Genomic DNA, 115,343 nt, shown 5'->3' on the forward strand with positions numbered 1-115,343 from the left:
GAAGGCATTCAGCGGTTTTGGGCCATCCAGTACCTGACGCAGAACTTGTTAGAAACTCAGCGTCAGGACTGGATGAAGAACGACAAGCACCTGACGCTTGGAGATGTGGTCTATCGCATTCGGCAAGAATATTTCGGACAGATCATCGTCTACGTGTACCAGCAGGCCCTGGAGAAAAAGCCGTTATTCGACATCCTTAAACATCTCAAGATCCCTGCCTAACCAAATGAATCCTACGTCCTACTACAAGTCTGCCCTTATTCGGTTCTTAAGGACGAATTCGCAAGAGTCAAGTAATTAATTATCATCCATGATAGAAGCGCAGTGCCTCTTGTGTATTTATTTAGTTCAGCTTGTTTGCCCCACTATCCTCCCTGTTAATTTAACGACAAGTTATAGGTCAGTTAACTGCTTGTCGGAAATCGGATCAAGTTCTTGTCATCGCAAAATGACAAGAACTTGATCCGATAACTAAAAAGCCCACGGTTTCCGTGGACTTCATTCGGACAATGTTCTTGTCATCCGACACGCACTTTGTCGGCTGACGGAGGACAAGAATAACTATCGATAAAAGACAAGAAGTTGTGCGGTTTTCTCTCTGCATCTACAAAATAAAACAGCTTTCATCAACTCGATGTCCATCTCTAGCCGATCGTAAGGCATATACTCATCATAGTATGCAACGCCGTACAGCAATTTGTCCATTCTTATCATATCCTTTCCTTTTCTGCTCCAATGACGATTGTATGAAAAGAAATCGGCTACAACACAGCCGGCTTCTATTCCCTTCGGGCCGAGGGAGTGGGAGGCACCGTCACTACTGACGTCCCCAAGTACAATAGCGTACAAGGGAAACGGCTGACATAGCCATAAGTTTGATCTAGACTTCCTTCAGTAACCGCTCCAGATTGCCGTAGCTGATGGCTACGCCTTCAACCTCATCTTTGGCCGTTACATCCTGCTCGACAAAAATATACTCTGCGGAACCGATGCTTCGCGCTGCTTCAATAATCGCACGTATATTCAACGTGCCAGTGCCGACCTCGCAGAAATGGGCGGGATCCTGCGTTTTATAAAGCTCGTCGATCGTAATGTTGCTCGTTGCTCCAAACACATCAAACCAGTTTACAGGCTGTGCAGTGACCGGCAAATCCTTTTGATGCAGCTTTTTGCAGCGGTCCCCCAATTTATGAAGCCATACGATCGGGTCAGCTCCTCCCCTCACCGCCCAGTACGAATCGAATTCGAAATGAATCAAATCTTTCTCCATGTTGTTCAGCATGATGTCCATCACAGTCTCCCCATGAAACTGCTGAAATTCCTGAAAATGATTATGGTAATAAAGGCCAAGCCCGTTCGTTTTGCAAAGCTCGCCGTAACGGTTGAATGATTCGCAAAATCGGAGCACATCGTCCTTATTCGAGAAAAAGGCAATGGAGCAGCCGATGGCCGGACTGCCGATCAAATGGTTACTCTCGATGATCCCTTCCCATTCCGTCTCTTCATTGATATGGGTATGACAGCCGACCACTTTCATCCCGAGCCGATCAAGCTGTGTCCGTACTTCCTTCGCCGACAGCTCGCCGACTAGGCTTAGGCCTTCGTCAGTTTTTCGGATAACCATCTCCAGGCTCTTATAGCCGATGTCCCCCAATTTTTCCAATGTCCCTATAAAATCTTGCTTGAGTGCGTTCTTGACTGAAAACAGCTGCAAACCCATGGATAAACTCATATTTCATACCTCCGTTAATGTAATACATAAAATCGCTAAATATTCACTGCTACTTGATCGTACATGTTCGTGGATGTGGTTTTGTAATTAATTTTCTATTGACCTTCCGATGTGTAAATGTTTTTTAATTCGAATTAACGAAATAATGACGCCCGTGATAACAAGAAAAGCTCCAGCTATTTGACTGATTAGCACATCCTCTCCCATTAAAACACTCATAATCATGGACGTAATAGGAACGAAGTTAAAGAATAGCCCCGTGCGAGTAACTCCAAGCTGGGATATACCTTTGTTCCACCATAAATATGCCAGCACTGAACCGAATAATGCGATGAAACCAATAATCATCCAAACGTCCGCCAGGTTAACCAAATGATCAGGCTCAATTGGGAAGTTCATAAATGGAATAAAACAAATTGCTCCAAAAAACATAGTAAGTGCCGTTGTTTTTTGTGGAGTGCTATCTTTTAAATACTTTCTTCCTAATACTCCGTAGAGAGCCCAACAAGAATTTCCACACAACACTAACAAATCTCCAACAGATACTGAACTTAACTTTGTAATGGAACCTGCTGTAATTACAAACCAGACTCCTATCAAGGAAAGGATCATACCAAGTAATTGTTGCTTGCGCATCCGTTCCCTTAATATCAAAAATGAACAAATTAAGGTTACAGTTGGATTCGCTGCAGTGATTAGTGCAGTGTTTACAGCCGAAGTATATGACAATCCGCTAAAAACTAATGCGTTAGTCATGAAAATTCCAATTACTCCTATGAAGAAATATCTTATTAAATTTGACTTCAACTGCTGATAGGTCGGCCTCTCCTTTAGGTAATAAAAAATAAGCAAACAGCATGATGCTATTAAAAATCTCCAGCCTACAACATTCATCGGACCTATAGCACTAACGGCTAACTTCCCTAAATTAAAGCTAACACCCCATAAAATAGCCGATCCAATTAGCAACAAATATATCATTCCGTTTTTCACATGTGTCGATCCTTTACATTTTTATTGACCAATTTAATAAAAGAGGGTAGTAAATTAACAATCATCTAGGATCTAGGGACCACCTGCTGCTCCTGTCTTCCTCTGAATGTATCCAGAGTTCTCTTGATAAGAAGCCATTTTCGAGGAACTTCACGGTTAATTTGGTCCCCAGTGAAGCGTCGACCACTCCATCTCCGGTTGGATTTTCAAAAGCAGTCGCATTGTCAGCCCATGGTCACTTCAATCCGATCCCTACGGCATGATTTGCAACAAAATGGGAATAATTCAAATATAAATTACGGATTTATCATCGCTTGATGCAGTCTTTTGTCCATCCCTAAAGTCTACCCCTGACAAACGCTCAACCTTTAACCGCTCCTTCCGCTATTCCCGATACAATAAATTTCTGGAAAATCGCATAAATGATAATTACCGGAATTGCAGTCAGCACCAATGCCGCCAAAATTAGCGACCAGTCTTTCGTATATTCACCGAATAATTTATTGGTAGAGAGCATGAGTGTATAATCCTTAGCGTCCTGAATCATCAGCAAAGGCAGCAGGAAATCGTTCCAAATCGACAAAAAATTCAGTATGCCTGCAGTAACGGTAATAGGCAGAAGCAAAGGTAGAATGATGGTCGTAAACGTTCTGAATTGCCCGCAGCCGTCCATATAAGCCGATTCCTCCAGTTCCCGCGGAATCGACTTCACAAACCCATGGTATAAGAAGATCGCCATATTCACGCCTAATCCAATATAAATAACGGCAAGTCCGTAGATGCTGCCTTGAAGCAGCAAGCTTTTGGCCGTCTTCACAAGGGGAATCATGATCGAATGGAAAGGCACCAGCATGGAAGAGATGAATAGGAAGAAAATCAAATTGCTCAACTTGCCGGGCGTTCGGGACAGCTTATAACCTGCCAAAGAAGCGAACAATAAGATGCCGGCAATTCCCAACACCGAGACAATTACCGTATTTCCCAGACTGGACAGCAATTGCGTCTTCTGAAGGGCATCCGTATAGTTCTCGATATGCATAGCAGTCGGCAACGACAAGATGGAGCCGAATATTTCTTTTTCTGTTTTGAAAGAGTTCAAGACGGTCACATACAAAGGAAAGAAGGACACAACCGCAAACAGCGACAGTACGATGGTAATGATAAGGGAGCCCAACCTCGCCATTCTCATGCTTCCACCTCCCGCTTCTTCATTACAAAAACCTGAACAAAGGTAAACAGCAAAATCATGACGAAGAGAAGCACCGATTTCGCGCTGGCATAGCCGTAACGGAAGTTGCTAGAAAACGCTTCTTCAAAAATATTCATAGTGATCACCTGTGTCGCTCTACCCGGTCCTCCGCCTGTCAATCCATAAACGACGTCGTAAACCTTGAACGCGCTGTTCAAAGTAAGAAAGAAGCAAATCGTAATCGCGTGCGTGATCATCGGCAGCGTGATATGGACGAGTGTCTGAACGGGACTGGCTCCGTCGATAATCGCTGCCTCGCGAAGAGATTGCGGCACTCCTTGCAGAGCGGCCAAATAAATAATCATCATATAACCGACACCGTGCCATAATGAAACGATAATGATCGAGAAAAAGGCAGCCTTTGGATTCCCGATCCATTGTTGATTCAGAAACAACATGTCGGTCTTGGCGGCAAGCTGAGGCAGCACTTGGGAAAACATGAAGGTCCATATGAATGCGCTAATTATCAAACTGACCATATTCGGCATAAAAAAGATCGTTCTGAACAAACCTTTCGTCTTCCGCCGCGATTCGATGAGAATCGCAAGCAGGAGTGCGATCACATTTTGCGCGATGACCATGAAGATGACGTATTTGAGCGTAAACCAAATCGCATGAAGAAAGTCGGGATCGTCCGTGATCGCTTCAACGAAGTTGTCTATACCTACGAAATGATAGCTTTTGGCGAGTCCGTTCCAATCCGTAAAGCTGTAAAAAAAGCCACCTAGAGTCGGAATCATCAGCAACACAAAATAGGTGATGAATGCCGGGGCGACGAATGCGAGCAAGGACAGATTTCTGTTTTTCATGATTACGTACACCTCCAAGAATGGATAAAGACAGCATTTCTGCTGTCTTTATCGTTATTCGTTCGCAGAACTATTTGTTGATTTTATTGGAGTTCTTCCAAGCCTTGTCCAATCCGCTGATGACATCATCCTGCGAAATTGATTTGGAATAGTACGCTTGCAGCAGCTTCCCGACCTCGTCCTTGACGGCAGGAGGCATGTACGGATCTTTGTATGCTTTGCCCGCTTTAACATAAGTCAGTGCTTCGTTAATCCACGGAAGACTTTCGAACGTATGATTTTTGGCATTCGGATTGTACTTCAAGCTCTTGAACAATTCGTTCGTTTCCTTATCGTCCAGCACAAAGTTTACGAAATCGTACGCCACTTCTTTGTTTTTGCTGCCTGTAGCGACGGCGAGCGAAGTGGAGACGCTCATATTGATCATCGTGGCGTTCGGATTATCGTTGATCGGTAATGGCGCAATGCCGATCTGCAGGTCCGTGTTCGATTTCAATAGCGTATCGGCATACCAGGGGCCATTCACCCACATCGCCGCTTTCCCTTGAGCGAACGCCGCCGCTCCTTCGGCTGCGGACACTTCCAGCGCCCGATCGGTTCCGTTGGCATTCACCAGGTCAAAATTGCCGAACAGTTGATTTTTGATCTCCGAGAACGAACCTTTGTCGCTGTTCATCCGGTCGACAAAGTCCTTGTTTTCCGTATTGACCAACGCACCGACGGTTAGCGGTAAGAAGAGCTGCGGCGCTCCCGCTTCTTTATAGGCCAGCTCGAAAGGCGTGATTTTATTATTCTTCAACGTCTCGATCACCGACTTCATTTCGGTAACGGTTGTCGGCGGCTTCAGCCCGAGATCAGCAAATATTTTCTTATTGTATAGATAACCCCAGTTCAGCGTTTCAAGCGGTACTGCCAGCACCTTGTTGTCTATCGTGACAGCCGGTTTGACGCTGTCCAGTATTTTACCCGCGAATGGCTGCTTGGAGAGATCCTCTACATAACCGGCTTTATAATAGGTGGGCAGATCGTTGATCGCATGCAAGGAGAACACATCCGGAACATCGTTGGCCGCCAGCCTTGTTTTCAAAATTTGCGGCGCTTGATCGATAGGCGGCATTTCCATCTGCACTTTGACATTGATATTTTTCTCCGCCTTCTCTTTCGCCGTGAAGTCGGCGACAAACTTGTCGAATTGCTCTTTTTGTCGAGGCTGGGAAATAAAGACCTTCAATGTGACTTCTTTCGGCGCTGCCACGCTGCTTCCCGAAGCTTGATTCCCGGCTTTCCCGCCGCCCTCTTGTGCCGCACATCCCGTGAGCAGCGCTACCGCCGCTACCGCACTCAGTACGGTGTTCCAACTTTTTTTCATATCATTGTGACCTCCCTGTAATAGAATACGTTTTGATTATAAATAAATAATGGGAACAGTTAATTAGATGAATTTAACCGCTTTCATTGCATTTTTTAACCTTCGTCTTGATTTTTGCGCATTTCTCCGGGAGCAATGCCGAAATATTTCTTAAACACTCTGTAGAAATAAGCGACATCTTCATACCCGCACATTTCAGCCACTGCTTTAATCGGAATCCGATCGATGACGATCCATTCTTTCGCCTTCTCCATCCTCAGCTGTTGCATATAATCCGTAATATTGACGGCAAACTCGCTTTTGAATGCCCGGCTGAGATAGACATAGCTGACAAAATAAACTTGGGCGATCTTCTCCACCGTAATGGGCCTTGCGAAGTTGTTTTCGATATAGCTTTTAATATCCTGCAAATTCAATTTTTTCTTATATTTCCGTTGATGGGTCAAGGCTTCGATTATAGAAACATAAAGCTTGGACAATTCCTCCACGACCGCTTCCAATGAAGAAAATCCGAATGTTTCTAAGGGTAGGAGGTCGCCATCAACCAAGTTTTTCACCATAAGCTCGTTCAGTAAAAATATATACTCTTGATATATGCGCTCCATCTCTAACGCTTCCAATCGCTTATAGGCATCGATTTGGGACGCCAGCTGCCGGAAAGCGGATTGAACGTTGTCCGCATCCAAATCGGCAAAGTAAGAAGCGACGACGGGCATCGCATTTTTGATCATCTTCATCAGCTCGATATCGAACGCAGCGTTCTGCCCGGCTGCAATGGTAGACTCTGTCTCCTCTTTGCACTTTCGCAATACGGCATTTAGTTCTTTGGGATCGATCGGTTTCAACAAGTAATCTTTTGCTTTCGAGAGAATCGCTTGCTTCATATATACAAAATCGTCATGCCCGCTAACCACGATCAGCTTGATTGTCGAAAACCGACTATGGATCTGATGCAGCAATTCAGTCCCATCCATGCCCGGCATTCGCATATCCGTAATCACAATATCGGGTGACCGTTTCTCAATGATCCGAATCGCCTCCAGCCCATCGGCGGCTTCCGCTATAATGCGCATCCCGTAGGCTTCCCAGTTACCGAACCTTTTGATGATGTCCCGATTCCATTCTTCATCATCGACAATAAGCACTTTAATCACTTGTGACGCTCCTTTCCATAGGCAACAGTAACCGAATGGCGGTCCCTTTGCCGGGTTGACTTTTTATGGACAGCCCAAAGGGGGACCCGAAATGCATGCGAATTCTCGCAGCCACATTGTTCAAGCCGATTCGTTCGCTGTCTGGCCAGAACGGTTCGTTTTGTATCTCAAGCCGGTGCTGAAGCTGTCTCAGGCGTTCGGAAGGAATGCCCAATCCGTTATCTTCGATCAAGATGAAGATGCCTTTCGCAGTATGCTTGGCAGTAATATGAATTTCCCAAGCTCCGGTTTTCTTATCCAAGCCGTGAATGAATGCATTCTCCACAATTGGCTGCAAAGTGAGCTTCGGGATTGCACATGATTCTACGCCGGGTTCCAGGAAGATGTGCGTCGATATGCGGGAAGTAAATCTTTGCTTCTGAATGTGCAAATAATTTTGAACGTGATCGAGTTCCTGCTGTAGCGTCGTCAGCTCTTCCGGATCCCGGATGATATAGCGAAACATGTCGCTTAACGAGCGGATGACATCATAAATTTCGTCTGGTCTTTTGGAGAACGCCATACTGCCGATCATCTGCAGCGTATTTTGCAGAAAATGCGGGTTGACCTGGGCCTGCAGCGCCTTCAATTGGGCGGTCCTTTTCTCCAAATTGATGCTGTACTCCGTCTTGATATATTCTTTGAGCCTTTTGGACATATTGTAATAGCGCATCTCCAGCAGTCCGATTTCATCTTTCCTCATAATGGGCGGAGTTTCATCCTCTTTCGGAGGGACCATCCCTTGCATGGATCTGGCCAATTTCACAATGGGCTTCGATGTTTTCCAGGCAATAATAATAGCAATGAGGACGGAAAGGAGGATCGAAACCGCGCCGATAATGATCGCGTACTGCCAAGTTCTTCTCGCACTGTCATTAATAAAACTGTTGGGTATCACTTTGATGACGTTCAAATTCCATGACGGGATGGTGCCGTAAAATACATAATCTTCTTTTGTTCGAAAATAACCCGATTCGGAGTGCATTTGGTTTTGAAGCTTTATCAATTGATCGGAAGGAACGGGCTGACCTCCGAGGGAGTACAGCATCTCGCCTTGTTGATTAGAGATAATGACCGTTTGTTGGCTCCCCGGAGTTAGCAAATTCAGCGTATTGTCCAGATTGGACCAATTGATTTCAAGCGCAATGCCCCCAAGCCGTTTCCGGTCTTCGAATCGATTGATGGTCCGCATTAGATAAAAGGCGCCGGTATTTTCTTTATTTTCGATGATGAAATCACCGTGCTTCCTGAGAAAATGGCTGAAAGGTTCCGGAATCCGTGCTGGCGTGAAAACCTCGAAATTGCTGCCACTGATGAGAAATTGTTTATTCGAATCGTTCAGATAGATCTGAATGCCGGATAAATAATTGACATTGGAATAAAAAATCGAGGTAACGGCGTTCACGAAACCTTTTTGAGCGTTAAAAGCAATAGAAGGATTGGCATCCCCCATCTTGCCGATATAATCGTTGTAGCTTTCGTTAATAAGCTGGGTGTAGATAATATTGTTCATTTGATCAAACCGTTCCCCCAGATAACCCGCAGTCCATTTGATTTTTGACGCGTTGGACTCAATGACTTCTGCTTCAACCGATCTTCTTGTATTTTCGGCAGCAAACAATGAGATAAAGATCAAGGGGACGCAAGAAAGACCAATCATGGTGACAATCAATTTATTTCGAATGCTGCGTTGAAAAGGTTCCAGTATGAATCGGAGCATCCTGGTCATTATTCTCAATGGGCTCACAGCCTTTTTCTACGAAAGTTATTTGCATCAATCATTATAACATTAGACCAGATCCCAATAGCTTTGAGGAACCCGGTCTAAGGACGTAATAATGAAATGAAATATGTATTCAACATGTTTACAAGCTGCCTCGGCTGCTCCATTGTAAGCTCAATATTTTCCTTAATATCTCCTTAAAATGTAATAAATAACCATGAATGGTGGCTTTCGTTGCCTAGCTTCATCTAGCATAGAATAATCTAAATCTAATGTAAGATTGCCATTACTCAATGAAAAAAATTATAACAGGTTACTCGATACTACCAGCATCAGTACTGCTATTATAATATGGAAAGAGATCCGAATTAATAGAAGGAATTACCCAAGTTTATTGTACTTTTTTACCTTCAAACAAAACATCCATTTTTAACCGCAATTCCAGCATGAAAAGTATCTCCTGTTGGGTTTAGCGGTTTTTGTGTTTTTTTATACTGGTAAGGAGCTTAATTGGAATAAACACGCAGTTTTTTATGGTGGCTCGACCCTGCAAACAAAACAGTGAGGATTCGAAGCGTGCACAACACCTTGTTGGCTCTCTTCTGCGGAAGGGATAACCACGTACAGAAAAATGGTTTCTTTCCTTCGAATTCACCCATTGCGTACCTTCACTACAATAAGGAGCACCTATATGGAAACCTTAATCATTGCGCTGGCATGGATGTATGTTCTAGCACTTATCTATCCGCCACGCTGATCCTTACTGGCCACTTTCATGGCTCAACTGCTTACCGATTGGCTACCTTTTCTTGTTTTTACGTTTTGTTTTGTAAGCTGCAACATTCAGGGTGAATGGATCCGGGACACTTGGAACGCGAGCTGCAGCCTGATCAATGCCAGGACTATAATGGCATCGATCAGGCTGCAGCTCGTAAACATATGGTACAGCTGATGGCCCCCAGCCGATTCATCCCATAGCTGAAGCAAGGGATTTCTTGCATATTTCCTGTAAAACTCGCTTTGTCCTATCAGAACCAAATGCCTCAGTTTAACTACGCGCACCGACCTTAGACCTGTAGTTCATATAAATAAAGACTAGCAACACCATCACCACGGGAACCGTGTATTGTATATCCAAACTCTTAGACTAAGGCCATTTTTTCGCCAATATCCAACCAACGCAGATCACCTTTTTGTATTATGACTCTGGCAATAAATTTCAACCCACACTCTTTCCGCACGCGGACCATCCTAGGATGGATAATTTAGAACAAAGTGCAATTTGATTGAGTCACCTATCTTTTGCTGTTGACGTTCTTTTTGACTTGGGATAAAAAAGTATTAGTAGATACGTTTTTTCTACATCCTCTAAGCTCCATTCCAAGCACGTCTCCCCTTTTTATTGCAAACATATGATTAGAAGTACATCACAACTTTTCGATGTTGGCATAGAACTATCCTGCCATTTCGCTTAATTAAATTCCTCTTCTGAAGCTGAGGGGACGGGTATTGCGGCCTAGCTTGAATCAAAGGCGTCACTAAGTTAGGCATATGCCCGTGGACGTATGCCCATCATTTTCATATACATACATAAAACATGTGTGAGCAGAAGAGGGAGAACTATGAGCAAGAATCTGTTCGATATCCAGACCGCCATTTTATTATCCGCACTTTGCAGCCAAAGCTATCAACAGTTTGAAAGCGCCGACGGAACTTTTGTTCTGCCACGTCGTTACCAGTTGGTTACTGAATTTGAAGCCGCGTCATTTATAGGAAGAAAAGAACCGTTCGGTTTTATCGCCGAGGCAGCGGACCGGATCGTCCTTGTGTTTCGCGGAACGAATACCAAATCGGACTGGATATCCGATGCAATCGCCAGACAGAGCGCGTTTCCCTATGCGAAGAACAGCGGCTCCGTGCACCAGGGGTTTCTCGGGATTTACGAATCGGCTCGGCAACCCGTCTTGTCAGCCTTGCAGTCTCTTTCCCACCATAAGCCGCTTTATATTACAGGGCATAGTCTTGGCGGCGCGCTTGCCCATCTATGCGCCGTTGATACCGCAGTGAACAGTGGCTTCAGTGATCCTATCGTTTATACGTATGCTTCGCCTCGTGTGGGGAACGCTGAATTTTCGAGCACCTTCAACCAAATATTCGATCGGCATCGAATTCACAACACGTTCGATCTCGTCCCGCAGCTGCCACCCATTCTCTATAAATCTCCGAAAACAGGCGAAACCTACACCTACTTACACGCCCAAAAAAGCCGTGAGCTACATTTCCAAAAGGGATCTGTCGCCGCCAATCACGAAATTGCCAACTACTTCACCGAGCTTGCGCTGCAGGACCCCACATATGCGCAGCTGCTGTGCACAGGCAATCCCGGGTTGTGTCCATAACTATTTTCCGTGGTCGCTCGTGTTGAAGTCAACAATCGGGATTCGAAACAAGCCCGCGATTTAGGGACTTTTAATAGTACGCAAGCATCGAGGTGTTTGTTATTCTTCCTTAATCCACGACAGGGAACCATCCTGGTATGTTGGTTATCATTCCCCACAAATTATCGGGAAGTACCAGTTCTTTTTGAGCTGTTCGGGGAAGTGTTGTTCTAATTTCTCTTTCCTGTCCGCTTTGTACCTTCTCAACCCATTTAGGCTCCATGATCAAGGCATGACCCATTGTTACTAGCGGGATTCCAGTCTCCAGTGCTTTAACGACATCATCCGGTGTGGAAAGACCGCCAACACCGATTACAGGCACTCGATTACCTACACGCTCCTGAACCATTACTACACGCGACTTATTACTGCTCGATCCTTCCCTCCTCGGTTCACCCCAGAAATGATCCACGGAAAGATGGATGTAGTCTAGGTTCTGTAAGGCCAGAACATCCACGAATTGAAGAGTATCTTCCATTGTGATGCCAGGATTTTCTCTTTCCTCTGGAGAAATTCTGTAACCAACAACAAACGGTGATTTTGCATGTTTTGCAGCCACTTCTTTTACGCGTTTGATGATTTCAAGGGGAAATTTCATTCTCTTTTCTAATGTCCCTCCCCATTTGTCTTCTCTTCTGTTGGAATGCGGAGAGAAAAATTGCTGAATCAAGAAGCCGTTGGCACCATGAATCTCAACCCCATCAAATCCGGCTTCAATTACCCTTCGGGTTGCATTGGCAAATTCATCAATAGCATTTTCAATTTCCTCTTCTGTCATTGCCCTTGGGGTAGCAGATCCTTCACGCTCCGCCGCCACTGCACTTGCACTTAAAGATTGTCCTCCAGATAGAAAAGCCGGATTACTGATACGCCCCCCATGATAAATCTGGACAAAAGCTTTGGAACCATGTTCATGTATGGTGTTTGCCAATGTTTTTAGGCCTGGGAGCAGATCGTCATTGTCAATGCCAAAGCCGTTCTCGAGCAATTTTCCGTTTTGCGAAACAAGGGCACTGCTGGTAATCACGGCGCCAACACCCTGAGCCCGTTGAATATAGTAAGCCAATTCTTCTTCAGTAACTGCTCCGTTAGACTTTGATGCCGAAAGGGCCATCGGCGCCATAATCACCCTGTTTTTCAACTGTACTCCCGATGGGAGCTCGAACGGCTCGAAAATAGATTTGTAATTGTTGTTCATGCTTGTTCCTCTTTTCTTTGAATTATTTATATTAAGGACCTTTCGGTCCATAATATACAAAAAAAAGTACACTTTCATCTATCTCAAATTCCCTAAAATTATAGAAATGAAATCTATAATCCTGTCTTGATTTGTTTGTGCTCGCACCATCACATTTATCCCTTGTAAGGAGACAGTTAAAAATCGAGCAAGCTTTTGCGAATCGATTTTAGACTGAATAGAACCATTGATTTTACCAATCTCAATTGCATTTAAAAATGCATGTTCAACATCTTCGAAATCTTTTTCAATCATTTTTTGAAATTCTTTATCATGTGGCGCCAATTCGATAGCTTCATTTGACGTCATGCAACCTTTGCTAACAACATTAAGCAGGGCCATAAGAAATAATTCGATACCCTGGTATACATTCTCATTACTCAAATAATTATTTAATACCGATAGGCGCTCCTCGCGATATAAATCAAATGCTCTCACAAATAAATCATGTTTGTTACCAAAAGTCTCATATAAACTACTTTTACTAAGTCCAGTAACATGTAGCAAATCATTTAGGGATGCCGCTTCATAACCTTTAGTCCAGAATAAAGTCATCGCTTTCCGTAATACATCTATTTCATCAAAGTTACGTGGACGAACCATTCGAATCTCACCTCCTTAAAAATAATATACACCATTCCGAACCGATAAGTCCATAACAAAATAAATTATAGTCGCTGCGCTCCCTAGCGCACAAAGGATTGATCCGAGGAAGGGATGATCGGTTCCGTAAGTCTAAGAGAAACAAAGGAAGGCGATTGCGAGGCAGCAGGAAGAGAGTGGGACTTCAACGCTCGAAGCCAATACCGCAAGTGATCTTTCGTCACGCCTTGCGCGTCGCACCAAGCTTTCATCGTCAGACCACTATCCTGGTAATCAGCAACACGCGCACTCCATTCTTGGTGTCGTTGTTCTTTTCGAGTCATGAGGCATCCTCCTGATTCATCGTGGTGACCTCATCTTCTCATAGATTCTGATGTAGTTGAAGGTGTGCTTGATTTGACGCTTACATTCAAAATGAAACTATATTTAAACCAGTAACTGCCGTAGACGTAATATGAGCAAGACTTTGATTTTCTTAATACGGTTAATTCGACATCTGGTTGTATAATAAAATGAGCGAGCACTTGAACCTCCCTAGAAACTCATGTACACATACAACAGCGCTACCGGACGCGTCGTATTACCTGTCTCGTACGCAGAAACTTGTCGGCAAATGTTATCGGGGTACTGGAAATATCAGTTCATAGACTCTGTCACAATCGTCTTGCATCCGTTGAATAATGCAAAATTTTGAAAACAATTGTTCAAGGCTGTTCGCAATTGCTTTGTAGGCTTTATGTCGTTCTCGTACCAGATGTTTTTAACAACGAGCGTCCCGGTTTTTCGCTCCGCGATTACCTCGGCTCGTCCGATGAGGCTTTCTCCGTATATTAGAGGCAACACATAATAGCCGAATTTCCGTTTGATTGCAGGCGTGTAAATCTCCCAGGTGTAATCGAATCCAAACAATACGTTGATCAGTTTTCTGTCCCATATGAAATTATCTAGTGGGGCAATCAGCTCGCAGCGCCACTTCAGCGCCGGATTTTGCAGAACGGCTTCAATAAGCGGCAAGTCCTCCGTGCGGCAGTACAGTATATCCTTCAATTGTTCCACGGTAACAGCAACAATGCGAGCTTCATACAACAGTTGGCGGAAAACCTCGTTGCGCTGCTCCGCTTTCAATCCCCATATGTTCAACCAGGCATCGGATGCACGATTCCATAAAAGGCCAACAGCGCCGATTCGACGCAGTACCCGCCACTTGTGATGCTCAAGCTCGCCCTCCAGCGGCTCCGGCGCATTCAGCAGATTTGGCTGTATATACTTCCCGGCGATATCATAGTATTTACGCGTTCCTTTTTTGTGGTGTATAATCAACTCGCCTGTCGAGTACATCTGCTCCAGCACCGACCGGGATGAATTGTTTCCGCTGCTCCAGTGGATGGCCGATTGCCAAGTGAAATTTCCATCCAATTTTAGATCATCAGAACTTAGCGCATCGTGGTTTTGGATGTGAGCCCGTACTTGCTCTGTCAACGCTTCCATTTCGGGATAACGCTTGGCATGTTGTCGGGCAGCCTGCCTATACCGCTCAAAATACGGCCAGTCCTCGATAGGGATAATGGCCAAATTCTTGTCGGGATAATCGACAAGGCTTCTATCTTGATACAGCAACTCGGCGAGCATGTTCTTGGTAACTCCTTTGATTCGCGACTGCAACACCAGTTCGGCGTTTTTTCCGCAAACATCGATGGGATCGTATTGAATACAGCCGACCTGCCGCACAAAATCCAATACTCCCTGCTTTCCGGTAAATTGATAATCGCCCAATAGTCCGTGCTTCAATAGCAGAAATTGCCGTGCCTGGCGGTTCGTCAATTGGATCATGTACACATCGCCCCCTTAATGAAACAAACGGGAGTCACTTGCACATGATGATGGATGGCGAGGTTGCTTATCTCCATAAAGTTACTATTTGCTTCTTTCCATAATGATGGTATCCATTGGGGAGCTTCATTAACAAACCCCTTTCCTAATTTTCCAATAACCGAAAATTGCTCTTCTTCAATGATTTCAGCCACTCTTATTCCCCTATTCATTGGAAAATGCAAAAAACAAACGTATGTTCCCATTATATGTTACCATTGTCTCAAGCATAAAACAAGAGCTATTGAAAAATAACTGCCCCGTTAACGCAACGAAGCTGCCGTTTATTACATTGGCAGCTTTATCGATGATAGGATAGTTGGAGACTTCCGAAATCAAATAGTTGAATTTAATACTTAGTTCGCCCTTGCAACTCTTAACCAATTATTAAGAGAATTTTAAAGCATTTCTAGAACAACTATCTCTTTCTAAACCTTACAAAGTGCATCACTCCTATGCATTATTACGACTATTTAGCGTGATCGTATTTCTGCATTTTGGAAAATTTCCACATCCCATGCGCACTTGAGCGACGAGCCATGTTGGAACCGCATCTGGAACATGTAATATCTTCAACAATCGGATCTATCTTGTTTTGGACTTGTTCATTTTGGGGAGCTTTAGGAGCTTCCTTCACCAACTGAAGTTTTGATGCCATTTGTTTGGTTTGCAGCATCATTACAATTAATTCACTTTTATGTATCAATCTTATCCGATTGGATTTGGCTAACTCATGAGCTGCCGCAGTGTAATCGCTATTGGACACGAACCAAGCCTCCGAAGCACCATAATGGGCAATGGATGCTTGGACTTCTTGTACAGCTTTAATGTCTACGTTTTTACTGTATCTCTTCGCCTGCACGACAATCTTTTTTCCGCCTTTAACGATGACAAGATCCGCCCCATAATCACCAGCAGACTTGGTTCCAGATTCCAGAGCCCTTCAAGAACATAACGCAGGATAAAATCGTGACGAAGACAGGAGCAACAGAGAGCCGTGTCGACTTACTTCATTTAAAGGTCATTATCATGGACAAGGAATATGCCAAGCAAGGGGTCACCGATACCATATCCGGTTTCATGAGATCCCGGGATGTTTCTCCCAAAGCATTAAATTCACTTTCATACAGTCATTCAAAATGAAGGCAATCTTAAGTCAATGTCGGAAATAAAAGACAGGTTGATGGAGCGGTGCAAAATAATACTGGACAACGATGTTTCTTTTTAATAGGGTAGAAGTAAATGCCCTAACAAAGGAAGGAACGACGATCATGCCCCCCATGCGATCGGTGAATTGGAAGGGCTTGAGATCGACGCTGCAACCCTTGGGAAGAAAGGTCATTCAGGTATTCTGAAATCCAAGGCTACACGTGCAGCCTTTCTATCCGATCAGACCCACCGGATTCAGATCGTCTATACCCCCAAAGCAAAACTTGCACTAGATATCATCAACTATTCGTTCTCGGAGGAATGTATGAGCAAGCATTGGTTTTACAGGCAAATGTTTTCTTATCTACCTGTATTTTTCGTCATTTCTATCGTTCTGATTGTATCGATGTTTTTATCTATTACGAACCTTTCCGAAAAGGCTACGGTCGATGCAAACGAAGTTTTCGCCAAACATGTTTTCCAATCCATTGATTATCAGCTTCAAGGGGTCGAGCAGCTAATCGTCAATGAAATTTTGAACAATGACAGATTTATGTTCTTTTTTAATGGATCAGCGGACAATAAAGATTACTTTTCCATGTATGAAATGTCGACCAAAGTCAAAAATTTGAAAGTTGCTAATCCGCTCATTGATTCCATTTATTTATTCCGGACTGATGATCTGAAAATTTTAACGGAAAGCTCTTTTTTACCTTTGAACCGGTTTGTGGATCAGGCTTTTATTCTGCAAATGACAAGTACCGAGAATACAGCTTTAATACCTAATTGGACGGGCGTAAGATTATACAAGGAGTTTCTTGATTCGGAGCATATGACAACCGTAGTATCTCTAGTCAAAAAAGTGCCTCCACCGCTTGGAAATCAAGGAATTATTGTGGTGAATGTGAAGACGAGTACGTTACGCCAAATTGTTCAAGAGATGTCAAGCGCAAATGTAAGCTATGCCACATTCGTTGACAGAGACGGCCAATTTTTATTCGATCCGCCTACAGACAACAATCAAAGGGAGCTCGTACAGATTAAGTCCGACTACACGCAATGGGAACTGCATTCGGGATTGAAAAACGGGAAGCTCATCGAGATAGGCTCGACCATCTCCTATGTCTATATCTTCGTCGTTGTGTTGTCGATCCTCATCGGCGTCCTGTGGATCGTGTACATCACGCGGCATAACTACAAACCGATTGAATCAATTGTAGGGCGAATTCACAGCTATTCAAAGAAAAAAAATCAATCTTTATTTAACGAAAACGGCAAAGATGAGCTGAAATTTATCGAGAATGCAATAGATACACTCATAGAGCAAACGAATCAGTATCAAAAAGAGTATGAAGAAAATCTCATATTGAAGCGCCGGCATGTACTAGCGGAATTGGTCGAAGGCAGCCGCTCTCTGAGCAAGGGCGAGTGGAACCGGGAAATGGAAGGCATCGGACTGTCTAATGAATTCGATCAGCTCTGTATCGTAATAATCGAAATCGATAAGTATTCTGATTTTTCAAACCAGTATTCACACCGGGATCAATATTTGCTGAAGTTTGTGCTCAGCAGCGTGGTCAATGAAATGACCGAACCGCTGCCCTGCGCAGCCTGGTCCGAGTGGCTTACCAACCATCAAATGTGTGTTTTATTGCAACTCATGGCAAAGGAGAGTAATCCCGAAACCATGGTGAGTGACATTTGCCAACAACTGCTCCATTGGGTACAAGCCAATCTGGGATTTACTGTGACGATTGGCATCGGACAATGCGTGAGTGACACGAAAGATGTCGTGGAGACTTATGACTCCTCCTTGGAAGCATTAAAATACAAATCCGTACTGGGGATGAATCGGGTCATCCATTGCAAGGACATCGAATCGCATAATCAAGGCGATGTTTATAAAAGCTTGCATCATCTACGTTCATTGGCTCAAATGTTCCGTTTGAACGACGAGCGTTGGAACGGAGAAATGGTCTCCTTCTTTGCTGAAATCCAAGATCGATTGTATTCGCGGGCTGAAATTCTCAGTATGATGAATTATATGGTCTATCACCTGCACCGGGAAATGTTGGATTTACAACCGGAGATTCAAGAGATTTGGAAATCGGAAGGAATGCCCAAACTGAATGAATTAGCGGAAAGCTTTGATACGATTGATGAATTGGAAAAGAAAGTAACCAGTGTATTAATCGCGGTCGAACAAAAAGTGATTTTACTGCGGGAAAAACGAACGAACCACCACCTCATTCAAGAGGTCAGAACCTATATTAAAACACATTACGCTAATCCGGATTTGTCGCTTGCCCACTTGGAAGAAGCTTTCGGAGTCAACGGAAAATATTTGAGTCAATTGTTCAAGGAAGAATTCGGAGAGAAGTTTGTTGATTATGTAGCACAGGTACGTATCGACCGCGCCAAAGCGCTTTTAATGGAAACAAGTTTGCCGATTCAAGACATTGCAAATCAAATTGGGTATACGACCTCCATGACGTTCATCCGAGTTTTCAAAAAACGGGTCAGTATGACCCCCGGCGATTATCGTAAAGTTCATTGATCCCGTTGGCTCGGCATATACAGCACTTGCGTTTGATTAGGATATATAATCAGGCAGCAGGTGCTGTTTTTGCATGCTAATAACTGCAAAAAACAGAAATTCGGCTACTTCGGAAAAATGTAAATCCCACATATCGAACGGAAATCTGAAAATCGTCAATTGCCCGAAACATTACTATTGTCGTGATCCGTATAGAAGGGATATATTGAGTAGCGACCACATAAGCAGAAAGGAGTTTCCTCATGAATGCAGTTCGCACATCATAAGCAGAAAGGAGTTTCCTCATGAATGCAGTTCGCACAGTTGTAAGCGTGAAACAAAGACGGAAGCCGAATCGTTTTTTATGGACGTTGTTTTTGCCGGTCATCGCATTTTATATCGTTTTCAAATATGTACCGATGCTTGGTACGGTAATAGCCTTTAAGGAATACACGTTCTTTGAAGGTATTCTGGATAGTCCGTGGATTGGTCTCAAAAATTTCGAAACCTTGTTCAACAACCCGCAGACGGTCGACATTATCCGCAACACCCTTGTCCTGAGTTTGCTTAGCATCATTGTCGGCTTTCCGTTTCCAATTCTGATGGCGATATTACTCAACGAGGCCCGTAAACTATGGTTTAAAAAATCAATCCAAACGTTAATTTATTTGCCGCATTTCTTCTCCTGGGTTATCGTCGGCGGTCTTGTCGTTACGTTATTCGCCGAACAATCCGGCGTGGTTAATCATTTGTTGAAGCGGATCGGCGGTGAAACGTTCCCTTTCCTATATGACGAAACAGCATGGGTCGCCATATTTTTAGGATCAGGCATTTGGAAAGAAGCCGGATTCAGCACCATTATATTTCTGGCTGCCCTTACGAATATCGATCCGTCACTTTATGAAGCAGCCGGTATGGACGGTGCGAACAAATTCCGCCAAATATGGCATATCACACTGCCGGGCTTAAGTTCCACTATCGTACTCATCTTGATCCTATCGATGGGACGAGTGATGGAAGTAGGGTTCGACCAAATTTATATGCTCAAAAACCCGAGCGTTTTCAACATTTCGGAAGTCATTAGCACCTATATTTACCGGGTCGGCGTGCAGGGAGCGCAATTCAGCCTCACATCCGCAATGGGACTGTTTGAATCCGTCGTTGGCTTAATTCTCGTTGTGCTCACCAACGCGGTAGCACGCAAATTTAACCAGGGATTATGGTAGAAGGAGGTGTTCCCATTGAAAGCAACCGCAGGAGAAAAGATTTTTTACGGTATCAATTATGTCATTCTCTCCTTGGCAGGACTCAGCTGCCTGATCCCGTTGATTCATATCATTTCATTGTCCTTAAGCGACTCGCATGCCATCATGTCAGGCTACGTCACCTTATGGCCCGTCGGTTGGTCGTTGGAATCTTACAGCGCATTGTTTAAAGGCACACAAATTGTTAGAGCGTTCCAAAACAGCATTGAAATCACTGTGATAGGCATTGTGCTAAGTATGGCATTTACCATTATGGCTGCTTATCCACTTTCTCGGAAAGATTTTAACGCCAGGAGATTTTTTACATTAGCCATTGTGTTTACGATGCTTTTCAGCGGAGGGCTGATTCCCACCTTCCTTTTAGTCAAGTCGTTAGGGCTGGTTAATACCTATGGTTCGTTATGGCTTCCCGGACTGATTAGTACATTCAACATGCTGATCATGAAAAGCTTCTTCGAAAACATCCCGGAGGATTTAATGGAAGCCGCGAAAATGGATGGCTGCGGTGAAGCGAGACTGCTGATTCAAATCATTCTTCCTCTGTCTTTGCCAGTTCTCGCAACGCTTACTCTATTTTACGGTGTCGGCTACTGGAATTCGTTTTTCAGCCTGCTGATCTACATCCAGGATTCGAATAAGGTAAATGTGGCCGTAATGGTGCAGCAAATGATTCAAAGCCAATCGTTGATGCAGGAAATCAACAATTTGCAGCCAGCTGATATTCAGCAGATGACACCGGAGTCGATAAAAGCTTCGGGGATCATTGTCATGATGGTACCCATGCTCATTGTGTATCCTTTCCTGCAAAAGTACTTTGTCAAAGGTGTCATGCTTGGAGCCATTAAAGGCTGATGGATATTTATCGCTAATAAAAAAAGAAAAGGAGCAAATCAACATGAAAACGAACCGATCTACGAAATCATATGTTGCATTACTCTCTTGCGTATTGGCTCTCGGCACTCTAATAACAGCGTGTGCAAACGAACCTAAGCAAGGGGAGGCAAATCTAAAGAAAGAAAAACGGGGGGCTATCACTTCCTCAATTTATGATCGCGGCAACCTGCCGGCGGAAGAAGGAACGATTGACAACAACCGTTGGACCCGTTGGATCAATGAAAAGGGACCGGTCGATGTGAAATTTATCAGCATCCCCCGTTGGGAATCGAAGCAAAAATACAATACATTGTTTGCTTCCGGCGGCGCTCCTGATATTATGTTTGAATACGACAATGCGTATCTGAACCAGCTGTATACCCAGAAGTCGCTTATGCCGCTTGATGATCTTATTGAGAAACATAGTACAGAGTACAAGAAATTGATCACGCAGTACCCCGTCTTAAAGCAGCTCGGCCAAAAAGCGGACGGTAAAAACTATCTGTTCGGCCGGCTGCAGGGACTGAAGACCAATGATCTCCTGTTTATCCGAATGGATTGGTTGAAAAAGCTGAATCTTCCAGTCCCTGCCACAACGGACGATTTGTTCAAGGTAGCCAAAGCATTCAGAGAACAAGACCCTGACGGTAACGGAATGCAGGACACTTATGGCATCAATTTAAGTTTCACAGCGGATGGCATAATTAATTCCATGTTCCAAAATACAGGATACTTTGTACAAAACGGCAACATGGTTAGAGCATGGGAGCAAGCAAAGGAAGCAACCTCTTTCAAAAAGAAATTGTTTGAAGCGGGCATCGTCGATAAAGATTATTTAACGGACAAGAACGGCGAAAAGGCAAAACAGGATTGGATCACCGGTAAGCTCGGAATCTTTGCTACAAGCAGCGGAGTCGACCAACCGATGCAATTCCAGACGTATCAAGCTCTGAAAAAGAATTTCCCTGATGCGCAAATCGCTCCCATAGAGCTGCCGAAGGGTCCCTATGGCCAATTCAACCCAGGCTACAAGTTCCCAGTACAAATGACAGCGGCGATTAATGTAAGCGCCAAAGATCCAATTTCGGTTATGAAATATGTAGACTTTCTAGTCACTCAACCTACTATGCAAGCATTTAAAAACGGAATTGAAGGCGAACATTTCAAGATGGATTCATCCGGCTGTCCTGAACCGACAGACAAGGAAAAAATCAAGAAGGAAATGCCTCAGACCAATGACTTGGCCATGTTAAGCTCCTTTGCCTTAATGGGTAAATGCGAGATTTACGAAGTGAAAATGAACCTGGACGTTCCTCAGGAAAAGGAATTTTTCAATATCATAAAGCAATCGGAGAAAGCTTATCTCAATCCGGAGCGTGCATTTGCCAGAGAGTTCGACGGTGCCATCCTTCCAGTGCTTCCAAATGAAATGCAAGTTAACTTAAAAAATACGGAAACCATGGAAGAAATGTGGAAAAAGTCAATTGTCAGCGGAGACAAATATACGCCGGATCAAGCACTGAAAGAAGCTCAATCATTGTGGGAGAAAACCGGCGGCAAGCAAATCGACGAATTTTATGCGAAGTGGTATTCCGAAAACAAAGATAAAATTATTAGCTCCAAGGATCTGTACAAGCTAAAATTCGAATAAAATGGTTAAACAAAGAGCCTTCGGTGAAGACAACGAGGGCCCTTTGACTTACATCAACTTAAATGACAAAGGTTTAGTAACAACTTTGTTGAGAATATCATAGGAGCCTTCTACCGTATTGAGATCGTGCTGAAGCTGCCGAAAGCAATCCGGAGTCTGCGTCAAGATTTTCCGACGGAAAAATGTGAACAGATAATGTATCAGTTTAAAGCCGTTTCAAAAAAGAAACAATCGTTAACAATCCCTTGTCGAAGTTCTCCAGATTAAAATGCTCATTAGGTGCATGTAGATTCTCATCAGGCAGGCCAAAACCCATCATAACGACGGGAGCCTCTAATACACGAGAGAACGTCTCAACAATCGGAATTGATCCGCCATCCTTAGTGAACAGAGCACGTGTGCCATACACTTCCTCATAGGCGTCAGCTGCCTTTTTCAGCACTGGGATGGACGGGTCCATGTTGAAGGCACGAGCTTTTTCACCGCGCTTCACAACAAGCTTCGCTCCTACTGGAATATGTGACTCCAAATGAGTAACAATGCGATCCAGCACTTGGGATGGATCCTGGTCACCGACAAGACGGCAGGTGATCTTGGCATGTGCTTCCTTCGGAATGACTGTTTTGGTACCCTCGCCTTGAAAACCGCCATACACGCCATTCAGCTCAAGAGTCGGCCTCGCACCAATTCGCTCCACAAAAGAATAGCCTTCTTCCCCGTACAATGCTTCGAGTCCGAGTTTAGCTCTCAATTCTTCTTCGTTATGATTTTGCTTCTTAAATTCCTCCCGCATTACTGCGGAAAGCTCTGGAACGCCTTCGTAGAAGCCCTCTATTGCAACTCGCCCTTGGTCATCATGCAAAGTAGCCAGCAGAGAAATCAGAGCGTGAAGCGCATTAGGCACACCCCCGCCGAATGAACCGGAATGCAGATCCGTATTGGCTGTATTTATCGCCACTTCCAGTGAGCATAATCCCCGCAGGCCCGTGGAGATAGCAGGCTTTCCTTTGGCAAGGAGAGAAGTATCAGATATAAGAACAACGTCTGTAACCAGCTTGTCCGCATTGGCTTCCATGAAGGCAGGCAGGTTAGGACTGGAGATTTCCTCTTCTCCTTCAATACAAAACTTCATGTTCACTGGGAGTCCGTGTTCTTGACTAAGAAGCGCCTCGGTTGCTTTCAAATGCAGGAAGAGTTGCCCTTTATCATCAGTTGCACCACGTGCATATAACTTGTCGTTGCGGATAGTCGGCTCGAATGGAGGAGTCTCCCAAAGATTTAGCGGGTCGACGGGCTGCACATCATAATGGCCATAGACGAGGACTGTTGGTTGGCCTGGCGCATGAATATAATCAGCATATACGATAGGATGTCCTGCTGTTGGATGTACCTCTACGTTCTCAAGACCCGCCTTCTTCAAAGTAGCAGCAACCCATTGGGCAGCTTCATTGACGTCATTCTTATGAGTGGACAAGGCAGATATGCTCGGTATGGCTAGAAATTGCTTCAGTTCATCTAAATGCTGTTCTCTCTTGCTTTGAAAATAAGATTCATAGCTCATCGAAAATAGACCTCCTAATACGTTAATAGCTTAAGTATACGTCTAATGAGCAATAAGTAAAACATTATGGGCTATCGGGAATATTAATTGCGTGCACCGGGCTCAGAAATTGTGATTGTGACTAATATCGGTCGCCTGATCCGATGTTTTCGTCATAAACGGATCATCGAAACCGATGCTATATTGGACCCATACATTCTGCGATTCGTTTACGTCAATACCGTCGTTCTCACCCATATCAAAGCGGTTGAATATTTTCATGTTTTTAAAAGCTAAAACGTTGGACATCGCCGGGATCACAGCTCAAGAGCTGATTCTCGTAATAACGGCCCGTCGAAGGTGAAGTTGGTAGTGCCTATCGGAACGATAATATTGCTGGCAAAATTCTGGCTCACTGCATATTTTCCGTTTCACTCAATGGTGCCGCGGCCATAAATCTACACATTATTCGCGCCGGTCTGCGTATCCACCAGGTGACATCACGATTCTGGGAACCTTTATCCCAATTAAATGTGTAGTCGGACTTCACACCAGAAAACCCGCGCACAGAGCCAACTTGCAGAATCGCTCTTCAACTGCAAATTGCCAAAGTCAGTTCCTATAGTTCTGATAGCTTTTTTGTACGTGACTTCGGATAATTCACTATTCATTATGTATACTCCGTCGGGAATGTAATAAGGTTCTTGGCATTTATAGGAAATGTAATAATGATGTTGACTTCCAACATAAATTACTTGGCTATCTTCAAATTGCACTGGCAGAATGCCTAAACCAACCTGTTCAGCACTTTTCCTCTGTCACTTTTGGGATGGCTAAGCTTAACCGGTTTATCGGCAAAATTAGTGCACCCTCTAATGAAGTTACCCTAATGGGGTTTCTTTGAGTTGGCCTTGTCATTTGCAGCTTGTTTGATTGTATCCACATAACGACCATACTCGGGAACGGCCATTTGTACGAATTCGGCTGCCAACAATGATAAACCGCTTGCTAATTCTTCACCGTACAAGGGCACTCCATGACCAGTAATGGATGAACTTGGCTTTAAAGCCTCTAGCTTTCTAACGGATTGCCACGCCTCCTGCCAATCGGTTGTAAAGTAAACTGGCGGACCAGTTAACTGTTTCTTTTGTGTCAAAACCTTGTAAAGTGAGTCCTGCTCTACCGTTACGAAAGCATCTCCTGCAATGAGGAACCTATCCTCATCTCGAAATAGCGAGATATGACCGGGTGAATGACCCGGCGTATGAATCCAACGCCATCCAGACATTCCAGGGATACTTCCATCGGAGGGCAAGGCCCGGATATGGTTTCCCAAATTGATTAGTTCATTTGGAAACCAGGGTGATAGCTTTGCCACTATTCCGCCTTCGACGGAACCGTCAGCTTCTGGATAGCTCGCCTGCCCCGTTAAATAAGGCATTTCTAGCTCATGGGCATATACGGGCACGTTCCAAGCTTTAACAAGATCAACAACAGCGCCAACGTGATCGAAGTGTCCGTGTGTTAGAATGATTGCCTTTGGTGTATTATTTTCCCCAAAACGTTTTTCTACCACTTCCATAATACGTTCAGCTGATTGCGGCATACCCGTGTCGACTAGAACCCACTCTTCCCTAGTGCCCACCAAAATAATATTTACGATCTGAATGGTGTAGCAGAATAAATCTGTGCTAACCTCTTCTCCCATGCCACTTCTAACGGAAGTCATCGGTATGTAACTATCTGCCCATGTATCATCCATATTATTGAACCGAAATTCTTCCAATTTTGAGACCCCCACATTTACTTGTCTTTTTAATTCCTCGTTATTATGTCCAATTCGGCTTAATGGCTATAACTAGAATATATGATGATTATTTTCTACATAATAATACGAATTACTAGTACTGCCATCTGTGGTTCTGATTTGCATTTATATAAGGGGAATTTCCCTCTACCCGAAGGTTATATCATCGGGCACGAGCCGATGGGTATCGTAGAAGAAGTAGGACCTGAGGTGATACGTGTCAAAAAAGGAGATCGAGTCGTTATTCCTTTTAACGTTTCTTGCGGTCAATGTCATTACTGTACACACGACCTGGAAAGCCAGTGTGATAACAGCAATCCGCATTACGATTCGGGGGGATATTTCGGCTATTCGGAGAAATATGGAGATTTCCCTGGTGGGCAGGCGGAATATCTAAGAGTACCATTCGGGAATTTTACACCTTTTGTTATTCCCCCATCCTGCGAATTAGAAGATGAATCGCTGCTGTTCTTATCGGATGTCCTACCTACAGCCTATTGGAGTGTGGAAAACTCCGGTGTAAAAGAAGGAGATACGGTTATTGTGCTTGGCTGCGGTCCTGTCGGGCTGATGGCTCAGAAATTTGCTTGGATGAAAGGTGCTAAACGCGTTATAGCCGTCGACTATTTGCAATACAGGCTGCAACATGCAATAAGCATCAATAATGTGGAAACGTTTGACTTTACGAAGCAGGACGATATGGGCGAACATTTGAAAGAAATCACGCACGGTGGTGCAGAGATCGTAATCGACTGTGTAGGAATGGATGGAAAAAAATCGCCCCTTGAGTTCATTGAGCAGAAATTGAAGCTACAGGGCGGGACTCTTGGACCGATCCAGATTTCCACCAAAGCAGTTCGCAAATGTGGAACCGTCCAACTCACAGGTGTTTATGGCGGTAATTATAATATGTTTCCGCTTGGGGCATTTTTCTCAAGAAATATTACACTTAAGATGGGGCAGGCTCCCGTAATTCACTATATGCCGGAGCTTTTCACTAAAATCATGAACGGTGAGTTTGATCCGAAAGAGATTATTACTCACCGTTTGCCTCTGAACGATGCTGGCCATGCTTACCAGATCTTTAATGGACACGAAGACAGTTGCATCAAGGTTATCTTAAAGCCCTAGTCTTTTTCTCATTAGCATCTGGAGAATTAAGTATAATTGCTGATTATTTCGTTGCTTTAATGGCGAATTATTCCATTCAAATTGATAACATTACTTTAGCTTTTTTAATGACAACATTGTTTCTTTGCAAATCAATATGTTCTGATTACGTGCTAAACTCCAAAAAAATATTATCTACGATAACGCAAAATCCATGATGAAAAATGTAAGGGCACACCATGAATTAAACTTGAAATGGCTTCATGAATTACTAGAACAATAAGCGACCCAGTGAATGAAACGACGCGCAGCCCGATGAAACTTGATGAGGTTCTGTAGATGAAACGGGGTCTGGCCCACTCGCCAAAAGCAATGCCCGCAGAAGCTCCAAGTCACCATTTTCTTGACAGATCTTAAGAAGGGCCGTTGGGGCCCTTCTCTTCTTTAGCTCTGAAATAGTACCACCACTCATACGAGGCGTCCCTGTTTTAGTCTAAGGCCAAATATAGCCTCTAGAGGAATATTTACAGTTTCATATTATTTTGGCATCACTTACTTTATTTTTTGCTGCTGTCTAAATTGGATAGGAGTCGTTCCAAATACCTTCTTGAACGTTGTGAAGAAGTGGCTTTTTGTTTGGAAACCAGCCTGTTCTGCAACTTCCGCTACAGTTAAGTCGGTACTTAAAAGAAGCTCTTTTACACGGTCCAAACGCTGATTTGAAATAAAGTCCGATATTGGGCAATCCATCCATTCCCTAAACACGGCCCGAAGATAACTGACTGAGACCGATGTATGATCGGCTATGGAATCCACACTCAGTACGGGGTTATGTAGATTATTTCGAATATAATGAACGGCTTCTGTAACAATTTCTTCTTTTCGGTTATTAGTTGACCGCTGCTTTAAATCGTTAACAATTTGATGCAGGAACGTTTCAATCCAAAGGAATGCTTCATTTAAATGATGGAATCGATTTAGTGTATGCTCAATTCCTTCCATTCCTTTTACAGTATTTAACTTTTTAAAATTTTTCATCAACTCATATATTAAATGTATAAGCTGCATTTTGCATTCCGAATAAGTCATTCCCTTCATATCCCCAGCCAACTGATCCAAATATCCTTTAACAGCTAGCAAATTACCGATACGCACAGAAGCAACGAGTTCTTTTATCACATCCTCATCAAGATAATTAGGTCTATCCTCAAACTGCTTTAAATCACTCTCCGAATATACACGGTCATTGCCATCAATAAAATTAAGCATGGATGCCTCCATAACCAATTCATAGCTCTGGAGCAGTGCTTCATCCGAAGCCATCGGATCGCTAACCGCTGCAACAACTCCGATATGCAGCCATTGGTCAATATTTGATTTGATCTCTTGAAGCATGGCATCGATTTTTTCTTTCTTCTTCGTGTCAGGGAATATCAGAACAGTGTGATCGATTCCAATATCGATTGCTTCTCCGGCTATGCCATATTGTCTCATGACCTCATTAGCTATATTGCCCATCGCGTACTTCATTAGCTTTCTTGAGGGAAAATCATACTTATCACAGAATGCAGCATAAAACCGGATCCTTAAAACCGCTAGTCGGATCGAAACCGCGGCAAGCACCGGTATTTCTTGAAGCCATTCTTTTCTATAACCTTCCGAAAGCGAGCCGCTTAGTATCCATTGACGCAGCCGCTCCTCCTTGATTAATGATTTACTATCTTTGATAGAACGATCCATCTGCTCCACTTTGTTAATAAGCGATTCGATACCGGTAGTAATGCTCACTGTGGTTTCCACTGTGTTGGAAGGGACATAGGGCTGACCGATACGCGCTTGAATAGCTTGCAGCATAGTGCCTATAGGGCGTATATTGGTTCTGGAATACCAATAAAGTAACATCCAGATAATCAGAACAAGCAGACTGAAGCAAAGTAAAATCGTCCATCTGGTGACGGAAATACTTTGGTTTAGCGTTTCAAGCGAGGTTAGATGAAAGATCTTCCAACCTGAAGTACTAAGCGTCTGATAACGTAATGACCACTCCTTGCCATCAACCGAAAAATGAGTTTTCCCTAAGTTACCGTCTAAACTGAATGTTCTTACCTGCTTGAGCATTTTATCCGAAATATTCCCCAGCATCAATTCCCCTTCCTCGTTCAGTATGAACACATCATTCGCGATTTGCTTATTCATTTGCAGGATGTACTGCTGGAGCTTTTCCTTATCCAGCAGCACCGCCAATTTACTGTTGTTCTCCCCTCTATCAATTACATCTCGCACAACCAGTAACAAATAGCTTTTGCCCTGAATCTCGTAATTTCGCAGGTTTAGTTTTTGACTCTTTTCCGATCGAGCTTGTTCAAGAATTTCCTTGTTCTCCTCGTCAGTTAAATGAGTCAGGCCTTTATCCGAAGCGTAAATACGGTTAATGTTGGGATTAATCACGTATACGGACTGAATAAACGGCTCAATACCCAAGTAATCCGTCAAACTCAATTCCATTGGCTTAAAAACCCAATAGTCGACTTCCGAAGCGGTCATCCAACTGTTTACATTCTGATCTCGAAAAATACGGACGGAATATAATTTAAGTTTCCGCAGCGTGTAATCGGTGTTGTCCTTAACTTGCGCAATTCGCTGCAGAGTCAGGCGGTCAATTTCAGTTACTGCATTATTAGTCAATTGCCTAGTTAAAATATAGGAAAATATATAAATGGTCACAGTGAATGCTAAGGCCATATATAAAAACATGCGTAAATGCAATTGCTGCGGTAGCAGATGACGAAGCATTGTCAACCCCCCTTGTCGTCGATGAATCTTATTGAAGCCGCTACTTAGAAACTTATCTTCTTAATCTAAGGGTATTCCTCCGTATGCCTATCGTCAAGTTTGTTTTTGACCGGGAATAACTAAAAACCCTACGGATCGTAAGTGATTTGCAATCCGCAGGGTTCTGAACGCTATGATTTGTCAATCCTCTATCCTATTAGAAAAGATAGTTTTCATATCTTCTTCTACAGCTGCATGATTGGCGGTTTAACATACTTCGATGTATGTATCAATTCCTTAAGCCTGTTTTCATAAGCATCGGCGTCCATGGGCAATACAATCTTACTTTCAGTGAATGAAGATTGCATAATGGCGTTGGCTAAGGTCAACCCGTTGATCCCTTCTGTACCGTGAGCTACTAAGTCGCCACCTCCATTTTGAATAGCGTTAATAAACTCTTCGATAACAACGAGATGCCCTTTAGGCTTAGTGATATCTACAGGAATTTCTGTATACCAGCTCTCAACATTACCGAATTTACTTTTCGATTCCAGAATAAAATCAAATACGGACATCTGATTTTGATACATGACAATCTTTTCATTCTCATAAACCAGCTTGCCGTGTTCTCCTACAATTTCAAAGCGGTTTGTTCCGGGCGTCTCAGCGGTGGTTGCAATAAAATGTCCAATCATTCCATTCTCATGTTCAAAGTAGGCTGTCACTTCGTCTTCGACTTCAATATTGTGATATTTCCCGATGTTAACAAAGCCGCTGATCTTCGCTGGCATTCCGAATAACCACTGATAAAGATCCATATTATGTGGACATTGGTTGGTGAGAATTCCCCCGCCTTCTCCGGCCCAGGTCGCCCGCCAGTCGCCGCTATCGTAATAAAACTGCGGGCGAAACCACTGCGTATTGATCCAAGTAACACGAATCAGCTTGCCGAGCTTTCCACTTTGGACAATTTCCTTTAACTTCTTATGAAACGGATACGTTCTTTCCTGAAACATTATGGCAAAAACAAGCTCAGGGTAAGTTTCTTTAGCGCTTTCATAGGCAGCTATCATGTTCTTCGCATCGTTTAAATGCACAGCGATAGGTTTCTCGCAAAGCACGTGAATACCTCTGTTAAATGCATCGATAGCAATCGAAGGATGATCATAATGGGGTGTCGCCACCGTAATAGCTTCAAGACCCGGTTGATTGAGAAGTTCTGTGTGGCTATAATAAGCCGGTATTTGCAGCTCCTCGGCAAATTTATCAGCTCTGTCCTTAATTACATCACAAACACCGACAATCTCGACCTTTCCGGCCGTCTGCAGCTGCCGTATATATTTGATATGGCCCGATCCCATTGCCCCTACTCCAACCACGGCTATTTTTACTTTTTTATGAATAGTCATTTCTAGCTCCTCCTCGGATTAAACGAATGCTCGAATGTATTGAATAAAGGCGGGCAGCATTATTATTTGGTTGAATTTCTCTTTACGTATGACTCTGACATCTCCTGAACAATTTTAGTAAAATTCGGTTCCGTTTTTAACTGGTTGACAAACGCATCCCATTTTTCCATCGGTTCCTTGCCCATAACCACTTGTAGCTTCATATCGGTAATTTTTTTGTTGTATTCCGGCCAGAACTTAATCCAGGCCTCGGAATCCACACCGACCGACGGATCATTGACCGCACTTTTTGCCCGCTCATCCATTATTTTTACATGTCGGTCATAGTACTCCTTCGGAATTCCCGGAACATACGCTTTTAGATATTTGTTGTAGCTAAGGAAAATTTGACCAAACGCTTGTTGGGATACATTGTCCTTTACAGCCTGTTCCGTAGGGATTTTAAAGCCGTCTTTTTCAACGTAATGAACGTCTTTAAAGCCGAAATTCGCAAGATCCGATCCTTCAGCGGAAGCCCCGTAATCCATGAACTCCATAATTTTCTTCAACTTCGCTTCAGGAACGGTCTTGGGAATCAGAAACATTCCAAAAGAGCCGATTTCTGTCTCGCTCACTCCGTTTAATGAAACAATCGGCTCCATATAAGCGTCAGGCTTTTGCTTTCTAAGCTCGGCTGTTATATTCCAAACCTGATCTATGGCTTGTGTGGCGACACCTGCCTTCCCTGCCTTTAACATATCCAAGATTTGACTCGGTTTAAGCATCAGGAAATCTTCGGGAATCAGCTTTTCTTTATACAATTTATTGGCGTACATAAGCGCGTCTTTTTCTGTTGATAAGTAAATAGTAGGAACCAGCTTTCCATCCTGCACTTTCCAGTCGCCTATAGTTTTATTAAAAACGTTCTCGAAAGTTCTTATATTTAAAATGACTCCATACGTATCATTTTTCCCGTTTCCGTCGGGGTCGTTATTGGTAAATGCCTTCATCGCTTCGTAGAGTTCATCCATGTTGGTCGGCATTTTTAAGCCCAGTTTATCAAGCCAATCTCTGCGGATGCTTATCCCGTTCTGGCCATAGACCGGTCTTACCCGGGGTATACCATAGTTATGTCCATCCGCGTAGGCCAGGTTTTTCCAGGTTTCTTCAGGAAACTTTGCTAAATTCGGATAATTTTTATACAAATTGGTCAGGTCCCAAAAGGCTCCTTGAGCAGCCATCCCCTTAATAACCGATGAATTGAGCGGGTCGGTTGTCAAGATTAAATCCGGCAGCTCACCGGAGGCCAACGTCACATTTAATTTATCCGTATAGTTGTTGGATGATGTCCAGGCAATGTTCAGCTTGGTATTCGTCCGTTTTTCGATTTCTTTTATTATTGGGTTGTCTTCTGAGGGTGGTTCTTGCGAATAAAAGGACGACAATATGCTGATTTGAGTTGGTTTCCCCTGTTTTCCCCCCTCTTGTTCCACTGAATTTGCTTGTTCTCCCCCGCCTCCTCCGCATGCAGCCAACAATAAAGCTAATGAGACTTGCAAGGAACACCCTTTAATTACTGTATTTTTCTTGCTCATACATTTACCTCCATTTGTAATTTTTATATTCATTCCTTTACAGAACCTACCATGACGCCTTTGGCGAAATGCTTCTGCAGGAAAGGATACACCATAACAATAGGTACTGTTGCCACAATAACTGCGGCCATTTTAAGAGTTTCCTGAGGCAAGGTTTGCTCGGAGGAAATTTGTTGCGCTAATTCCCCGCCTACGCTGGTCGATGAATCGATAAGCATATGCTGCAGCAATACTTGTAAAGGCCACTTTTTGAAATCGTTCAAATAAAGAATCGCGGAAAAAAATATGTTCCAATAAGCAACGGCATAAAATAGACCGAAGGCCGCCAGAGAGGGCAAAGAGATCGGCAGGATCACTCTCATCCAAATTCCTAAATCGTTGCATCCATCGATATTGGCCGCTTCTTCCAAGCCGGGTGGAATGTTATCGTAAAAGCTTTTCATAAGAAATGTATAATAAGCTGTTGTCAGTACCGGCAGGATTAGTGCCCACATGCTGTTGATCAACCCTAAGTTCTTCACAAGCAGATACGGCGGGATGATACCCGGGTTAAAAAGCATCGCGATCACAATAAGCATTAACATGACTTTTCTTCCCATCAATCTTTTCCTCGATAAGGCATAAGCAAAGCTTGAGGTTACAGCAAGACTCAATACAGTGCCGACTGTAGCTAAAAAGGCGCTATTTCCCATCGCTCTAATAAACGTATTGGTTGACAGCAGGTATTGATAATTAATTAGCGACCATTTCTCCGGGATCAGGATGAGACCGGCAGTCCGGATGTATTCAGAGGGGTCGGTAAAGGATATAACCAGAATGTAAAGGAATGGCAGGATCGTCGCCACTCCAGCAATAATAAGTATGGATACAACGGCTGTATCAGCTAATCTAATGTTCAATTTATTGTTCAATGTCCCTACCCCCTCAATATAGGCCTTCCTTGCCGTATGTCCTAGCCAATTTGTTAGCTGCGATTACCAATATAAGTCCTACAATAGACTTAAACAATCCCACCGCTGTAGTGAAGCTAAACTGACCATTTTGTATGCCCATCCTATACACGTAGGTTTCGAATACATCGGCAACATCCGTCACTGCACTGTTCATCATTAGATAAACCTGCTCAAAGCCTACATCCAGAACATGGCCCATTCTTAGGATTAATAATGTAATAATTACATTTTGTATGGCAGGCATTGTGATATGCTTCATCTGTTGGAGTCGGTTAGCCCCGTCCATCTTAGCCGCTTCATAAAGCGCAGGATCGACCCCGGCTATGGCTGCCAAAAAAATGACGGTGCCCCAGCCTGCTTCCTTCCATATGGACTGCAGGGTCAGCATCACCCAAAAGTAATTTTCATTCGTTAAGAAGCCTATCTTAGAGTAACCCATCATGTGAATTACACCATTTACAATGCCTCCGGATTGGGAAAACAACAGGAACGTGATCCCCGCAACGATCACCCAGGAAAAGAAATGTGGCAAATATACGATGCTTTGGATTGTTCTTTTGAACTTGCTGTTTCTTGCTTCATTGAGAAGCAAAGAAAGAATGATAGGCGCAGGGAAGAAAAAAACTAAGTTTAAAACACTAATGACCATTGTATTTCTTAATAATTTCAAGAATTCGCTGCTACTGAAAAACCTCTCGAAGTTGTCGAAGCCCACCCACTTACTATGCAGGATTCCTTTAAACGGCGAGTACTCCTGAAAAGCAATTATTACTCCGCCAATGGGAATATACTTAAAAATCAAAAAATACAATATTCCAGGTGCGGCGAGAAGATATAAATATTTGTCTCGTCTAAGACGGGTCAGGACAGTATTTATCTTCCCTTTTTTAACAGAATGAAATTGTGTTAAATGCTTATCTCCTAAAGCAGTTTGTTGCAAACCTCTTCACCTCTCTTTAATAGTTAGAACCAAAAGCAGTTGATGCAGCCCCACAATGAAGAACTATGCACATCGTATGTTAACTTTCATTTGTTGTATAGTTCTTATTCTCATCCAGCAGTTCTATTCATGGTTCTCCACTTAATTATCAAGTCCTTATATTAACTTTCGGCACATTCGTTTACTAATAACTGTACATTCATCACCTTCAAATAAGTGTTATTACATAACGAACAGCCCTCAATTGAGATCAGGTTGGGGGCTGTTCTGACAGTATGCTCGGCATGAACGATAACTAGGCGGTGAAGGTCCGTTACAGCCTTGGCAGTAGGAACTGTTAGTTAAAGGTAAGGCTTGCTGTGAGAAGTCAGCCGACGCCATAGTGCTCTAGCCGCGAAAGCTTTTAGCGGAAGGGCTGAACAATTGTAAGTTTCGAGTACAAACTGGAAGGAGGGTCGATGCGATGAGAGCAGAATACCGAAAGGGCTGCCAGCAAAGGGATAGCGTAGAACGCGAAGAGCATGTAGCATCGAAGCTCGGAAAGGTAGAGAAAGAGACGGTGCAACCGATCTGATGGGAACGCATACTGGGGAGAGACAACCTGATCCAGGCGTACTTGTTCAAATAACCGACCGAAAGTCGAGCTCCAACCCATCAAAGTCGTAGCTCTCTGCCAGCTCGCGAAGCAATCCGAAATATAGTCACGCACCTCGTTGATCATATAATTGAACGGAGTTCCGCTTCCTTACGGCTCGATCCAGTATTGGGGATCCTCCTGCCATCTCCGATCAATTTGAGATTCCCATAGAATCGTACTCCACGCTAACGGACAGCACATCAGGGCATCGACTTGCGTACCCTCCAAATAGCTCCAACGCCGTAACTTCACTTGTGATACGAGATACCTCTTGTCCTGATATCATAGCGCCTGCTCCAGAAGAATATTCTCGTAGCAATATTTCAGATTTATTACTAGTAAACGGAGCCCGCAAATTCGCGGCACTCCGTTTCTTGTTAAATATTTGTTAATGTTTGCTCATGATCAAGCCCATAATGCAGTTCAGTGGTTCTAGCTCGATATTTTAAGCGTCAATCCGTGCTTTTCCAATCACTAAATTAACTTGGATTTTTGTAGAAGCCGTTGAATAATAGTTACAACCTCTGCCCGAGAGATGTTATCATTCGGCGCCAACCGGCCGCCGTTTCTGCCTGCCACAACTCCTGCCTGCAAGCAATCCGCAATCCCGCTTTTCGCCCACTCCGATACCAGCTTCGCATCTGCGAATGACATCAGCAGCTTCTCTGTATCTGCAGACGAAAATTTGTCTTTAAGTCCGGTTAGCGTCATCGCTCTTGCGATGATGGACATGGCCTGTTCCCGGGTAATGCTGTCATTCGGACGGAACGTGCCATCTTCGAATCCGCTGATCAGATTATACGCGTAGGCAGTTTGCACCACACTGCTGTACCAGTCTGATGACTTTACGTCTGTAAATCGCGCGGCGCCATCCCCCTGTTGAATACCTAATCCTCGTACCATAATCGCCGCAAACTCCGCACGCGTAATCGCTTGATCAGGAGCAAACAGGCCTTTGCCCTTACCATTAATAACCATGCGGGAGCCCATATCGTTTACAGCATTTCTCGCCCAGTGGTTCTCAACATCATTAAATGCCAGAGGGTGCCAGATCACGGAATACGTGCTGTTCGTCAAACTATTAATTTTGGCATAGTAGGTACCGTCAATCTTATTAACTGCCGTCGGTACATGACAAACGGTTCCGTCCTTTTCTACGACAACGCCTGTTGTGATTCGATTCGGGTCTACCCCAGCAGGAATGGCAATGGTTCGTTCCACATAAGCGTTGAACTTGGAAATTTCAATCGTCTTATCCCCGTATACACCAGTAACTGTGAAATTGTACGTTGGAGCAATGATCGTAAATTGTCCTTGTGCTGCCGAGTTTTCTACGAGTTGCGCAGTTTCTTCTGTAGATTTGGAAATCTCAATCCTTATTTTAATATCTTGCAGGTTCACGCTCTTGCCTAATTGCTCCGATATGGCATCGATGTTAATCTGTTGTGCAGGCAGCGTATACGATGCTTGCTCTGTTTGGATGACGACCAGCGCCTGCTTATGCTCCATGTTCTTGACCATCTGTCCGGTCAATTCTACGATCAAAACGGCAGAGCTCGTCTTCACCGGAATGGTAATCACCGCATGCTGACCTTCCGCTGCCAGCCTGTCGTCCAGCTTCTTCGCATCAACCGCAACCGTTGTAACGGATCGGTCATTGACTATGGTTGTGGTGGCGATACCTGCATGTTCAACTTTCCCGTTCACATAAACTTCAACCATGTTGGCAGGTGTAGCAGGTGCACTGCTTCCCCCGCCGCCTCCGCGGTCTCCTCCGTCGTCTCCTCCGCTCTCTCTAGGAGAGGCTGATTTCCCGGTTACCAGGCTTGTTGCTGTCTTGCCGCCGTCTTCCGTCGTGACGGTTATCGTTGCCGTTCCCGCTGTCTTTGGCGTCACCACACCCTTCGCATCAACAGTTGCGACGTTTGCATTGCTGCTGCTCCATGTGACTTTCTTATTGGTCGCATTACTCGGATATACCGTTGCCGTGACGGTTGCCGCACTTCCTCCTGCCGCCAAGCCCCACCATTCCGAAAAGCAATGTACGGTGTTCCATCCCGTGCAATCTTAACCGATAGGAAGCCAGCAGACGTACCTGTAAAACCTGCAGATCCCACGTACTCCCAGCTTGTCCCATTGAACTTCATGACTGATTCTTCATAATCTTTTTCTATATCCTGATAGGCTACGTAAGGTGTTCCATCAGGAGCAATCGCCAGCGATATAAATGCATACAGACTTTCGTTGAATCCTGTTTTTGCAAATGCCTGCCAACTTAAACCATCGAACTTCTTAACTGTTACTGCGTTATAACCGTTTCCATCCTGATACGCTACGTATGGCGTTCCATCAGGAGTTATCACAAGCGAAATGGAATCAGCCAGGCCTGTAGAGATGCCTCCTGCACCTCCTACTGGCTCCCATTGCGCCCCATTAAGCTTCATCACCATTGCTTTTCCGATTAGGAGATCTTGATAGGCAACATACGGCGTTCCATCCGGTGCAATCGCAAGCGAAATGTACATAGTCGAGCCAGTCAAAGCTGCATTCCCTGCCAACTCCCAGCTTGATAACGTCTTGTTAAACTTCATAACAGTAACTTTATTTGTAAAATACTCCGGATACGCTACGTATGGCGTTCCATCAGGAGCAATCGCAATCGAAGTACTGGGAATAAATTCTTTTGAAAAGCCGGCATTCCCTACTAATTTCCAAGATGAACTTGCATACGCGATACTCTTGGACGAACTCCAAGCAAAGGTAGAAAAGACGAGGAAAATTAAAAGTAAAAATATAGAGATTGATTTCATTTTAAGCATAAAGCCCTTGTTCCTATTACCATAACAGTCCCAAGCTTTGGGCCGTGTTTGGGGTTGGTTACTTTTCATTTTTTGCAGTCATAGTTACCGTTTGATGCTACTAATGCGTTGGAGATGTCAGGTTTGGAGAACTGGATAATGTTTCCAATTGAATTTGACGAAACTCAATCTCTTTATTGAATTAATCGATCAAATTAGATTTTTGCAACAATCTTTCAACAATAAGTGCAGTTACTGCAAACGCAGTAACCGTTGGCAGTAACACTGCGCCGAATTACTATATCAGAAATTTTGCCGGGCAAGGGACACAAGGCTATAGTGGAGATGGCGGACCGGCGGCATCCGCCCTTCTTAATCAACCGATGGGAGTTGCCGTCGACTCGTCAGGAAACCTATATATTGCGGATTCAATAAATTTTGTCATACGCAAGGTAAATACATCTGACACAATTTCAGCTATGGGATATCTACTGTCATATCGGATAAAGGTTGCGGGGCATCTTCTCGTTCATACAGACTATGACCTTAGATGAAATTGCTCGTTCCATTGGATTTCAGTATGATACTTACTTTATTAAACAATTTACAGCCAAAAGGGAAATGTCACCCACAAACGTATGGATTATAATATCAGCCGGGTTGTTTACTTCAATAAACGGTCACAAACGGAGCGAGACTGCCGATCCGTGTCGGCAGTCTCGTCTTAGTTGGACTTGAACTATGGTTATCCGTCGTATTCATCACTTTTGCATATTATATCTCTCCAAATAACGATTGACATGCTAATACCCTACCCTAAAGTTTTCTTAACTTTGCAATGTCTTCATCTGTCCGGTTGCCATGAATCTCAATGTTTGCAAGTTCTATCTCAATTTGATTGTACTCATCCTCCGTAAGCTCTACTTCGGCTGCCCCCAGATTTTCCTGAATGCTTTCTAGCTTTCGTGAACCGGGAATGGGTACGATAAAATCTTTTTTATGTAGCATCCATGCCAGAGATACCTGTGCCGGTGTAGCATTCTTTGATTCTGCAAACCGGGTAATCAAATCCAGCAACGGCTGATTTGCGATTATGTTATCCCGATCAAAGCGAGTGATGACCCTTCTCACATCGTCCCCCTCATATTTGGTATCTTTGCTGATTTTCCCAGATAAAAATCCACTGGCTAGAGGCGAAAACGGAACAAAGCCGATACCTAGTTCTTCACAGGCAGGGATAACATCTTTTTCGAACATTCGCTCCATGATGGAATACTCACTCTGAATGGCGGTCATCGGCGTCACAGCATGGGCACGTCTAATTTCTTCCTCTGTTGCTTGGGACTGTCCCCAGGCAAGAATTTTCCCTTCCTTGATAAGTTCACCCATACTGAATGCTATTTCTTCCACGGGAATATCCTTATTCACTCGATGCTGATAATACAGGTCAATATGGTCTGTCCCGAGTCTTTTCAAGGAAGCTTCCACGTGAGTCCGTATCTGCTGCATCGTCGTCTCTTTTAAAGTAGTAGCACTATCTTTTACAATTCTAAACTTGGTGGCAAGGATAATTTTGTCCCGGATGGGTTTTATAGCTTCCCCCACTAGTTCTTCATTGGAACCATTACCATATCCTTCAGCTGTGTCAAAGAAGGTGCAACCCATATCATACGCCTGACGGATGAGTCGGATCGACTCGCTTCTGTCCGGTCCACTGCCGTATCCGTGACTGAACCCCATGCAACCCAGACCAATCGATGAAACCTCTAAATCTCTTATAAAACGCTTCTTCATATCATTCACCCTTTCTGTTATTATAGGAAAAATTTACAGCGATCTTGCAAAAAATACACATTGGTATATTAGGTGACATCTGTGTATAATTATAAGTAGAAATTAGGATGTGCTGCAATTCCTAAATGACCGCGATTCGTGTATTAGTACACAAATCAATTAATATTGTGTTATTACTTTTAAGAAAGTTTGGTGATGATCATAATGTCAAAGGTGGATAGAAGAATACTCAAATCTCAAGAAGCGATAATAAAAGCTCTTATTGAACTGATGTCTGAAAAAAATTTTGATAACATTACGATACAAGATATTTCCGACAGGGCAAACCTTAGCCGGAAAACCTTCTATCTTCATTACCTAGATAAATTTGATTTATTGGATAAGCTCATTGAGGAACATATCAACAAACTTCGAGAAATCTGTGAACCAGCATCTGAACTGAATGCTGTAGAGGGCAATATCAGCTGGTTCGAGTACTTTGAACGAAATTATGCCTTCTTTTCAGTCATGCTAGCCAGTAAAGGAGCCCCCTTCTTTCGGAGTCGGTTCCTTAAGTTTGTCGCCCAGGATATCAAGAATAGTTGGGACATGATGGAAGGAAAGAAGAATGGTATAAACGAAGATGTGATTCTTCAATTTTTCGCGCCTGCTTACGTGGGGATCGTAGAATGGTGGTTTACAAATGGCATGCCTTATCCTCCTCATATCATGAATGAGCAGGTGGGGATTCTGTTAGAGAAGAACCTATCCTAGTGATCTTAAATTCGTGAAAATTAAGGAGCAGTTGCCTAAGTCAGACTGCTCCTCCTTGTTTCATATTTATCACTTATCTTCAGTCAACTCGATTCGATAGGAAGAGAGTCCACATTCAGAGACTCTCCTTTATTTTTCAACAAACGTTTCACAAAATAAGTGAAAAGAAGCAAGGAAACTACAACCGACCCGGCGCTGACCGCGAACAATACCTGGTAGCTTGTGTGCTGGGAGACCCAGCCCAGCATGATAGCACCCAGTCCTATACCAAGGTCATTAGCAGTCGAAATCGTGGCGTTGGCGACGCCTTTGCGGTCCGGACGGGCCAGAAGTATCGTCGCCGATTGAAAAGCCGGTTGCGCAGAACCGAAGCCGATACCATATAGAACAGCCGATGCCAGGACGCCGATCAATCCGGTCGAGAGGCTCAGGACAATCAATGCACAAATCGTAATAACAAGTGAAGGCACAATAACAACCATCTCACCGTAGCGATCGGAAAGTTTTCCTGAAAGGGGACGGCTGAGCGCAAGCGTTGCAGCAAAGGCCAGAAAGAATGTGCCGGGATTGACCTGGATCGAACTTGCGAACAGCGGAACAAAGGTGGTAATGCCGCCATAAGCGATGAACATAAAAAAGACCGACACCGCAAGTGGCAAGACCGATTTTTCATACAATTCGATTCTTCTTGCGCCCTTTTGCGGCCGAAAAGGAATTTTTGCAGCAAACGTCAGAAGCAGCGCTGCTGCAGAGAGGACGACAGCGAATAGAAACAAAGCACTGTACGAATGGTTCTGTGTAACCCAGATACCGAACAACGGACCGATCGCCATAGCAAGGGTCGTGGACGTGCTAAACCACCCCACTCCTTCGCCGCGGCGGGCAGCCGGGAGCGTATCCGTAATCGACGTGATCATGGCGGTGGTGGAAAGCGCCCAGCTCAACCCGTGCAAGATTCGGAGAGCTATAAGAACGACAATTCCACCAGCCCAGTTATACATATACATTGCGAAGATAAAAAGAAGCAGCCCCCAGACGATAAATGGCCGCCTGCCGAGCCGCTCCAGCAGCCCGCCGACGAGAGGCCGAAAAATAACGGCGGACAAAGCAAATGCACCCATCGCCAGACCAACTTGTGATTCGCTTCCGCCCATCTGTTTGATGAACGGAGGTAACGTCGGATACAGCATGTAAAAAGCGACAAATAGGAACAGGTTTCCGATCGACATGAAAACAAATTGTTTCGTCCATAAGCGTTCCATTAATCATTCCTCCTCGGGCGCAGGTTGACTTTCCTCCTCGTAACTTCATAGCTCCTTCTCTGCTGCCTGTTGAATGTTCTTACGCCATTACAGGTGACCAACGATCCGGTGAGGTACATACGGTTCTTCCAACGACACAATTTCTTCTGGTGTCAGTTTTATCGAATGAGCGGCTACCGCATCCTCGAGGTGCGAAATTTTCGTCGCGCCGACAATGGGAGCGGTTACCGGGTCTTTCTGCAGCAGCCAGGCAAGTGCGATATGGGCGCGCGAAACGCCGTATTTTTCTGCGATAGCCGCAACCTGATCGATGATCAATCGATCGGTAGCTGCAGTCGAATCGTATTTCTGTTTCACAATTTGATCGGTTTCAGATCGATGTGTTTTTTCCTGCGGATCCTTAGTCAGCCTACCTCCTGCAAGTGGGCTATAGGGAATCACACCAATATTTTCAGCCTTGCATAACGGAAGCATCTCTCTCTCTTCTTCACGGTAGATGAGGTTGTAATGATTCTGCATCGATACGAACCGAGTCCATCCATTGCTCTCGGCTACATGCAGGGCCTTCAAAAACTGCCATGCATACATGGCAGAAGCGCCTATGTATCGAGCCTTCCCGGCCTTAACCACATCATGCATGGCTTCCATTGTCTCTTCGATGGGCGTATTGTAATCCCAGCGGTGAATTTGGTACAGATCCACGTAATCTGTTCCCAAACGTCTTAGGCTTTTGTCAATCTCACTCATGATTGCCTTTCTGGAAAGCCCGGAACCGTTTGGACCTCCATGCATGCACCCATTCACCTTCGTAGCGAGCACAATTTCATCCCGATTTGCATATTCCTTCAATGCTCGCCCAGTAAACTCCTCGCTTGTACCGGCTGAATAAACATTCGCTGTATCAAAAAAATTAATACCAAGTTCCAAGGCTTGTTTAATGATCCGACGGCTGCTCGTTTCATCGAGTACCCATTGATGTCCCCCTGGCACGACCACACCAAAACCCATACAGCCAAGACAAATTCGAGATACATCCATACCGGTATTTCCAAGTTTCACATACTCCATTAGTTTGATTCCCCACTTTCCTATGGTCATTTCATTATTTAATATCTTTAAATAAATCTAAATTGCTCCAGAGGCCGTCTGTTCCCCCGCCGGACCACATGGGGGCTACATCACCGGTGAGACTATCAATATAGTCGGCGGTCTCGGAATCTAAGTCAGACAGGAACAGGTGCCCGTGCATGGGCACCTGCCAAGCTTTCTGATGTGCGCTAGTCGTGATCGCAGTCCGCCGGCCTGGAACAATATTGTGATCTTTGAACTTGCCGATCTGATGCAGCGAAGCTGAACTCCGTAAAGAAGCATTGTGAGAGATTCGGCCAGTGGATTCGATGTAGGCTCCGTATGTGCTTATCTAAAAAGTTGAAACGAGTGTGCACCCGAATTTGCGAGCTTGGGCCTGCTTTGTATTGGCAAATTCTACCGGAGGTGCATGGAAAATGTTACGAAACACAAATAATGCCCTACCGACTTCCATGTACGGTGGTGTGAGATGACTGGGGCTAGCCGTCTCCACTTATTCGATTATTTCAAATTGTTGTAATGCTCCTCTGTTACTGGTTCCAACCATTCCGGTTTACCAGCAGTGATTGCAATGTGTTCAAACCAGCTGTCTTTTGCAGCACCATGCCAGTGTTTTACACCATCGTGAGTGACAATAACATGACCAGCTTTTAAGAATTGAGCGGGTTTTCCTTCTTCTTGGTACCAACCTTCGCCACCAATTACTAATAAAAGTTGAAATCCATCCCAATGAATATGCCAGTTATTTCTGCATCCTGGTTCAAAGGTCACATTCCCAACTCCAACATTAACTTTAGGATCGGCAACCAACGTTTTTAGGTAACTTTGTCCAACAAAGTAATTTGCAAATGCTTCATTCTTCTCTCCCACGGGGAAAATCACGCCATTTTTGACTTCTTCATATTTTGCCATTCTGCATCCTCCAATATAATCATTAATATTAGTTTCTCTGACTGTCATTTCACTTTATTTTTCTCTCCAAAGACTGGGAAGAATCCATGCTCACCATAATTCTGGATGGTCTCAACATTTTTCAGAATCTCCATATCTGCATCGCTAATAATAAAATCAAGCTTTGCATTGATTCTCATATGATCTGGATTTGCCGTCTTAGGAATGACTACAAGACCAAGCTGGATATCATAACGTAAGCAAAGCTGAGCAACAGATACTCCATTCTTATCAGCGATTACCTTAACCTCTGTATGATCAAGGATCGCACCGTGCGCAATTGGTGAATAGGCCTCTACCAGGATGTCATTCTTTTGACAGAATTCAATTAGCTCCAAAGGAGTATTGCTCACATGTGCCAGGATCTGATTGACCATAGGCTTGATCTTACAGCTTGCAAGTATATTCTCTATATCATCCTGAAGGAAGTTAGAAAGACCGATTGCCTTTACTTTGCCTGTCTTATAAGCATCCTCCATAGCTTTCCATACTTCTTTGTTTTCCTCGAAGTACCGGTTTTCTTCACGGAACTCCTTCCAAGGCTGTGGGCTATGGATAATCAGAAGGTCAATGTAATCCAGTCCCATTTTTACTAAAGACTCATCAATAGACTGCGTAACTGAATCATGGTTCTTTGCTTCTGCAGCAACCTTTGTCGTAATGAAAAGTTCTTCTCTTGTGACACCGCAGGATCGGATTCCTTCACCTACACCAGCTTCATTCATATAAGCCTGAGCAGTATCAATATGGCGATACCCAATAGATACCGCATCACGCACTGCCTGTGCTGCCTGTTCATCGTCAAGCAGCCAGGTGCCAAGACCTAATTTTGGAATTTCTACACCATTTGATAATTTGTACGTTTCGTTTAACATGTTTTTGTCTCCTTTGCATTGTTATATTTTTGTAATAGGTTTTCCTTTATACATGGTTTTCCCATTCATTGGTATTACCGCCGCAAGCCATGAGAGTTAAGGTCAGCTAAAAAGCAAGGAACAGAGAAAAGATTATATAAACTAATTTTTTTCAACTACTCTGGAATCATTTCATTGAGACAAGCTAAAGCGTTTAGTGTTCTCGGAAAGCCCATATAGGGAAGGCAGTGAGTGATAGCGGAGATCATGGCTTCCTTGTCATTTCCTACATTTTTGTTACCCTGTACATGTGCCTTCACTTGACCTTCTGCGCCACCGAGTGCACTGACAATGCAGAGAGTCAGCAATTCTCGCGTCTTTAAATCAAGACCGCCGCGGGTATAGAAATCGCCAAAGCAGAAGGCAGAAAGGTAGTCCTGTATATGCTTTTGATTGGATGGGGCAATTTCCCGCATTTTTTCAATGAGATCCCCGAAAATCTCTATCTGCACGCCTAGCCCCTTTTCAAACCGATTTTCTTCTTCCACCTGCTTCTGGCTTTCAAGCGGCAATGCAATATTCCTGGCTTTGAAGACTTCATTGATCTCATTAATGGCGTTTAGCGTTTTGGGGAAACCAAGGTATGGCGCACAATGGTAAATGGCTTCTTTGATTTCCAATGGTGTGAGTCCAACGTTCAGCGCGGCATGAGCATGTGCCTTGAGCTGGGGCAAGGTTTGATTGGTTGCAAGCACTACTAGAGTAATAAGCTCGCGCTGTTTGTTATCCAGGCTGCCTTGATAATAAACTTCCCCAAAAATAAAACGGCTCAGGATGTTCTGAAAATCAGGATCGGTTGCATAAACCGCTGGCACTCCATCGCCAAATAGTTGTTTGTACGTTTCTTGGCTCTTTTCATTCCGATTCATAACTAAGCCTCCTGCTTGTTTTTTGCGGCTGAATGAAACCGTTGCAAGAATTACGGAAATGGCGACTGATATGAAAATAAACATGGCGGATAATGGTCCATGTGACAAAACTACAAATAATACCGCAGCTGTAGATGTAAAGGCTATACAAATCGAGTCCAACGATTTTTGCCTTCATCGTCTCTTTGATGGGCGTGTTGTAATCCCACCGATGACACCCCTTCTCTGGATCGCCGAAACCTATACAACCAGGATAAATCTGAGATACATTCAAGCCGGTATTCGCAAATTTCGTATAGTCCATTTCGTCGTTCCTCCCTTATTTGCTTAAATAAAGATCAAATGGGTGACTTTATTGTTGTACATCAGGCATTGATTCGCGCGGCGCAACCTTGACGGTCGCAGAACGGGATCGCGCGCTGATCATCGAGTTCAGATAGGGGCTTACCTTGTATTTCGCACGGTATGCATCGTCGATGAGATCGACCATTTGCCCAGCGATCGGTTCGAAAGATACCTCCTTTGTCATGCCAGCGACAGTAATGAGTCCCGTCTTCTGCCGCACGGCTGCCTGATACCAACGGGAGTTCTGCCCGTAGTAGGCGCGTACATAAAGTGAGCCACTAACCACAACAGACCAAATCCAAGTCGGGGTGCCGTAGGTTACTCCGTCTTCACGGAACGGCGAGATGTGTAGGTCATCGGCTTCAGCCATTCGGTTCAGTTCTTCTTTCGACCATGCTCCCATCCATGGTATCCTCCTAAAACTTTGATATTAAATATGCGGTTATAAACCATATATAGTGTGTACCAAACTCGAACTAACTACAGCGACACAAAAATGAACATTGATTGTTTAATCAACTCGCGTTTATAATTATAGACAGAAACAACATACTTGCAATGGTCAATTCCTCGCGATATGTGGATTACTCAACAAAATATCAATAATTGCCGATTATCTTACGTAGGGGGCTTTTTAGAAATGACTAAAATGGATCGAAGAGTACTCAAATCACGAGAAGCCATAAAGAAAGCCATTCTTGAACTGATGGCAGAAAAAAACTTCGATGACATTACCATCCGGGATATTTCCGACAGGGCGAATGTGAATCGAGGTACGATATATCTACATTATATGGATAAATACGATTTGCTGGATAAGATTATCGAAGAACACATCAGCAATCTCCGTGAACTTTGCCATTCTGCATCTGACATGAGCTTCCAAGAAGGAAACTACGTCTGGTTCGATTATTTTGCGGACCATCATTTGTTCTTTTCAACCATGCTAACCACGAAAAGTGCAGCTCATTTTCGTAGCCGATTCCTTGATTTAGTCGTCCAAGAGTATAAGGTTGAAGTCGATGTAACCGAAGGAAAAAATCAAGGCTTAGATGGAGATGTGATTCTTCAATTTTTTGGGGGGGCTGTCGTTGGGGCCGTGGAATGGTGGTTCAGGAACGGAATGCCTGTGCCCCATCGTGTCATGGCAGAACAAACGGGGATATTGCTAGATAGAAATTTTTAATCGCATTTCCCCTTTTTGACCAAAATCCTCATCCCTAAATCGAGATGAGAATCTCTTTTTGAGGTCAATAAGATTCACTAGCGTTGCATTAATTTTCTCTGAATGTCCATAATCTTCTGTCTTTATTAATTTCAAGTACAAAAAAATCCTTTACATTGGAATGGCAGGTAGTTCCTGTCCATAATCCACAGTTGGTGTAAAGATTATAGTTAGCTTCCGCATTGCATTGACCGTTGTCATTTGAGAACAACAGATTCGGTTGTTCTGCTATCTCAATAATTTCGTTATACAATTTTACTCCCTTATTTTTTAGAAATTCAATCATTAAAATGCATCTCTACTTTCCAGAATATTTAATTTTTTTCCTATATAATAAAGCAACCTTGCATTCTTTTCTCATGAAACTTCGATTTTATTGGCTTTTAGAAAAATGATGTTATTAGCAAATCAATGTAACTTGATTTGAAATTAATAAATCTTCGATTTTTTGTAATTTTACTCTCTCAGATTCTTTTATTTTATATTGATGTATTAACTCATTAAAATTTCCATTAGAAAAATGGAGAGCAAATGGCGGCTTTGCGCCAAAACCACCACAAAAACAATCATCAAGACTATCCAAACACGAACCATAATATCCACCTGGTCCATTCATTGCTTCTCCTAAGGCATAATAGAAGGATTTAGAATCGACTACATGAGTCATATCTAAGTAATAATTTTTTTTATTAGTTGAATTATTATAATATGTAGCGGAGTGTATTCGAATAACTTCTAACCAACCTAACCTTTGTCTCTGTGATAGACTTGACCATGTATTTATTTTTGTTGGTTTTTTGATCATCCATTGATTCCAAATTTCCTCGGCTTCAATAGAGAGTTCTGACGCGAACTCACCAGACAATTGCAGATTTAATATCCCCTGAAGAGTAATTGGATTCTTAAGAAAATAATATGGTTTATCTAGAATAAAGTTATACGAGCCAATTATCTTCCCATCTTGACTCAGCATATTAATATGAATTCCTGTCATTTCAGATTTGGTTGCCAAGCAGTGATCAATAAAGGTCTCCGATAACTCTAAACCCTGTATAACTATTCCATATAAATCGCATACTTTACTGCTCCGTTTACCTAAAAAACCTACTATATCCATACAGTTCCCAATAAGCAAATCACTTTTATCATCTATTAGTAAATATTTGTTCATAATACCTCCATTATTACCTCTAATGTAGCTATTTTTTAAGCTTTTAGTCACCTCCAATTTCAAATAAAAGACTCGTTTTATTCCTTTTATTCAATTATTTTTACATTGTACAGTAAAGCCCTCTTCAAGAGTAGGCATTTCCAATTTTTTCATGGTGCTCTTTATTCCCACATCTGGAATCTTCTCTTTACCTTGACGCAATTCATTTCTTTTCAGGGATTCGGTAAAATTAGGTTCGAAATAATAATCTATTACTTTAAACTTATAGTATGTGTATTGAAAAATTTTTCTTTGTAAAAGGTTGATTTCCCTGAAGCTTGTATACCTATAAAAATCACACATTCCATATTCATTCATCCTTATCTAAATATACATATTGATTAATATAGTTCCTATCCTGAGAAAATACCGGTGTCTCATGATCAACATCCCATTTACTTCGTTTGGCTTCACCTTTAAAGTGTTGCTGCTTAGCGAACTCAAATAGCCATGGGATCCTTTACCCTTCAATATTATGTAATTAAATCCTTCCATAAAGTCTTGTTCAATATAGTATTAAAGTCTTGTTCAATAGGATTCAATATGTGGTAAAATATAGCTATAAATTTATGGTGGTGAAGGTGTGTATGGCTAAATATAATCAGCGTCAATGCAAACGAATATTATCTGATAGATTAATGGAAAAGAGATACATGATATTTAGATCTTCAAATTATGTACCCAAATATATTATTCAAGCAATTAAAGATAATAAGAAGCTTAACTATTTAGTACGGCATTTTGAATATGATAACGCCTACAAAAATTCACCTCTAACATATCAAATATATAAGATTAAAGCGTTCAATAATGAGGAAGAAAAACAAAAAGGGAAGCACCTCCATTTTATCGTTGATCGGCCCTGCCGAGCCGCGGGGACTCTCCCTCCGCCGCTCGAAGTACGAGAATTTTCCTCGGGATGGCCATGCCGATGAGGGATGCTGCTGAGGGTCAGCAGGAGCACATCGAGACACTGCCGCTGTTCTCCACCACGGACAAGGGCGGACGGATGACTGTGCTCCGGCCGGGACGCCGCGTCGGACGCACAGCTCCGCTGCTGCCGTGGCTGCTCGCAGCCGCTGCACTGTGGGCGCTGACAGGCTCCGTGCCTTTCGGCGCCCTGCTCGGCCTGGCGCCGACACCGGCGATCAGCATGCTCCTCGGCCATCCGGTTACAGTGGGCGTCGCAGTGGTGCTGCTGTTCGTCGCGATCGGTGCGACCATCGGAGTGTACTCGCAAGCGATCGAGCAGTTCGGACAGACCAGGGTTGCCGGCCTGTTCGCGAGGCTCGCGGTCACAGGAGGACTCGCCGTAAGCGCGGGAGTCCTCCTGCTCTGGACGCTGACGAGTGATCCGTCGCGATCCTTCGACTTCGAAGCCATCGCGACATCGCCGACGATCCCGCTAGAGTTCGGTGCCGTAGTCGGAGCCGGCTTAGCCCTCTGGGCCGCCATCGCGCTCCTGCGGTTGCTGGGCTCGATCGCTCACGCCCGGCGGCGTCAGGCGGACATCGAGCGCCTTCGCGTGGAGGGCTCGTCATTCACCGGGACGCTGACCGCCGTGAACTTCACGAACAGTTGGCTCTTCAATTTCCCGGTGTTCACGGTCGAGGTAGGTTACATCGTCGATGGTGCTCCTCGTGTCGTCTCTGCGCACATGCGCACCAGCGCCGACCGCGTCCCCGTCGTCGGCTCGCGCATGCTCGTGCTGATTGATGATGGCGGAACCAGCCATGTAGAGCTGGACCCGTCCAACGGAGCGACATTCGAGCCGGACGTGGGGAAGTATGCCGCACCGGACGGCTGATGCTTCGGTTGGTGCATTGATCGGGAGCGGCGAGTGCATCTAGTGCAACAGTTCACGCCCCGACGGCTCTATGATCGGTCTCCGGAACGATGTCCAGCACACGCTCTGGGAGCAACTGGTGTCGGCACGAATCGGCGCGCTGGGGAGTATGTGTAGCCGTTTGTTGTAGTGAAATTTCCAGTAAATACTCTTTCAATATGATTCTTAATGCAACCGTCTTCTAATATTCTTTTTACTAAAGATTCTGTTGTTCCATGATAAAGTATCAAAATAAACACATCCTGACGAAATATTTTATCCATTCCGTTTTCAAATTAAATTTCACCAGTGTGAATTCGCTTATTGTCAGCCCAATTACAATCGCTTCCATCACGAATCCTTTATCCCCCTCTTTCTTAATTTGCTTTGAGTAAAAATTTAGGGCGCAACTGTGCAAGCATGTCTTCCGTCATTTTGGTCAAATCGTATTCCGCTTTAAAACCCCATTCCTGCTCGGCTGCCGTAGCATCGATGGAGTTGGGCCAGCTGTCTGCTATGCTCTGACGGGCAGCATCGATGGCGTATTCCAGTTGGAATTCAGGGATATGCTTTTTAATTTCGGCTGCAAAATCCTCCGGTTCAACGCTCATGGCCGTAATGTTAAATGCATTTCTATGGATGAGTGTAGAGCTATCCGCTTCCATCAAGGCAATGATCGCATTCAGCGCGTCTGGCATATACATCATGTCCATATAGGTCCCTTTACCAATATTCGAAGTATATTTGACGTTCTTCATCGCTTCATAGTAAATTTCCACTGCATAGTCAGTTGTGCCGCCGCCTGGTGGTGTGACATAGGAAATTAATCCGGGAAAACGCAGCCCTCTGGTATCAACGCCAAATTTGTGGTAGTAATAGTCACATAACAGCTCACCGGCAACTTTATTCACGCCGTACATCGTCGTAGGCCGCTGGACGGTGTCCTGCGGTGTATTGTTTTTAGGTGTTGTTGGACCGAATGCCCCGATGGAGCTCGGTGTAAAGAATTGGCATTGCAATTCTCTGGCAACTTCCAGCGCATTGACCAATCCACCCATGTTCAAATTCCAGGCAAAAAGCGGTTTCGTTTCGGCAATGGCTGACAACAAAGCAGCCAGATGCATGATGGTATCGACCTGATACGTTGCGGCAATGTCAAACATGCTTTTGGCATCCGTGACATCAAGCACTTCATAGGGACCCGATTGGGCAAGCTGTGTTTCTTCCTTTTTCCTGATGTCTGTTGCGATGACATTGTCCGCACCGTAAATGTCTCGCAGTTTCGTTGTAAGCTCGGAACCGATTTGACCTAAAGCACCGGTGATTAATATTTTTTTCATTGTAAGATCCCCATCTCTTTCCCAACTTTTTCATAAATGGCAACTGCACGATCGAGCATCTCCGTTGTATGTGCCGCTATCGGCATATTTCTTACCCGGCCTGTGCTTTTAGGTACGGTCGGCAATACGATTGCTTTGGCATATACGCCTTCTTCAAAAAGCCTTTTACTGAATTCCTGGGTCTTCTGCTCTTCACCAATCATGCACGGAGTGATCGGCGTATCACTATGGCCAATGTCGAAACTCAGCTTCCTCAGGCCTTTCTTGAAATAGTTTGCATTATCCCATAGCTTGTCGTGCAATTCCGTACTGCTCATCAGAATTTCAATGGCTCTGATGGAAGCAGCCACATCTCCAGGAGGCAACGCTGTCGAGAACAGAAAAGGTCTGCTTCTTACCTTTAGCCAATCGATTAGATCCTGTCTTCCTGCCACATAGCCGCCGACTACCCCGATCGCTTTGGAGAGGGTCCCGATTTGAAAATCAATCTTGTCCGACAGTCCAAAATGTTTGACAGTTCCTGCACCTTTTCCTAAAACACCGGAACCATGCGCATCGTCAACATAAGTGATGAGCTCAAATTCCTCTGCCACTTCTGCAATTTCGGGGAGCTTTGCAATATCGCCATCCATCGAGAAGACGCCATCTGTAATCACCATGATTTTCTTATATAACCTAGATTCTTTGGCTTGTTTGGCTTTCGCCCGTAAATCGTCGATGTCGGAATGATTATACGCAATAATTTTGGCTCTTGAGAGTCGACATCCATCAATGATGGAAGCATGGTTCAATTGATCTGAAAGAATGGCATCATCTTTATCCATAACGCCAGAAATCGCAGCCATATTGCAATTAAAGCCGGATTGGTAAGCGATTGCAGCTTCCGTGTGCTTAAACTCAGCAAGCTTTTGTTCCAGCTTGACGTGCAAGTCGAGCGTTCCGTTAATGGTTCTAACCGCGCCTGCGCCTACTCCAAATTTATGCGTGGCTTCCACCACTGCTGCAATCAATCGCGCATCCGTAGCCAACCCCAAATAATTATTGGATGATAAGTTAATGAGCTCCTTACCGTTAATCGTAATGATCGGACCGTTTGCGCTTTGTAGCGGGTGAATGTCGTTGTACAATCCCTTGCTTTTTAACACGGATAAATTTTCTTGCAAGAAATGCCCTAGTAATTTACTTGTCACTGTACTTTCCTCCCTTATGGATGTTCAATTTTCGCATTCTGCTAGTTCCTTGCATCCTATTTGGTCGTTTCTTCAAAAACAAATGTCCACTGTATGGATACAATAAATAACCTGTAAATCGGCTTTAAATAAGAGTTTATAATTATTTACTATAACACCGTTTTATTTATATGTCCACGTGTAAAGGACACTAAATCATTATTTTTTTTGCCCAGCTATACAGCGTTTCTATCTCAAATAATTCCACAAGGATAAACGACTACGCCGTCTTTCTGAAAGAAAACTGTGCGCTTGTCCGGAAATATAATAACGGTATAATTAATGTTCTCATGATAATATCAGTTTTTAACGAAGTTGATGAACAATTAGATGGGTATATACTAAAATTATTGAAAATGGTACTGAAGACAATACAACGGAGTACGAGAGGTTAAAATCACATACCACGAGGCTGCCGCAGGAAAGATTTCTATCAAGGCCCTCGGTCATCCCGTAACGACACCCTTGCTCTTGGCTAACGGTAAGCGTTCACCAGCCCCTGCTTGAGATCCCATCCTAAAGATGACGCCCATACCGGACATAAAATGAAAAACCTTCAAACCGATTCATCTCGGCATGAAGGTTTCAATGGTCACGTCAGCGATCTCAATTAATTCAACAACGAAGGAGATTTCTGGTGGCCGCTCGTTAATTGACTTAAGTTTCCATTTCATCGATTGGCTGTATGGGTGATGGGCAATCCCAAGCCGGTAGCTGTTACTGACGCTACCTATATCCAACTCTGTCCACAGCCGTTTCGCTGAAAAGAATGAGGATGCGAACTTCGTCGAGCTTCGCGGCACCAAAGCGGGCAGTAATTTGCGGAATGGTGTGCTGCAGCTATACTCCGAAGCAGCAGGCTAATTTACGAACGTCACCACTGTCCTGAAAAAAGATGCCCCCCAGGCCACGGAGAGCATCTTAGACATTTTATCGAAGTCGTCCAGCAGCGAGCAGAACCTAACAATCTGCCGGAGCATGGAGTTGCTATGATTAAAATATTATCAGCCATCTGTATATCTGCGGAAACCGGCAGAGAGGCTCTTCTATAGCCAATTAATCTGTATAAATCATTTGCAGGGTCTGTCAGATACAGACAGGTGGCTATGAATTATGAGCCATTATCTGAGCGTTTTCATCCTTGGCTTACTTCTCCAGGCGATAGCCTCCGTGGAAGACAGGTCCTACATATTTATTAAAGGTGTAGCCGTTACGGATGGCTGCCGAGACAAAATCCTTGGCCTTCGCCACGGCTTCTTTCACGGACAGGCCGCAAGCTAGGCCGCCGGTAATTGCTGCGGCAAAGGTGCAGCCCGCTCCGTGGTTGTGAGCCGGCTCAATCTTGGCCGTCTGGAGGATCGTATATTCAGTGCCATCGAAGAAGATATCGACCGCATGTTCGCCGCTCAGCGCCTTGCCGCCCTTCACGACAACATGACGTGCGCCGAGGCCGTGAATCAGGCGGGCGGCTTCCTTCATGCCCTCAATTGAAGAAATCTTGCCAAGTCCTGACAGTACGCCAGCTTCGAACAGATTAGGTGTGACCACTATAGCCAGTGGCAACAGCAGGTCGCGAATCGCTTGTGCGCTCTCGGGATTCAGTACCTCGTCTTCTCCCTTACAGACCATAACCGGATCAATAACCACGTTAGTCTGGAGATTCCCCTTAATGGCTTGCTCTGTTACACGTACAATTTCTACACTGCCCAGCATGCCGGTCTTCATAGCATCCATCGGGCCGCCTGCAAAGACAGTCTTCAATTGCTCTGTAACAATTGCGGCATCGATAGGATATACATTGTGATGCCAGCCGTTGTCGGGGTCCATCGTAACTATTGTTGTCAATGCGCTGAATCCATAGGTGCCATATTCTTCAAAGGTTTTTAGGTCCGCCTGAATGCCTGCGCCTCCACTGGAGTCGCTTCCGGCAATGGTTAAGGTTTTTTTAATGATTCTTGACATTGAGCATGTCCCCTTCTCTTTTATCTAAATTTATAAAAAACGAATTTTATTGATTATAACAAAAATCAGCATCCACGTCTTCGAAAAAGTAATGAGGCTGCTCACCTGAGAGCGATCACATGTCAGTACGACGAATTCATCTCCGGAGAACCGCACGACAAATCGGAAATGCCAGCTGACTCGTATAATGCCGATCCAGATGACGCAATGCCTCCCATGGATCCCATTTCATTACTCTGCCCCGTCGTATTAACGGCGACAGCCGGTTATACATTATCGGTCAACATTTTAAACACCTCTGTGCACCAACCGGAATATGTTGAACCATAGGCATCTATCCCATATGCGCTGCCCCTACCGATTCATGACAAATGTGAATTTTGCTGGTCAAAGGATGGGCGCGCAAAGGAGTGTTCAGGTTGATTGAAAATGCATCCCACTATTTTGCCCGCGGTAATACAGCACACGGAGTTTATTTTTTGTATAAATCGGCTTTCCAAGAGCTTGATAAGATTCTCGTCCTAATAGGTCCCCCTGGTACAGGTAAATCCACAATCTTGCGTAAATTGGCGGACAGTCTGATGGACAGAGGGCAGCACGTGCAATGCTTCCATTCCCCGCTTCGACCGGATGAGCTGGACGGCATTATTGCAACCGAATTAAAAGTTGGTATTGTCGATGGGCAAGCTAGTGAGTGGAGCATAGAGGGCGGCGCAGCTGCAACCATTGAGTTTGATTTCGGAGTGGCGCTTGATAACAGAGGTATGTCCACGGTGACTCTTGGAATGATCGAAGAGCTCAGTGGAAAGCTTATCTATGCTTATTCCAAAGCCTATGAATCCTTTGCAGCCGCTTTACGGATTCATGATGAATGGGAAACATTTTATATCGAAAGCATGGACTTCGGTAAGGCAGACCAAATCACGCAGGAACTGATTCAGGAATTGTACGATGGTCATGAAAACTGGACACCAACCATTGGACGTCACTTATTTTTCGGGGCAGCCACTCCGAAGGGTGCGTTTGATTATATTCAAAGCTTGACAGCTCCGTTGAACAGGCGGATTTTTATCAAAGGAAGACCGGGGTCCGGTAAATCGACGCTTCTGAAAAAGCTTGCTGCTGCGGCCGAGAAGAAAGGCATCGAGGTTCAAGTGTATCATTGCGGTTTTGATCCAAACAGCCTGGATATGCTGATCTTCCCGAAACTTAGCACAGCTATTTTCGACAGCACCGCCCCTCATGAATACTTTCCAGATCGGGACGGGGATGAGATCTTGGATATGTATGAACGCACCATGACCCCAGGGACGGATGAAACCTATGCAGCTGAAATAGCTGCAATTAAAGAACGATATTCGGCAAAGATGAAGGAAGCCACCTCACATTTGGCGGCAGCTGAGGCCATCGATTCACAGATTAAATCCTTTTATACGGCTGCGACGAATTTTTCAATTGTTGAGAAGCTGCAGCTTCAGGTGCAGTCAGAATTAATGAACCCAAGCCTGTAGCAGCTGGTGAAATCGTTTTAGAGGGTGTCCCAAAAGCCATGAAAATGACAAGGGGCACCCTCTTCTAAGTACATCTTATCGAACATCGATACCCATCAATGTACGGTAGCTTTGTTCTCGGGTTTACTCTCCAAATATATCGATTGATTTTTGTAAAGTCTATTTCAGAGGATCCACCACGGGCACTCTCAAAATCAATAATGCCAGTGACCTTGTTATCATTTACTCATATATTACCATATCTACAAGCAATTCCTGCACTCTCGTACCCGTTGAGTCCCTTTATTTTATTTTGCATTGATTTCCGTTAAAGCTCATGCATCAGGAAGTCCCACCGAGTTAAGGCAGCTTGCTGCCGGCCGCGATGCGGTTAGTCGGTGCGGACGTGCCCCGGCAGTCACTTATTTATTACGGAGTTGTTCCGCCAAACCGATTAGAAGTCCTTCATTTCCACGAATGTAGCAGAGCCGATATGAGTCCTCGTACTGAACCACTTCGCCAACAAGCTGAGCACCATGCTTAGTGAGTCTGGATACCATTTCGTCAATGTCTTCAACAGTGAACATGACGCGTAGATAACCGAGGGCATTTACGGGAGCAGTTCGGTGATCTGATATAGTAGGTGGGGTGAGAAATCGCGAAAGTTCAATTCGGCCGTGGCCATCTGGGGTAACCATCATAGCAATCTCTACACACTGTGAACCCAGTCCGGTTACGCGACCAGCCCATTCACCTTCGACAGTAGCTCGCCCTTCGAGCTTCAAGCCTATCTCCTCGAAGAAAGAGATTGCGTCATCAAGGGATTCTACAACGATGCCAACATTGTCCATTCTTAGTAATTTGTTATTTGCCATAGTTTTATCTCCTTGTGTGTACAAATTTATAACCTTATCATCTTCATATTTATTCTATCAAGAATTACTAATTCCTCCCAAACGATTAACATCTTGTCACAGTTCATGATAGCAAAGATAAATCACAGTATAGTAAAATGTGAAATTTGGTTTTCGGATATGTCCTATTAACTTTTATTGTTCGAAATTCAATTCGTAATTACCGTAATAAGATCGTTTTTAAGTAATAAAATTACGTAAATACGCTTTTCTAATCGGAGTTACGATATTATCTCCTGCTTATTATTTTTGATCATTAAACTAACCAGCCCGTTACTTTAATAAACAAAAAAAGAGCTGCCCAAAGCAAGCCCCTCGACTATAGTTCTTCGTTACTTCAACAAACTGTATTAAGAATTGTGATTAATAGTTCCTCTGAGTACATATGGTGCTATTGATTTACCAATTATTAATCCCTTTAACTCACTTGGTATATGTATGTATTCTTCTGCTCTTTGAGGTTTCATCCAAGTAACTTCCTCAATTTCTTCTGGAAATGAGATATTTATTTCTCCACCAATTACATTCCCTCTAAAGGTAAAGAAAATTGTATGATGTTCCCTATCTACAAAAAACGCTTCACTTACACTGAAAATACCATTTAATTCAACCTCTAAGCCCGTTTCTTCTTTTACCTCACGAATAGCAGCTTCTTCAAGTGTTTCTCCCCGTTCTACTGTTCCACCAGGAAGTGTATAGTAAGAAGATTTCATACTCTTGTTTTTGACCATCAATACATTCTCCCCTTGTTCATCAAAGAGAAGCACGTAGGCAACATCTACTCTTTTCATTCAATAAATCCCCTCTTCGAAGCGAATTACCAACTATTCGTTATTTTATTTGAACTATCCAGTTCTAATCATTCCACATTCTTGTTACTTCTTCTAATTCTAAGTCCTCGAATTGCATTTTATAGATATCTGGTTTCTTTAATTGATTCAAAAACTCCAAGCCAAAAGCTGGATCAAAATGATTCATCATCAAAGTCATTACAAGACCGTGAGTCCCGATTGCTATTTTCTTCCCTCTGTGCTCTTTTAATATGGGTTCTAGAACTGAGATTGCTCTTTTCTGACAATCAGCATTAGACTCTCCATCCGACAAGGTATAATTAGGGTCATTAAAACTCTCTCTGATACCAGACATTAACTCTGCATTTTCAATCATATAAGATGCAAAATGACGTTCTCTAAGATCTTCAAATACTTTAATATCTAACTTTAAGTGTTCGGCCAATCTCTCAACACTAAGAATTGCTCGAGTATAAGGACTTGATATAATCATGTCTATTCCTTCACCTATAAGTAACTTCGTTACTTCTTCAATATCGATCTTTCCTTTTGGGGTAAGCCCTCTTGTTCTCTCATTTCCTTCATTGTATGGTGATTCTCCATGCCTAACCATATAGATAATTGTCTTCATTCAGGCCTCCTTTAGATGCTTTCATTAAATATCACACTGTGATTTTACATAACGTTATGTTCACAAAGTTTATAAAATTATCCATTTTCATACATTAATTGCCAAGGAATACACTTGCCATCATTTACAGCTTGAGCCATGAACTGTACTTGTTTGAGCGTTCCCGCAGCTTACCCATCCGAAAGATCGTTTTTGCCGCCAAGCTTGCTGATTAGGTCCTGAATAAATTTAAACGTTAGAGGGGCTTTATTTTTGAGTTCCTTTTTCGATTGATCATTAAAATGATACATGGCGAAAGCTTCAGCAAAGTATTCTTCGGGGTTATTTGTAAAGTAAGGATTCTGTCCAAAAACCTTTGTCACTTCCTTCTTCCAAATTTTCTTGAAATCATCCGATTTGGAAACATTTTTAAACACATAAGTATCGATTGCATGGGATGTTTCATGGAGCTCTAGATTAATTGCATTATGACCGTGATGAATGCCAGGACTACTATATCCAATACGAACGACCACAGGGAATCCACCAGACCCAGGAATATCATCCCATGTTTTGCCGGTACCCTCCCACCCTCTTGGCTGAATCCCCTTCAAATTTTGAAGTTCTGGCTCATTGGTTATAGGGCCGTTTACAAGTTTAATCTTTTCTTGGCTATTGTTTAGAGCCTTCAGAACATCTATTCCAAAACGAGAAATACGTTCCACCATTTGAGCAGCTTCATTTGTATCATAATTATCTTTTGGATATATGATAATGTTTTTTAAGATTTCAGCTATCATTGAAAGATCAGCTGTTTTTACTTTATCTTGTTCAACATTTGTCGCGCTGCCGGTTGTAGGTTTACCCGCTGTATTGTTTTTAACAGGAGTAGTCGCCGTATCAGCAGCTCCTTTTTCTGTAGCTTGGCCTCTTGTATCTTTTACTTTGTCGGCGGCTTCTTTACCAGCTGAATTGTCACCGCTCACTTTTTCAATGGGGGTGTCGGCATTAGGTTGGATGGTATTGTTAGCGTTTGGTTTTGCGTTACTGCTTATCATGACAGTTTGGGTCGTGTTGTCCCAATTCACCTTCGCGTTCAAAGCCTCTCCAACGAATCGAAGAGGAATCATGGTATATCCATTAACTAACTGCGGAGCTACTTCTAAGGTGACCTGATTTCCGTTCACTTTTGCCTTAGTGGATCCTATCGACAGTTGAAGCTCTATATCGTTTTTCCTTGCATTGACCGTTCTTGTGCTATCATCCCATGAAACTGTAGCACCCAGTACTTCGAATATTGCTCGCATTGGAACAAAAGTCAGATTTTCAATAAGGGTTGGTGCTTGTTCATAGTTTTGAGTCTTGCCATCGATAACAACTGTAATTTTATTCTCAGCAGCGTGTGTAGTAGAAGGATTCTGGATGACAAAACTAAAAGCAGCAGCCATCAGTATTATTCGTATAGTTTTTTTCATGTTGTCCTTGTCCTCTATTCTAATCATGATTTTTGGTTTTTGGTGCCTTCGATGTGATTTTAAGCTCGTCTTTATATATCGGAATTTGAGTGCTGGATCTTAATCTCTACTTCAGTCTAACTTTTTTTTATAAAAAAGACCACTCCTTGAGAGACCACTGCAAAAGTTCAATTTTTACAGAACAACAAAACAGTCAGCAAAAAACAAGCCTCTAGAATCGCTTCTAAGGCTCGTTTCGCGTTAATGGAGACATATTAGTCCCCAAAAAATCTTTTTTTGAAATTCTCGACTTTTGCAGCAGTCTCCCTTGAGCGCCTGATTTTATTAGCAAATACAAGCAAGTGAAGCGATACAAAAGTAATCATTGCGTTATACTTATTCTTCTTTGACAAAGAAATACTCCCCTTTAAGTAACCGCGACTCCTTCCACTACCTCATACTTAGCAGCAATGTTTACAACCGAGCTAAACCAATTGTCCTGAGTAAAATCATAGAAAATTTGTTCTGCAGGCTCTTCCTGTAAATTAAGCGCACAAAAAACCATCGGCGTAATCTCTGCCCTTGTTACCTGTTTTTCAGGTTCAAATAACGAATCTGTCTGACCGTTTACTATGTTTAAAGTAAGTAAACTTTCGATGCAATCTAAGCGCAGTGCAATTTCCATCTACAAGGCTTAAACCCTGCCACGTCAAATTCATCGGCACGGCCGATTTGATAAAATCCACCTACATTAACGACGTAAAAGTACTTACAGATACTCCCGAGCAATTTTGATTAAAAGAAGGATCGTCACCGCCTCAGTTAAAACGAGTAATGCTATACAAGCGGAAATACACGGAAAAGAAAATAAGAAATCGAAACCTTCAACAACACCAAATACCATCCAAACTACAGTTAATAAAAACCAAGCTCCAGTCAAAGAAAACAATAATACCGATATTAATTTGCCGATTGCCGACCCAAAAAAGAACCATTCAAGTTTATCAAACACAGCTTTCCCTCCAAGTTCGTATGCAGAAAGACTTAGTCTGGCATGCCGACACCTATGTCGACAGCAGTCCATAAGAACCTCTTCGATCTGGGTTAGCTAGTCGTATGGTTGCCGCTTGGAGAGTTGGAGGCGTGGAGCCGTAACCGATGACTGTTGTGAAAGCGAATATGAGTTAATCTGCAAAACATAATGCCAAAAATTTTTAGCCTGTGGCTTGCAATTTGCAGTTCGTGAGTGCAGAAATGGATAGCATGTTTATCATTTTTGACAGACTGTAACAGTTCTACTAAGAATACCTTCCAAAAAGTATCTGGCCCATTGCTCGATCATCCATATTTCTGTAAGGATGGGTTTAGTAAGAAGGCCTTATAACTAAAGAACGGCTTTCTGTCCTTCCTTGTCCTAAGGTATCAACTCAACGCGAACCATATCCCATACACCTAACTCTGCAAGCTTTACCTTTAAAATGCCGTTGCTGACTTCGTAGGAAACAACTTGACCCGATATGCGGGCTGAAACATCTTTTACCTGCTGATTGGACTCCAACTTCAACGAAAATTTGATGTTATGGCAAGGGATGTTCTCCTTAAGCGGCCGCTGTCCAACTCCATTGACGAAATGCAGCAAATAGAGGTTGTCTTTCTTAAAGGCGCTAATCTGAACACCATGGGGGGCATCAACTTCCAATTGTTTCTTTTCCCCCAGCATGATGTCAATATAGGCTCCGATTAATAAACAGAAGTCGTCGATCCCATATTCTTTAAACAATCGCCCAGGCTCATAGGGTAGGTACATGACCTTCCCATTTTTGAATTTACTTATCAAACATAAGGGAACCTGCGTCTGGGCAGCCGGCAGACTGGCTCGCTCCGGCGGCGCACCAACAGAATCCGCAGGGGCAAAAGGGGGAACCCAGGTTGCATAGATCTCAACATCCGATTTCGGAACACATAACCCTATTCTACCACGAAGCGGAACGAGGTTAGTTTCCCCGAGTTTGGTACGCAGAACGTTGCCCGCGGGCTCAATACGCTGATAAGTTGCCACCATTTGCTCGCTGCAGACTACTTGCCCTTCGACTCCGAGCAGGTGGAGGATGGGACTGAGTTCAGTCCCGGAAGTGCCTTCGACAACCAAATGACCGCCTCCGGCCACATATTCCTCAAACAGTCTGCCTGCCTCTTCAGGAAAAGCGAAACCTTTAGGAATGACTACAACAGGATATCGTTTCATTTTCTCAAGGTCAAACTGATAATGTGTCATCATATCGAATTCAATATGGTTGCTGAGAAGTCCGTCAGCCCAGCCCTGGACGTATGTCCCGTCGTCACAGAGCAGCAGCACTTGTGATACGCACTTTGCCTCATCCATATCATCTTCTACCTTTTTGATCATCCGGTTGAGCCGGGTAACGCCATCGAGGATTCGTTTGTCTTCAATTGTATCGCAAAATCCCGTAAGAGTGGACCAGTGCGCCCCGCCGTTTGCCTTAACCTGCGCGGACCAATAGAGGAATTCTGGCACCGGTAACCCTACATGCCGCCAATCCATCCCCGGGCAGGTATGGATAATACCGATAGGAGAAGGCAGCTCCTCTATAGTCCGTCCCATCTTCATGCGAATAGCTGGCTCACTCCATTCAGGGAGGTTCTTTTGTCCCAGAGAAAGCACGTCCTGCGCTTCGGTACAAAGCATGTTCCCCGTTTTACTTCGCTCATTGATATTATCTGCTGGCAAGGTCATGTTGGATCCTAAATCAAGCTTAAAAGGAAAATAATAGCGTGTAAAAAGCTTGTCTGGAGCTTTTGTGCGCATCAGATCCCAATATTTCTGCGTACACTCAGTGTTGCAGGAGGCTAACCAATCAGACTCAAAATCAGAAGCTTGTTCCGGAATTTGTTTTCCATATTTCTTTAGGTATTTTTCTTGGCACACTCCACACCAACACGGCGTAGAGTAGCCGCCATTCCAAAAAATTCCGTCAACGTCGTTGTAGTTGTCCAATATTTCGTTAATAACAGCGAGGCCTACTTCCTCATTTTGAAAACCGTTATTTATGCAGGTAAGGTATAGCCTCCGCCACAGACCGGGACGGTCATTGCCCCGTGAAATGAGGGATCCGTCCGGTTTGCGTGCAAACCATTGAGGGTTCTGATGATAGATATAATCCTCGGCCATTGCAAAATCAAATCTGGCAATCACCTTGATATTCCGAGCATGGCATGCATCCAAAATTTCACGCAAAATATCCCTTCCGTCCGGCATATATTCATTGACATGATGGAACTTCACTTTGCTTGGATACCATGCCGCAATGCCGCCGGCGTTAATCGTAATTACATTGGCGCCCATCTCTTCCGATTCGCACGCGATTTTTTCCGCGTCCATCAAGGGGGCGTCCTTCAATTGCAGGTTAAACTGTATGATGCGAAGCGGCATTTGCCACCATAACCTTTGTGAGATCATCTCAATCACCTCTCTGAAATTGATTTTAAACAATTCTTAAACGTTATCAATCAATCGATTGTATATTTATTCTAGCATCATCAATTTGAAAACATTTATATAAAACCGTACTTACTTTATGGATTCATATGTTATTTTTCAATAAAAAGGATCAGGAAGCGGATACGTTCTAAGTGTCCTACTCCCAGGACACGTTTGCCCTTATCTAACGGCACCTCTGTTTTCGAAAGAAGCCGAACTTATTTGGATTTTATATTCTCTGGGTGTGCGTCCGGTATACTTCTTGAATAATGTCGAGAAATGACTGACATGCTTAAAAGATAACATGGTCGCTACATCGTTGATTGAATAAGAAGGGCAATAAGAAAACAGGAGCTGAGCTTCTTTAATCTTTTGCTTATGGATAAACGTCGAGAGGTTAATGCCGGTATCAGAATAAAACAGATTCGACAAGTAATCGGGACTTATTTGCTGTTGGACGGCAATATTTTTTACTTTCAGTTCATCAAAAATATGCTGTTGGATGTAGCGGATACATCTCTCCACGTGAAGAGAATAAGCATGGTTCTCCGCCTCTTTGATGATCCGGATAAACAATTGTATTGCATTGTCGAGATAATCGATTAGTTTGATGCGGTCGGTCACTCTGCTAATATCCGCTATTATTACTTCACCTAACGAGAAGGCTTGTTCACTATTTACATTACAATTAATGGAAATTCGTATGGCGGTATCAATTATGCGAATTGCATTGGCGCGGTCATTGAATATAGCCTCCTGCTTAGACATACGGTCCGGTAGAGGAGATATTTTATACTTGTTCATTACAACCCGCATTAAATTGATATCCCTCTTCTCCAGGGATAATTTAATTAACTTCTCCAGCTCATAATACTGGTGGATATATCCGCTTTGCTTGCGTTCCATAGCACGTTTAAACCAATCGTTCTGATTCACAGTAATCACCCTTTGCCTGATCTGCTATTCAATGTCTCTCTTTGATGCCCCGATGGTCCGGAAATCGAACCCAGAGCTGATGGTGATGCTTTTATGCAAACGAATCTGCGCCTCTATTTGACACCGCCGTATTGTATCCCGTAGCACCTCGATTGCATGGTCAACGTAGCTCGCGCCGACTATCTCTCTAAAGTTATTTTGAATGAGACGAATGTTGTCGCTCTCCCACCAGTTCATTAGAACATTTCTGTTGACGTCCTCTTCCTTCCCAATTATAGCAAGCCCCCAGAATGGCAGTATACAGACAAAATTTGCGTTTATATCGATGCGACCGGGAGTGTGATCGTAGCCAGCGCGTCTTCTAGAAGGAAAAAATGATATTCCTGAAACAATTGCATAGTGCTGACCCGTAGAACTCATTCATTTAGAGTAATTCAAGACTCAGCAAGAAGCCTACGTGTGAACTTTTTGAAAACATCGAATTCTACTACAACCGCAATGACGGCGATATACCGGAAGAACGCATTCTGGTTCACGATTGGATTCAACATTTACAGAGATTAATACGATACCTGAGTCTATTAAATTAAAGGAAATCTAAACAACAAAGGAAGTATACACCAAATTTATGTCGAAATTTGTAATTATCTCCTCGATACTACCCGAGAACTAAAAGTCAATTTTCTGAAAGCAAGGTGAATGTTATCAAATTACGTCATGTAATAAAGGATGCTGGATTAGGTACTCACGGAGGCCCAAGAAAACAACAAGGGCACCCTCATTCGATACCATCAACCAATGACATGGTAATGCAACTGCAGCGTACGATAGGCAATAAGGCTCTTACTCAACTCATGCGGTCGGTAAAGCCTCAATCAACTGGAAAAGTGATTCAACGTGCTATTGACCCCGATTTAGTCGAAAAACAAAAGGAGATCTTAGAGATTCCAAAAGACGTTAAGGTAAGAATATTAGAACTTCCCAAAAAATCTAAACCAACGGAAGAGATCAAAACTTTAAACGATATACATAAGTTTAATATAGATGATCTCAATGAGTTTCCAATAGGAAAAGTACTGTTTCCTGATAATTATGAAAAGTTCAGCACGGGCAAGGATAAGGATGAGGAATGGCTGAATTCGCCTATGTCAGATCATATGGACCTTTATGGAGGGGCTGCTTATAATCATAGGTATAATTTGGTTACTATAATTGAAGGAAAGGGACCAAGAGATTTACTTCATGAAATAGGACACTTTAAGCAAAACAGTCAGGGCTTCAATGCGACTAATGTAGATACAACGATTCTAGAATATCATAATGTCATTTTAAATGAGAATTTATTTGAAGGTGATCCCAGATTAAGTTATTCAAAACCATCATTTATTAAATCTACTGATAAATCGTGGAAGGACCTCCGTGAGGATTTTGCTGAACCTGAGAAGAATTCAGCCCTTCTTGATGAAATTGAGATGGCGCTGACTAAAGAGAAATATGAGGCACATGCGGAGCTGATTAAAAAAAACCTGGTTAACGAATATTTCGGTAAAAAAACAAAATAATCATTCGGAGACAAATAAATAATGTTCAGTTACACCCCCTCTTCACTCTTAAATAGGTGAAAGGGGGCGCCTGAGCGCAAATCTTCAGCAACATGACAGTATTTGGAGATATCAGGCCCTGCAGTTGTAGATACTTCTGCAGCTTCTCCGCAAGCGGCAAGGGTGCGACAGGCGCAACGACTCCACGGCTCTTTCCTTCAAAAAGGAAAGAGCCGTGGAGTCCAGCCGCTGGATTATCTGGTGAAGACTGCCCCGTGACGCACTCCTTTGGGAAGTGATACTTCTTCGCTTACGTTCTGCCATGTCTTCAGATCATAGGATCGGTATGCCCCATAGTAGTGGTCCTGGAAACCGTCAACCAGCATCATCCACTCCGTTGCGCCGTCCCGTTCGATCGCATAGAGCGTTGGTCCTTCGGTGAGCGGTGCCGTGAGCAGTCCGGATGTATCATGGAACTCCGGACGATCACTGCCGTCCTTGGCGAACAGGCAGGATCGGATCGCCTTGAAATCAGTGCCAGGCTCATTCACCCCGCGCTCATCCTTGAAGAGCATAAGATAAGACTCGCCAAGATCCGCAACGCAGGCATCGATCACATTGTAGCCGGGATCAAAGAACAGTGACGCCTCGGAGAACTTTTCAAAATCAGTTGTTGTGACCGACCAGATCCGATGATTGCGCGGTCCTTCGCCGACGGTGGAAGACCAGATTACTCGGTATGCCTCAGCCCCTTCATCGTAGAACACCTCCGGTGCCCATGTGTTTTGGGTCTGTGGGAGATGCTCCATCACCGGGATCAGCTTCGCGCCCTTCCAATTCAAAAGATCTGTGGATCGCGCGTAACCGATACTACGGCTCCGCCAGCCGTCGGTCCAGACGAGGTGATAAATACCGTCACCTCCTCGGATAATAAATGGATCACGCATTTGGGTTGTGCCGACGGAAGACCCAAAGATGGCTTTGCCCCCATTCCACTCTTGCCACTGGTAGCCGTCCTCGCTGCAGGCGAGATACAGCTTCTCGTCATCTTCTTTAAAATAACTGAATACAAACATGTGCATCATTCCTTCCCGTTACTAGAGAGATTTTAACACAGGATACAATCAAAAATCAGCCTTAAAAAGATAGACATTTTGTGCTGCTACCCGTGCCCTCATTTATCTCAACCTCAAAAAGGATTGAGAACTCCTTCCGATCTAAAGGTGAACAGTGCAATTTTTTCCACACTTATAGCAAAAAAGAAGCTATTTTATAGTTATGAAAGCTTTTTTGTTCGTGTCTTCGGGTAATTCACTATTCATATGTTTACTCCGTCGGGAATGTAAATGATGTTGACTTCCGACATCAGGTGTTCACGAACCTTCTCACAAACCCGGGGTGCCTGTCTTTTTTGACACATACCTTGCCTTATCCGCGTGCGTAATGAGTAAATCCGCTGAATTGCCATGTTTATTTTAAAATCAAGAGATAAAAGTGCTCTCTCTTTTTACATATTCGTTGATAATGATCTCAATTAACGGTTAATGATACACGTTCTTGTCCCAAATCGGCAAACGATATAGGTTACAGTAGTCTTTGATTTCTTAATTGTCGCATAAGTGAGGTTTTGTGTCTGCATACAATCAATTATTTAAGTGGGCTCTTTTGAGAGTATTTTTATATTTTTGTTTGTGCGTGGTTCACCAAAAGCCCATATTCCTGATTCGCTTTTTTTCATTAAAATTGAAATATTGATTCGTAATATTGAGAAGGTTCAAAGATACGTAAGCATTTCCATCAATTAATTTCTTCTCAATAGAACTATAAGAGAACCCATAATCCATTTTTATTCTAAAAGTATCGTTAACACTTACACCTAAAACTGATTTGGACTTATCATCCCATGTAATTTGAAATCCAAGGTGCTCCATGAGTGGACGCAATTGAAATAAGGGACCAGAATTATTAAGAAAAACAGGTTGTAAAAGTTCAGTAAATTCTACATTATTTACATATATCTTTATATTGGGATTTGGTTTTTCATCTGCTAATAATATAGGTTGTCCGGCAATGCTCGCTACCCTCCACCCATTAGCATTTGCTTCTAACTGTCTGATTTAAACCACGTAAAGCGACGTCGGTTCACTGGGACCTTGCTACTATCTCTCATTTTAGACCTTGCTTCTCTCTGATAACTTCCATTATAAATGCAAATGACCCGGAAGGTGGCACTTTTTTTAAAAGTGTCTATCTTCCGGGTCACAGTTCAAACAACCGTGCTGTGAGCTTTTTTTATCTTTGAGGATGATTCGTTTCCTGCTCACTAATAAACGTGTCAATATTTTTATTAGCAATGCCTTCCTTGTCTAGCAATTCCTTTAAACGCTGCCTATGAAGTTCGCCGAGACCGTATAACAAGTACCCTTCATTTTTTGCTTTTTTAATATGCTGGAACATCGAGAAATCTCTTGCCTTCTCTGCCTTCATCATCGGTGATTCCTTGTCCTCACTGTAATCCTTACTCGCAAGATGCCATTTGTCTTCGAAAGAGGCTTTGTCTTTCTCAGGCGCAGACTCCTGCTCTTGTTGTATCTTGTCTTCAGCATAGGCTGTCAGATCTCGATAAAAGGTTTTGAACAATGCACTGCTGCCTTCTTTCCTCATCTCTGTCGTGACTGCGACATCTGAGCTTTCCTGCGATGAAATTGCAGCAGCGGTTTGATCCCACATCTCCTTATGAAGCATATAAGTTTGAAAGAGATTGGATTCTTCGTCTGCACTTGAAGCAAAATGAATACCCATTACCAAATAATTTAATTCCACAGTAGATCCTTGAATCTGATAGTTTTTTTCATCCACACTAAGTCCACTTAATGCTCTTAATATTTTGGGAAAAAAGCTCTCAGCCCTGTGACTTCTTTCTCCCTCGGCCCCTTTAAACTTTTGATTAATGACTTCGTCCCGTGCTCGCATATCATTCGTTAATTCGGGGTTACTTGCTGCCTCCGCTGGATATTCAGTAAAGCCTTCATGCATATATTTATCGGTACCTACTGCTGCTGTGATATCTGAAAGATTAACTGCCGCATGCTCTTCACCAAGCACAAGCAGCTTATTAGGGAGACGAACCCAAGTGCCCTTCTTTCTAACATAACCCACTTTTTCAGTTGATTTACCCGCATACTGTTTCATCTCATCTTTACTATTAAAATATCGGGATGGAAAATCATTCAACATGTTACTAACATTTCGCTCACCCTCACCTACACTACCGTGACTGGTTTTCGTTTTGTTCCTGAAACCACTGAATACTCTATTTTTGATGTACACTTTTCTTTGTATAGAAGGAGTTGAGGCTGATTGATTTATTGGCTGCTGTATCGGCGTCTCTTTCGGTGTCTCCGATTTTTCAGCAGACCTGCTGGCATTTTGCTTGAAAAGCTCACCAACAGCACGATTGCCAATCGTACGCTGCAGCTGTAACAATTGATTTGAATTCATCGAATTTACGTTCATCGGTCGTTGTACGATTGCATCAGCAGATAATTGAAGACCACGCGACTGCATTTCAACCGTTTCCGGTGAGTTCGTATCAGCAGTTTTAGTGGAATCGTTAGGTATCTTGGCTTGATGATTAATATGCATATGTACCTCTTTCAATTAAATTGATGATATTCATAAGAACCAGACAGCTTACGCTCCGGAAACACCGTTCTTAATAGCTTCATTGTAAAACAGTTCATATATCTTAACAAGAACTTTTCTCTTCCTCCATCATTTAGTCCTATTCATGCTATTGAAGCCTCGAAAGAATCGGCTCAAGAGATTGTGGCTCCGTTAGAGAATACAACAAATACCCTCCAATCTACGAGAAGGTGTTAGTGATTGTCGACCTCCCATGGCTCCGTATATATTCAGCAAGAGAATACTTGACCCTTCATTAAATTCATTACGAGATACAATTCTTCTAAATTGCTCCCGAGCCACTGCCCATTATTCCCGGAAGTGGTTCTGCTTGCCCTTGTTTATGAATCTACAAGACGGTGTCCAAACCATTCTGGGTTGGAAGAAGTCCGCGAGGAAACACCTTCCATGTCGTTCAGATGATTGAGCAGAGCTTCGATGCCGCGAAAAGTTTCGGTCAAGCGCTGTTGCTTTGGGATCGATATTTCTTGTCGGTTCCTGCCTTGGAACGGCTGAATACGTGCCACCTCGCTTCCGAAACCCGCATGCACCTAGTGACCAAAGCCAAATCGAACGTGGTCGCCTACCAACGTCCCCCTGCAAAAAAAGCCGGGACGGGGCCGACCGCCGAAAAAAGGCCAGACGGTCAAATGTAGGTGCTGTTCGCGACTCGCGCTGCCGATTTTCAAACCACAACCCTTCAGCTGTACGGCAAAGAAGAGACCGTTCAGTTTCTGTGCCTGGATCTGCTTTGAGGCCAGGGCTTGTATCAGGAATTACGCTTTGTGCTGGTGGTGCATGAGGGCCGCTGCTCCATTTTGGTCAGTACGGATTTGAGCCTGGCGGCCCCAGACATCATCCGTTTGTACGGCTATCGCTTCAAAATTGAGTGTACGTTTCGGGAAATGAAGCAGGTCACCCATGCCTTCGGCTACCGCTTCTGGAGCAAGTCCATACCAAAGCTGAATCGGTTTTTGAAAAAAGAGGAAGCTCATCCGCTAGAAACCGTAAAAAACGAACAGGACCGGCAGCGCATCCAGAAAACGATCCAAGCGATCGAGGGATTCGTCATGTGCCAGTGCATTTCGATGGGACTGCTGCAGTTGATTGCCTTCCGTTTTTCAGCCCAGACATCGGGGTTGTTTTTCCGCTATCTGTGAACGCCCTCCCATGCTGTGGCCTCAGAGGCCACCGTTGCCGTTTATTTATGTAAGTCTATTTTTCGCCTGTTTGCTCAAAATCCTCACTTGTCCATAACGAAAATAATTAAATCTAAGCGTATGCGGGGAATCAAAGCATCATTATCGCCCTAGACGATCTCCCTGTTAATTCCCCCTTCGCGGAAAGAATAATTGGACACTGAATAATTAGTTCCAGTTTTTCCCGCTTAGGCTGAAAAAAACTAAATTAAAATGGGATTGCGGCTGCACCTCTTCCAGACTGCTGCCGACTATGCCGAGTCCCGGTCTCTCTTCGCCGTCAATCCAAAGCCGGTAGGCACTTCCTATCGATTGGATAAATAAGGACTTGTTCCTACCCAAGTCGGAAGCAGGCACATGCAAGATCAGCCGGTATGTACCGAAGCCATGGCCAGAATGAGCCGGCTCGTCCGCTGCGTCATTTTCCCAGGAAGACGTCTGCAGAGCATAGAAGAAACTTTTGTCTGTCGGAATGTCGAATAATTGTCTAAAAACCGAACTTTAGACCGAATTTATATAGATTTTATATAATTTTAATATAGTTTAATAGGAATAAAGACCTAAATTTTTATCCTATTTCGTTTGCTAACGTGCTATAATAAATCTCGTATGCTGGAGAGGGAGGAAACAAGTACAGAGAACATTTACAAACTCGTAGTACAGAAGTATGAAAGATTGACATCTTGAGATTAATTTTAGGAGGAACATATGACGATTATTCAGATGAGGAAAACTGTACTGCTGCTCTTATTGGCTTTATTGTGTGCCGTTTCTTTCTGGAGCAGACCGACCCATGCAGAGCCTGGTGTTTCTGTAAATATTACTGATGCTTCAGCGGTTTATAATTCGACTACTAACGGCTTTGATATGCAGGTGAGTTGGAATACTATATCTCCAGTGGCTACCATTCAATATCACAATGTGTATATGGTGCCTGCAGGGTCATCATTTAATGGCACGAATCCGCTACCACTTGATTCATTGGCAGGCAGCGGTGCTGGGGGAGGCACGGGAATACACAATTGGACAAGCAATTCTAGCATTTCAACTATCAATGCCGGCATTATAGGCCCTGGCACTCCACTTAACGACGGAAATTATGATATATACGTCGTTGCCAGTGTCCCCAATGGTGCGGTTTTTAATAATTTTCCAAGCCCGGCTTACACGATCCATCTGTCCAGGATGGTGGTCTCCCCGGTTACCATCACAACGGGCGACCAAGTGCCTGCAAATCCTACGTATGCCAAAGTCGGCGACACGGCCACTTTGATGTTTACGCTCAGTAAGGCGCCAAGCGCGATGCCCACGGTACAGTTCACATTTCGAGATGCAGTTGTAACCAGTGTCGGCAATAATGTTTATAAAGCGCAGTATAGGTTCACGGGATCGGAACATGCAGAAGGAATTATCGCTATTGCGATCAGTGCGCAAGACGAAGGACATTCATTGCGGACGATTAGAACGACAACGGACAGCAGTGCTGTATTCTACGACAAAACGAATCCGACAGGCACAATTACGATCAATAATGGAGCGCCTTCAACAAATACAACAGCGGTAACGCTAGACATTGTTGGTTCGGACTTATTTACCCCAATTGTTTCCACAAGATCGCGAAATTCGCTTCCGTTCGCAGGAACAGCGGCAGAGCCGATTCTACTGGCTTCCATCGATCAGTCGGTTTGGAGCATTAAAGCCTTATTGGCTGGTGCAGGACCGCAACCGATAGCTGGTTCGGGTGTCGAGAAAATGCGATTCTCTAACGACAATGTCAACTGGAGCGACTGGGAGCCTTATTCGACGACGAAAGCATGGACGCTGACAGATGGCGACGGCACCAAGACCGTTTATATGAAGCTGCAGGACAAAGCGGGTAACGAAATGACGGAGCCAGTGAACGCGAGTATTCTACTGCAGCAGCCACTTAGCATAACACCGGTCAGCATCACCGGCAGCAACACGGCAAGGGGATACGCCAAAGTCGGCGACACCGCCACTCTGACATTTTCGCTCAGCAAGCCGACAAGCTCGGCGTTAACCGCATCCATTGCAGGCCACGACGTGTCGGTCACGAGTGTCAGCAATAATGTTTACAGCGCATCTTATACATTCACAGATTCGGATTACGACGGACGAGTGCGATTCTCGATCCGCGTGGGCAGCAATCCGCCGGAAGCATCGACAAGCAGCACGACAGACGATAGCAATCTGATCTTTGATAAGACCGCTCCGACAGCGACGGCGCTCACCATTAATAGCGGAGCGGCAACGACGAATACAACAGATGTAACCTTGACGATTGACGGTAATGACACCGGGTATTTGGCAAGTTTAAGCAGACAGCTAGCGTCCGCGGACAATTCGCTTTCTGCCATGTGGGGGCTTCTGGCTTACAGCGAACCGCTAAGCTCGGGTCTTTCACAAATGCGTTTCTCCAACGATGGTGTCACTTGGAGCGATTGGGAACCATATGCCACTACGAAAGCATGGACGCTTTCGTATGACAATGGAACCAAGACCGTTTATATGAATCTGAAAGACCTCGTAGGCAATGAAATGGCGACACCATATACGGCAACGATCGATCTTCAGAAGCCTCACCGTTCGTCCAGCTCCAGTTCGTCTTATTCACCAAGCGAAACGATTACCATAAACGTAGAAAACGGCGTGACTGCGAGCGGTTCTGTGGTGTCGAAGGCTACAATCAACCGTACAACCGATACCAATGGCCGCAAGACAGACGCGGTGACGTTTACGCTTGACCAAGCCAACAAGACGGTGGAAGAGCTTAAATCGGCGGGATCTGACTCCGCTAGAATCGTCATTCCCGATCCGAAAGACGAAGTGTCCGAAGTCAATGTAACGATACCGAAAACTTCCACCGAGAGCCTGGTGAAAGGTAACGTAGGTGTTGAAATTTCTACAGCGAACGGCCGTGTTGACATTCCGAAAAGCTCGCTTGAAGGATTTACGGACGACGTCTACTTCCGTTTCGTGCCGATTAAGACCGAAAACGATCGCAAGGCCGTCGAAGACCGTGTTAAGAAAGAACAGGAAGTTCGTCTTGCCGTAGGCAATGACAACATCAGCATTGTTGGCAGACCGATGACAATTGAAACCAACCTGCAAAACCGACCAGTCACCTTGGTAATTCCATTAGGCGACACCTCTTCCCTCACTGAACAACAGCTGCACAATTTGGGTGTGTTTATCGAGCATAGTGATGGAACGAAGGAATTTGTCAGAGGAGAAATTGTGAACTACGATGCCAGCGGCAAGCTCGGCATTCAATTTACCGTTACGAAGTTCAGTACATTTACCGTTGTCAAAACCGAAGGCGTGAACAAAATAACGCACAAAGCCTACATCAACGGATATCCTGACGGCACGTTCGGGCCAGAGAAAAACATCACTCGCGCGGAAATGGCAGCGCTGCTTGCCCGCGTATCGGATAAAACAGCAACGAAATCGAGCATCGCCTATATCGATGTCGCTTCGTCGCATTGGGCGAAAGAAGCCATCGATCAAGCGACTAAAATGGGCTTGATGGAAGGCTACAACGGCAGCAGCTTCAAACCGGAGCAAATGATCACCCGTGCGGAAATGGCAGCGATCCTCTCCCGCATTTCGAGTAATAGCGCCGGCAGCGGCGACAGCTTCAAGGACGTAAACGGCCATTGGGCGCAATCGGTGGTAGCGCAGGCGAAAGCAGCCGGTTATATCGACGGATACACTGACGGCACCTTCCGTCCGGAGCAAACATTAACCCGTGCCGAAGCGGTGACGATGATGAATAAGCTGCTGGGACGCGGTCCGCTATCCGGAGCAGCATCTAAATGGAGCGACGTGTCAAGCGGCAGCTGGGCATTTGAGCAAATCCAGGAAGCTTCCATTGACCATACATCCGAGAAAAACGCAACTGGCGGCGAACAATGGGTAACGACGCCCTAATCGGGATTAAGGTAATAGAACGCTTCGGTCCTTGAAAATTCAACAGCAACAATGCGCAATTGCGTAGGGCTAAAGCATGGTTTTAAGAAAAACCGTCAGGGAAGTTCGCCCTGACGGTTTTTTTAGGTTTGACGAGCATCGGCAATTTTGTACTCGTACCATGAACGCCTTTGTAATACTTTGGATACATACCACCGGTCGCCCCTAAGCCTAAAATTGTTGAGTAACTGCGACTTCAGGTGCAGTCAGAATTAATGAACCCAGGCCTGTAGCAGCTGGTGAAATCGTTTTAAGGCCATCCTTTTGGGAATGGCCTTTTACGTTACTATGCTATCGTCTTTCGTTAGCGCAACGAACAGACCATAAAACAAGATAGGTTATACGTATTCGCAATCTATCTGCTACCGCCTTTTATTTCTTTATGCCTTTCATCAGTCCATGGGAAGTCCCTCAGTGATATAATCTGTTATCCATTCTCATGTAAAAGTTCTCTAGATTCGGAAGTGAAATTGTATCCTACCGCGACTTTCCTATCTAGAGCGTCTTTTCAAGCTTTTTTTAAGGCTTTTCTCATTTGCGAAGAAAGGATTACCTCTTCATCACCAAAAATAAAGCCACTAACCAACACTTCTTTAAACAGGTGTTTGTAACGAGGTGAAACCAATTTTCGTACTAGCCTATAGGTTTTGTTATGAAATATTTTATACGTTGCAGTGAACTCCTTATTAATACTCATGTTCTACTCGTGATTTATACGGAAGGCAGCCGATCGTGTTTGGCCAAAGGCTACTATGCAGCCTTTATATTTCTTATTTCTTTGACCAGTCTATACTTTGTTTTCGTGGAAGTAAATCACTCTTCTGCACTGAACAACTCTAATTTGGCATACATATCTTCCAAAATAAACCTAACGTCGATATCTCGATATACCCGAATTCGTCTGTCCGTTTGACGTTGGACATAGGCCAAGTCTGGAGATATGCGAGGCGCAGGCTTCAAATCATAATCATAAGGCTGATCGTGCAGCAGCAATCCCACCGCCGGGGAATCACCCAGCGTCCACATTTCTCCTCTAGGCCAATGCAGATTGTTTGCCCAGCTTTCATTCAAATCTACCAATTGGCGATATAAATATCGTCCGATGGCGCCGCATGGCTCTACTCTTCGTTTTAATTCCGCGAGACTGACCCGCATCTTGCCATAAACGTTGCGAGGAATCTGCCATAACGGGATCGGAGAGCTAAACACGACATTAGCTGCGTGAATGTCGTTTCCCAGGTTGTATTCCCATTCACCATCCGGCCAAGCTCCTCCTCCTATCCATACGGCTGTTAAACGATCGGCAATCGCCGGATTCATGAGATAAGCTGCTGCCAGATCTGTGATGGCTCCGAGGAAAATTACGAACAAAGGCCTCTGATCGTCTGACATGGCTTCTCGCACGATAAGCTCTGCACCCTCAGATATGGCTGGTGTCCGCTCGTCCTGCATGGCACGTTCAGCCCCGCGATGAACAGAATGCTCTCCCGTTAGTCCCATGATATCCAGTAAAAGATTGATTTCCTGCACACTGTCCAACATCGAGGTTTTACTTCTCTCTTCGCCAAAGTGGGCACCAATCAGGCCTTTGATAACGAACTGAGACGTTAACAACGCATGTACGATAGCATACTGGTCGTCCGCTTCATTCTTAGCATCGCTATTCACTATTAAACGAATCTTTTTGGCATCCGGTACATTGATTGCAAGTTTCATAGTCACACCTCTCTTGTTAAAATCCCAGACCTTTCATCCGTTGACACTTAACCTGAACCATCTGGCGATTCCATGGCCCCTAGTAACTGTTATTGAATGCGCCTTCACTAATATTGTATAGCTAGGAGTAACATCAATAAATTGGGCATTTTTATGTTTATGCAAGGTCTTTTTTAAGATTATTAATGACTTACATGACAACTTTGATCTCTTGACCCTCATTATTTGGCTTGCCTACTACTTTGCCATGTCCTTCGCTTAACTCTCTTAATGCTTCAACAGTCTTCTCAAAGTTTTTCGACTTGATATGCAAATTTGCAAATGATCTTCCACGAGATAGCCTCCTCTAATCACTTTCTTATTCAGCTTGATTCTTGATTTCATTCAGTAATCGCGCGCCGCATCGAACCAGCGTTGAGCCATCTCCTCTGTTATAGGCTGGCCAATTAGGTGGCTAGACTGGCTGAGTTGCCATACCGCTTCACCAAGGTCTTCTCGTTCGGTGGTTTCGATGCCTTTAAGGTTATTGAAACGCACGGTAAAAGCGGTAATGGCTGCCTCGGCATCGGCAAAGCTGCAGGCCTGGGCCAAGTTTCCCTGTGCAACGTTGTAAGCTTCGTTAGCTAGCTTGGCCAGACGTTTAGGCCAGGACGAAAACGGGCGGCCGAACTCGGTCGTCCACCACTCAGGCTTACGCAATTGGCTCACTGAAGCATGACCGGTCCACGGGTGGGTTTTAGCGCGTGTTTTCATTTGCTGCTTTAGGCGCTTGCCCGCGATCTCTTCCACATTGTAGGCGATAAATCTGCCAAGCAAAGGCCAAGCGTTCAAGGGTGGCAAGTCACCCAGATCAGCCATGAAGCGCAGCTCCAAATTCGTTAACTGGATATGACGAGCCAACAAGTTCAATTCGCAGAAGTTCCCCCACAAACTCAGTGAGCTAAGGTTTGGGAAGCGGTTCAGACACTCCAGCGAGATGGGCTGTCCCAGCGGCGCGTTCTGTAGCGTCAAGCTCGTCACCTGATGCAATTCACCGAGGGCGGGCAGCATGAAAGGAATATCATTCTTGCGCCTGCTGGTACGCGGAGCTAGTGTCAGAGAAGATGGCATATCGCCAGTTGCCGAAAAGCGTGATAGATTGCCGGACACACTCAGTCGGTAATGTCGCTTCGGAAGCTTCAGGCTTAGATGCCCTCCGGACTGATCCAAATCGATATGCAAGCCATGCAAATTGGACTGGCTGGCGTCCACCACCATGTCTGCAGACAAGATTGGAGTCCACGTCATCTCTTCAATGGGACGTTTCTTGGCCCAGTCAAAGAAGCCTGCGTCACTGCCTGTATAATATAGAAATCGCGGCCAGGGCGAGCCCGCCGGTGTGGCAAAGGCATCGAATACGGTCCAATCGATGTGCGTATCAGGCGCGACGTGAAGGTCTGCCTTCTTCCCTAAATGCGATGCTCCAATGGATAGACTACCCACACCAGGCTGAATGGCAAGAGTGTGACTGCGAGGACCTGTCAGGTCGATGGGATAACGACCAGTTTCTCTAACAGAACCCGCAGAAGGGCGGGCTTGGTTATCATTTGGCATTTCTATCATCCTTTCTGCTAAATCAAATCAAGCCATTTCGGCAAGTGCAGACATTAGTTCATGCCATGAATGGCCCCCTTGATGACAGGCTCTGCTTACCATATCGATTGGGCGGCTGATAATGCCGGGAAACATAAGTTCCATTGTCCAGTGTAGAAGCAAACAGGATGTCGACTTCGTTCATTATAACTATTTTCTCGTCCTTGACTGTCGCTTTTTCTATTATTCGGGTCAGTCTATCCTGAAAATATCATGCCAAAACGAACCTCTCAGATAACGTAAATTATGGTGATGTAAATTGAGGTTTACCTAATAAAGGCAAGCTTCATTCGCCGGGCAAGCCTCCGAAGTTATATCTTGATGACTTTGCGGTAAAAGGTATAGCTGCCGCCGATGTCCGCTTTATAGACCTTCTCCATCTCGTCATCCATATAGGAGAGTCGAAAATAAGTCGCCGTTGGTAAATAGCCGATAGCCATACCCGTACCGCCACATATAAAACTGCCGCCATCTCCGCCTTTTAAGAAGTAGGGGGCATCTACAACCTCATATTTATAGGGATCAAAGGCGATACAAATACCAAATTGATTAGGCAATTCCAGGTCGTACGGCATACCTTGCAGCGCCGCTTCTTCGAAATGTTTAAGATGCATGTTGTAAATGAAGTTGTCCCCCCACCGCCACAATGTCCTGGAGCCACCGCCGCACAAATATTCCCACTCATCCTCAGTTAGAAGGGAAAATCCTTGTGAACGAAGATTGTGTAGGAGCTCTTCATACGAAACCGGATCGTACAACTCCACAATGGTGCCTGCGTCGGATCTGCTAAGCCGCAATTTTTTATCGAAAATAAGCATTTTACTGGAGGATTTCTCAAACTTTTCAATTTCCACCTTCCATTTATCAATAAGCTCACTGCTGTCTGAAAACACTCTGCGCCAACCAATTTCCCGAAGCTTGCGTTCTACCAGCATAGGCGGCAGGGAAACCGTCCGAACTGGCGACATCAGGCTTCGAATCCATGCTTCACTATCCAAAATCTCGTATTCTTCCATGGTCTCTTCAACGTCTTGTTTCGTATCCACATCAAAGCCCTCGGCAAACGTATGCCAACCTAAAGTAAGCGTATTACCCGGTACAAATACAAATTCGCTGTCATCCAGTCCGTAGACCGCTGTGTCCGTGTGCATGCCGAAACGTTCGAAGCTGGCAAAGTGTTTAAACTCAAGCCCTGGATGCCGATCAGTCAGCGACGCCAGAAGAACATTTCGCTCTTTTTCCGTAAGCCTTTCATAGCCCTCTTTATAAAATCGGTTCATGCTTGTCTCCTTCCTCCAAATGTTTTCTGGAGATCTTCTTTTCTCATCAGAATGTCTCGAAGTCCTATCCCTATGATATACGAAACATAGAGCAAGCTCAAAGGCGAATGGATATCCACTGGAATACCGGAACCTTTTTTTTTGCAATTTCAAATGAATAATGGATGCCATATTCTTTATTTTAAATCGGTTTCAACTCATATCCTGTTCGGAAACGCCTTGTTCCCTAGCGTCTTTGCAGCGTCTTCCCGCGCGGCGGACAGTAAATGCAGCCGCAAGATCGTCATGCGGGTTGCGGTAAAAAGTCAACCAGAACTATCTGGCTAACCTTATATTACGAACAGATACGTTAGTTTAACAAACAGGGTGCAATGGGTACATTTATCACTCATAAATAGAACTCTCCAGACGCGGAGAGTCCTTACATTTTTATCCATGCGTTTGCGGTTGGTGTCAGATATGCTGGTATTACAACCAAGAACAGCTGCGTGAGATCCGCGCAGCCTTCATCCGGATGAACTATCGGTGCTCTCCTTAGCTCTTGATTTGCTGCAGACGTTAGCCACACACTGCTGAAGACCGATCGCTTTACGAATATATATAATCATGTCGGTTGACAAGAACTTTATCCCATTCCCGACAGAAAAAACCCATCTCTGTGATGGGTGAACAATGCCAATAACAATATGATCACATTCAAAGATGTGGATAATAGTATGCTGCTCTCTTTTTCATTTATCGTGTCAATTGCAATGTGCAGGGAAAACGAGCCTACTATTATCATTGACGCAATGATTATCTTAATGAGATGCTTATATCCTTTGCTCAGACATATGTACTATCCAGCCCGCAACATATTAGAAATAGTACTGAATCGTTATTATGTCGATGCCTAACTCATACCAAGCGTTTCCGGTCCCGCGCTCACGCGCCGGCTCTCCTTGTATTGTCCAGGAGTGACGGATTCGTATTTTTTAAATATCCGTATAAATGTGTTTGCGCTGTTATAGCCGACCTGATCGGCGATCTCCTGAATGGAATGATTCTCGTCCGCAAGGAGCTCCTTTGCTTGTTGAACTCGCAAGCGGTTCAAATAATCAGAGAAATTATATCCGGTTTGCTGTTTAAAGAATGTGCTCAAGTACGGAGGAGACATATCAAAGTCATTTGCTGCTTTAACCAGTGAGAGTTCTTTATTGGAATATTGCCTGAAAACGTATTGGATAATTCCATCTCGTAATTGAATATTGCCCTTACCCTTCTTCTCGTTGATTAGATGGCATAGTCTGCCGAACATGCTACGGATTACGGAGAAAATAGCCTCAACGTCCTTGTTCTGGCTCATTTCCTGGAACACATCCGTTTCATCGTCAAAAATATCCCAGTAATCAAGTTGGATTTCCTCCAGTATTCGTAGAGAGGTGCTTATAATACTGTAAAGTAAACAGTGAATCATCTCAGGAGAAAGCTTCCGCTCTACGAAATTAGTTTCATAAATCTGGTCAAGTAGACTTTCCACAGTGCCTAAGTCTCCTGTCTTAACGCAAACAATCAGCTGGTTTTCCTTTTCCGGTGGGTAATTGAATTGGTTAGAAATTCTTCGAGTCTGTTCGAAATAATTGATCATGCTACTTCCCCGGATCAACCCATAATTCAAAGCGATCATGGCTTCATTATAGGATTGATGGATCATTTCCAAGCAGCGGTAGCGGTTCCCTACCCCGACGCTGATCTCAATTTTGAATTTGTTGTTTAAGAAATCCTGCAGACGTCGCAGCAACTCGTCCATGACATGCTTGCTTTCCTTGTCAGAATCCGCATCGATGTTGATTAGTAAAGCCACCTTATCCTCCTCAATTTCTAAGGCAAAACCGTAGCCAATACTATAGATCAGATCTTCGCCGACGTTGCAGACCACAAAACGGGCTCTGCTTTTGCCCGTAGCAGAATCTACAAAACCGCTGAAATCATCGATATTCACGACGGCCACCGTGTAACAATCATAAGGAAACCCGATGGTATAAAACTCCAGCAGTTCGTTCAATTCACCCATATCAATCGTGTTATTTTTCATCAATCTAAGCAAGAAGTGAACTTTCAGGACGGGAAGCTGCTTGTGCAGCTGATTCTCCAGCATATGATTCTCTGTATGCATCCCCTGAATGTTACTGAGAATCGTTTCATAATCTCCCTTTTGTCTTACCGTTCGGTCTTTGCGGTTCATCAGAATCCATTGTAGGGTACTGTTGATCGGCTTATAGTTTTGTACAGAAAACACAAACGACAAGGTGATTCCGAGTAAAACGCAGATCACCAGGGCGATAGAAAATAATATTTTGAGATACGAGATTTTCTCCATGAGTACTGTAACCGGAAGTATATTTACATATTTCAAGCCGAAAACGTGGGAAGCTGCAGCAATGACGATATATTTTTTTCCGTTGTAGTTGAAGAACAGATGCTCCCGACCGCTTTGGAAAATTTCATCGTAGTTAACAGGAATCGGTTCAATGGAATCCGGTGCTGAAGTTATCAGTTTATTGTTTGTATCCAGTATGGCACGATAGCTTCTTGCATCCATCTCTCCACTGCCAAAGAACCCCCACACCTTGTCTTCCGGCAGTAAAGAAATTAGCACCGCATGATTGCTGATTCCGTATTGTGTAAGCGGTTGTAAATACGTAATTATTTGTTTCCCTGCCTTGCTTGCCCCCATAGTATTAACGGACGGCCAGAACTGCCGCCCGGAGATGCTCTTCACCTGTGAAATCCAGTCTGGAAAAGGCATACTCGCGTTTCTAATGAACGTTTCATAGAAAAAATCAGGTTCATACTTGGTAACGTTGGATACGAAAATGTCATTCTTTAAAGAATATAGAACAATTGCGTCCGAAAAGCTTTTGCCCACGTTGGTGCTGGAAATATTAATATCCCGAATAATACCTTTTAGCTTGATATTGGTTTCCACCACATCTATCTCTTGATTGGATGTAAACTCATAGACGCCCGGGTTATTGGATAATTCAAAGGCTACCTGATCGAGCTGTTTTAAATTCATATCGATCGTATCGCGAGCTTGATTGATGATAGTTATATTTGACTTCACCGTCTCTTGTTCCAAGGTTCCCAAAAGCTTGCCGTAAACGATGAAGGAGATGATACCCAAGGGGATGATCAGGATAAGCGTATAGGAGACTAAAAACCATAAAAACAGCTTCCCTTTTTTTAGATTGAATTTTGAATTCCAAAGTCCCATCCTAACCACTTCCCCTGTTCATTTGTATCTTATACCCTATTTGATTATACAATAATCATGGAAATTCTAGTTACCTTCACATGTGAGCATCCGCGAAATCCATAAAGCAATGCCAGTCATACCGGGTCAAATCATGCTTTCCCGTTCTTAAATGGTACCCTATTCGGCCTTGCTGCAGCGGAGTTTCTGGCATCGGAGGGCCATCCGCTTCGAAACCGACTAAGCCCAACAGCCTATAGATTGGATCGGCGTGGATACAAGCCAGAAATTCCGATTCAGGATCTGCCCATGTATCTTCCGTCGCACTAGCGACATAGAGTAACCGCGGTGCAACAAGGGCAAGCAACATGTGTTGATCGATGGGTAAAACCTCTTCACTTCCGTTGTAGCTTTTGTAATTTTCATTAAACCAGTGAGGAAAACGCTGGTTGATATCTTGAACGGTTTCCCCCTTCTTCCCCCGGGTGATCGCGGCCCCCGTGCAGCCGGAGTTGTTGCTTATTACAAGCGCAAAGCGCTCATCCTGTGCGCCGCACCAAAGAGCTGTCTTACCACCGCGGGAATGGCCTACCACTGCAATCCGATCTTCAGCAATGTCCGGATCAGTTTCTAAATAATCCATGACTCTACTAGCACCCCAGGCCCATGCGGCAATCGTTCCCCAAGCATCACCGGATCTAGGAGTCTGCGGCGGGTCAAATATGCCGTGCACTCCATTGCGGAACCCATCATTAAAATCGGGATCTGCATCCTCCACATGGAAAACTGCTGCCGCATATCCTCGCGATATGATGTCCTCGGCTGGCCAGAACGGGCTCTGCACCTCGCGATCGGGGTCCATATTCTCCTTATCCCGGTTGCAGATGAGCAGGAAAGCGGGAACCCTCTGGCTACTAGTGGCAGGCACAAAAAGATATAGGTGAATAACTCCCGTTCCTCCGGGACCGTCGAACATTATTTCTACTTTCTTCCTTACAGCCTTTCCGTTCATCCAACCACTACTATGATCGATTACCTCAAAACGCAGACTATTGGGACGATCTATCGGCGCTCTTCCATAGACATGCTGCCGAAACAGCTCAAGGATCTCGGGACGCCGTTCCTTTCGCCATTGCTCCTCTGTCAAGAACATTTTTTCCGTATTTCCCTGAGTACCAAGCCATAGCAGATTTTCGGGTATTCGCTGATTCATAAGCCTATCTCGCTTTCTTCTCATATTTTATAACTTCAGCCTATAAAAACAAGTGCCTCGCGAGCTAAAAACGCCTATTGCATGCGAGACACTTGATTTATTAGTTATTTCCCCGCTTCTGATAGCGATCAAAAGCAGCCTGGTAGGTCTTGGTCAGTTGATCTATACCCATATCCTTCAAACGCTGCGTAAATTTATCAAAGTTAGCGAGAGGTTCTTTGCCGGTTGTAAACTTATCGAACATTTCCTGAGCATACGTATCGATTTCAGTTTTAATGCGTGCCACCTGCTGGGTTTCCTCCGCCGTAAATGTCAGACGAGGCACAATTAGGCTTACGTCGGCGTTGCGCCAGTTATCGGCTGCGGGATAACCATAAGGCATCATAAGCTGCCGGTGATACTGGACATCCTGAGACATCGCCCATCCGTTCAGCGCCATTGTATATTTACCCAATGCCGCCGAGGAAGATAATCCGTCTTTATTTTTAGTAATTAGTTCGGTATTCTCAGCCTTGCCGTCTTTCATAGTGTAGGTCATGTTCTCCAAGCCCAGATTGAACAGCATGTTACCTTCCTGTCCATATGCATAATCCAGCCAAGCTACAATTTCCTCTGGATATTTGGCTTTCTTAGTTACGGCTGCGCAAGGCGCTACCACTTCATAGGTGTACGAGCTGTCCAGCGAGTAAGGCTTACCTGCCGGCCCAGCTGGCCAAGATACGCCATCCATGCGAAACTTCGAGTCGCGTCCTGATTCCACCATGGTTTTCATAAAATTGCTGGGCTGTACCGCAAACAGTGCCCCGGATGACCCGCCCGTTACCTTAGCATCCTGTTTGTCACGGTTATTGAGCATATAATCCGGATCAATGAGTCCCTCACTGAAGAGCTTGTTGATAAATGTCAATGCTTCCTTAAACTTAGGGTTCATCGGTCCGTACTGGATCTTGCCATTGTCCTGATAGAAATCATAGGATACCCCCCAGGCTCCCACAAGATTGCCAATACCGTTGCCACCTGTAAACTTCTGACCGGTCATCGGCCAACCACTCGGATTTTGGACCTTAAATGCCTTAAGCATATTATACCAGTCGTCGATCGTCGTCGGCTTTTTCAGATTGAGTTTCTCGAGCCAATCTATGCGTACTTGAGGTCCGCTAACAACCCGGAGTGAATCCGAGAGGCGCAACATCGGCATACAATAAAACTTGCTGGAATCGTCCACACTCTGCTTTTTGGCTTCCGGCTTTTCATTCAGTAACTTCATGAAGTTAGGCGCATTGTTGTTCATGTAAGGTGTCAAATCAACGATTACTCCATCATCCACATACTTTTTCATCCCGCCAGGTACACTGAACCAGTCATAAACAATCACATCCGGCAAATCGTTGGAAGCGATCATCAAGTTAAATTGCTCTTTGGTTTGACCGGATGGAGGATGAATCCAGTCCACTTTCACGCCACTTTTCTTCTCTATCTCCTGAAACACGAGATTCTCCCCATAATTTTTGATGGACTGCGATGCCCAACTGCCCATCTCCGCAAACACCTTCATGTTTTTCATTTTCTTCGCCGAGTCGATCTGCGAGGAGCCTTCTGCGGAATTCTCAGCGGTCAGCGAGGTGCAGGCGGATAACATACTAAAGGTCAGCAGTACGGGCAAAGTGCAGGCTGTGAATTTATTATGGAATAACTTTTTCATGTAAACCTCCTGGAAATCATTTTTTAGCATCCAATGCGCAAAGTTACCGCTTATTCCTTGATCGCGCCGATCATCATGCCCTGCACAAAGTATTTCTGCAGGAATGGATATAGAAACAAAACAGGCAGTGACGACACAATGATAGTTGCGTATTTTAGCGGTATGGCTTCCTGCATACGATCAACAGAATCGGTCATACCTACCAGCATGGAAGAATCGTTCAAAATCAGAATTTCGCGTAAAACCATTTGGATTGGAAACATTTCTCTTTTTCTAAGATATATAAGCGCATCAAAAAATGCATTCCAATGTCCTACGGCGTAGTAGAGCAGAATCACTGACAAAGCGGGTAGAGACAGTGGTATGATAATGCGGAACAAAATCAAAAAATCATTGGCTCCATCCATCTTGGCAGATTCCTCCAAGCTCGGGGGGAGTGCCATAAAAGATGTTCGAAGGATGATCAAATTCCATGTGCTGATTGCCCCGGGAATGATCATGGCAAAAATCGTGTTGATCATACCCAGATTCATCACGAGAAGATAGGACGGAATCATCCCTCCGGAAAAAAACATCGTGAAGATGATGAGCTTCATCATTGTTTTTCTACCAGGCAGATACGGACGAGATAGTCCATAGGCCGCAAAACAGGTTAACAGTAAATTCAGGGCCGTACCCAACACCACATAAATAAGTGTGTTGCGATATCCTACCCACAACATAGGGTTAACAAAAACTCTTTTATAGGATTCCAGTTGCAAGCCTCTTGGCCAAAATAGAAGCTTATTTCCGGTATTCAGTGAAACACCGTCGGAGATGGAAGCAAATAGTACGTATAGGCAAGGATATGCCGTCACCACCACCAACAGCAGAAGCAGCAATACATTGAAAATATCAAAAATGCGGCTGGGAATGGATCGATGCTGTAGCATCATCGTTTACAGCTCACCTCCTACCATAAACTGTTTTCACTTACTTTGCGACTGATCGTGTTTGCCAAAATCAAGAGTGTAAAGTTGATTGCCGAATTGAACAGACCCACGGCTGTGCTGTAGCTGTAATTCATATCCTGCAGCCCTTTTCGGTAAACAAAGGTCGAAATGACGTCCGCTGTTTCGTAAATGGATGGATTGTACATGAGCATCACTTTCTCGAAGCCGACACTCATCATATTCCCGATTTGCAAGATTAGCATGATGACGATGATCGGCATCATGCCCGGCAAGGTAATATGTTTTAATTTGGCCCACCTGCCCGCTCCATCCACATTAGCCGCTTCATAAAGAGTAGGATCGATTGCGCTTAGCGCTGCAAGGTAGATGATGCTTTTCCACCCGAGCTGCTGCCAGACGTTAGAGCCTACATAGATGGAATAAAACAAATTAGGCTCCGTCATGTAGGACAACGGCTTTCCGCCGAAGGCAGTCACGAGCGCGTTAATGATGCCGTCTGAGGAAAAGAAGTCAAGCACAATACCTACCGTCACGACCACAGAAATGAAATGAGGCAAATAGGTGATCGTCTGTACCGACCGTTTGAAGAACCGGCTTCGAACTTCATTGAGCATAAGCGCGAGAATAATAGGGGCAGGAAACCCGAACAGCAATTCATATAAGTTGATCGTTAAGGTGTTCCGTATGAGCCGCCATAAATACACGCTTTGGAAGAAGTCTTTAAAATTGGCCAGACCTACCCACGGACTGTCCAGAATGCCACGCCCAGGTGCATAATTTTTGAAAGCGATTATAGACCCGGCCATTGGAACATAATGAAATAAAAAGTAGTATGCAAGCACAGGCAGTAGCATAAGATAAACATATTTGTGCTTCGCAATGACAGAAACTGCAGTTTTCAAGGCGTCACCTCTCTGTGTGGAATTTAATACAAAGTCTATATTCACAGGATATAAGTGTAAATCTATAATTGTTTAATTTATCTACAATCCTTCATCTGGCAATATTGATTTCTTCAGACGATATTCCATTCTTAAGATTCGCAAAAAAAGCCGCCTCATTACTGAGACGATTTGACTTTATCAATCAGTATACAAGATCCCCGAGATGACTGAGGCTTCGAATAATTCAGGTTTTTGCCGTAATGACTTCAAAACTCCTCCCATCTCATCTACCCTTCTCCAAAGATTTATCTCCATTCCTTTCCTCCGGGAAGAAAGTTTTGAATATGCGATTAAAAGCAATGGTAACTCGTTGCACCTCATGCCGTACCATCTGTAGTGATTCCATTAGTCCAATCGACTGTGCTGCACTGAACCTCTACGAACCAACATCCAATTACAAGTAATACCACACGGTGGTTGCCCATAAAATTTTGTCGGAGTGAAATTTAACTCGAAACTATGCACGCTCAAGTAATATCCCCGTTAACCACCAAAGACAATTTGGCTTGCGTTAATTCAACGAGAACAGGGAGCAGTTGCCTGCTCCTTGATTTTTGTGCTATCGGATTTGTTAATCCGTCCCTTATTTTACCATACACCACTTGCAAGAACTTTAGTGGAAAGTATTCTTGCTTTGATACCGTCATGCATAACTGCCAGTTAGCGCAACAAAGCTGGCGTTCGCGCGGCAGCTTTGTCATCGAGTATATTATTCCGATATCGTTCTCCGTCGTATTGAACGATCATAACGTTTAAGCCCCTGCAAGAAAATATTTATTGGCTGCAGGTCGAAACATCAGAATCATTGCCATTATTACCGAGGCCAGATGAACAATTCGACTTAGTCCAAACAGAAAATATTCATATGTCCACCTCCACCGTGGTGGCCAACACGACGATAGCATAATTGATTTCACGAGTCAGCAGCTTAATGCCAGTCGAAAAATGAACAAAGTCGAGGTGTCTGACAATACCTTGTACCGCTGGACAAGTGAATTCAAGCAGGATTCGTTAATGCTTTTCGGGGCAGTTAAGTATATAATGATAAAATATTTAGTTTACTTAAAGGAATTTTTCTAAAAACGAGCTGAACCATATGGTCAGCCTGTTGAGAAACCTCTCTACTCTAAGCGTTGTCCTTTAATTTCCATTAGCGGTTCAAGCACTGCAAAACCAACTTTCTCTGTCCGCTAATGTTTAGCGTAAAAACGTCAAATTGTTGGCGCTACCCTGGTACTCCTCCATTAACTGAGGAAATTGCTTCAGCTAATACGCCAGTTGTGCACGACAATCCAGGTGTTAACCCGAATTTGTATATTCAGTATCGATCGAGCATGAAGGAACGGATGGGAATTTAACTGAAGAGCAGATCGTGGAAAAGAAGCTGACGGCTTCAGAGATAGAAAGCCCTCGATCCCAAAGGAAGAGGGCTTTTGCTTATTCTCTGAATGAGGACTTATTTAGATAAAAGTGCGGCTAATAATAACTAGTAAAATGAAAAGTACAAGAATGACACCTGTAGTTGTTCCTAATCCATAGCCTCCACAACCTCCAGCAATTCCACCAACTCCGAGACCCATAGTTATTCCTCCTTTCGTCTTGTATGGAGTATGTTATGAATGTCAGCGGCTACGTGATTGGACGGGCAAAAATATGTGCGTTTGGTCGAAGTATTAGTAGTAGTTCCCCTCTTGATGGCTTTTCATAAAATATGATGTGGAGAATCGCCAACTCCTCTTTACCATCCCATCGCTTAACCTAAATAGACGGCGCCTGGATACAGCCGTCTATTTACCCATGTCAACGAAAAAAAGTATCTGGGATATATTTTTGAGCTTAGGATAAAATACTTTCGTTCAACCAATTCATTTAAGGAGTTGTTACGATGGGTATTTTAAGCGGTAACCCTAAGGATGAGCCATTACATTATGGGGAAATTTACGATGTATGGCAGTTTTCCATGACAGCTAAGGGTTGTGTATCTAAGAACCGGGCCTTCCAAAATCATGCTGGCGACTACGATCTCAAAAAAATACTTGCCGCTATAATCGATCAGGCAGAGCTCGAAATAAGCGAATGTGACACTATACTTACGCATAACGGAATTACTCCATCTCCATCGCTGCCAACAAGGCCGGAAGTGAAGGTTGAAGAGATCCCAGTTGGTGCACGTTTTACCGATCAGGAAATTGCCGCAATCATTGCAGTGGATACTGCTGCTGGTCTGGTAGCATGCAGTCAAGTTATGGGCAAGTCTATCAGAGAAGATGTTGGTGCTTTGTTCGCTAAATATCATGCGACAAAAGCGAGTCTCGGTTTAAAGATTTTAGAAATGAGTAAGGAAAAAGGATGGCTTGTACCTCCACCACTCCAAGTCAAAAGGCCTGAACTCGTTCAGACTTAACCGTACTACTGGTTTTAAATAAATCAATGAATATAAGGGAGAATAGATTTGACTATTGAAATAAAACTTAGACAACCCATAAAATGCCGCGGATGTATATGGGGAAAGTGGGATGGAATGAAACAGTACTGTCCTAAGATCAACTGTATTAAATTACCACAAGATTCTAATGATGAGAGTATTCTTGTGTGAATGAGGAAATTATAAAATGTGTATTTAACACTCCCTAAATGTCCTAGCCCTCTTTCCTTCGGGATCAAGGGCTTTTTTGTATTTATATTAAAAATCCCATTCATCGCAACCCTGGTCTACTGCAGACGTTGGCTCAAATACTGCGAGACTGTCGCTCCCTTACGGAAAAAGTATTTCAGAAGTTTCCTTATCGCGTCTTCTTTACTATTGTCTTATAACGAGTTACCGAAATTAATTTTCATATTTCTGGAATTTATGGGTTTTATGGCCATTCCCTTTTAGAATTGTGAGATCAATTTACACTAACAGGTTGTAGTACCGTCCTACGTCTATTTTTTAAGATTTGAACTTGGATACGAATGGGTTTCCATACTCCCAAAAACGCCATGGGAAGTTTTTCGCTTCGCCACTATTCGCAATACCGACCCTTGGGCCGACTGAAACGGCCCCTATACTTCTCCCCTCTGGGACCAAACATGACTTGCGTTCTTGGGGTCTTTCGATTCCCAAAGCTATGTGCAGCACGATCCTCCGGGCCAATGTACGCTTCTGTTTCTACAATCCATCCCGAGGCTGTTCCCAATTCCGTTTCCTTTACTAAGAGCATTCCGAGCAAAGAACGGGCCATATCAAGTGTGGGCTGCTGAAAAAACGAAGAATCTACAGGTTGTAAATTCACGATGCTCACCCCTTATATAAAGTTATTGTTTTGCTTAAACTCATATATTTTTCTTAAACTTCTCCACAACAAACTTTATATCCTCAACGAAATGCTTCATGAGTATTGGTCTTCGGCGCACAGCTAACGGGTGATAAGAAAATGTAATAGGTACCCCTTGATACTCATGCCATTTTCCCCTGTAACTTTTTACATCTGCTTCATGGTCTGGAAATAACGTTTGGACTACAACATTACCTAAACCAATCAGTAAAAAAGGTTTTTTTTCCTTAAGTTGTAATTGTAAATGCGAATAACAAGCTTCTCTAGCGAGCGGCTTGTTATAGGCTCGTATCGGGCGACATTTTAATAGGTAAGTCACATAAACCAGGGCAACATCCAGTCCGGCTTCTCTCATTCCGATCTGCAAGGTTTCTCGTGTACCGCAAATAAAAGAGTTTCCTTCCTTGTCTTCTCTCGAACCGGGGTTATCCAATAGAATGAATATCGGTGCGTCGGGGTTGCCTTCCCCCCATATAACGCGATTACGCTGCTTTGAAAGCTCACATCGTTCGCATTGAGCGGCATGCATAGGCGCAGATTCTTCTTGCAGAATAATTGGTTCGAAAGTTGTCACACTTTTTCTCCTTAGCTAAATTTTTTGACTTCCCGTGTTGGCGGATCGCCTGTATGCCAACAAAGAAAGATCAAGAATAATATACCCTAACTCGAAAAGGTAATATACCACGAGAAATGGATGGCATTGCAGTGCCCAATTGTTCGGCTTATATCGAATACACCGGAAGGAATTGGGGAAACCTGTAATAGTGTTTAAGGGAGGAGCTGTAACATGATCTCTTTATTACAATCTGATGAAACGCTTGGGGTCATTATTGGAATTAGTTTTGGAATTAGTTTTGGATTTATTTCGAGATTGCTTATGTTGCGTACGGATTATCGACAATACCCGACTTACCCTCATGGTAAGATCATCCACATATCGCTTGGCGTTATCGCCGCTGCCTTAGGAGCTGTCGCTATTCCTGCGTTGTTAAACAAAAACTATACAGCGGTAACTTTTCTTTCATTTAGCTGCCCAGCAGTTTCGAGAAGTGCGAAGCATGGAACGAAAAAGTTTAACCGAGGCGGATAAAATGGATCTTGTTCCCAAGGGAACATCCTACATCGAGGGGATTGCTATGGTTTTCGAGGGACGCAATTATTTGGTATAGTATTTAGCTGGTATTGAGGAGTGGCAATTGAGATGATTTTTGCGTGGGCATAAAGGCTTGTATGCAATTTAGCATGGAGAACACCAGCGATGATCGTATCATTTATGTACTTCACTCTGCCCGCAGCTTTATCCTCGACATCCACCCTGGGAACGCTTTTGCCTACTATCGAGAAATTTTCCAAATCATAGACCCCTTCCGCCATTATTTTTTGATCTCCTCATTTTTCGAATTGCATATCCAGCAAAGAGCAACAAAGGCAATAAGACACTGAACGTCATGTCCATATAGGGCCAGTATTTAGACACAACATTATTATAATAGGTAATATTTGGAGCAATCGTAAGTGAATGTGGAAAAGGCAGAAGATTTTGTTCTGGTAAACCCTCTCTGGGACAATCCAGCATAAGAGATTTTGAATTACTCGAATGACGATATCGTCGCTATTACCTAATGTTTGGCGGACATGTCCAATGTTTGTTTTGAGACTCCTATCTAATACTTTCTTGGATGAAGAGACTGCTTCTTCCTTGACATGATGTTCTGGAGGGGTTTGTTTCCGTTTATTCTTGAGTGATCGATCCTATGCCACCTCCAATACTTCTCACTATAAACAGATTATTTCCATGAATGAGATATTATAGACGTGCGAATTCAAGCGGCAACACCCTTTGGTTATGTTTATGGAGCCGCAGGAGCGGGGGATACAAATCGAGGTAATGTAGATGAATTTTTAAAATATAGCAATAGAAGGACGAGAAAGTTATGAATCAAGAAACATTACTCCGACAACAGAAATATCTCAACAATATTATTGAACTACACAATAGCAACCTTATCGTTAGTTGTATCGGGTTCTATCTTGTCCTCTTTGGTGTTGAACCCCGACCTCAATTGCTCCGAGCCCAGTTTAATTCCTCCCGTTTGTCAGCCATAAATATTGATGTATAGTCGCTGATTCCAATTTATTTCCAACTACCCTTTTGCGAAATTTGCCCGGTGTGATTCCTAGAACTTCAACGAATACCTTACTGAAATAATGCACCGTTTCGTATCCTGACGCCTGCGCCACATCCAGCAACGTCATATCTGTAAAAGACAGCAGATAGGCCGCCCGTTTGATTCGTTCCGAACGAACCAAGGAAGGAAAGCTTTGCCCCAGCTCTACCGACAGAAGCCTGGAAAGCTGTCGTTCCGATAAATGAATCGCCTGCCCTACTTCCTTTAAGGTCAGCTTATCGGAAAGATGAGCTACTATATAAGCTTTTGCGTTTTTTACCGGAATGGAAATAAAACCTGTATCCGTTTCTGGTGACGTTGTAACAATTCCGCTATTTTGGTAAAAGAAGGAAATTAAAGATAGTAAGAGGGCATGGGATAAACCGAATATCAATTGCGGAAATGGAATCAACCTTTCTGCAGCTTGAAGCACCAAAGATTTCCAGAGTAGTACTGGTGGCGTTTGTTCGGCATCAGGAATAAACAAATGATGATAATTCGTCAGCTTGTCTAACAGCTGAAAGACTTCACCGCGCGGATCCGCTTCTATTATTTCAAAAGCAACAAACAACACCAGCATCCCTGATTCACTTTGCAGTTGATGCAAACCGCCAGGCTTGGAGCAATACAAGGTACCTCGTTGCAGCGAATAAGTCACCCCTTTATTCGTATAGCGGCCTTCCCCTTCTGCCACATAACAAATCTCGAAAAAAGGGTGCGAATGCATAACATTGCCGTGATGCTGGGGTTTCCCTCCCCAATAGTGGACATAAAATGAAGCGGAATCAGCATGTAGCTTAGTCACATGCTGATTAAGATACATGCTGCTTTTTTGACAAATTTGCGGTGTCAGTTGCACTGGCTTCCCACCTCTTTAGCAAGCTTCTTTCCTTTCAACCACTCTCTTAGGAGCTGACCTCATTATAACCTAGAAAGACCCTGCGGAATATTGTAAAAACATGACGGTTATTTATAAAGACCATAACCATCCGCTTGGGTACAATGGAATCACAGGGATGAGAGCGTGTGTACTTCCGAATAAAGCTGCGAAGGAGGCGGATTACCGGACGGGAGAACAGATCGCCATCCGCTGGAAAAAGAGAGTTATACCTAATTGGAAATCCCTAAACGAGTGCCAGAGCTATATTCGGGAAGACCTCGGTCAAGGGCTTAAAAGGAGATAAAAAATATGGATACAAGTTTTATTCACGGAGTGGTTCCCCCGGTTATTACACCTGTCGATGCCAATGAGTGCGTGGAAGAACAGGGCTTGCGACGAGTTGTTGAGCATGTTATTGAAGGAGGGGTACACGGCGTTCTCGCGCTTGGAAGCAATGGGGAGTTTTTTGGGTTAGATCATGAAGAACAGCAGCGGGCTGTCACTATTATAATCGATCAGGTCAAAGGGCGAGTTCCCGTTTATATGGGAATTGGAGCCATTACCACCAAAGAATGCGTCAAATTGGCTAGACTTGCGGAAAATCTAAAAGCACAGGCTATCACTATCCTGCCGCCCATGTTCCTTAGTCTCAATGACGACGAGCTGTACCAGCATTTCCTTAAGATTTCCGAATCGACCTCTTTGCCAGTTCTTCTTTACAACAACCCTGATCGTGTCGGCAACAATATCTCAGCAAACTTATTAGAACGGCTGACCGACATTCCCAATATCGTTGGAGTTAAAGATAGCAGCGGCGATTTAACCTTGACTGCGGAATATATCCGAAGAACAAGAGACAAGGGGTTTAAAGTCATGGCCGGCAGGGATGTCATGATTCTTGGCTCCTTAGCTTATGGAGCTGTCGGTTGCGTTGCCTCGACTGCTAATATTGTCCCAGCCTTGGTCGTGGAGATTTATGAGAAATTTAAGGCAGGCGATCTGCATGGTGCTTTGGAAGCCCAATTTAAACTTGCTCCGCTTCGTATGGCATTTAATCTGGGAAGCTTTCCCGTTGCGACTAAGGATGCCGCGAATCTAATTGGACTTGCGGTAGGAAATTCGATCAAGCCGAATACCACTTGTTCGGAGACCCATTTGAATAAACTCAAGTACATACTTAAAGATATGGGTGTACTATAATAAACTTTCAAATTCCCCAAGGATGGATTGATAATCAGGAGGCTGTTAATTGATGAAAATTGGATTTATTGGTTTGGGAATCATGGGCAAGCCCATGAGCAAGCATTTATTACAGGCTGGATACAAGCTTGTCGTTCTTGAGAGAAATAAAAGCGCCCAGGAGCTTGTTGCTGCCGGGGCTGAGCCTGCAACGAGTCCTAAGTCGCTAGCTGAGCAAGTGGATATTATAATTACCATGTTACCCAATTATCCTCAGGTGAAGGAAGTAGTTTTGGGCAAAGATGGCGTGATCGAGGGTGCCAGACAAGGTACTATACTCATTGACATGAGTTCTATTGCACCGCTCGTAAGTCAAGAAATTGCTGAGAAGTTGGCGGAAAAAGGAATAGAAATGCTTGATGCTCCTGTAAGTGGCGGTGAGCCTAAGGCGATTGAGGGGACCCTATCAGTAATGGTAGGCGGCAAAAAAGAAGTATTTGATAAATGTTATCTAATTATGAAGGCGATGGCTGCCTCTGTTGTGCACACGGGTAAGATTGGAGCAGGCAATGTCACCAAGCTTGCTAACCAGATTATTGTTGCAATTAATATTGCCGCCATGTCTGAAGCCCTAGTTCTGGCAAGCAAAGCCGGTGTTGAACCGGAATTGGTATATCAAGCTATCCGTGGTGGCTTGGCCGGTAGTACCGTTCTTGATGCGAAGGCGTTACTGGTGATGGATCGTAAATTCGATCCCGGGTTCCGCATCAACCTTCATATTAAGGATTTAAGCAACGTAATGGAAACTTCCCATGAAATAGGAGTGCCTCTGCCACTTACAACTGCGGTTATGGAAATGATGCAATCTCTGAAGACAGATGGAATGGGTGATGATGATCATGGTAGCTTGATAAGATACTATGAAAAAATAGCAAAAGTTGAAGTCAACAGGAAAAGCTGACAAATTCAATCGTTGAAAGGACAGACGAATGATTACATTCGGCCTGTCCTTTCCTATTCACATGCGATTCCTTACAAGTCTTATTAACAGTTTCCTAGAGATTGGATTGTTCCAGAGCAAAGGCAAATCGGTATAATTGTCCTTCATCAAAAGGTTTACCTATAAATTGTATTCCGACTGGCAAACCACTTTTCGACATGCCCCCAGAAACAGAAATTGCGGGAAAACCGGTTGTATTGCTTGGACCTGTTAAGCGTGCAAGAATACGAGTATGTTCCTTCGTCCCATTAATATCTATTTCTCTCTGTCCAATATCAGTTGGCAGCGTACATAAAGTAGGAGTCATGATCACATTCACCTTGGATAGTACCTCGTAGTGCATGTTGATAGCCTTATGTTTAATTTTCAACATATTTATATACTCGCTTGCTTGAATGAACATCCCTACTATGGCCCGTCCTCTTACTTCTTCTTCAATCTGGTCGGGTACTTCCCTTAAAAGCTTTTCTAACGATGTGTAAGCCTCAGAAGCTAAAAGTATCTGCTGAGCTGCTAAAAGATCATTCATTCCAGGAAGGTCAATATATTCAATTTCGGCTCCAAGCTGTTTAAGTTTTTCCACCGTTAAGTCGAATATGCGCTGCACTTCCGGATGAATAATATCAAAATAAAAAGAAGATGGAATCCCGATCTTTTTACCTTTAATCCCCACATCTATCGCTTGAGTATAATCTTCCTTCACAGAACAAACAGAATATATATCTTTTTTATCATGACCTGCAAGGACGTTTAACATTATAGCATTATCAGCGACGGTTCGGGTCATGGGGCCCAAATGGTCCAGAGTCTGACATAATGGTATGGCACCATATTTGCTTACCAATCCAAACGTCGGTTTCATTCCTACGATACCGCAACAAGAGGCAGGCATTCGGATGGATCCCCCCGTATCTGAACCAATTGCGCCATAGCATAGAAAGGCTGCTACGGCAGCGGCCGCTCCTGAGCTTGATCCCCCTGTGATTTTGGATGGATCATACGGATTTTTTACAGGTCCGAAAAAGGAGCGGTCCCCTGTTGTACCGTATGCAAACCCATGCATATTTAGCTTACCAATCATAATGGCTCCCGCATTCTCTAGCTGGGTCACAATTTCCGCATCATAATCAGGGACAAAGTCTTGATAAATTTCAGAGCCAAATGTTGTTTTTATGCCCTTAGTATAGATTAAATCCTTTAATCCAATAGGAATGCCATGGAGATGACCTTTATAATTTCCATTGATAATTTCCTGTTCTGCCTTTTTGGCGGCGTTTAACGATTGTTCCTCCAAGACCGTAATGAATGAATTGAGCTCTTTATCTTTTTGGGCGATGATACCCAGACTGGCTGCTGTTACTTCCACTGGAGAAATGGTTCTAGCCTTGATACTTTGGCTTAGCTCAGCTATACTCCATTCTAAAAAATGATTCGATGTGCTCATTGTTTCGTTCCTCCCCTCTTCTGAACATGAGAAAAAATAGGGTCAGGATCAATCAAATGATCACTGGAACTAACGGATTCAATTTTCTTCTTTATGGTTTCGGCTTCTAAATAAAGGGATTGTAAATTGAAATAACGGAAATCCATACTATTCTTTTCGAGCATCATAGTAACATAGTTTCGAAAATCCATACCTTTCACTTCCTTCCTACATATTTTTAACGGACTCAAGGTGGGCTTTTAGAGATTGGGTTAAATGCGAAGCATCCACCGCAGGCGTCGTTACAAAGCTTGCGCCCATGCCGATGACTTCTTTTAATTCACTAGGTCTAAATGCCGGAATTCCCACCTTGATCCCCGCTTTGTTCGACTTGTCCATCACAACCTGAATAGCCTGCCGCACCTTCGGATGCGTTACTTGTCCGGGAAGACCGAATGAACCGGCCAAATCGGAAGGACCTATAAATAACAGATCCAATCCTTGAACCGTAATAATTTCGTCGATGTTTTCCACGGCTTCCACATCTTCAATCATTCCGATGACCAATACCCGTTCATTTTCCTGTTTCATATGTTCTGTAATGAGCACTCCACCATATCTGGCTGCTCGGGTCGAACCATCAATGCCTCGATGTCCTATGGGTTGGTATTTGGCCATTCCGACGATTTTTTCTCCCTGCTGTTTGGATACGAGATGGGGAATCATAACAGCGTCAGCTCCCGACTCAACTGCTCTGAGTATAGATCCATAATCATCCTGCGGTGTTCGGACTATGGATGAAATATTGGCAATTTGTGCCGCACGAATCATGTGCTCCATCATTTGCAAATCTAATGCAGTATGTTCAAGATCAATCACAACATAGTCATAACCGACGTAACCCAAAATTTCGATAACAGCAGGGTCCTTCAGAGCGGAAAAAATACCGTAAGCGGTTTGACCGCCGGCTAGCACTTCTTTTAATTTATGCATTTCACATTCTCCTTGTATTCTCAGTATTTATCCCTTGACAGAGCCCAATGTAATCCCCTGAACGAAGCTTCTTTGGAGCATCAGAAAGAATAGTATCATAGGAACTGCAGCTATGGAGGCCCCGGTCAGGGCAATTCCAAAATCAATTCTATTTTCATCATATGCAGCAGTAGCTATGCCAAGCGGTAGAGTTAACATTGCTTTAGATTGCAAAATAATAAGTTGCCATAAATAATCGTTCCAAGTATACATAAATGAAAATATGGCCAGGGCTCCAAGTGCCGGTAAAAGCAGCGGTAAGATGATGGTCGCAAATGTTCTCAATTCGCCGGCTCCGTCAATAGTAGCTGCCTCAATAATTTCATCCGGAATCGATTTGGCAAACTGTCGAATGAGAAAAACTCCAAACGGATAAGCAATGGCAGGCAATATCAACCCTAAATAGCTATCAATAAGTCCGAGATCACGACACAAGATGTAAAGCGGTACCAAAGTCACCTGATGCGGCATCATCATCGTGACGATCACACAGGCAAACCATATTTTGTTTCCGGGAAACTTTTTTTTTGCATATGCATATCCGGCCATCGCGGAAAATAACAAAACAAATACAACTGTGGCAAGACAAGTAAAAACACTGTTAAATATCCATGTCACTAACGGCTTTGTCTTAAATAGAAGGATATAATTATCAAAGCTGAATTTGTTTGGAAACCAGTTCGGGGGCACAGCCCATATCTCAACTTGTGATTTAAAAGAGCCGGTAATCAACCAATACAATGGAAAAATAAAAATGATTGCCGCAATAATTAATATTAAATATCTGAAGATGACATTAATTGGCATCAGCAAAAAATCTCCTTTTCTTATTCGCCTTTAGATCTCAAAATTCTAAACTGTAAAACTGCAATAAGCATAATAATAAAGAACAATACAACACTTTGAGCTGAAGCTTTGCCAAACTCCAAATCTATAAAAGCGGTTTGATATATGGTATATACAAGAGACTCTGTGCCATGAAACGGACCACCCTTGGTTAACAAATAGACTACTGTGAATATTTGGAATACACTGATCGTTGAAGTAATCACGATTAATATAGTCGTGTTAGCAATCAAGGGCAATGTGATTTTAACAAAGGTTTGAATCGAATTAGCTCCATCCAATTCAGCAGATTCAAACAGGTCTTTTGATATTCCGTCCATTGACGATAAATACAAAATAATAGGTTGGCCGATCATCCAAGTAATAACCACTGCTGCTAAGGCAAGAATAGCTGTAAGTTGATTGGAAAACACATCAATAGGCTGGAATCCGAGCTCCCGTAAAAAATAATTAAATATGCCGAAACTGGGATTATAAATCCAAGCCCAAACTAAGGAAAGCACAACAGGAGTACTTACAACCGGCAAATAAAAAACAAGACGAAATAAACTTTTGGCATGTTTATGAAATCCCTGCATCATTGCGGCAAAAAGCAGGGAAATACCGACCGTAATCGGAACTATGATGATTACAAAATAGAACGTGTTTACAAACGATTTTACAAACCGCTCTTCATGAAACAAGGAAATATAATTATTAAATCCTACAAAGGTTTTTAAATAAATATCTGCTTCGAACAAGCTAAGATAGAAAGTGCGAAGCAGAGGATAGATTAAAAACAAAGCAAGAAAAAATAAGTTAGGCAATATGAAAAAATAACCCCACGCCCCATTGCGAAATCTCATCAGTCATATACACCTCAGTGAATTAGTTATTGTTATTTTTTTGAAGCCAAATTATTTGCACTATTTACAAAATCATTTAAGGCTTGCTGCGGTGTTTTAGCTTTCAGGAAAACAGCTTGCATTTCCGGATAGAAACTTTGTCTGAGCTTAGTATACCAAGTTACACCTCTACCTTGATCTATTTTTTCCAGTTTATTCATCTCGGTAATCAGTTCAGCATAGTCCTTATTGGGAGCTGCATATGTGGATGAGATACGGGCAGGTTCAGATACTGCAGATTTACTTATAGCACTGATATTTTCGGGCTTCGCCAAAAATTTAATAAATTCCAGGGCAGCTTTTCTTTTTTCCGGGTCCTTCTGTTTAAATAGAGCGAGTCCATTTTCAGAGTTAATCACTAATTTTGGGGTAACACCCTCTTTGTATACAGGAATAATTCCATAAGGTTCAACATTGGAAGAACTGACTGATCCCTTCTTAATGTCTGCAGCTATGTCCATATATACATTGATCTGCTGATACATGGTTGCTAACTTTCCTTGTTCGAATAATTGTATGGTATCGATAGCTTCCATATTCGCAGTGCCTGGGGCAACCAATCCTTCTTCCGCCAGCTTTAACATGAACGTTAGTGCTTCCACACCCTCTGGGCCATTCAATAAATACTTGGAAAAGTCTTCATTTGCCCATTTGGCTCCGCTGCTCATAATAAGAGATTGCATTAATTGGTCTTGCTGCTCACTTTTTGCAAAGAATGCGGTCCCATAAGTGTTTTCATCTGCAACCATCTTCATGGCATCCTTCCATTGCGTCCATGTCCATTTTCTGTCTTTTGGCAATAAATGCGTCAGATTTTTTTTATCAAAGATTGCTTTGTTGACAAACATCATTCCGGGACAGCTGAATAAGGTTAGGGCATACAACTTATTATTGTAAGTACCCAAATCCAAATAAGATTGTTTCCAGTCGGCTTTATCCTCTTTTATGATTTCATCCAAAGGTTCTAATATGCCGTTTTTGGCATGTCTTATCATACGAAGAGGGGTGTTATCAAGTAAAATATCGGGTGGATTATTTCCTGCTACCGCAACGTTTACTTTTTGTTCAATATCTTTAAACGGAACGACTTCGACATTTACAGTTACATTAGGATGAATTTTCTTGAATTCTTCAGCTTTTGCTTTTTCCCAATCTCCAAAGTTTGGACTATTGTAGCCATCAACATTTTTGAAAGCGGTTCCTGCCCAAAATGTGATCGTAATCGGCTTGCTGCCTTCTCCATTCGTTGAAGCGTCATCCGTTTTCTTGGAATCTTCTTTCGCTACACATCCCATTGCGAACAGGGACAGAATCAGTAGCATAACTACACCTTTTAACATTGATTTATGCATAGTGCACACCCTTCTCTTTCTATTTTATAAAGCGCTTTCATAGTAAGTATACCCTGATATGGCTACATACTAAATGAACGATTTATATAGCTTTCTGTCATTTATTCAGATTATTGCGTGCCATGTTCACTTTTAGAAGAGGGATGTTCACTTTTTTCATAAATTCACTTAAATTGTTGTCTATATTGACTAGGGTTCATTCCCATTACTTTTTTAAAAATTCGGCCAAAGTAATTGATATTCACATATCCCACCTTTTCTGCAATGATATAGCTTGGAAGGTCGGTATTTCGCAAATATTCAACAGCCTTGTCGATCCTAATTTGGGTAATAAATTCTATGAAATTTTTTTTGGTCTCCTTCTTAAATACAAAGCTTAAGTATCCTTCACTCATGTTCACATATTCCGCAGCCCTTTTAAGAGATATATTTTCATTATAATGAATCAGCATATAATCGATTAACTTCTGCACTTCATTCCTGTACGATCCTCGTCTTAAAGAACCCTCTGCCTGTTCATAGGCGGTCTTCATCCCGCTTAAATGGCCAAAGGAATTACTGAAGCCAATGCTGATCGAAAGGTTCAAAAAACGTTTTACAGCCACGATCGTATCTTCTCCCAGTATGAATAATTCATTTTCTGTCTTTTTGACATCTTCGTCTCCGGAGGACATAATCACCATATACTCATTTTCTTTATATCGAAGAATATGTCCATCCATCCATTTATTCATATACCCGATAACCAAATTCATGAAAGTATATTCACTTGCTTGATCCATTTTACCAGCATCATAATGATGAATTTTCAGCAATAGAAGATAATGATGGTTACGATTCTTCAATTGTAGGCTATCCGCAACTTGCTTCAAACGATGATCATTGAGGGGCTCTTCCAATAACAGTCTTATCAAGGCTGCTTTTCGTGAATCATCCTGTACAGGCTCTGCATATTTATTTATCAATCCTTCACGACTCAATGTAATCTTCTTCGCTGTTTCTTTAAGTATAGTTAATAATTCTGAAGGCTTCATAGAGGTTTTGAGTATATAGTCCTCTACGCCAAGCTTCATTGCATTTCTTACATAATCATAGTCATTGTGGCTGCTCAAAACTATGATTTTAATCAATGGATAGCACTGCTTTATTTTCTCGATAAGCTCCAAACCATTCATATTGGGCATCAAAATGTCTGTCAAAACGATATCCGGCACAGTTCGTTTGATCAATTCGAAGGCTTTCTCCCCATCAGCAGCATCCCCGACATATTGAAATCCTTGTTCGTCCCAGTCAATCGACGACTTGATTCCAATCCTGACTAAAATTTCATCATCAACGATCAATATCTTCAACATAGGCTTTCTCCTCTTTCCGGACGTCTGCTGGAAGCACAATTTCAACGATTGTACCGGCAAACCTCTCACTATGAATAGTAATTCCATATTTTTTACCATATTGCAATTGAATTCTATCATGAACATTCCTGATACCAACTCTATTTATTTTCCTTACATCCTGCTTAGTTGTAAAAGAATCCCTAATTTCTTCTAACTTAACCGGATCAATACCCAGCCCATTATCTTTGATTAGAATAACCAATTGATGATTCCGCCGGATAGCTGCAATATGAATGACTCCTTTACTCTTCATTTGATCTATACCATGATAGATCGAATTTTCGACGATAGGCTGCAGAATAAATTTAATTACTTCACACTGAAGCAGATCCTCAGGAATATCGTAGATGATGGAAAGCAATTCATTGTACTTGATTTTCTGAAGAATAACATAATTATGAATGTATGCGATTTCCTGCTTAAGTGTAATGATATCCTCATCTCTACCAATACTTCCTTCCAAAATGACTGCCATACAGGATAACATTTCCGCTACTTCGTCGTCCTTTCTAATATACGCCATCCATTTAATATTATTAAGGGTGTTAAGAATGAAGTGAGGATTAATCTGTGATTGCAGCGCCCTAAACCTCATATCTTCCTTTTGCTCATATTCCATTTTCAACCGATCCAACAAATCTTTAATCCGTATTATCATCTTATTATAGGTATGAATCAAACTGGCGATTTCATCTGTTCCCTTGACATCAATCATATCGCTTGAGTCTTTGTTATCAATGTCGGCCATTTTCTTCTTTAGCAATTTTAAAGGCTTCGAAATTCGAAATGAAATCGAAATCGAAATCAGGAGGAACACTAAAAAAATAACTCCGACAATCAAAATATTCGCTTTTCTTATATTGAAAATTTCTTTAAATACCGTATCATAGGGGATAAGCTGAACAATCTTCCAATCTGTTTTATGAATAGTCCTATAGCTAACTATCATCTTTTTATTGTTAATTTCATCGATCATTTGACCCTTTTCCGTTTTGATCACTTTTTGGATATAGGGTTCCCCCGACAAGTCCTTCCGATAAAAAGAGGGTTCCGCGTGGGAGAGAACAATCCCATTCTTGTCGATCAAGAAAACTTCACCTTCAAGCTGCGCCAAAATTTTCCGTATGTCACTTTCGACAATACTTATCATAACGATTCCAATATTATCATTAGAACTGGTATCCCTAATTAATTTTGCCACCGAAATAAGCGGACGTGTATCCGATAATGTGTAGTTGTCAGGTTGATAGATCCATAGGAAACTATCTTTCGAATTTAGGATGTCCGGATACCACGAAGTACTTTTTAATTGTTCATATTTTCCAGGCATAGCATACCACGATGTATACAATCCTCCTGAAAAATCCATGAAGGTAAGATAATTTTCTGTTTTAATCAAGTAAGAATTATGCAAAGTTTTCATCATATTGTTCGAAATACGAAATTTCTCATAGTCGGTATATTGGTTCGGTTTTTTTAACATAGATAGTATATTTTGATCCAACGAAATGGCCGTAATAGAATTCAACATCTGTTCCAATGTATTATCTATATTTAAACTGACCAAGTTCAGAGCATCCTGGATCGAGGTCCCTATTTTGCTTTCAATCGTTTTCTCTAATGGTTTATCCAAATAGAAAAAGGTTAGACAAAATGGAATGATCAGAAAAAAGAAAATGGAGGCGAAAATTTTCCCTTGAATTGTTCGAAAACCCATAAACAATCACCTTTCCTGTAACGTCATCGAAGAAATATTATATATTCGAAAGCGCTTACTGTCAAAAATAAACGCCAGTCAATATATGAGATTGAATTCCCCAATTCATTTGCACTAGACTACCCAATTATACAACGCAAATGGAAAACATGGATAGCTTAATAAATATACAAACGAATTGATCGTGATGAAGTACAGGACTTACCTACTTAAAGGATATATATCCCATTTTATTGAAAAAAAACCAGTTCAACATGTAAGAATTTGGCAATACTTTTGAAAAAGCTTGGAAATCGTTGCGAAGCCATGTTAAGAAAAACCGTCCATAACCCTCTTTCCAGTGTATCGGAGTGCTTGACAGTACAAGCCCTTCGAAAACAACAGCGCATATAGTTTTTTATACATATTATTCCTTAACGTTATAGCAGGTTAGAGAGCGATAATAAATAGCCGTTCCACCACACTCTTCTGCCAGTTACTTTAATAAACAAATGAGGAGCTGCCGCGAAGCAAGCCCCTCAACTATAGTGTCCAGTTTCTTTAACCCCGTTTAAAATCAGAGTGCAATAATCTTGGTTGCAACATTTTCACAAAATTCCCTATCATGCTCGACAAAAAGAATGGTTGGTGAGTATTCAAGCAGTAACTCTTCAATTTGTATGCGAGAAATAATATCAATAAAATTAAGCGGCTCATCCCAAATGTGCAAATGAACATTCTCACTAAGACTTTTGGCAATCAATACTTTTTTCTTTTGTCCTCCACTAAATGATGAAATATCCTTTTCAAATTGATTTCTGGAAAAATCAAGTTTTCTTAAAATCGATTTAAAAAGACTCTCATCAATCCCGCTGTCTGCAGCATAGTCAGATAAATTACCTTGAAGATGGGAGGTGTCCTGTGAGACGTAGGATATTTTTAACTGGCTGTCCTTCCTGACGGCACCTGTATAGTTAATATGCTCCCCACAAATAAGTTTGAGGATACTTGATTTTCCTGAGCCGTTTTTACCGGTAAGAACAATTCGCTCGCCTTGCTCAATTGTAAAACTTACATCTGCACAAATAATCTTCTCATCGTAAAAAATAGAAACATGATCAAGTTCAGCAAGTTGGATTTTATGATAAGCAAGTTGTGAAATTTCCAAGCTTTCTGAATTCTCGATATTTTTTAGGAGTTTGGACTTTTCATTAATAGCAGATTGCTGTCTTTGTTCAATAGCTTTAGAACGTTTCATCATTTTAGCAGCTTTGTGGCCAATATATCCTTTATCTACCTTAGAACCGGAATTTCTTGTTCCGTTTTTTGTTTTTTCCACTTCGTGTGACCAGTTGCCCGTCCGTTTAGCGGAATCTGACAAACGTTTAATGTCTTTTCTAAGTTTTTCGTTCTCTGCAAGCTCAAAGTTATCCTGCCTCATTTTATTTTCCCACCAACTTGAAAAATTACCTTTTTGTATTTCTATGTTGGTCTTATTAATGGAAAGTATGTGATCTACACAGTTATCAAGAAAAGCTCTGTCGTGAGATACCAGAATAAATCCGCTTTTAGACTTGAGATAATCACTGACCAGTTTTCTTGCATTCAAGTCAAGATGATTGGTTGGTTCATCAATTAACAGAAAACTATTTTCCTTAATAAATAAAGTAGCCAGTAAAACTTTTGTTTGCTCTCCGTTAGATAATGAATCAAATGGCCGATATAAAATATCCTCAGAAACCTTTAATAATGAAAGCTCACGCATCAATTGCCAGTGAACATAGTCTGGAAAAATGTCGTTGATGACATCAATCGTATTATTTTCTTTATTTTCTACAGGAAAAGGGAAATATTCAAAACTGACATTAGCAGAAATATTCCCACTGTATTCATATTTACCAAGCAACAAATTGAGAAATGACGTCTTACCCCTCCCGTTTCTTCCTGTAAATCCCAATTTCCAATCTGAATCGATTTGGAAATTCACATTTTCAAAAATGTTATCGTAAGTTCCTTCATAGGCAAACGTTAGGTTTGTAACATTTATTAATGACATAAAATTATCCTCCTGTATGAAAAAAATAAAAGCTACAAGAAAGTTACATTCTTGTAGCTCAAATAAATACAGTTAATCAACCCCATTGCGGAGTTAAATAAAAGGATATATCGTTTGAGTCAAAGATAATGTAACTTTCTTGCATACAAAATAAAACACGCGAAAAATATCGCTTTACTGTTTTATCGTTAGCAAGAAATCCTACATTATACTTTCAACTCCAGTCATTAATTTATGAGAATTATATCATCCTTATTATTAAATTTCAATATAACCGTCCTCTTTACATACTTGCATCAGTTTGGTACTAGTTTAATATAATCAAGTAGCAGATGGTATGCTGAGCTTGAACCATTTTTACCTGCAACATTAAACTTGAAGGATTTATTGCCCGCCGAGCTGAAGGTTATATCTGCCACATTCAGTTCCACATAGTTAAGTCCGGATGAATATAAATCCTGAACCGAACCATGATTTATACCGTTTACCGACATCTGGAACTGCCCCCTGTTGGGTCCCTTTTTCACACCGACCCTTACACTATAGCTGCGTGCCTCAGGCACATTCACAGTGTATGTCACATAGTCATTGACTGCATTGGCTTCCAGCGTAGTTCCATATCCACCGCTCAGATTGGAGTCCGTACCGGATCCATTTCCGAACATGGAGTGTTTGACGCCCGAGGTTGCGCTTACACTTAAATTTTCTGTTTCATATCGGCTGCTTTGAACTGAAATATTATCAAATTTTGCAGCTGAATCATATGTCCTAACTCCTACACTTCCCTTAGTATAAGTTGAATCCGTCACACTAATCTTAGGTGTAGTCATATCACCAACATAAACCTTAATGGATTCACCTTGTGCAAAAATTTTAACATGATACTTTGTATTAGCCGTTAAGCTCATAGAAGCCGTGGCAAGCGATGTCCAGTTGTTGTTTGCCTTCCCAATCAGAACCTTCTGATTAGGAACATCGAGTCCAGCATAGTAGCCTTGGTAAGCATCAGTGCCTGTTCCAGGATTTGACACCCTAAATACCAGACCCGCATTGCCGTTTGAATCTGGTGTCACATCAGCTTCATAAATCAAATCTGTGAAATTGGTGTCCAGAAGGGCCTTGGCACCCGGATTTGATGCTACATTATACTGACCGTCTGATACTGTCCATGTACCGCCATATTTTGTCCACCCTACATCATTACCGTCATCAAAGTTATCTTCCACTGCCATTTCGACTGGTATAATAGTATTATCTGCATTAAACTCAAATTTATCAAATGCCAGTACACGTTGTGAACTATTCAGATAACGTTTATGGTAAAAAATGTACCAATCATTTGTTGTAGGTGATTGAACAATACCATTATGACCAGGTCCATCTGCTGTTGTAGTATCAGTATGCAGCATAATCCCTTTTGGTACAAAGGGTCCTGTTACAGAGCTGGAAGTTGCATACATGACCTTATAAGATGAATCTGCCCATACACCGGCAGCATAAGTCAAATAGTATATCCCGTTCCTCTTGAACACTTTAGGCGCTTCAAAATAATCATTATCGCCAGTTTTAGTGGGAGTAATTTTCTTATAGACGGTTCCATCAGACCATGTTCCCAGAGACTTCATGTCAGCATTAAGCTTTACAACATTACACTCTCCCCAGCTGCCATAATACATATAAGCCTGACCGTCATCATCAATAAATACATCTTGATCCATTGGACCTGCGCCATTTCTTACAACATTTATAAGAGGTGCGCCAATCGCATCGGTATATGGACCTTGTGGATTATCAGCCACTGCAACGCCTATTCCGCCTAATTGTCCATCGCCATTGATTGCGTTAGCAGCAAAATAGATGTAGTATTTCCCATTGCGATAAGCCCCGTTTGGCGCCCACAATGAATGTTGTATCCATGATACATTGGCAGAACTTATTACATTTGAGTATTTTGTCCAGTTGACCATATCTGTTGAAGAAAATATGTCTATAGATTTTGCGCCAGTGCCAGACTCGCCAACTTGAGTCGAACGAGTCGGATACACCCAATATGTCCCATTATAAACCTGTACATCAGGGTCTGCATAAGAGCCTTCCCCAAATTGTGGACCAGAGTGAATCGGAGCAGCATAAGCTAGTCCCGGTAAAGATACAAGCATGCAAATTACAATTGAAACACAAAACAATACCAAATTAGATTTTTTGATTTTTCCCATGAGACAACCTCCTTTTTTTTACTGACAATTTACTTGTTCTAATTCCTGTTTACGTGGAAACGCTCTCAAAATCGATGCCAATTACATATTGACCACCTCCTACAGGCTGCTGCTTAGCTGCTCCGGTGTAATCATTTTGCTGTACCTTTGCTTCGTTGCCGTACTAATATTCTCTCTATAGTTGTCTAAAACCGCTTTCATTTGTTTCGTCCGTCTCTTACTAATTTTTTAACAAAATAACCTCCTACGAAATAATTTGAGCAAAAATCTTATAAAGAGATTTCATGTAAAGAATTATACTCTTATGAATTTTTATTAAAATGTAATTTTATAAATTATTTTTGTAAAATTTTATATTTAAAACTTGAGAAATCCTTTTCAAAGATGCGCAGACCAAGCCTATTTTCATACATATATTTCCATTTAAAAAAGTGGAAGCAACAAAAAATCCTCCATCAATCTTGGGAGGATTGGAACTTTGGTGAAACATGTCTTATGCAAAGATCTAAGACTGGAATCCGAATGCGTTATTGTCATTTTAGACGGTTATAGTGAGATTTCCAATGCCATTGTCTGTGGATGGCAGATGTCCTCCAGGTTCATTGAACTGAGCGACAATTTCAGTCATTAGTCCATTGAGGAAAGACCATTGATTGATTTCTAAGTCGTTAGCGCCAGCGAATTGAACATGAGCGGATGTTATCTTTCCTGCAACATGCCCAAGAGCACTAAGTCTATACCAATGTGCGTGAATACTAATGGGGACACCGCCAATAGTAGCTGTTATAAATCCTGTTCTCGGCTGGGCTAACGGATCAGCACCATGAACATAATTTCGATCCGCCTGCGGGCGGTTCCATGTGATGGCTTCGCCTAGCTCCACAGCAGCAGCCAATCGGGTACCTCGTAATCGGCCTTCTGAGCTTTCTTTAGATATGGCCATGTTCTGGGCATAATGTAAATACGTATCATTATTCCCCCAGGTAGCTGCAATGGTTACTCGGTCAATGGCCGTGGAGGGATTTGTATTCAATTGTTGCAATAGAGTTGCAATCGTAAAATGGCCATTACCTGCTTCTAATACACCTGCTATAATACTTCTGCTTGGCCCTTCTTTTAATCTTGTAAATAAAATGGACCACTCGTAAGGTGTTGCGCCAACCATATTATCCATTGCCTTTGCGATTGTAGGTAAATCCGAAACAGACTTGTATAGCTGTTTAAGCTCAGCTTCAGATATATCCTCCCCCATTTCATCTTTTAAACGTTTAGCCAAAACCAATCCGTCAGAATCCTCCGGTGCGGTTCGATCCAGAACATACTCAACCTCATCCGGCTCGTAATCATCCAATGATTCTTCATACCATTTGCCGTTTGTTTTTGCTAGTGTTTGAACGATAACGTCGTCGATATAAACAATGGCCCTTGTTTGATTATCCGTTAACTTGATTGTTGTTGCGCCGCCGTCTGCCTTTTCCTTTAAATCTTTGTACTCCTCTGAAAACTCATCCCAGCTGAGACCTTTTGCGCCTTCCTTGGCTGTGACAGAAGCGTCAGTCAAATTAATGACAGAATGGGCAACTCGTTGTATGACTTGTCCTGATGGGTTAGACTGGACTGTTGGATGACTGCTGCGTACGGGCTGAATGATATTTGGACTTGTCTGCGACTTCATTAGTTGCGCTACCGCACGATTTCCTATCATGCGTTGAAGCTGAAGGATGTGCTGCGAAGTAAGCGATCTGGGATCGATCTGGGATCACTGGATGGGTGCCGTCGGTTTGGATACCTGTTGGCTTGATTGACTCATACTGTCGAATGCGGACACCGCTGACAATGAGCTCGTGCTCGCTTTCACAGGATAATGGGACTGTTTCGTTAAGGCCATGAGGTTCTCCTTGGTGGTTAGTAGTTAGCAATATATTACCACACAATAGGAAAAAATAGGAATCTCTCATTCCATTCAACTCCATGCACGTAGCCGCGCACTGCCTTCAAGAGCAATCGATCCCAGCCACAGAGCATCGGCCTTTCCCTTTGCCTCTTTCACACAAACAGCCTTTTGATTTGTATCTATTTCCTCACTTTCCATAACTTTAGTTTCCGAATAATGACCGTGACAAGTCAGGTTAAGAGATCCTGAGCTCTTTTCGTTAATAAAATTAAAACGTGTTATATACATTTTCACATTCTTCCGCGGTCGGTTCATAAAAACAGTGCTTCAGCCATCGTCCTGCGAGCGGCTGATTATACCAAGTTGGCGGACATGGTCCGGGATTTTCGAATGTTCCTGGACGGAAATACCATAGGGAGAATTTGCCTGGCCAATTCCGCTCCCCATTCACAGCCCGTTGCGCCAGACGGCGTTCCCTCTCTCTTGAGTTTTGATAGTACAAACCATGTTGCAACGCTTCGAACGCATGCGGCTGGTTGATCATTTGGGGAATTGTCCGAATTCCTTTAAAATCGGAGCAATTCGCTCTTACTCGATTGATGCCAACATTTCCAACAAGGAGCATGCCCCTTTCGCCTTCGGTCTCAGCTTCAGCTCGAAGCAACCTTGCCAACATATCAATATCCTGTTTCCTGGCTTTTACGACTGCCATTGGCTCACCTCTTTAGATTTCTAGACTCATCATAATGTAGGTGTGGTGAAGCGAATGTGTTACTCTGGCAACATAGAGAGCGATAATCAATAGCCATTCCACCACACTCTTCTGCCCGCTAGCTTAGTGCCCTTCAGTAAATTTATTATATGACTTTATCCTAATTTAATGTCAATTTAAATCCATTCCACAAATTTATACAAAATAAATAAACCCCCTGAAGCGGCACCCCGAGGTTAACTCTTGGTGCCGCTATTTATGGAATGCGATGTAATGAAATAACCGGTTGAATAAGGCTCTATTCGGATTAGGAATTTGCATACCCGACTTTAGGCTGTTTCAATTCGACGCATCGAGCCGGTTTAGGGAATATCTTTCCGGGATTGCACAGATTATCAGGATTGAAGACGTCCCGTATTCGGATCTGCGCATTCATTTCCTCTTCGGTGAAAATGAACCGCATATCCTCCATTTTTTCTACGCCGACTCCATGCTCACCGGTAATGGACCCGCCTACATCGGCACAGACCTTTAAAACCTCCGAGCCTGCTTGGATCGCACGCTGCGTCTCTCCGTCCATTTTGGAATTGTAGAGAATTAACGGATGCAGATTTCCGTCGCCTGCATGAAACACGTTTGCAATACGAAGGTTGTATTTTCGGCTGACCTCACCGATTCTGCTAAGCACTTCAGGCAGTGTACTGCGGGGTATAACACCATCCTGCACTAGATAGTCAGGGGAAATGGTACCCATAGCGCCGAATGCCGTTTTGCGGTTCGCCCACCAGCGTGCCCGCTCCTCCGGATTTCTCGCTTGGCGCACTTCACGTACCTTGTATCTACGGCACACTTCAATGACATGGTCAATTTGTTCCTGCAAGCCTGCGACGATACCATCCACCTCAACAATCAATACTGCCCCCAGATCACGAGGATACCCAACCGGGTAGTTTCCCGATTCCACCCCTTCAATGGCTGTCCGATCCATCATCTCCAAAGCTGCCGGAACGATTCCGGCGGCAATGATATCAGAAACGGCTTGACTTGCGTCTTCAACTTCATCATACAAGGCAAGTACGGTAAGGATACCTTGGGGTTTCTTAAGAATACGCACCGTAATTTCGGTTACGATACCCATCGTGCCTTCAGACCCAGTTATAAATCCTAGCAGATCATAACCAGGAGCATCCGGAACGCCCCCGATCTGTACAATTTCTCCGTCGGGCAAAACTAATTCTAAACCAATAACATGGTTAGTGGTGACGCCGTATTTCAGGCAGTGCGCGCCTCCTGCATTCTCACCCACATTGCCTCCAATCGTGCAAGCCGCTTGACTGGACGGATCAGGAGCGTAGTAATAGCCTTTGGAGGAAATGGAGTTGGATAGCTTGAGATTAATGAAGCCCGGCTGTACGACAGCCCTTTTGTTAAGGTAATCCACATCAATAAGCTTGTTCATGCGGACTAAACTAATAATGACCTCACCGTTCAAAGCCGTTGCACCTCCGCTTAACCCGGTTCCAGCGCCTCTTGGAAGATAAGGAATCCGGTTTTGGTGTAAAATACGGACCACTTCGGACACTTCCTGAGTGGATTTTGGAAAAACCACAAGAGAAGGTACTCCTTTATGAACGGTGTATCCATCGCATTCATATGCAAGAAGATCCTCGTAACGGTGCAGAACAGCTCGTGGACCAACAATTTGCTCGAATCGATTGATTATAGATGCTTTTGTCTGCGAATCCATTCGGCAACTCCTCCTTAAGAAACTTCGGAACGTCGGGCTTTTTCCGGTTTCTTCGATAACATATCTCCCTGCTCCCGATAAGCCCAGTCCAAAAGCTGTACCGTGTGGAGGATTTGCTCGGATCGGTCATGACGCACAACGCCGACCATAAATTGCATCATGCAGCCCGGATTTCCCATAACCACAGCATCGCAGCCGCTTGGAAGGTCGCCCATTTTACGGTCAAGCAGCTCTCCGGCCATCTCCGGATGCGTCAGATTGTAGATTCCGGCACTTCCACAGCAGCGGTCAGAATCAGGCAGTGGAACGAGCTTGATGCCCGAAACGGATTCAAGCAGTCTCCGAGGCTCTACGCGAATACCCTGAGCATGGGCCAGATGACAAGCATCGTGATAAGTGATGGTCACATCAAGCTCGCCCTTTGGTGGAATTAATCCAAGTTTGTCCAGGAAACTGGATACGTCAATAGTCTTTTCAGCAAAAAGGTGTGCCTTTCCCGCGTATTCCGGGTCCGATTTTAACAGTTCTCCATATTCCTTCAAGGTGGACCCGCATCCTGCGGCGTTAATAATAACCGCGTCGATTTCCTCGGATAAAAAAGTATCAATATTTTGCTTGGCCAGCTGCTTGGCCATATCTCTGTCACCGGCATGTACGTGCAAAGCACCGCAGCAGGACTGGTTCCGGGGAACCCAGACCTCGCAGCCGTTATGCCGAAGCACGTTGATGGTCGCTTCATTGATATCCGCGAATACTGCATCCATCACACAACCGGTAAGCATGGCGACTCTCGCCCTCTTAGTTCCGAATGGAGCCAGTAGCTCATCGATTCTTCCCAAAACAGGCTTGGCTTTTAAATCAGGAAGCGCGCGTTCCATTTCCTGCAGATGCTTGGGCAGTATTCGGAGCAGACCGGTCCTTCTGGCCAAATACCTTAGACCTGACCGTTGATAGGACCTCGTAAGGAATGATAGCATTCTCATTCTGGAGGCATAAGGAAAAAGTCCGCGTAAAAAGAGCTTGTTTATGAATCCCGATAAGCCGGAGGGTGGGTCCGCTTTGTAAAGCTGTCCGCGTGCTTCCTCTACCAATGCGCCGACTTGTACACCCGATGGGCATGCCGTTTCACAAGCGCGGCAATCCAGGCAAGTATTGACAGGGTCTGCGAAAAAATCATTCAATTGCAGCTTCCCCTCGGCGACCGACTTGATTAGATATACCCTTCCGCGCGGTGAGTGGGCTTCGAGTCCCGTCTGCTGGTAGGTCGGACAAGCTTCCAGGCACATTCCGCAATGTACACATTCGGAAAATTTGGCGGGATCCGGCGAGTCTTCCCAAAGATAGTTCGATTTCGGAAACAATATTTTTTCCGGGGTTATGGTTTTCGAGTCGTTTGACATGTCATAATCCTCCCATAATTCGGCCGGGATTGAGAATTTCATTTGGATCGATTGTCATCTTGATCCCTCGCATGATTGTTTGATCCGTGGTAGTCTCGTCCCAAATTGAAATCTGATTGCGAATCGAGCCGGGGGCGAAGTCCACAACGGTCCTCACACCAATATGTCTCATATCGCTTTGCAAATTACGAATCCAGGCGGTGAGGCTCCCGTAAATGTCTGCTTTATCTTCACCTGCCGTTTTTACCGTCGCCCTGGCGATTCCACTTAAAGCTCCGCCACTGAATTTCAAGGAAAAACCGTACTGTGCGGCCCTCGCTTCGGCGGCCTCATACATTGCCTGCACATCGGTAAGCTTGCC

General features: G+C 43.4%; 100 protein-coding genes and 3 pseudogenes (1 of these 103 running past the window's edge). 23 read left to right on the forward strand and 80 right to left on the reverse strand.

The annotated features are described in order from the left end of the window. A partial coding sequence (locus LRL21_RS32400) for a hypothetical protein (RefSeq protein WP_240419931.1) occupies positions 1 to 222 on the forward strand: 222 nt, incomplete at its 5' end. Between the two features lie 658 nt (positions 223 to 880). Here the strand turns inward: LRL21_RS32400 and LRL21_RS32405 are convergent. From LRL21_RS32405 to LRL21_RS32440, 8 genes are all read right to left on the reverse strand, one after another. After that, positions 881 to 1,732: a sugar phosphate isomerase/epimerase family protein gene (locus tag LRL21_RS32405; protein WP_240419933.1), complete on the reverse strand. Its 852-nt coding sequence runs from the start codon at positions 1,730 to 1,732 to the stop codon at positions 881 to 883. Positions 1,733 to 1,819: 87 nt separating this feature from the next. After that, positions 1,820 to 2,725: a DMT family transporter gene (locus tag LRL21_RS32410; protein WP_240419934.1), complete on the reverse strand. Its 906-nt coding sequence runs from the start codon at positions 2,723 to 2,725 to the stop codon at positions 1,820 to 1,822. 361 nt (positions 2,726 to 3,086) lie between these two features. Then, positions 3,087 to 3,914, reverse strand: coding sequence for a carbohydrate ABC transporter permease (locus tag LRL21_RS32415; protein ID WP_240419935.1), 828 nt, complete (start codon positions 3,912 to 3,914; stop codon positions 3,087 to 3,089). Further along, entirely contained in the window at positions 3,911 to 4,783 is an 873-nt protein-coding gene (locus LRL21_RS32420; RefSeq protein WP_240419936.1) for a carbohydrate ABC transporter permease, read from the reverse strand. Before LRL21_RS32420 ends, LRL21_RS32415 begins: the two co-directional genes overlap by 4 nt. A 70-nt stretch (positions 4,784 to 4,853) precedes the next feature. After that, positions 4,854 to 6,152, reverse strand: coding sequence for an ABC transporter substrate-binding protein (locus LRL21_RS32425; RefSeq protein WP_240419937.1), 1,299 nt, complete (start codon positions 6,150 to 6,152; stop codon positions 4,854 to 4,856). Between the two features lie 95 nt (positions 6,153 to 6,247). Then, positions 6,248 to 7,306 carry a response regulator transcription factor gene (locus tag LRL21_RS46440; protein WP_240419938.1) on the reverse strand — a complete coding sequence of 353 codons (1,059 nt, stop codon included), beginning with the start codon at positions 7,304 to 7,306 and terminating at the stop codon, positions 6,248 to 6,250. After that, complete coding sequence (locus LRL21_RS32435; protein ID WP_240419939.1) at positions 7,299 to 9,065, reverse strand: sensor histidine kinase; 1,767 nt, start codon at positions 9,063 to 9,065, stop codon at positions 7,299 to 7,301. Before LRL21_RS32435 ends, LRL21_RS46440 begins: the two co-directional genes overlap by 8 nt. A gap of 846 nt (positions 9,066 to 9,911) precedes the next feature. Then, positions 9,912 to 10,055, reverse strand: a complete 144-nt coding sequence (locus tag LRL21_RS32440; protein ID WP_240419940.1) for a hypothetical protein — start codon at positions 10,053 to 10,055, stop codon at positions 9,912 to 9,914. Positions 10,056 to 10,690: 635 nt separating this feature from the next. Between LRL21_RS32440 and LRL21_RS32445 the strand changes: the two genes are divergently transcribed. Then, the gene (locus tag LRL21_RS32445; protein ID WP_240419941.1) at positions 10,691 to 11,467 is read left to right on the forward strand and encodes a lipase family protein; all 777 of its coding nucleotides are present in this window, start codon (positions 10,691 to 10,693) and stop codon (positions 11,465 to 11,467) included. A 109-nt stretch (positions 11,468 to 11,576) separates the two neighbouring features. Here LRL21_RS32445 and LRL21_RS32450 read toward each other — a convergent pair whose 3' ends face one another. The 6 genes from LRL21_RS32450 to LRL21_RS32475 all read right to left on the reverse strand — a co-directional run bounded on the left by LRL21_RS32450 (position 11,577) and on the right by LRL21_RS32475 (position 16,152). Next, entirely contained in the window at positions 11,577 to 12,704 is a 1,128-nt protein-coding gene (locus LRL21_RS32450) for an NADH-dependent flavin oxidoreductase (RefSeq protein ID WP_240419942.1), read from the reverse strand. A gap of 78 nt (positions 12,705 to 12,782) precedes the next feature. Further along, positions 12,783 to 13,346: a TetR/AcrR family transcriptional regulator gene (locus tag LRL21_RS32455; RefSeq protein WP_240419943.1), complete on the reverse strand. Its 564-nt coding sequence runs from the start codon at positions 13,344 to 13,346 to the stop codon at positions 12,783 to 12,785. A gap of 83 nt (positions 13,347 to 13,429) precedes the next feature. After that, positions 13,430 to 13,669, reverse strand: coding sequence for an IS66 family insertion sequence element accessory protein TnpA (tnpA, locus tag LRL21_RS32460; RefSeq protein ID WP_240419944.1), 240 nt, complete (start codon positions 13,667 to 13,669; stop codon positions 13,430 to 13,432). Between the two features lie 313 nt (positions 13,670 to 13,982). Then, positions 13,983 to 15,176 (reverse strand): winged helix-turn-helix domain-containing protein, encoded by a 1,194-nt coding sequence (locus LRL21_RS32465; RefSeq protein WP_240419945.1) that lies wholly within the window; start codon positions 15,174 to 15,176, stop codon positions 13,983 to 13,985. Next, entirely contained in the window at positions 15,173 to 15,370 is a 198-nt protein-coding gene (locus tag LRL21_RS32470; RefSeq protein WP_240419946.1) for a hypothetical protein, read from the reverse strand. The genes LRL21_RS32465 and LRL21_RS32470 overlap by 4 nt, the downstream gene beginning before the upstream one ends. Positions 15,371 to 15,684: 314 nt before the next feature. Then, entirely contained in the window at positions 15,685 to 16,152 is a 468-nt protein-coding gene (locus tag LRL21_RS32475) for a restriction endonuclease (protein WP_275901030.1), read from the reverse strand. A gap of 32 nt (positions 16,153 to 16,184) precedes the next feature. Here LRL21_RS32475 and LRL21_RS47370 point away from each other — a divergent pair, with 32 nt between their 5' ends. From LRL21_RS47370 to LRL21_RS32495, 5 genes are all read left to right on the forward strand, one after another. After that, positions 16,185 to 16,358, forward strand: a complete 174-nt coding sequence (locus tag LRL21_RS47370) for a Ger(x)C family spore germination protein (RefSeq protein WP_476703988.1) — start codon at positions 16,185 to 16,187, stop codon at positions 16,356 to 16,358. Between the two features lie 151 nt (positions 16,359 to 16,509). Next, entirely contained in the window at positions 16,510 to 18,921 is a 2,412-nt protein-coding gene (locus tag LRL21_RS32480; RefSeq protein WP_240419947.1) for a helix-turn-helix domain-containing protein, read from the forward strand. 284 nt (positions 18,922 to 19,205) lie between these two features. Further along, positions 19,206 to 20,126, forward strand: a complete 921-nt coding sequence (locus LRL21_RS32485) for an ABC transporter permease (protein ID WP_240419948.1) — start codon at positions 19,206 to 19,208, stop codon at positions 20,124 to 20,126. Between the two features lie 15 nt (positions 20,127 to 20,141). Then, positions 20,142 to 21,017 carry a carbohydrate ABC transporter permease gene (locus LRL21_RS32490; RefSeq protein WP_240419949.1) on the forward strand — a complete coding sequence of 292 codons (876 nt, stop codon included), beginning with the start codon at positions 20,142 to 20,144 and terminating at the stop codon, positions 21,015 to 21,017. A 43-nt stretch (positions 21,018 to 21,060) separates the two neighbouring features. Next, entirely contained in the window at positions 21,061 to 22,689 is a 1,629-nt protein-coding gene (locus LRL21_RS32495) for an extracellular solute-binding protein (RefSeq protein WP_240419950.1), read from the forward strand. Positions 22,690 to 22,894: 205 nt separating this feature from the next. Here the strand turns inward: LRL21_RS32495 and LRL21_RS32500 are convergent, their stop codons facing one another. The 3 genes from LRL21_RS32500 to LRL21_RS32510 form a co-directional block, all read right to left on the reverse strand. Further along, the gene (locus LRL21_RS32500) at positions 22,895 to 24,250 is read right to left on the reverse strand and encodes a dipeptidase (protein ID WP_240419951.1); all 1,356 of its coding nucleotides are present in this window, start codon (positions 24,248 to 24,250) and stop codon (positions 22,895 to 22,897) included. 102 nt (positions 24,251 to 24,352) lie between these two features. After that, the gene (locus tag LRL21_RS32505) at positions 24,353 to 24,511 is read right to left on the reverse strand and encodes a hypothetical protein (RefSeq protein ID WP_240419952.1); all 159 of its coding nucleotides are present in this window, start codon (positions 24,509 to 24,511) and stop codon (positions 24,353 to 24,355) included. A 604-nt stretch (positions 24,512 to 25,115) separates the two neighbouring features. Then, on the reverse strand, positions 25,116 to 25,991 hold the full coding sequence (locus LRL21_RS32510; RefSeq protein WP_420832520.1) for an MBL fold metallo-hydrolase: 876 nt from the start codon (positions 25,989 to 25,991) through the stop codon (positions 25,116 to 25,118). 123 nt (positions 25,992 to 26,114) lie between these two features. Here LRL21_RS32510 and LRL21_RS32515 point away from each other — a divergent pair. Further along, positions 26,115 to 27,167, forward strand: a pseudogene (locus LRL21_RS32515) (zinc-dependent alcohol dehydrogenase); the annotation flags it as partial. Between the two features lie 531 nt (positions 27,168 to 27,698). Here LRL21_RS32515 and LRL21_RS32520 read toward each other — a convergent pair. The 6 genes from LRL21_RS32520 to LRL21_RS32545 all read right to left on the reverse strand — a co-directional run bounded on the left by LRL21_RS32520 (position 27,699) and on the right by LRL21_RS32545 (position 37,450). Then, positions 27,699 to 29,939 carry an AraC family transcriptional regulator gene (locus tag LRL21_RS32520; protein ID WP_240419954.1) on the reverse strand — a complete coding sequence of 747 codons (2,241 nt, stop codon included), beginning with the start codon at positions 29,937 to 29,939 and terminating at the stop codon, positions 27,699 to 27,701. A 224-nt stretch (positions 29,940 to 30,163) separates the two neighbouring features. Further along, positions 30,164 to 31,327, reverse strand: a complete 1,164-nt coding sequence (locus tag LRL21_RS32525; RefSeq protein WP_240419955.1) for a Gfo/Idh/MocA family protein — start codon at positions 31,325 to 31,327, stop codon at positions 30,164 to 30,166. Positions 31,328 to 31,389: 62 nt separating this feature from the next. Next, entirely contained in the window at positions 31,390 to 32,901 is a 1,512-nt protein-coding gene (locus LRL21_RS32530; protein ID WP_240419956.1) for an extracellular solute-binding protein, read from the reverse strand. A 29-nt stretch (positions 32,902 to 32,930) separates the two neighbouring features. Beyond that, on the reverse strand, positions 32,931 to 33,812 hold the full coding sequence (locus LRL21_RS32535; protein WP_240419957.1) for a carbohydrate ABC transporter permease: 882 nt from the start codon (positions 33,810 to 33,812) through the stop codon (positions 32,931 to 32,933). A gap of 13 nt (positions 33,813 to 33,825) precedes the next feature. Next, positions 33,826 to 34,731, reverse strand: coding sequence for an ABC transporter permease (locus LRL21_RS32540; protein WP_240420090.1), 906 nt, complete (start codon positions 34,729 to 34,731; stop codon positions 33,826 to 33,828). A 1,174-nt stretch (positions 34,732 to 35,905) separates the two neighbouring features. Then, positions 35,906 to 37,450 carry an S-layer homology domain-containing protein gene (locus tag LRL21_RS32545; RefSeq protein ID WP_240419958.1) on the reverse strand — a complete coding sequence of 515 codons (1,545 nt, stop codon included), beginning with the start codon at positions 37,448 to 37,450 and terminating at the stop codon, positions 35,906 to 35,908. 498 nt (positions 37,451 to 37,948) lie between these two features. Here LRL21_RS32545 and LRL21_RS32550 point away from each other — a divergent pair, with 498 nt between their 5' ends. Together LRL21_RS32550 and LRL21_RS32555 are read left to right on the forward strand one after the other, a co-directional pair. Next, entirely contained in the window at positions 37,949 to 38,275 is a 327-nt protein-coding gene (locus LRL21_RS32550; RefSeq protein WP_240419960.1) for a hypothetical protein, read from the forward strand. Positions 38,276 to 38,531: 256 nt separating this feature from the next. Beyond that, complete coding sequence (locus LRL21_RS32555) at positions 38,532 to 38,783, forward strand: NHL domain-containing protein (protein ID WP_338044714.1); 252 nt, start codon at positions 38,532 to 38,534, stop codon at positions 38,781 to 38,783. Between the two features lie 262 nt (positions 38,784 to 39,045). Here LRL21_RS32555 and LRL21_RS32560 read toward each other — a convergent pair whose 3' ends face one another. Beyond that, on the reverse strand, positions 39,046 to 40,023 hold the full coding sequence (locus LRL21_RS32560; RefSeq protein ID WP_240419963.1) for an aldo/keto reductase: 978 nt from the start codon (positions 40,021 to 40,023) through the stop codon (positions 39,046 to 39,048). A gap of 204 nt (positions 40,024 to 40,227) precedes the next feature. On the opposite strand from LRL21_RS32560, the gene LRL21_RS32565 reads away from it, so the two are divergent. Next, a complete protein-coding gene (locus LRL21_RS32565) occupies positions 40,228 to 40,776 on the forward strand; it encodes a TetR/AcrR family transcriptional regulator (RefSeq protein WP_240419964.1) in 549 nt (182 codons plus the stop codon). Between the two features lie 83 nt (positions 40,777 to 40,859). On the opposite strand, the gene LRL21_RS32570 is transcribed toward LRL21_RS32565, so the two are convergent. The 7 genes from LRL21_RS32570 to LRL21_RS32600 all read right to left on the reverse strand — a co-directional run bounded on the left by LRL21_RS32570 (position 40,860) and on the right by LRL21_RS32600 (position 46,609). After that, positions 40,860 to 42,038, reverse strand: a complete 1,179-nt coding sequence (locus LRL21_RS32570; RefSeq protein WP_240419966.1) for an MFS transporter — start codon at positions 42,036 to 42,038, stop codon at positions 40,860 to 40,862. 87 nt (positions 42,039 to 42,125) lie between these two features. Beyond that, a complete protein-coding gene (locus LRL21_RS32575) occupies positions 42,126 to 43,106 on the reverse strand; it encodes an aldo/keto reductase (protein WP_240419967.1) in 981 nt (326 codons plus the stop codon). Between the two features lie 522 nt (positions 43,107 to 43,628). Then, positions 43,629 to 44,039, reverse strand: coding sequence for a cupin domain-containing protein (locus tag LRL21_RS32580; RefSeq protein WP_240419968.1), 411 nt, complete (start codon positions 44,037 to 44,039; stop codon positions 43,629 to 43,631). A gap of 44 nt (positions 44,040 to 44,083) precedes the next feature. Further along, positions 44,084 to 44,953, reverse strand: a complete 870-nt coding sequence (locus tag LRL21_RS32585) for an aldo/keto reductase (RefSeq protein ID WP_240419969.1) — start codon at positions 44,951 to 44,953, stop codon at positions 44,084 to 44,086. A gap of 155 nt (positions 44,954 to 45,108) precedes the next feature. After that, a complete protein-coding gene (locus LRL21_RS32590; protein WP_240419970.1) occupies positions 45,109 to 45,861 on the reverse strand; it encodes a carboxymuconolactone decarboxylase family protein in 753 nt (250 codons plus the stop codon). After that, positions 45,848 to 46,165 carry a hypothetical protein gene (locus LRL21_RS32595; protein ID WP_240419971.1) on the reverse strand — a complete coding sequence of 106 codons (318 nt, stop codon included), beginning with the start codon at positions 46,163 to 46,165 and terminating at the stop codon, positions 45,848 to 45,850. The genes LRL21_RS32590 and LRL21_RS32595 overlap by 14 nt, the downstream gene beginning before the upstream one ends. Positions 46,166 to 46,213: 48 nt before the next feature. Next, complete coding sequence (locus tag LRL21_RS32600) at positions 46,214 to 46,609, reverse strand: DUF2255 family protein (RefSeq protein WP_240419972.1); 396 nt, start codon at positions 46,607 to 46,609, stop codon at positions 46,214 to 46,216. Between the two features lie 237 nt (positions 46,610 to 46,846). Between LRL21_RS32600 and LRL21_RS32605 the strand changes: the two genes are divergently transcribed. Next, on the forward strand, positions 46,847 to 47,392 hold the full coding sequence (locus tag LRL21_RS32605; RefSeq protein WP_240419973.1) for a TetR/AcrR family transcriptional regulator: 546 nt from the start codon (positions 46,847 to 46,849) through the stop codon (positions 47,390 to 47,392). Positions 47,393 to 47,480: 88 nt separating this feature from the next. Here the strand turns inward: LRL21_RS32605 and LRL21_RS32610 are convergent, their stop codons facing one another. The 3 genes from LRL21_RS32610 to LRL21_RS32620 form a co-directional block, all read right to left on the reverse strand. Next, the gene (locus LRL21_RS32610; protein ID WP_240419974.1) at positions 47,481 to 47,717 is read right to left on the reverse strand and encodes a hypothetical protein; all 237 of its coding nucleotides are present in this window, start codon (positions 47,715 to 47,717) and stop codon (positions 47,481 to 47,483) included. A 114-nt stretch (positions 47,718 to 47,831) separates the two neighbouring features. Then, positions 47,832 to 48,602, reverse strand: coding sequence for a barstar family protein (locus LRL21_RS32615; RefSeq protein WP_240419976.1), 771 nt, complete (start codon positions 48,600 to 48,602; stop codon positions 47,832 to 47,834). Positions 48,603 to 48,692: 90 nt separating this feature from the next. Beyond that, the gene (locus LRL21_RS32620; RefSeq protein WP_420832518.1) at positions 48,693 to 48,959 is read right to left on the reverse strand and encodes a hypothetical protein; all 267 of its coding nucleotides are present in this window, start codon (positions 48,957 to 48,959) and stop codon (positions 48,693 to 48,695) included. A gap of 613 nt (positions 48,960 to 49,572) precedes the next feature. Here LRL21_RS32620 and LRL21_RS32625 point away from each other — a divergent pair. Further along, positions 49,573 to 50,448 carry a hypothetical protein gene (locus tag LRL21_RS32625; RefSeq protein ID WP_240419978.1) on the forward strand — a complete coding sequence of 292 codons (876 nt, stop codon included), beginning with the start codon at positions 49,573 to 49,575 and terminating at the stop codon, positions 50,446 to 50,448. A 395-nt stretch (positions 50,449 to 50,843) separates the two neighbouring features. Here LRL21_RS32625 and LRL21_RS32630 read toward each other — a convergent pair whose 3' ends face one another. The 3 genes from LRL21_RS32630 to thiD form a co-directional block, all read right to left on the reverse strand. Then, complete coding sequence (locus LRL21_RS32630; protein ID WP_240419979.1) at positions 50,844 to 51,806, reverse strand: L-threonine 3-dehydrogenase; 963 nt, start codon at positions 51,804 to 51,806, stop codon at positions 50,844 to 50,846. After that, positions 51,803 to 52,996 (reverse strand): glycine C-acetyltransferase, encoded by a 1,194-nt coding sequence (locus tag LRL21_RS32635; protein WP_240419980.1) that lies wholly within the window; start codon positions 52,994 to 52,996, stop codon positions 51,803 to 51,805. The genes LRL21_RS32630 and LRL21_RS32635 overlap by 4 nt, the downstream gene beginning before the upstream one ends. 1,185 nt (positions 52,997 to 54,181) lie before the next feature. Beyond that, positions 54,182 to 54,997 carry a bifunctional hydroxymethylpyrimidine kinase/phosphomethylpyrimidine kinase gene (thiD, locus tag LRL21_RS32640; RefSeq protein ID WP_240419981.1) on the reverse strand — a complete coding sequence of 272 codons (816 nt, stop codon included), beginning with the start codon at positions 54,995 to 54,997 and terminating at the stop codon, positions 54,182 to 54,184. Between the two features lie 410 nt (positions 54,998 to 55,407). Here thiD and LRL21_RS32645 point away from each other — a divergent pair, with 410 nt between their 5' ends. Beyond that, positions 55,408 to 56,508 (forward strand): AAA family ATPase, encoded by a 1,101-nt coding sequence (locus LRL21_RS32645; protein ID WP_240420091.1) that lies wholly within the window; start codon positions 55,408 to 55,410, stop codon positions 56,506 to 56,508. 401 nt (positions 56,509 to 56,909) lie between these two features. Here the strand turns inward: LRL21_RS32645 and LRL21_RS32655 are convergent, their stop codons facing one another. The 8 genes from LRL21_RS32655 to LRL21_RS32690 form a co-directional block, all read right to left on the reverse strand. Then, complete coding sequence (locus LRL21_RS32655; protein WP_240419982.1) at positions 56,910 to 57,362, reverse strand: VOC family protein; 453 nt, start codon at positions 57,360 to 57,362, stop codon at positions 56,910 to 56,912. 389 nt (positions 57,363 to 57,751) lie between these two features. Continuing rightward, a complete protein-coding gene (locus tag LRL21_RS32660; RefSeq protein ID WP_240419983.1) occupies positions 57,752 to 58,192 on the reverse strand; it encodes an NUDIX hydrolase in 441 nt (146 codons plus the stop codon). 64 nt (positions 58,193 to 58,256) lie between these two features. Continuing rightward, entirely contained in the window at positions 58,257 to 58,823 is a 567-nt protein-coding gene (locus LRL21_RS32665; RefSeq protein WP_240419984.1) for a histidine phosphatase family protein, read from the reverse strand. A 170-nt stretch (positions 58,824 to 58,993) separates the two neighbouring features. Beyond that, the gene (locus tag LRL21_RS32670) at positions 58,994 to 60,277 is read right to left on the reverse strand and encodes an anthrax toxin lethal factor-related metalloendopeptidase (RefSeq protein WP_240419985.1); all 1,284 of its coding nucleotides are present in this window, start codon (positions 60,275 to 60,277) and stop codon (positions 58,994 to 58,996) included. 406 nt (positions 60,278 to 60,683) lie between these two features. Beyond that, on the reverse strand, positions 60,684 to 60,941 hold the full coding sequence (locus LRL21_RS32675) for an S-layer homology domain-containing protein (protein ID WP_240419986.1): 258 nt from the start codon (positions 60,939 to 60,941) through the stop codon (positions 60,684 to 60,686). A gap of 84 nt (positions 60,942 to 61,025) precedes the next feature. Next, positions 61,026 to 61,268: a hypothetical protein gene (locus LRL21_RS32680; protein ID WP_240419988.1), complete on the reverse strand. Its 243-nt coding sequence runs from the start codon at positions 61,266 to 61,268 to the stop codon at positions 61,026 to 61,028. A gap of 402 nt (positions 61,269 to 61,670) precedes the next feature. Continuing rightward, a complete protein-coding gene (locus LRL21_RS32685) occupies positions 61,671 to 63,734 on the reverse strand; it encodes an alpha-amylase family protein (RefSeq protein WP_240419989.1) in 2,064 nt (687 codons plus the stop codon). Positions 63,735 to 63,935: 201 nt separating this feature from the next. Then, a complete protein-coding gene (locus tag LRL21_RS32690) occupies positions 63,936 to 64,661 on the reverse strand; it encodes a helix-turn-helix domain-containing protein (protein WP_240419991.1) in 726 nt (241 codons plus the stop codon). A 725-nt stretch (positions 64,662 to 65,386) separates the two neighbouring features. On the opposite strand from LRL21_RS32690, the gene LRL21_RS32695 reads away from it, so the two are divergent. Further along, entirely contained in the window at positions 65,387 to 66,253 is an 867-nt protein-coding gene (locus LRL21_RS32695) for a hypothetical protein (RefSeq protein WP_240419992.1), read from the forward strand. 233 nt (positions 66,254 to 66,486) lie between these two features. Here the strand turns inward: LRL21_RS32695 and LRL21_RS32700 are convergent, their stop codons facing one another. Both LRL21_RS32700 and LRL21_RS32705 read right to left on the reverse strand, forming a co-directional pair. Continuing rightward, a complete protein-coding gene (locus LRL21_RS32700; RefSeq protein WP_240419994.1) occupies positions 66,487 to 67,308 on the reverse strand; it encodes a glycoside hydrolase family 43 protein in 822 nt (273 codons plus the stop codon). Between the two features lie 1,216 nt (positions 67,309 to 68,524). Then, entirely contained in the window at positions 68,525 to 69,877 is a 1,353-nt protein-coding gene (locus LRL21_RS32705; protein WP_240419996.1) for a hypothetical protein, read from the reverse strand. A gap of 458 nt (positions 69,878 to 70,335) precedes the next feature. On the opposite strand from LRL21_RS32705, the gene LRL21_RS32710 reads away from it, so the two are divergent. Together LRL21_RS32710 and LRL21_RS32715 are read left to right on the forward strand one after the other, a co-directional pair. Continuing rightward, positions 70,336 to 70,572, forward strand: coding sequence for a hypothetical protein (locus LRL21_RS32710; protein WP_240419997.1), 237 nt, complete (start codon positions 70,336 to 70,338; stop codon positions 70,570 to 70,572). Between the two features lie 108 nt (positions 70,573 to 70,680). Further along, a complete protein-coding gene (locus tag LRL21_RS32715) occupies positions 70,681 to 71,076 on the forward strand; it encodes a hypothetical protein (protein WP_240419999.1) in 396 nt (131 codons plus the stop codon). 207 nt (positions 71,077 to 71,283) lie between these two features. Here LRL21_RS32715 and LRL21_RS32720 read toward each other — a convergent pair whose 3' ends face one another. Further along, entirely contained in the window at positions 71,284 to 71,457 is a 174-nt protein-coding gene (locus LRL21_RS32720) for a hypothetical protein (RefSeq protein ID WP_240420000.1), read from the reverse strand. A gap of 366 nt (positions 71,458 to 71,823) precedes the next feature. Here LRL21_RS32720 and LRL21_RS32725 point away from each other — a divergent pair, with 366 nt between their 5' ends. Beyond that, on the forward strand, positions 71,824 to 75,069 hold the full coding sequence (locus LRL21_RS32725; RefSeq protein ID WP_240420002.1) for an S-layer homology domain-containing protein: 3,246 nt from the start codon (positions 71,824 to 71,826) through the stop codon (positions 75,067 to 75,069). 547 nt (positions 75,070 to 75,616) lie between these two features. On the opposite strand, the gene LRL21_RS32730 is transcribed toward LRL21_RS32725, so the two are convergent. The 12 genes from LRL21_RS32730 to LRL21_RS32780 all read right to left on the reverse strand — a co-directional run bounded on the left by LRL21_RS32730 (position 75,617) and on the right by LRL21_RS32780 (position 89,363). Then, the gene (locus LRL21_RS32730; RefSeq protein WP_240420003.1) at positions 75,617 to 75,805 is read right to left on the reverse strand and encodes a hypothetical protein; all 189 of its coding nucleotides are present in this window, start codon (positions 75,803 to 75,805) and stop codon (positions 75,617 to 75,619) included. A 116-nt stretch (positions 75,806 to 75,921) separates the two neighbouring features. Further along, positions 75,922 to 76,824 carry a nucleoside hydrolase gene (locus tag LRL21_RS32735; protein WP_240420004.1) on the reverse strand — a complete coding sequence of 301 codons (903 nt, stop codon included), beginning with the start codon at positions 76,822 to 76,824 and terminating at the stop codon, positions 75,922 to 75,924. Positions 76,825 to 77,208: 384 nt separating this feature from the next. Beyond that, positions 77,209 to 78,417 carry a hypothetical protein gene (locus tag LRL21_RS32740; RefSeq protein ID WP_240420006.1) on the reverse strand — a complete coding sequence of 403 codons (1,209 nt, stop codon included), beginning with the start codon at positions 78,415 to 78,417 and terminating at the stop codon, positions 77,209 to 77,211. Between the two features lie 58 nt (positions 78,418 to 78,475). After that, positions 78,476 to 78,601 carry a hypothetical protein gene (locus LRL21_RS45870; protein WP_275901026.1) on the reverse strand — a complete coding sequence of 42 codons (126 nt, stop codon included), beginning with the start codon at positions 78,599 to 78,601 and terminating at the stop codon, positions 78,476 to 78,478. Between the two features lie 166 nt (positions 78,602 to 78,767). Further along, positions 78,768 to 79,736, reverse strand: coding sequence for a formylglycine-generating enzyme family protein (locus tag LRL21_RS32745; protein ID WP_240420007.1), 969 nt, complete (start codon positions 79,734 to 79,736; stop codon positions 78,768 to 78,770). A gap of 892 nt (positions 79,737 to 80,628) precedes the next feature. Then, positions 80,629 to 82,992 carry a helix-turn-helix domain-containing protein gene (locus tag LRL21_RS32750; RefSeq protein WP_240420008.1) on the reverse strand — a complete coding sequence of 788 codons (2,364 nt, stop codon included), beginning with the start codon at positions 82,990 to 82,992 and terminating at the stop codon, positions 80,629 to 80,631. Positions 82,993 to 83,068: 76 nt separating this feature from the next. Then, the gene (locus LRL21_RS32755) at positions 83,069 to 84,184 is read right to left on the reverse strand and encodes an alpha/beta hydrolase family protein (RefSeq protein WP_240420009.1); all 1,116 of its coding nucleotides are present in this window, start codon (positions 84,182 to 84,184) and stop codon (positions 83,069 to 83,071) included. 100 nt (positions 84,185 to 84,284) lie between these two features. Continuing rightward, positions 84,285 to 85,886: an extracellular solute-binding protein gene (locus LRL21_RS32760; protein ID WP_240420010.1), complete on the reverse strand. Its 1,602-nt coding sequence runs from the start codon at positions 85,884 to 85,886 to the stop codon at positions 84,285 to 84,287. A gap of 50 nt (positions 85,887 to 85,936) precedes the next feature. Beyond that, positions 85,937 to 86,818 carry a carbohydrate ABC transporter permease gene (locus tag LRL21_RS32765; RefSeq protein WP_240420092.1) on the reverse strand — a complete coding sequence of 294 codons (882 nt, stop codon included), beginning with the start codon at positions 86,816 to 86,818 and terminating at the stop codon, positions 85,937 to 85,939. A gap of 20 nt (positions 86,819 to 86,838) precedes the next feature. After that, complete coding sequence (locus LRL21_RS32770) at positions 86,839 to 87,693, reverse strand: ABC transporter permease (protein WP_240420093.1); 855 nt, start codon at positions 87,691 to 87,693, stop codon at positions 86,839 to 86,841. 557 nt (positions 87,694 to 88,250) lie between these two features. After that, positions 88,251 to 88,484, reverse strand: coding sequence for a hypothetical protein (locus tag LRL21_RS32775; protein ID WP_240420011.1), 234 nt, complete (start codon positions 88,482 to 88,484; stop codon positions 88,251 to 88,253). A 759-nt stretch (positions 88,485 to 89,243) separates the two neighbouring features. Next, on the reverse strand, positions 89,244 to 89,363 hold the full coding sequence (locus LRL21_RS32780; protein ID WP_240420012.1) for a YjcZ family sporulation protein: 120 nt from the start codon (positions 89,361 to 89,363) through the stop codon (positions 89,244 to 89,246). Positions 89,364 to 89,668: 305 nt separating this feature from the next. Between LRL21_RS32780 and LRL21_RS32785 the strand changes: the two genes are divergently transcribed. Next, positions 89,669 to 90,187, forward strand: coding sequence for a DUF3231 family protein (locus LRL21_RS32785; RefSeq protein WP_240420013.1), 519 nt, complete (start codon positions 89,669 to 89,671; stop codon positions 90,185 to 90,187). Between the two features lie 528 nt (positions 90,188 to 90,715). Here LRL21_RS32785 and LRL21_RS32790 read toward each other — a convergent pair. Together LRL21_RS32790 and LRL21_RS32795 are read right to left on the reverse strand one after the other, a co-directional pair. After that, positions 90,716 to 91,007 (reverse strand): annotated as a pseudogene (locus tag LRL21_RS32790) (DNA-3-methyladenine glycosylase). 91 nt (positions 91,008 to 91,098) lie between these two features. After that, positions 91,099 to 91,629 (reverse strand): uracil-DNA glycosylase, encoded by a 531-nt coding sequence (locus tag LRL21_RS32795; RefSeq protein ID WP_240420094.1) that lies wholly within the window; start codon positions 91,627 to 91,629, stop codon positions 91,099 to 91,101. 258 nt (positions 91,630 to 91,887) lie between these two features. On the opposite strand from LRL21_RS32795, the pseudogene LRL21_RS32800 reads away from it, so the two are divergent. After that, a pseudogene (locus LRL21_RS32800) lies at positions 91,888 to 92,266 on the forward strand (YIEGIA domain-containing protein); the annotation flags it as partial. Here the strand turns inward: LRL21_RS32800 and LRL21_RS32805 are convergent. Together LRL21_RS32805 and LRL21_RS32810 are read right to left on the reverse strand one after the other, a co-directional pair. Next, positions 92,235 to 92,474: a hypothetical protein gene (locus LRL21_RS32805; protein WP_240420097.1), complete on the reverse strand. Its 240-nt coding sequence runs from the start codon at positions 92,472 to 92,474 to the stop codon at positions 92,235 to 92,237. The pseudogene LRL21_RS32800 and the gene LRL21_RS32805 overlap by 32 nt on opposite strands. A gap of 705 nt (positions 92,475 to 93,179) precedes the next feature. Beyond that, a complete protein-coding gene (locus tag LRL21_RS32810; protein ID WP_240420014.1) occupies positions 93,180 to 94,127 on the reverse strand; it encodes an AraC family transcriptional regulator in 948 nt (315 codons plus the stop codon). 100 nt (positions 94,128 to 94,227) lie between these two features. On the opposite strand from LRL21_RS32810, the gene LRL21_RS32815 reads away from it, so the two are divergent. Genes LRL21_RS32815 through garR form a run of 3 tightly spaced genes read left to right on the forward strand, consistent with a single transcriptional unit; the run spans position 94,228 to position 96,288 of the window. Then, positions 94,228 to 94,452: a hypothetical protein gene (locus LRL21_RS32815; RefSeq protein ID WP_240420015.1), complete on the forward strand. Its 225-nt coding sequence runs from the start codon at positions 94,228 to 94,230 to the stop codon at positions 94,450 to 94,452. A gap of 5 nt (positions 94,453 to 94,457) precedes the next feature. Continuing rightward, positions 94,458 to 95,348: a dihydrodipicolinate synthase family protein gene (locus LRL21_RS32820; protein WP_240420016.1), complete on the forward strand. Its 891-nt coding sequence runs from the start codon at positions 94,458 to 94,460 to the stop codon at positions 95,346 to 95,348. Positions 95,349 to 95,400: 52 nt separating this feature from the next. Further along, positions 95,401 to 96,288 (forward strand): 2-hydroxy-3-oxopropionate reductase, encoded by an 888-nt coding sequence (gene garR, locus LRL21_RS32825; protein ID WP_240420095.1) that lies wholly within the window; start codon positions 95,401 to 95,403, stop codon positions 96,286 to 96,288. Positions 96,289 to 96,382: 94 nt separating this feature from the next. On the opposite strand, the gene LRL21_RS32830 is transcribed toward garR, so the two are convergent. From LRL21_RS32830 to LRL21_RS32900, 16 genes are all read right to left on the reverse strand, one after another. Then, entirely contained in the window at positions 96,383 to 97,771 is a 1,389-nt protein-coding gene (locus LRL21_RS32830) for an amidase (protein ID WP_240420017.1), read from the reverse strand. After that, positions 97,768 to 97,938 carry a hypothetical protein gene (locus tag LRL21_RS32835; RefSeq protein WP_240420018.1) on the reverse strand — a complete coding sequence of 57 codons (171 nt, stop codon included), beginning with the start codon at positions 97,936 to 97,938 and terminating at the stop codon, positions 97,768 to 97,770. The genes LRL21_RS32830 and LRL21_RS32835 overlap by 4 nt, the downstream gene beginning before the upstream one ends. A gap of 40 nt (positions 97,939 to 97,978) precedes the next feature. Then, positions 97,979 to 98,743, reverse strand: coding sequence for an HpcH/HpaI aldolase family protein (locus LRL21_RS32840; protein WP_240420019.1), 765 nt, complete (start codon positions 98,741 to 98,743; stop codon positions 97,979 to 97,981). Between the two features lie 27 nt (positions 98,744 to 98,770). Then, positions 98,771 to 99,589, reverse strand: coding sequence for a carbohydrate ABC transporter permease (locus LRL21_RS32845; RefSeq protein WP_240420020.1), 819 nt, complete (start codon positions 99,587 to 99,589; stop codon positions 98,771 to 98,773). Between the two features lie 20 nt (positions 99,590 to 99,609). Then, a complete protein-coding gene (locus LRL21_RS32850) occupies positions 99,610 to 100,473 on the reverse strand; it encodes a carbohydrate ABC transporter permease (RefSeq protein ID WP_240420021.1) in 864 nt (287 codons plus the stop codon). A gap of 32 nt (positions 100,474 to 100,505) precedes the next feature. Next, the gene (locus LRL21_RS32855) at positions 100,506 to 101,864 is read right to left on the reverse strand and encodes an ABC transporter substrate-binding protein (protein WP_240420022.1); all 1,359 of its coding nucleotides are present in this window, start codon (positions 101,862 to 101,864) and stop codon (positions 100,506 to 100,508) included. A 164-nt stretch (positions 101,865 to 102,028) separates the two neighbouring features. Then, positions 102,029 to 103,219: a response regulator transcription factor gene (locus LRL21_RS32860; RefSeq protein ID WP_240420023.1), complete on the reverse strand. Its 1,191-nt coding sequence runs from the start codon at positions 103,217 to 103,219 to the stop codon at positions 102,029 to 102,031. After that, positions 103,197 to 104,978 (reverse strand): sensor histidine kinase, encoded by a 1,782-nt coding sequence (locus tag LRL21_RS32865; protein ID WP_275901034.1) that lies wholly within the window; start codon positions 104,976 to 104,978, stop codon positions 103,197 to 103,199. Before LRL21_RS32865 ends, LRL21_RS32860 begins: the two co-directional genes overlap by 23 nt. 556 nt (positions 104,979 to 105,534) lie before the next feature. Further along, entirely contained in the window at positions 105,535 to 107,013 is a 1,479-nt protein-coding gene (locus tag LRL21_RS32870) for an Lsa family ABC-F type ribosomal protection protein (protein ID WP_240420025.1), read from the reverse strand. A 296-nt stretch (positions 107,014 to 107,309) separates the two neighbouring features. Next, positions 107,310 to 109,229: a family 43 glycosylhydrolase gene (locus LRL21_RS32875; RefSeq protein WP_240420026.1), complete on the reverse strand. Its 1,920-nt coding sequence runs from the start codon at positions 109,227 to 109,229 to the stop codon at positions 107,310 to 107,312. Between the two features lie 538 nt (positions 109,230 to 109,767). After that, the gene (locus LRL21_RS32880) at positions 109,768 to 110,934 is read right to left on the reverse strand and encodes a hypothetical protein (protein WP_240420027.1); all 1,167 of its coding nucleotides are present in this window, start codon (positions 110,932 to 110,934) and stop codon (positions 109,768 to 109,770) included. Positions 110,935 to 110,988: 54 nt separating this feature from the next. Continuing rightward, positions 110,989 to 111,117: a hypothetical protein gene (locus LRL21_RS45875; protein WP_275901027.1), complete on the reverse strand. Its 129-nt coding sequence runs from the start codon at positions 111,115 to 111,117 to the stop codon at positions 110,989 to 110,991. Between the two features lie 274 nt (positions 111,118 to 111,391). After that, positions 111,392 to 111,835: a cell wall hydrolase gene (locus LRL21_RS32885; protein WP_240420028.1), complete on the reverse strand. Its 444-nt coding sequence runs from the start codon at positions 111,833 to 111,835 to the stop codon at positions 111,392 to 111,394. Positions 111,836 to 112,142: 307 nt separating this feature from the next. After that, the gene (locus LRL21_RS32890) at positions 112,143 to 113,582 is read right to left on the reverse strand and encodes an FAD-linked oxidase C-terminal domain-containing protein (RefSeq protein WP_240420029.1); all 1,440 of its coding nucleotides are present in this window, start codon (positions 113,580 to 113,582) and stop codon (positions 112,143 to 112,145) included. 14 nt (positions 113,583 to 113,596) lie between these two features. Further along, positions 113,597 to 114,982, reverse strand: a complete 1,386-nt coding sequence (locus LRL21_RS32895) for a (Fe-S)-binding protein (protein WP_240420030.1) — start codon at positions 114,980 to 114,982, stop codon at positions 113,597 to 113,599. A 1-nt stretch (position 114,983) separates the two neighbouring features. Then, positions 114,984 to 115,343, reverse strand: the 3' end of a protein-coding gene (locus tag LRL21_RS32900; protein ID WP_240420031.1) for an FAD-binding oxidoreductase. The gene runs 1,011 nt beyond the window's last position; only the last 360 of its 1,371 coding nucleotides appear in the window; its start codon lies off the right edge, out of view; it ends in the stop codon at positions 114,984 to 114,986.

Origin of the sequence: Paenibacillus periandrae (genome assembly GCF_022458865.1) — a bacterium.
Classification (GTDB): domain Bacteria; phylum Bacillota; class Bacilli; order Paenibacillales; family NBRC-103111; genus Paenibacillus_S; species Paenibacillus_S periandrae.

Bases quoted from the DNA above. Each gene is read 5' to 3' on its own strand.
- LRL21_RS32405 (WP_240419933.1), bottom strand. From the start codon at position 1,732: ATGAGTTTATCCATGGGTTTGCAGCTGTTTTCAGTCAAGAACGCACTC.
- LRL21_RS32415 (WP_240419935.1), bottom strand. From the start codon at position 3,914: ATGAGAATGGCGAGGTTGGGCTCCCTTATCATTACCATCGTACTGTCG.
- LRL21_RS32420 (WP_240419936.1), bottom strand. From the start codon at position 4,783: ATGAAAAACAGAAATCTGTCCTTGCTCGCATTCGTCGCCCCGGCATTC.
- LRL21_RS32425 (WP_240419937.1), bottom strand. From the start codon at position 6,152: ATGAAAAAAAGTTGGAACACCGTACTGAGTGCGGTAGCGGCGGTAGCG.
- LRL21_RS32435 (WP_240419939.1), bottom strand. From the start codon at position 9,065: ATGCTCCGATTCATACTGGAACCTTTTCAACGCAGCATTCGAAATAAA.
- LRL21_RS32445 (WP_240419941.1), top strand. From the start codon at position 10,691: ATGAGCAAGAATCTGTTCGATATCCAGACCGCCATTTTATTATCCGCA.
- LRL21_RS32450 (WP_240419942.1), bottom strand. From the start codon at position 12,704: ATGAACAACAATTACAAATCTATTTTCGAGCCGTTCGAGCTCCCATCG.
- LRL21_RS32455 (WP_240419943.1), bottom strand. From the start codon at position 13,346: ATGGTTCGTCCACGTAACTTTGATGAAATAGATGTATTACGGAAAGCG.
- tnpA (WP_240419944.1), bottom strand. From the start codon at position 13,669: ATGACTCGAAAAGAACAACGACACCAAGAATGGAGTGCGCGTGTTGCT.
- LRL21_RS32465 (WP_240419945.1), bottom strand. From the start codon at position 15,176: ATGATCCAATTGACGAACCGCCAGGCACGGCAATTTCTGCTATTGAAG.
- LRL21_RS32485 (WP_240419948.1), top strand. From the start codon at position 19,206: ATGAATGCAGTTCGCACAGTTGTAAGCGTGAAACAAAGACGGAAGCCG.
- LRL21_RS32495 (WP_240419950.1), top strand. From the start codon at position 21,061: ATGAAAACGAACCGATCTACGAAATCATATGTTGCATTACTCTCTTGC.
- LRL21_RS32500 (WP_240419951.1), bottom strand. From the start codon at position 24,250: ATGAGCTATGAATCTTATTTTCAAAGCAAGAGAGAACAGCATTTAGAT.
- LRL21_RS32505 (WP_240419952.1), bottom strand. From the start codon at position 24,511: ATGAAAATATTCAACCGCTTTGATATGGGTGAGAACGACGGTATTGAC.
- LRL21_RS32510 (WP_420832520.1), bottom strand. From the start codon at position 25,991: ATGGATGATACATGGGCAGATAGTTACATACCGATGACTTCCGTTAGA.
- LRL21_RS32520 (WP_240419954.1), bottom strand. From the start codon at position 29,939: ATGCTTCGTCATCTGCTACCGCAGCAATTGCATTTACGCATGTTTTTA.
- LRL21_RS32525 (WP_240419955.1), bottom strand. From the start codon at position 31,327: ATGACTATTCATAAAAAAGTAAAAATAGCCGTGGTTGGAGTAGGGGCA.
- LRL21_RS32530 (WP_240419956.1), bottom strand. From the start codon at position 32,901: ATGAGCAAGAAAAATACAGTAATTAAAGGGTGTTCCTTGCAAGTCTCA.
- LRL21_RS32550 (WP_240419960.1), top strand. From the start codon at position 37,949: ATGTACATAGTCGAGCCAGTCAAAGCTGCATTCCCTGCCAACTCCCAG.
- LRL21_RS32560 (WP_240419963.1), bottom strand. From the start codon at position 40,023: ATGAAGAAGCGTTTTATAAGAGATTTAGAGGTTTCATCGATTGGTCTG.
- LRL21_RS32565 (WP_240419964.1), top strand. From the start codon at position 40,228: ATGTCAAAGGTGGATAGAAGAATACTCAAATCTCAAGAAGCGATAATA.
- LRL21_RS32570 (WP_240419966.1), bottom strand. From the start codon at position 42,038: ATGGAACGCTTATGGACGAAACAATTTGTTTTCATGTCGATCGGAAAC.
- LRL21_RS32575 (WP_240419967.1), bottom strand. From the start codon at position 43,106: ATGGAGTATGTGAAACTTGGAAATACCGGTATGGATGTATCTCGAATT.
- LRL21_RS32580 (WP_240419968.1), bottom strand. From the start codon at position 44,039: ATGGCAAAATATGAAGAAGTCAAAAATGGCGTGATTTTCCCCGTGGGA.
- LRL21_RS32585 (WP_240419969.1), bottom strand. From the start codon at position 44,953: ATGTTAAACGAAACGTACAAATTATCAAATGGTGTAGAAATTCCAAAA.
- LRL21_RS32590 (WP_240419970.1), bottom strand. From the start codon at position 45,861: ATGAATCGGAATGAAAAGAGCCAAGAAACGTACAAACAACTATTTGGC.
- LRL21_RS32595 (WP_240419971.1), bottom strand. From the start codon at position 46,165: ATGGACTATACGAAATTTGCGAATACCGGCTTGAATGTATCTCAGATT.
- LRL21_RS32600 (WP_240419972.1), bottom strand. From the start codon at position 46,609: ATGGGAGCATGGTCGAAAGAAGAACTGAACCGAATGGCTGAAGCCGAT.
- LRL21_RS32605 (WP_240419973.1), top strand. From the start codon at position 46,847: ATGACTAAAATGGATCGAAGAGTACTCAAATCACGAGAAGCCATAAAG.
- LRL21_RS32610 (WP_240419974.1), bottom strand. From the start codon at position 47,717: ATGATTGAATTTCTAAAAAATAAGGGAGTAAAATTGTATAACGAAATT.
- LRL21_RS32615 (WP_240419976.1), bottom strand. From the start codon at position 48,602: ATGAACAAATATTTACTAATAGATGATAAAAGTGATTTGCTTATTGGG.
- LRL21_RS32620 (WP_420832518.1), bottom strand. From the start codon at position 48,959: ATGAATGAATATGGAATGTGTGATTTTTATAGGTATACAAGCTTCAGG.
- LRL21_RS32625 (WP_240419978.1), top strand. From the start codon at position 49,573: ATGAGGGATGCTGCTGAGGGTCAGCAGGAGCACATCGAGACACTGCCG.
- LRL21_RS32630 (WP_240419979.1), bottom strand. From the start codon at position 51,806: ATGAAAAAAATATTAATCACCGGTGCTTTAGGTCAAATCGGTTCCGAG.
- thiD (WP_240419981.1), bottom strand. From the start codon at position 54,997: ATGTCAAGAATCATTAAAAAAACCTTAACCATTGCCGGAAGCGACTCC.
- LRL21_RS32655 (WP_240419982.1), bottom strand. From the start codon at position 57,362: ATGGCAAATAACAAATTACTAAGAATGGACAATGTTGGCATCGTTGTA.
- LRL21_RS32660 (WP_240419983.1), bottom strand. From the start codon at position 58,192: ATGAAAAGAGTAGATGTTGCCTACGTGCTTCTCTTTGATGAACAAGGG.
- LRL21_RS32665 (WP_240419984.1), bottom strand. From the start codon at position 58,823: ATGAAGACAATTATCTATATGGTTAGGCATGGAGAATCACCATACAAT.
- LRL21_RS32670 (WP_240419985.1), bottom strand. From the start codon at position 60,277: ATGAAAAAAACTATACGAATAATACTGATGGCTGCTGCTTTTAGTTTT.
- LRL21_RS32675 (WP_240419986.1), bottom strand. From the start codon at position 60,941: ATGGAAATTGCACTGCGCTTAGATTGCATCGAAAGTTTACTTACTTTA.
- LRL21_RS32685 (WP_240419989.1), bottom strand. From the start codon at position 63,734: ATGATCTCACAAAGGTTATGGTGGCAAATGCCGCTTCGCATCATACAG.
- LRL21_RS32690 (WP_240419991.1), bottom strand. From the start codon at position 64,661: ATGGAACGCAAGCAAAGCGGATATATCCACCAGTATTATGAGCTGGAG.
- LRL21_RS32700 (WP_240419994.1), bottom strand. From the start codon at position 67,308: ATGTTTGTATTCAGTTATTTTAAAGAAGATGACGAGAAGCTGTATCTC.
- LRL21_RS32705 (WP_240419996.1), bottom strand. From the start codon at position 69,877: ATGCATATTAATCATCAAGCCAAGATACCTAACGATTCCACTAAAACT.
- LRL21_RS32710 (WP_240419997.1), top strand. From the start codon at position 70,336: ATGATTGAGCAGAGCTTCGATGCCGCGAAAAGTTTCGGTCAAGCGCTG.
- LRL21_RS32725 (WP_240420002.1), top strand. From the start codon at position 71,824: ATGACGATTATTCAGATGAGGAAAACTGTACTGCTGCTCTTATTGGCT.
- LRL21_RS32730 (WP_240420003.1), bottom strand. From the start codon at position 75,805: ATGAGTATTAATAAGGAGTTCACTGCAACGTATAAAATATTTCATAAC.
- LRL21_RS32735 (WP_240420004.1), bottom strand. From the start codon at position 76,824: ATGAAACTTGCAATCAATGTACCGGATGCCAAAAAGATTCGTTTAATA.
- LRL21_RS32740 (WP_240420006.1), bottom strand. From the start codon at position 78,417: ATGCCAAATGATAACCAAGCCCGCCCTTCTGCGGGTTCTGTTAGAGAA.
- LRL21_RS45870 (WP_275901026.1), bottom strand. From the start codon at position 78,601: ATGAACGAAGTCGACATCCTGTTTGCTTCTACACTGGACAATGGAACT.
- LRL21_RS32745 (WP_240420007.1), bottom strand. From the start codon at position 79,736: ATGAACCGATTTTATAAAGAGGGCTATGAAAGGCTTACGGAAAAAGAG.
- LRL21_RS32750 (WP_240420008.1), bottom strand. From the start codon at position 82,992: ATGGGACTTTGGAATTCAAAATTCAATCTAAAAAAAGGGAAGCTGTTT.
- LRL21_RS32755 (WP_240420009.1), bottom strand. From the start codon at position 84,184: ATGAATCAGCGAATACCCGAAAATCTGCTATGGCTTGGTACTCAGGGA.
- LRL21_RS32760 (WP_240420010.1), bottom strand. From the start codon at position 85,886: ATGAAAAAGTTATTCCATAATAAATTCACAGCCTGCACTTTGCCCGTA.
- LRL21_RS32765 (WP_240420092.1), bottom strand. From the start codon at position 86,818: ATGCTACAGCATCGATCCATTCCCAGCCGCATTTTTGATATTTTCAAT.
- LRL21_RS32770 (WP_240420093.1), bottom strand. From the start codon at position 87,693: ATGCTACTGCCTGTGCTTGCATACTACTTTTTATTTCATTATGTTCCA.
- LRL21_RS32775 (WP_240420011.1), bottom strand. From the start codon at position 88,484: ATGACAAAGCTGCCGCGCGAACGCCAGCTTTGTTGCGCTAACTGGCAG.
- LRL21_RS32780 (WP_240420012.1), bottom strand. From the start codon at position 89,363: ATGGGTCTCGGAGTTGGTGGAATTGCTGGAGGTTGTGGAGGCTATGGA.
- LRL21_RS32785 (WP_240420013.1), top strand. From the start codon at position 89,669: ATGGGTATTTTAAGCGGTAACCCTAAGGATGAGCCATTACATTATGGG.
- LRL21_RS32795 (WP_240420094.1), bottom strand. From the start codon at position 91,629: ATGCATGCCGCTCAATGCGAACGATGTGAGCTTTCAAAGCAGCGTAAT.
- LRL21_RS32805 (WP_240420097.1), bottom strand. From the start codon at position 92,474: ATGGCGGAAGGGGTCTATGATTTGGAAAATTTCTCGATAGTAGGCAAA.
- LRL21_RS32815 (WP_240420015.1), top strand. From the start codon at position 94,228: ATGACGGTTATTTATAAAGACCATAACCATCCGCTTGGGTACAATGGA.
- LRL21_RS32820 (WP_240420016.1), top strand. From the start codon at position 94,458: ATGGATACAAGTTTTATTCACGGAGTGGTTCCCCCGGTTATTACACCT.
- garR (WP_240420095.1), top strand. From the start codon at position 95,401: ATGAAAATTGGATTTATTGGTTTGGGAATCATGGGCAAGCCCATGAGC.
- LRL21_RS32830 (WP_240420017.1), bottom strand. From the start codon at position 97,771: ATGAGCACATCGAATCATTTTTTAGAATGGAGTATAGCTGAGCTAAGC.
- LRL21_RS32835 (WP_240420018.1), bottom strand. From the start codon at position 97,938: ATGATGCTCGAAAAGAATAGTATGGATTTCCGTTATTTCAATTTACAA.
- LRL21_RS32840 (WP_240420019.1), bottom strand. From the start codon at position 98,743: ATGCATAAATTAAAAGAAGTGCTAGCCGGCGGTCAAACCGCTTACGGT.
- LRL21_RS32845 (WP_240420020.1), bottom strand. From the start codon at position 99,589: ATGCCAATTAATGTCATCTTCAGATATTTAATATTAATTATTGCGGCA.
- LRL21_RS32850 (WP_240420021.1), bottom strand. From the start codon at position 100,473: ATGAGATTTCGCAATGGGGCGTGGGGTTATTTTTTCATATTGCCTAAC.
- LRL21_RS32855 (WP_240420022.1), bottom strand. From the start codon at position 101,864: ATGCATAAATCAATGTTAAAAGGTGTAGTTATGCTACTGATTCTGTCC.
- LRL21_RS32860 (WP_240420023.1), bottom strand. From the start codon at position 103,219: ATGTTGAAGATATTGATCGTTGATGATGAAATTTTAGTCAGGATTGGA.
- LRL21_RS32865 (WP_275901034.1), bottom strand. From the start codon at position 104,978: ATGGGTTTTCGAACAATTCAAGGGAAAATTTTCGCCTCCATTTTCTTT.
- LRL21_RS32870 (WP_240420025.1), bottom strand. From the start codon at position 107,013: ATGTCATTAATAAATGTTACAAACCTAACGTTTGCCTATGAAGGAACT.
- LRL21_RS32875 (WP_240420026.1), bottom strand. From the start codon at position 109,229: ATGGGAAAAATCAAAAAATCTAATTTGGTATTGTTTTGTGTTTCAATT.
- LRL21_RS32880 (WP_240420027.1), bottom strand. From the start codon at position 110,934: ATGATAGGAAATCGTGCGGTAGCGCAACTAATGAAGTCGCAGACAAGT.
- LRL21_RS45875 (WP_275901027.1), bottom strand. From the start codon at position 111,117: ATGGCCTTAACGAAACAGTCCCATTATCCTGTGAAAGCGAGCACGAGC.
- LRL21_RS32885 (WP_240420028.1), bottom strand. From the start codon at position 111,835: ATGGCAGTCGTAAAAGCCAGGAAACAGGATATTGATATGTTGGCAAGG.
- LRL21_RS32890 (WP_240420029.1), bottom strand. From the start codon at position 113,582: ATGGATTCGCAGACAAAAGCATCTATAATCAATCGATTCGAGCAAATT.
- LRL21_RS32895 (WP_240420030.1), bottom strand. From the start codon at position 114,982: ATGTCAAACGACTCGAAAACCATAACCCCGGAAAAAATATTGTTTCCG.